Source organism: Haloarcula sp. KBTZ06, assembly GCF_048595605.1.
Taxonomy (GTDB): domain Archaea; phylum Halobacteriota; class Halobacteria; order Halobacteriales; family Haloarculaceae; genus Haloarcula; species Haloarcula hispanica.
Genome location: NZ_CP184339.1, coordinates 1 through 115343 on the forward strand (window position 1 = coordinate 1; position 115343 = coordinate 115343).

The 115343-nt window shown below is 59.7% G+C and carries 93 protein-coding genes and 1 rRNA gene (1 of these 94 running past the window's edge); 50 read left to right on the plus strand and 44 right to left on the minus strand.

What is annotated here, in order from left to right:
• Positions 1–416: 416 nt before the first annotated feature.
• From ACNO8S_RS16645 to ACNO8S_RS16660, 4 genes are all read left to right on the plus strand, one after another.
• Positions 417–1199: an IclR family transcriptional regulator gene (locus ACNO8S_RS16645; protein ID WP_420182934.1), complete on the plus strand. Its 783-nt coding sequence runs from the start codon at positions 417–419 to the stop codon at positions 1197–1199.
• 156 nt (positions 1200–1355) lie between these two features.
• On the plus strand, positions 1356–2057 hold the full coding sequence (locus ACNO8S_RS16650) for an aldehyde dehydrogenase family protein (protein ID WP_420183005.1): 702 nt from the start codon (positions 1356–1358) through the stop codon (positions 2055–2057).
• A 146-nt stretch (positions 2058–2203) separates the two neighbouring features.
• Positions 2204–3442 carry an MFS transporter gene (locus ACNO8S_RS16655; RefSeq protein ID WP_420182935.1) on the plus strand — a complete coding sequence of 413 codons (1239 nt, stop codon included), beginning with the start codon at positions 2204–2206 and terminating at the stop codon, positions 3440–3442.
• Positions 3443–3544: 102 nt separating this feature from the next.
• Positions 3545–4645, plus strand: a complete 1101-nt coding sequence (locus ACNO8S_RS16660; protein WP_420182936.1) for a carbon-nitrogen hydrolase family protein — start codon at positions 3545–3547, stop codon at positions 4643–4645.
• Between the two features lie 134 nt (positions 4646–4779).
• Here ACNO8S_RS16660 and ACNO8S_RS16665 read toward each other — a convergent pair whose 3' ends face one another.
• Positions 4780–4947: a hypothetical protein gene (locus tag ACNO8S_RS16665; protein WP_008312034.1), complete on the minus strand. Its 168-nt coding sequence runs from the start codon at positions 4945–4947 to the stop codon at positions 4780–4782.
• 409 nt (positions 4948–5356) lie between these two features.
• On the opposite strand from ACNO8S_RS16665, the gene ACNO8S_RS16670 reads away from it, so the two are divergent.
• A complete protein-coding gene (locus tag ACNO8S_RS16670; protein ID WP_014031192.1) occupies positions 5357–6010 on the plus strand; it encodes a helix-turn-helix domain-containing protein in 654 nt (217 codons plus the stop codon).
• A gap of 171 nt (positions 6011–6181) precedes the next feature.
• On the opposite strand, the gene ACNO8S_RS16675 is transcribed toward ACNO8S_RS16670, so the two are convergent.
• Complete coding sequence (locus tag ACNO8S_RS16675) at positions 6182–6457, minus strand: hypothetical protein (RefSeq protein ID WP_014031191.1); 276 nt, start codon at positions 6455–6457, stop codon at positions 6182–6184.
• 334 nt (positions 6458–6791) lie between these two features.
• Here ACNO8S_RS16675 and ACNO8S_RS16680 point away from each other — a divergent pair, with 334 nt between their 5' ends.
• Positions 6792–7289, plus strand: a complete 498-nt coding sequence (locus ACNO8S_RS16680) for a dihydrofolate reductase (RefSeq protein WP_050006942.1) — start codon at positions 6792–6794, stop codon at positions 7287–7289.
• Between the two features lie 236 nt (positions 7290–7525).
• A complete protein-coding gene (locus ACNO8S_RS16685; protein WP_014031189.1) occupies positions 7526–8902 on the plus strand; it encodes a glycine cleavage system protein T in 1377 nt (458 codons plus the stop codon).
• A 293-nt stretch (positions 8903–9195) separates the two neighbouring features.
• Here the strand turns inward: ACNO8S_RS16685 and ACNO8S_RS16690 are convergent, their stop codons facing one another.
• The 3 genes from ACNO8S_RS16690 to ACNO8S_RS16700 all read right to left on the minus strand — a co-directional run bounded on the left by ACNO8S_RS16690 (position 9196) and on the right by ACNO8S_RS16700 (position 12396).
• Positions 9196–10056 (minus strand): methylenetetrahydrofolate reductase, encoded by an 861-nt coding sequence (locus ACNO8S_RS16690; protein WP_420182937.1) that lies wholly within the window; start codon positions 10054–10056, stop codon positions 9196–9198.
• Positions 10057–10134: 78 nt separating this feature from the next.
• A complete protein-coding gene (locus tag ACNO8S_RS16695; RefSeq protein WP_420182938.1) occupies positions 10135–11301 on the minus strand; it encodes a hypothetical protein in 1167 nt (388 codons plus the stop codon).
• Positions 11302–11439: 138 nt separating this feature from the next.
• The gene (locus ACNO8S_RS16700; protein ID WP_420182939.1) at positions 11440–12396 is read right to left on the minus strand and encodes a succinylglutamate desuccinylase/aspartoacylase family protein; all 957 of its coding nucleotides are present in this window, start codon (positions 12394–12396) and stop codon (positions 11440–11442) included.
• 367 nt (positions 12397–12763) lie between these two features.
• Between ACNO8S_RS16700 and ACNO8S_RS16705 the strand changes: the two genes are divergently transcribed.
• The 4 genes from ACNO8S_RS16705 to ACNO8S_RS16720 all read left to right on the plus strand — a co-directional run bounded on the left by ACNO8S_RS16705 (position 12764) and on the right by ACNO8S_RS16720 (position 19957).
• Positions 12764–15334 carry a GcvT family protein gene (locus ACNO8S_RS16705; RefSeq protein ID WP_151147355.1) on the plus strand — a complete coding sequence of 857 codons (2571 nt, stop codon included), beginning with the start codon at positions 12764–12766 and terminating at the stop codon, positions 15332–15334.
• 216 nt (positions 15335–15550) lie between these two features.
• On the plus strand, positions 15551–18103 hold the full coding sequence (locus tag ACNO8S_RS16710; RefSeq protein ID WP_420182940.1) for a GcvT family protein: 2553 nt from the start codon (positions 15551–15553) through the stop codon (positions 18101–18103).
• Between the two features lie 56 nt (positions 18104–18159).
• Positions 18160–19422, plus strand: a complete 1263-nt coding sequence (ilvA, locus tag ACNO8S_RS16715) for a threonine ammonia-lyase (RefSeq protein ID WP_420182941.1) — start codon at positions 18160–18162, stop codon at positions 19420–19422.
• A 91-nt stretch (positions 19423–19513) separates the two neighbouring features.
• Positions 19514–19957: a universal stress protein gene (locus tag ACNO8S_RS16720; RefSeq protein ID WP_014031182.1), complete on the plus strand. Its 444-nt coding sequence runs from the start codon at positions 19514–19516 to the stop codon at positions 19955–19957.
• 6 nt (positions 19958–19963) lie between these two features.
• On the opposite strand, the gene ACNO8S_RS16725 is transcribed toward ACNO8S_RS16720, so the two are convergent.
• The gene (locus ACNO8S_RS16725; protein WP_005533017.1) at positions 19964–20125 is read right to left on the minus strand and encodes a hypothetical protein; all 162 of its coding nucleotides are present in this window, start codon (positions 20123–20125) and stop codon (positions 19964–19966) included.
• Positions 20126–20539: 414 nt separating this feature from the next.
• Between ACNO8S_RS16725 and ACNO8S_RS16730 the strand changes: the two genes are divergently transcribed.
• Positions 20540–22300, plus strand: coding sequence for a BCCT family transporter (locus tag ACNO8S_RS16730; RefSeq protein ID WP_050038312.1), 1761 nt, complete (start codon positions 20540–20542; stop codon positions 22298–22300).
• Positions 22301–22376: 76 nt separating this feature from the next.
• Here ACNO8S_RS16730 and ACNO8S_RS16735 read toward each other — a convergent pair whose 3' ends face one another.
• Entirely contained in the window at positions 22377–22985 is a 609-nt protein-coding gene (locus ACNO8S_RS16735) for a hypothetical protein (RefSeq protein WP_050006941.1), read from the minus strand.
• 106 nt (positions 22986–23091) lie between these two features.
• Between ACNO8S_RS16735 and ACNO8S_RS16740 the strand changes: the two genes are divergently transcribed.
• Positions 23092–23523 carry a hypothetical protein gene (locus ACNO8S_RS16740; protein ID WP_230458915.1) on the plus strand — a complete coding sequence of 144 codons (432 nt, stop codon included), beginning with the start codon at positions 23092–23094 and terminating at the stop codon, positions 23521–23523.
• A 115-nt stretch (positions 23524–23638) separates the two neighbouring features.
• Here the strand turns inward: ACNO8S_RS16740 and ACNO8S_RS16745 are convergent, their stop codons facing one another.
• Together ACNO8S_RS16745 and folP are read right to left on the minus strand one after the other, a co-directional pair.
• Positions 23639–23872 carry a hypothetical protein gene (locus ACNO8S_RS16745; protein WP_050006940.1) on the minus strand — a complete coding sequence of 78 codons (234 nt, stop codon included), beginning with the start codon at positions 23870–23872 and terminating at the stop codon, positions 23639–23641.
• Between the two features lie 25 nt (positions 23873–23897).
• Positions 23898–26297: a dihydropteroate synthase gene (gene folP / locus ACNO8S_RS16750; protein WP_420182942.1), complete on the minus strand. Its 2400-nt coding sequence runs from the start codon at positions 26295–26297 to the stop codon at positions 23898–23900.
• Between the two features lie 326 nt (positions 26298–26623).
• Here folP and ACNO8S_RS16755 point away from each other — a divergent pair, with 326 nt between their 5' ends.
• Positions 26624–28369 (plus strand): formate--tetrahydrofolate ligase, encoded by a 1746-nt coding sequence (locus ACNO8S_RS16755; RefSeq protein WP_014031176.1) that lies wholly within the window; start codon positions 26624–26626, stop codon positions 28367–28369.
• Between the two features lie 85 nt (positions 28370–28454).
• Here the strand turns inward: ACNO8S_RS16755 and ACNO8S_RS16760 are convergent, their stop codons facing one another.
• Entirely contained in the window at positions 28455–29048 is a 594-nt protein-coding gene (locus tag ACNO8S_RS16760) for a cyclodeaminase/cyclohydrolase family protein (protein ID WP_064288979.1), read from the minus strand.
• 152 nt (positions 29049–29200) lie between these two features.
• On the opposite strand from ACNO8S_RS16760, the gene ACNO8S_RS16765 reads away from it, so the two are divergent.
• Positions 29201–29581, plus strand: a complete 381-nt coding sequence (locus tag ACNO8S_RS16765; RefSeq protein ID WP_064288978.1) for a cupin domain-containing protein — start codon at positions 29201–29203, stop codon at positions 29579–29581.
• Between the two features lie 52 nt (positions 29582–29633).
• On the opposite strand, the gene ACNO8S_RS16770 is transcribed toward ACNO8S_RS16765, so the two are convergent.
• The 5 genes from ACNO8S_RS16770 to ACNO8S_RS16790 form a co-directional block, all read right to left on the minus strand.
• Positions 29634–30602, minus strand: coding sequence for an electron transfer flavoprotein subunit alpha/FixB family protein (locus tag ACNO8S_RS16770; RefSeq protein WP_014031173.1), 969 nt, complete (start codon positions 30600–30602; stop codon positions 29634–29636).
• Between the two features lie 2 nt (positions 30603–30604).
• Positions 30605–31378, minus strand: a complete 774-nt coding sequence (locus ACNO8S_RS16775) for an electron transfer flavoprotein subunit beta/FixA family protein (protein WP_420182943.1) — start codon at positions 31376–31378, stop codon at positions 30605–30607.
• A 43-nt stretch (positions 31379–31421) separates the two neighbouring features.
• Positions 31422–33956, minus strand: coding sequence for a GcvT family protein (locus ACNO8S_RS16780; protein ID WP_420182944.1), 2535 nt, complete (start codon positions 33954–33956; stop codon positions 31422–31424).
• Positions 33957–34572: 616 nt separating this feature from the next.
• Positions 34573–35883, minus strand: a complete 1311-nt coding sequence (locus ACNO8S_RS16785; protein ID WP_191449133.1) for a hypothetical protein — start codon at positions 35881–35883, stop codon at positions 34573–34575.
• Positions 35880–36572, minus strand: a complete 693-nt coding sequence (locus ACNO8S_RS16790; RefSeq protein WP_044952811.1) for a hypothetical protein — start codon at positions 36570–36572, stop codon at positions 35880–35882. Before ACNO8S_RS16790 ends, ACNO8S_RS16785 begins: the two co-directional genes overlap by 4 nt.
• A 309-nt stretch (positions 36573–36881) precedes the next feature.
• Here ACNO8S_RS16790 and rdfA point away from each other — a divergent pair, with 309 nt between their 5' ends.
• The gene (rdfA, locus tag ACNO8S_RS16795) at positions 36882–37478 is read left to right on the plus strand and encodes a rod-determining factor RdfA (RefSeq protein ID WP_014031168.1); all 597 of its coding nucleotides are present in this window, start codon (positions 36882–36884) and stop codon (positions 37476–37478) included.
• 40 nt (positions 37479–37518) lie between these two features.
• Here rdfA and ACNO8S_RS16800 read toward each other — a convergent pair whose 3' ends face one another.
• Positions 37519–39477: an archaea-specific SMC-related protein gene (locus tag ACNO8S_RS16800; protein WP_023843005.1), complete on the minus strand. Its 1959-nt coding sequence runs from the start codon at positions 39475–39477 to the stop codon at positions 37519–37521.
• A 244-nt stretch (positions 39478–39721) separates the two neighbouring features.
• Between ACNO8S_RS16800 and ACNO8S_RS16805 the strand changes: the two genes are divergently transcribed.
• The 5 genes from ACNO8S_RS16805 to ACNO8S_RS16825 are packed head-to-tail and all read left to right on the plus strand — an operon-like array spanning position 39722 to position 43742.
• Complete coding sequence (locus tag ACNO8S_RS16805; protein WP_014031166.1) at positions 39722–40861, plus strand: PTS fructose transporter subunit IIC; 1140 nt, start codon at positions 39722–39724, stop codon at positions 40859–40861.
• 14 nt (positions 40862–40875) lie between these two features.
• Positions 40876–41352, plus strand: a complete 477-nt coding sequence (locus tag ACNO8S_RS16810) for a PTS sugar transporter subunit IIA (protein ID WP_191449131.1) — start codon at positions 40876–40878, stop codon at positions 41350–41352.
• Complete coding sequence (locus ACNO8S_RS16815) at positions 41349–41636, plus strand: HPr family phosphocarrier protein (protein ID WP_129756317.1); 288 nt, start codon at positions 41349–41351, stop codon at positions 41634–41636. Before ACNO8S_RS16810 ends, ACNO8S_RS16815 begins: the two co-directional genes overlap by 4 nt.
• Positions 41629–43314, plus strand: a complete 1686-nt coding sequence (gene ptsP, locus ACNO8S_RS16820) for a phosphoenolpyruvate--protein phosphotransferase (protein WP_420182945.1) — start codon at positions 41629–41631, stop codon at positions 43312–43314. The genes ACNO8S_RS16815 and ptsP overlap by 8 nt, the downstream gene beginning before the upstream one ends.
• Positions 43311–43742, plus strand: a complete 432-nt coding sequence (locus ACNO8S_RS16825; protein WP_191449129.1) for a PTS fructose transporter subunit IIB — start codon at positions 43311–43313, stop codon at positions 43740–43742. The genes ptsP and ACNO8S_RS16825 overlap by 4 nt, the downstream gene beginning before the upstream one ends.
• A gap of 181 nt (positions 43743–43923) precedes the next feature.
• Here the strand turns inward: ACNO8S_RS16825 and ACNO8S_RS16830 are convergent, their stop codons facing one another.
• Both ACNO8S_RS16830 and ACNO8S_RS16835 read right to left on the minus strand, forming a co-directional pair.
• Positions 43924–45723, minus strand: a complete 1800-nt coding sequence (locus ACNO8S_RS16830; RefSeq protein ID WP_252718674.1) for a heparinase II/III family protein — start codon at positions 45721–45723, stop codon at positions 43924–43926.
• Between the two features lie 79 nt (positions 45724–45802).
• Positions 45803–47053, minus strand: a complete 1251-nt coding sequence (locus tag ACNO8S_RS16835) for a glycosyltransferase family 4 protein (protein ID WP_420182946.1) — start codon at positions 47051–47053, stop codon at positions 45803–45805.
• Between the two features lie 1230 nt (positions 47054–48283).
• Here ACNO8S_RS16835 and ACNO8S_RS16840 point away from each other — a divergent pair.
• On the plus strand, positions 48284–49771 hold the full coding sequence (locus ACNO8S_RS16840; protein ID WP_420182947.1) for a chitin-binding protein: 1488 nt from the start codon (positions 48284–48286) through the stop codon (positions 49769–49771).
• A 99-nt stretch (positions 49772–49870) separates the two neighbouring features.
• On the opposite strand, the gene ACNO8S_RS16845 is transcribed toward ACNO8S_RS16840, so the two are convergent.
• The 4 genes from ACNO8S_RS16845 to ACNO8S_RS16860 form a co-directional block, all read right to left on the minus strand.
• Positions 49871–51679 (minus strand): hypothetical protein, encoded by a 1809-nt coding sequence (locus ACNO8S_RS16845; protein WP_420182948.1) that lies wholly within the window; start codon positions 51677–51679, stop codon positions 49871–49873.
• Positions 51680–51939: 260 nt separating this feature from the next.
• Positions 51940–54678 carry an Ig-like domain-containing protein gene (locus ACNO8S_RS16850; RefSeq protein WP_420182949.1) on the minus strand — a complete coding sequence of 913 codons (2739 nt, stop codon included), beginning with the start codon at positions 54676–54678 and terminating at the stop codon, positions 51940–51942.
• Between the two features lie 121 nt (positions 54679–54799).
• Positions 54800–55069, minus strand: coding sequence for a hypothetical protein (locus ACNO8S_RS16855; RefSeq protein ID WP_151104156.1), 270 nt, complete (start codon positions 55067–55069; stop codon positions 54800–54802).
• Positions 55070–55251: 182 nt separating this feature from the next.
• Complete coding sequence (locus tag ACNO8S_RS16860; protein WP_420182950.1) at positions 55252–56052, minus strand: hypothetical protein; 801 nt, start codon at positions 56050–56052, stop codon at positions 55252–55254.
• Positions 56053–56463: 411 nt separating this feature from the next.
• Here ACNO8S_RS16860 and ACNO8S_RS16865 point away from each other — a divergent pair, with 411 nt between their 5' ends.
• Positions 56464–57681 carry a glycosyltransferase family 4 protein gene (locus ACNO8S_RS16865; protein WP_049943027.1) on the plus strand — a complete coding sequence of 406 codons (1218 nt, stop codon included), beginning with the start codon at positions 56464–56466 and terminating at the stop codon, positions 57679–57681.
• 16 nt (positions 57682–57697) lie between these two features.
• Here ACNO8S_RS16865 and ACNO8S_RS16870 read toward each other — a convergent pair whose 3' ends face one another.
• From ACNO8S_RS16870 to ACNO8S_RS16895, 6 genes are all read right to left on the minus strand, one after another.
• Complete coding sequence (locus ACNO8S_RS16870; RefSeq protein ID WP_420182951.1) at positions 57698–58906, minus strand: glycosyltransferase; 1209 nt, start codon at positions 58904–58906, stop codon at positions 57698–57700.
• A 308-nt stretch (positions 58907–59214) separates the two neighbouring features.
• The gene (locus tag ACNO8S_RS16875) at positions 59215–60231 is read right to left on the minus strand and encodes a glycosyltransferase family 2 protein (RefSeq protein ID WP_420182952.1); all 1017 of its coding nucleotides are present in this window, start codon (positions 60229–60231) and stop codon (positions 59215–59217) included.
• Positions 60232–61084: 853 nt separating this feature from the next.
• Positions 61085–62062, minus strand: a complete 978-nt coding sequence (locus tag ACNO8S_RS16880; RefSeq protein ID WP_050006935.1) for a DUF1616 domain-containing protein — start codon at positions 62060–62062, stop codon at positions 61085–61087.
• Positions 62063–62359: 297 nt separating this feature from the next.
• Positions 62360–63475 (minus strand): non-hydrolyzing UDP-N-acetylglucosamine 2-epimerase, encoded by a 1116-nt coding sequence (gene wecB, locus ACNO8S_RS16885; protein ID WP_129756234.1) that lies wholly within the window; start codon positions 63473–63475, stop codon positions 62360–62362.
• A 170-nt stretch (positions 63476–63645) separates the two neighbouring features.
• Positions 63646–64926 (minus strand): nucleotide sugar dehydrogenase, encoded by a 1281-nt coding sequence (locus tag ACNO8S_RS16890; protein ID WP_151104161.1) that lies wholly within the window; start codon positions 64924–64926, stop codon positions 63646–63648.
• A gap of 219 nt (positions 64927–65145) precedes the next feature.
• Positions 65146–66465, minus strand: a complete 1320-nt coding sequence (locus ACNO8S_RS16895) for a glycosyltransferase family 2 protein (RefSeq protein ID WP_129756236.1) — start codon at positions 66463–66465, stop codon at positions 65146–65148.
• Between the two features lie 431 nt (positions 66466–66896).
• On the opposite strand from ACNO8S_RS16895, the gene ACNO8S_RS16900 reads away from it, so the two are divergent.
• From ACNO8S_RS16900 to ACNO8S_RS16910, 3 genes are all read left to right on the plus strand, one after another.
• Positions 66897–67826 (plus strand): NAD-dependent epimerase/dehydratase family protein, encoded by a 930-nt coding sequence (locus ACNO8S_RS16900; protein ID WP_420183006.1) that lies wholly within the window; start codon positions 66897–66899, stop codon positions 67824–67826.
• 570 nt (positions 67827–68396) lie between these two features.
• On the plus strand, positions 68397–69731 hold the full coding sequence (locus ACNO8S_RS16905) for a glycerate kinase type-2 family protein (RefSeq protein ID WP_420182953.1): 1335 nt from the start codon (positions 68397–68399) through the stop codon (positions 69729–69731).
• A gap of 125 nt (positions 69732–69856) precedes the next feature.
• The gene (locus ACNO8S_RS16910) at positions 69857–71206 is read left to right on the plus strand and encodes a DUF362 domain-containing protein (protein WP_420182954.1); all 1350 of its coding nucleotides are present in this window, start codon (positions 69857–69859) and stop codon (positions 71204–71206) included.
• 210 nt (positions 71207–71416) lie between these two features.
• Here the strand turns inward: ACNO8S_RS16910 and ACNO8S_RS16915 are convergent, their stop codons facing one another.
• On the minus strand, positions 71417–73597 hold the full coding sequence (locus ACNO8S_RS16915) for an LUD domain-containing protein (RefSeq protein WP_420182955.1): 2181 nt from the start codon (positions 73595–73597) through the stop codon (positions 71417–71419).
• 2 nt (positions 73598–73599) lie between these two features.
• Positions 73600–74121 (minus strand): LUD domain-containing protein, encoded by a 522-nt coding sequence (locus ACNO8S_RS16920; protein ID WP_420182956.1) that lies wholly within the window; start codon positions 74119–74121, stop codon positions 73600–73602.
• A gap of 380 nt (positions 74122–74501) precedes the next feature.
• Between ACNO8S_RS16920 and ACNO8S_RS16925 the strand changes: the two genes are divergently transcribed.
• Positions 74502–75506 carry a HEAT repeat domain-containing protein gene (locus ACNO8S_RS16925; protein WP_420182957.1) on the plus strand — a complete coding sequence of 335 codons (1005 nt, stop codon included), beginning with the start codon at positions 74502–74504 and terminating at the stop codon, positions 75504–75506.
• A gap of 606 nt (positions 75507–76112) precedes the next feature.
• Here ACNO8S_RS16925 and ACNO8S_RS16930 read toward each other — a convergent pair.
• On the minus strand, positions 76113–76880 hold the full coding sequence (locus ACNO8S_RS16930) for an IclR family transcriptional regulator (protein ID WP_014031138.1): 768 nt from the start codon (positions 76878–76880) through the stop codon (positions 76113–76115).
• A gap of 298 nt (positions 76881–77178) precedes the next feature.
• Entirely contained in the window at positions 77179–78213 is a 1035-nt protein-coding gene (locus ACNO8S_RS16935) for a galactitol-1-phosphate 5-dehydrogenase (protein ID WP_014031137.1), read from the minus strand.
• Positions 78214–78559: 346 nt separating this feature from the next.
• Here ACNO8S_RS16935 and ACNO8S_RS16940 point away from each other — a divergent pair, with 346 nt between their 5' ends.
• The 6 genes from ACNO8S_RS16940 (at position 78560) to ACNO8S_RS16965 (ending at position 85318) form a co-directional block, all read left to right on the plus strand.
• Positions 78560–79993, plus strand: coding sequence for an ABC transporter substrate-binding protein (locus tag ACNO8S_RS16940; RefSeq protein ID WP_191449118.1), 1434 nt, complete (start codon positions 78560–78562; stop codon positions 79991–79993).
• Between the two features lie 36 nt (positions 79994–80029).
• Positions 80030–80962: a carbohydrate ABC transporter permease gene (locus tag ACNO8S_RS16945; protein ID WP_420182958.1), complete on the plus strand. Its 933-nt coding sequence runs from the start codon at positions 80030–80032 to the stop codon at positions 80960–80962.
• On the plus strand, positions 80962–81840 hold the full coding sequence (locus ACNO8S_RS16950; RefSeq protein WP_044952797.1) for a carbohydrate ABC transporter permease: 879 nt from the start codon (positions 80962–80964) through the stop codon (positions 81838–81840). Before ACNO8S_RS16945 ends, ACNO8S_RS16950 begins: the two co-directional genes overlap by 1 nt.
• A gap of 91 nt (positions 81841–81931) precedes the next feature.
• Complete coding sequence (locus ACNO8S_RS16955) at positions 81932–83092, plus strand: ABC transporter ATP-binding protein (RefSeq protein WP_064289109.1); 1161 nt, start codon at positions 81932–81934, stop codon at positions 83090–83092.
• A 64-nt stretch (positions 83093–83156) separates the two neighbouring features.
• Positions 83157–83810, plus strand: coding sequence for a class II aldolase/adducin family protein (locus ACNO8S_RS16960; RefSeq protein WP_420182959.1), 654 nt, complete (start codon positions 83157–83159; stop codon positions 83808–83810).
• A 32-nt stretch (positions 83811–83842) separates the two neighbouring features.
• The gene (locus ACNO8S_RS16965) at positions 83843–85318 is read left to right on the plus strand and encodes a rhamnulokinase (protein WP_420182960.1); all 1476 of its coding nucleotides are present in this window, start codon (positions 83843–83845) and stop codon (positions 85316–85318) included.
• A gap of 4 nt (positions 85319–85322) precedes the next feature.
• Here ACNO8S_RS16965 and ACNO8S_RS16970 read toward each other — a convergent pair whose 3' ends face one another.
• A complete protein-coding gene (locus tag ACNO8S_RS16970) occupies positions 85323–86096 on the minus strand; it encodes an SDR family NAD(P)-dependent oxidoreductase (protein WP_420182961.1) in 774 nt (257 codons plus the stop codon).
• A gap of 120 nt (positions 86097–86216) precedes the next feature.
• Between ACNO8S_RS16970 and dgoD the strand changes: the two genes are divergently transcribed.
• The 3 genes from dgoD to ACNO8S_RS16985 all read left to right on the plus strand — a co-directional run bounded on the left by dgoD (position 86217) and on the right by ACNO8S_RS16985 (position 89930).
• Positions 86217–87368, plus strand: coding sequence for a galactonate dehydratase (dgoD, locus tag ACNO8S_RS16975; protein ID WP_420182962.1), 1152 nt, complete (start codon positions 86217–86219; stop codon positions 87366–87368).
• A gap of 69 nt (positions 87369–87437) precedes the next feature.
• The gene (locus ACNO8S_RS16980; RefSeq protein WP_146417796.1) at positions 87438–88469 is read left to right on the plus strand and encodes an NAD(P)-dependent alcohol dehydrogenase; all 1032 of its coding nucleotides are present in this window, start codon (positions 87438–87440) and stop codon (positions 88467–88469) included.
• A 432-nt stretch (positions 88470–88901) separates the two neighbouring features.
• On the plus strand, positions 88902–89930 hold the full coding sequence (locus tag ACNO8S_RS16985; protein WP_008311924.1) for an LLM class flavin-dependent oxidoreductase: 1029 nt from the start codon (positions 88902–88904) through the stop codon (positions 89928–89930).
• A 261-nt stretch (positions 89931–90191) separates the two neighbouring features.
• On the opposite strand, the gene ACNO8S_RS16990 is transcribed toward ACNO8S_RS16985, so the two are convergent.
• The 3 genes from ACNO8S_RS16990 to ACNO8S_RS17000 form a co-directional block, all read right to left on the minus strand.
• On the minus strand, positions 90192–92597 hold the full coding sequence (locus tag ACNO8S_RS16990; RefSeq protein WP_420182963.1) for a DUF2309 domain-containing protein: 2406 nt from the start codon (positions 92595–92597) through the stop codon (positions 90192–90194).
• Positions 92587–94074: a proton-conducting transporter membrane subunit gene (locus ACNO8S_RS16995; RefSeq protein WP_420182964.1), complete on the minus strand. Its 1488-nt coding sequence runs from the start codon at positions 94072–94074 to the stop codon at positions 92587–92589. Before ACNO8S_RS16995 ends, ACNO8S_RS16990 begins: the two co-directional genes overlap by 11 nt.
• 440 nt (positions 94075–94514) lie before the next feature.
• Positions 94515–94988: an Lrp/AsnC family transcriptional regulator gene (locus ACNO8S_RS17000; RefSeq protein ID WP_014031125.1), complete on the minus strand. Its 474-nt coding sequence runs from the start codon at positions 94986–94988 to the stop codon at positions 94515–94517.
• Positions 94989–95266: 278 nt separating this feature from the next.
• On the opposite strand from ACNO8S_RS17000, the gene ACNO8S_RS17005 reads away from it, so the two are divergent.
• The 5 genes from ACNO8S_RS17005 (at position 95267) to ACNO8S_RS17025 (ending at position 101032) form a co-directional block, all read left to right on the plus strand.
• Positions 95267–96517 carry an ABC transporter substrate-binding protein gene (locus ACNO8S_RS17005; protein WP_369802699.1) on the plus strand — a complete coding sequence of 417 codons (1251 nt, stop codon included), beginning with the start codon at positions 95267–95269 and terminating at the stop codon, positions 96515–96517.
• The gene (locus ACNO8S_RS17010; protein ID WP_420182965.1) at positions 96514–97704 is read left to right on the plus strand and encodes an ABC transporter substrate-binding protein; all 1191 of its coding nucleotides are present in this window, start codon (positions 96514–96516) and stop codon (positions 97702–97704) included. Before ACNO8S_RS17005 ends, ACNO8S_RS17010 begins: the two co-directional genes overlap by 4 nt.
• Positions 97701–98900, plus strand: coding sequence for an ABC transporter substrate-binding protein (locus ACNO8S_RS17015; protein ID WP_420182966.1), 1200 nt, complete (start codon positions 97701–97703; stop codon positions 98898–98900). Before ACNO8S_RS17010 ends, ACNO8S_RS17015 begins: the two co-directional genes overlap by 4 nt.
• A 158-nt stretch (positions 98901–99058) precedes the next feature.
• Positions 99059–99538, plus strand: coding sequence for a universal stress protein (locus ACNO8S_RS17020; protein ID WP_050038338.1), 480 nt, complete (start codon positions 99059–99061; stop codon positions 99536–99538).
• Between the two features lie 114 nt (positions 99539–99652).
• Positions 99653–101032 carry a sugar porter family MFS transporter gene (locus ACNO8S_RS17025; RefSeq protein WP_014031120.1) on the plus strand — a complete coding sequence of 460 codons (1380 nt, stop codon included), beginning with the start codon at positions 99653–99655 and terminating at the stop codon, positions 101030–101032.
• A gap of 42 nt (positions 101033–101074) precedes the next feature.
• On the opposite strand, the gene ACNO8S_RS17030 is transcribed toward ACNO8S_RS17025, so the two are convergent.
• The gene (locus ACNO8S_RS17030) at positions 101075–101950 is read right to left on the minus strand and encodes a fructosamine kinase family protein (RefSeq protein ID WP_044952795.1); all 876 of its coding nucleotides are present in this window, start codon (positions 101948–101950) and stop codon (positions 101075–101077) included.
• A 122-nt stretch (positions 101951–102072) separates the two neighbouring features.
• Positions 102073–102426: an ArsR/SmtB family transcription factor gene (locus tag ACNO8S_RS17035; protein WP_014031118.1), complete on the minus strand. Its 354-nt coding sequence runs from the start codon at positions 102424–102426 to the stop codon at positions 102073–102075.
• A gap of 146 nt (positions 102427–102572) precedes the next feature.
• Between ACNO8S_RS17035 and ACNO8S_RS17040 the strand changes: the two genes are divergently transcribed.
• Entirely contained in the window at positions 102573–103076 is a 504-nt protein-coding gene (locus ACNO8S_RS17040) for a GbsR/MarR family transcriptional regulator (protein WP_014031117.1), read from the plus strand.
• An 8-nt stretch (positions 103077–103084) separates the two neighbouring features.
• On the opposite strand, the gene ACNO8S_RS17045 is transcribed toward ACNO8S_RS17040, so the two are convergent.
• The 5 genes from ACNO8S_RS17045 to ACNO8S_RS17065 form a co-directional block, all read right to left on the minus strand.
• Entirely contained in the window at positions 103085–103636 is a 552-nt protein-coding gene (locus ACNO8S_RS17045) for a hypothetical protein (protein WP_050038341.1), read from the minus strand.
• A gap of 204 nt (positions 103637–103840) precedes the next feature.
• Positions 103841–104674: a hypothetical protein gene (locus tag ACNO8S_RS17050; RefSeq protein ID WP_050006925.1), complete on the minus strand. Its 834-nt coding sequence runs from the start codon at positions 104672–104674 to the stop codon at positions 103841–103843.
• Positions 104675–104740: 66 nt separating this feature from the next.
• Positions 104741–104974, minus strand: a complete 234-nt coding sequence (locus tag ACNO8S_RS17055) for a DUF2249 domain-containing protein (RefSeq protein ID WP_014031114.1) — start codon at positions 104972–104974, stop codon at positions 104741–104743.
• Between the two features lie 167 nt (positions 104975–105141).
• A complete protein-coding gene (locus ACNO8S_RS17060) occupies positions 105142–106575 on the minus strand; it encodes a hypothetical protein (protein ID WP_420182967.1) in 1434 nt (477 codons plus the stop codon).
• Positions 106568–107317 carry an ABC transporter ATP-binding protein gene (locus ACNO8S_RS17065; protein WP_151104175.1) on the minus strand — a complete coding sequence of 250 codons (750 nt, stop codon included), beginning with the start codon at positions 107315–107317 and terminating at the stop codon, positions 106568–106570. Before ACNO8S_RS17065 ends, ACNO8S_RS17060 begins: the two co-directional genes overlap by 8 nt.
• Positions 107318–107482: 165 nt before the next feature.
• Here ACNO8S_RS17065 and ACNO8S_RS17070 point away from each other — a divergent pair, with 165 nt between their 5' ends.
• The 4 genes from ACNO8S_RS17070 (at position 107483) to rrf (ending at position 110977) form a co-directional block, all read left to right on the plus strand.
• Entirely contained in the window at positions 107483–108352 is an 870-nt protein-coding gene (locus ACNO8S_RS17070; RefSeq protein WP_014031111.1) for a helix-turn-helix transcriptional regulator, read from the plus strand.
• A gap of 147 nt (positions 108353–108499) precedes the next feature.
• Positions 108500–109825 carry a hypothetical protein gene (locus tag ACNO8S_RS17075; protein ID WP_129756252.1) on the plus strand — a complete coding sequence of 442 codons (1326 nt, stop codon included), beginning with the start codon at positions 108500–108502 and terminating at the stop codon, positions 109823–109825.
• Positions 109826–109986: 161 nt separating this feature from the next.
• On the plus strand, positions 109987–110604 hold the full coding sequence (locus tag ACNO8S_RS17080) for a nitroreductase family protein (protein ID WP_014031109.1): 618 nt from the start codon (positions 109987–109989) through the stop codon (positions 110602–110604).
• Between the two features lie 250 nt (positions 110605–110854).
• Positions 110855–110977: ribosomal RNA gene (rrf, locus tag ACNO8S_RS17085) — 5S ribosomal RNA — on the plus strand.
• A gap of 113 nt (positions 110978–111090) precedes the next feature.
• Here rrf and ACNO8S_RS17090 read toward each other — a convergent pair.
• Positions 111091–111963, minus strand: a complete 873-nt coding sequence (locus tag ACNO8S_RS17090; protein WP_420182968.1) for a universal stress protein — start codon at positions 111961–111963, stop codon at positions 111091–111093.
• Between the two features lie 401 nt (positions 111964–112364).
• On the opposite strand from ACNO8S_RS17090, the gene ACNO8S_RS17095 reads away from it, so the two are divergent.
• From ACNO8S_RS17095 to ACNO8S_RS17110, 4 genes are all read left to right on the plus strand, one after another.
• Complete coding sequence (locus ACNO8S_RS17095; protein WP_014031107.1) at positions 112365–113129, plus strand: Lrp/AsnC family transcriptional regulator; 765 nt, start codon at positions 112365–112367, stop codon at positions 113127–113129.
• 285 nt (positions 113130–113414) lie between these two features.
• On the plus strand, positions 113415–113774 hold the full coding sequence (locus ACNO8S_RS17100) for a hypothetical protein (protein ID WP_420182969.1): 360 nt from the start codon (positions 113415–113417) through the stop codon (positions 113772–113774).
• A 44-nt stretch (positions 113775–113818) separates the two neighbouring features.
• Entirely contained in the window at positions 113819–114529 is a 711-nt protein-coding gene (locus ACNO8S_RS17105; RefSeq protein WP_420182970.1) for a potassium channel family protein, read from the plus strand.
• 110 nt (positions 114530–114639) lie between these two features.
• Positions 114640–115343 carry the 5' portion of a TrkH family potassium uptake protein gene (locus ACNO8S_RS17110; RefSeq protein WP_014031104.1) on the plus strand. Its footprint extends 856 nt past the window's final position, so 704 of the gene's 1560 nt are visible here — the first part of the coding sequence; its start codon is at positions 114640–114642; its stop codon lies off the right edge, out of view.

Consider the following 115343-nt stretch of genomic DNA (forward strand, 5'->3'; position numbering starts at 1 on the left):
GACTGCGTAGCCGGCGGTTCTGAACCGAGGCCCAAACGTCACACCCGTACGTACGACCTCATTCCGTGATACAGAAGACGGAGCAGAGAACTACTACTTCGCGGAAAATGGGATCTCAGAGCGGTTCCAATTCCTTTCAACCAGATTGAAAGCCACTTGTTGCGCTCGTGTGGAACAGACGAATGTCACAAAGCGACGTTAGAGTAACTGTAACTGCTGAATTAGGGACTGGATCTTACGTCCCACATGCTCGTGTGGTATGTTGTCACCCTTCGCGAGTGACAAGGCCGAGGAAAATAACATACGTACTCATGTTAGAATAGACAACATCGGTGGATAGTACCACTTTCCAACGTGATTGGAAACATTTTGGCTCTCGGCGGAATCTATTTCACTCTGCAAAAAAAAGCGCATCCATGGCCTCGCAAAACAACAAAACGATCAGTGCGGTTGAGACAACGCTGGATATTCTCGCCGCGCTCGAAAAACGTGAACCGGTCGGTCTCTCCGATCTCGCGTCTCATCTGGATATCCCCACAAGCACTGTGTTTATTCACCTCAACACACTCGTCCAGCGTGACTACGTCGTCAAGGAATCCGGGCAGTATCGCCGGTCTTTCCGCTTTCTGGAGCTGGGAGGCAGCGTTCGGCAGAGACTAGACATCGGTCGACTGCTTCGCAATAAAGTTGAGGAACTCAGCAGAGAGACCGGTGAGATTGCTGGTGCCGGCATCGAAGAGAACGGCCAGCGGGTCATCCTCTACAGGAGTTCAGGCGGAAAGGCTGCGGGCGACGAAATCCCTATCGGGAATCACACCGAGATGCACTGGACATCGCTGGGCAAAGTTATTCTGGCGCATCTTCCGGTCGAAAAACGAAACGAAATCGTTGCCGACCATGGACTTCCGAAAGGGACTGATAACACGCTGTCATCCCGGTCCGATCTCGAAGCGGCCCTCAAGCGAGTCCGTGACCAGGGCTACGCGATAGACGACGAGGAGCATCTCAGGGGCGTTCGCGGTGTCGCCGTTCCGATATTCAACGACGAACAGGAGGTCATGGTCTCCCTCGGTATCACTGGACCCAGAGATAGATTCACTTCTAGGTATATGGCAAATCTGTTAGAGGTGCTTCGATATACGAAAAACGAAATCGAAGTTCGAAGTCAGTACTACGAATACAGTACTATAGACGGATAGACGGGTGGCCGACGTTGAAAGACGTCGAACGCCCGGAGTCGGACCCGGATGGCGTCGTCGCTCAGGTCGACGCCTGCGGAGTCTGCCGGAGCGACTGGCACGACTGGATCGGTAACTGGGACTGGTTCGACTACAGTGCAGACCGCCGCCGCCCGTATGGCTCCTGTTACTCTCGAACTGGGCGGGAAGTCGCCGCTCGGTGTCTTTCCCGATGTGGACGTAGAAACGGTAGTTGCCGCTGCCGCGGCATACGTCTACTACAGCACCAGTGAGGTCTGTGACGCACTGTCGCGGGCCATCGTCCACAAAGACATCCACGACGAGTTCGTCGACCGACTGGCGCCCCGGGCTGGATCGTACACGCTCGGTAACCCCTCCTCGACTATGCCCGATGAAACACACTGTTCTGATGTGATAGCCAACCCTGGAGACGCAATACAAATACTGAATCACGTATCACCTCTTGTGAGTATAAACATATCTAGCACAGTTCTTCTGAATATGCTCCGAACGAATACTGGGTTCAGACTAGTAGTTAGTATAACCGAAAAGATAGAACGAAAATTGGGAAATACCAGATCATATCTATATGCTTATACCTATACTATAGGTGAGTGTCTATATATCCGATTGTTCTTCTGCTTCTGTTTGGGTGTCGTGCCGCGGGTTCCACGCTCGTGCTACGCCGCACTCGGCAACCACTCTGTTGTATCATCCGCTTCAGGCCCCATGGTTTCAATACGCTCTGTTATCTCATTCGGAAACAGTGACTCTCAGTCGCCACCGCTCCTCACCAAGCAGTTTTTTCGGTGTTGTTCGGGAACTCCTCGCCAGACGTGCGCCACTCGAACTGACTGAGCTTCTCACTTCTATAGTAACAATTGAAACGATTTACACACTGATCGCACTGCCGTCGTGCGATCAGGTGTGCATTGATTTTCAATGGCTACTATATCCGGTGCCAACTACGACAGTGCGATGACCGAACGCTCTTCCCCGACAGAATGACACCACAGGCTACTGATTCCGATATTTCGGATACCACTGCCGAAACACCTGTCCGAACAGCCGACTCGACGTGGTGGCTCGTGGCTGGTGCGAGCCTGATTTCGATGGGATTGGCCGCATACGAGATCGTCCCCGCAAGCGTCACACCGCTTATTCGGGACTCACTGCGGGTCGGGCCGACAGCCGCCGGCCTCCTCGTCGGAGTCATGTTCGGCACCGCTGTCGTCGTCAGCCTCCCTGCCGGGGCTGTGCTGGACCGGACTGATTCGAGGAGTGTGATGGCCCTTGCGGTGGGCATCTTAGTCATCGCAGGGATGTGGGGCTGGCAAGCCGGCCGCCGTGGCCAGTACGAGACAATCCTTGCATCTCGTGTACTGGGAGGCACCGCGTACGTCGTCGTCTGGAACGCCGGTATCGACATGGTGAGCCGGGCCGTCGAAAGCTCCAACCGTGCGACAGCAGTCGGCATCTTCACTGCCAGTGGCCCGGTCGGCTTCGCACTCGGACAGGGAACGGGGCCGCTTATCGCCCAGCGGTTCGGCTGGCCGGCTGTCTTTCTGGCCTTCATTGGTCCTGCAATCGCGGGCCTGGCCGTCTTCTGGCCAGCGAGTCGCGGGCACGGCGGGAGCCGCGGTGATGCCCCGTCCTTACAAGAATTCGGCGCAGTACTCCGGAGCCCGAGCGTCTGGCTCGTTGGTATCCTCGGCTTCCTCGGCTACGCGCTATACCTGTTCGTAAATAGCTGGGGCTCGTCGTATCTCACGCAAGGCCTTGGCTTCTCTCTGGCTGTGAGCGGACTCGTCGTTGCCGTATTCCCCGCTGTTGGCGTCATATCTCGAATCAGCGGCGGACTCATCTCGGATCGGGTCTTTGACGGAAGCCGGCGACCGGTCGTGTTGTGGTCGTTCGGCCTCGCCGCTCCGCTTCTCCTCGGGTTTACGCAGTTCCGCTCGCTGGCACCGCTCGTTGCTGTCCTCCTGTTGATCGGATTTGCGGTCCAGTTGACGCTCGGCCTCTCGTTCACGTACGTTCGAGAGCTCGTTGACCCGCGCGTCGCTGCAACGGCGGTCGCGTTCCAGACCAGTATCGGCCTGGCAGGGGCGTTTGTTGCACCGATCGCCGGCGGAGCCGTAGTAAACAGAGCCGGATTCGAGCCGGCGTTTCTACTGGCCGGCGTGGTCGCCGTCGCCGGTATCATCGTCGCCTGGCAGGCCCCAGAGCCGGGACGGCAGTAGGAAAGTACGTGTTCGACTCCGTATACCGCGACACAGTTCTCAAGCCGCGTCCCCGGGATATCGGCTCAACTGATTTGATGCTAGCCTGTGAATTGCAAACGAATGCCAGCCGAATCGTTCACACTCACGGCCGCGCAGGTAGAGCCCGTCTACCACGACAAGGAGGGAACGCTAGACAAGACATGCCGGTACATCGAGCAGGCGGGTCGGGACGGTGCAGACATCGTCGTTTTCCCGGAGACGTACTTCCCGGGATACCCATACTGGCGAGGCAGCGTCTCTATCTCCAGATGGACTGACCTGATGGTGGACCTCCAGAAGAACAGTCTCCACGTCGACGACGAGGCTATCGAGGTACTCGGTGAGGCAGTCGCGGAGGCGGACCTCACGCTCGTGTTGGGCACGAACGAAATCAGTGACCGGCAGGGAAGCGAGACGCTCTACAATTCGCTGTTTTACTTCGACAGTACGGGGGAGCTGATGGGTCGACACCGGAAACTGATGCCGACCCACGAGGAGCGAGCCATCTGGGGTCGGGGCGACCCATCCAGCCTGGCCACGTACGAGACGGCTGTCGGACGGCTCGGCGGCCTCATCTGCTACGAGAACCATATGACGCTTTCGAAGGCAGCGCTGACCGCAATGGGCGAGGAGATACACGCCGCCGTCTGGCCCGGCTTCTGGGAACAACACGGTCATCCAGGGGACAAGACCCGAGCGGAGACGAGCGAGGCCGTGGATACCTGCGATATCTATCCTGCCATGCGGGAGTACGCCTTCGAAACCCAGTCGTTCGTCGCCGCGTGCTCGGCGTACATGAGCGACGCTGTTCCAGACGGCTTCTCTGAGGACGAACTCGGGTTCAACGTCGCCGCGGGCGGGAGTATGCTCATCAACCCGGCAGGGATCGTCAAAGCCGGTCCGCTGGTTGGTGAGGAGGGACTCCTGACTGCCGAGTTCCAGGACGACGAACGGCGGGCGACAAAGGCGTACTTCGATGCGGTGGGTCACTACACCCGCTGGGACGCAGTGAGCCTGTCTATCAACGACGAAACGTTGGCGGCCTCACAGCCGCGAGAACCCAGCGAAAATGCAGTCGCCGGAACCGGTTCACTCTCGGCAGCACAGGCACAAGCGGTCGCCGACGAGTACGACGTTCCTGTCGAGGCTGTCGAAGCGGTCGCCGATAAACTGACCGACTAACCACGATTAGTTATAGTAGCCATTGAAAATCAATGCACACCTGATCGCCCGACGGCAGTGCGATCAGTGTGTACATCGTTTCAATTGTTACTATAGGTAGCTCTCAAATAAACCACACATGCTACGCGGCTGAGTTACTTATTGTAACTGTCCGGAATCAGCACGACGCCGTGGAAGTCGAAGAGGTCGGAAACAGCCGCCTCGATACGACCGAAGTTCGGTGGTAGCGCGACTGCCGGTAGATAGAAATCGGCGTTTGAGAACTCGCTATCCGCGGTGGATTGGTTTTGTGGTTCACTCATATCAATATAGTATACTGGGTACAGCCTTCTAAGCTCATTGTAGGATAATTACGGGTGTTTATTACGGAAAATTATAAACGATTGTTAATACAGATTCCGATAGAGACGTATGCTGCTCGCCGAATTAAATGGGTCCATGACATATAACTTCTGAGTTGTTTCTCGTTGCTTCGTCGCTTAGACTGCATCCATAGACTCGTTCTCATTGGCGAAAACACAGTCTCACGAACACGATAGGAGCTATTTGGGACGGCAGTCAGCTTTTTATTTTTGCCCTCGTGTGTGCACCTGTGCATGTAAACATTGACGTGGAGACCCCGCGTACATACAGCAGTTCACAGATGATAGTGCTCCGTTGTCGAACTGGTATTCGTCTTTGACGCTTCGATTGTAATCTCCGTACCACAAAATGTCAATAACGACGAAAATACACATCGAACACGAACGCCTCGCTCTGGTTCCAACGTTACAGAACCTCGAAGACATAGCGATACGTGTCATTACACAGGGGAATACTGATCCGGGCTCCACCGTGTTTCCATTCCTCATCGAGTATCGTGACAGAGACCGACTCGAAGAGATGCTCGATGCCGACCCGACAGTCCAGAGCTACGAACTCGTCGACTGGACCGACCAGACCGGCATATACTACATCGAACACACCCCCGAAACGAAACTCATCAGCTCTGTCGTCACGGATGTCAACGGATTTCTCGTCCATACCGAAACGAAGGGCAACGGATGGCTCGTCCGACTCCTCCTCCCCGACCGAGAGGCACTCAACACGATCTGGGAGTATGCCAACGAGAACGACATCTCGCTCGATATCATCGAAATCTACGGAAACACGGACACCGGCGGCGAGTCGTCGTACGGCTTGACCGATGAGCAGCGGACCGCACTGACAACCGCATACGAAAACGGTTATTTCGGCGAACCCAGGGATATCTCCTTGAACGAAGTCGCCGACGAAATCGGACTGTCCTCGACAGCGATGAGCGGCCGTCTCCGGCGGGGTATGCGGAACCTCATTGCAGCAACAATAATCGACAGAAAGGAGTGAGTCCACAGTTCCGCCACTGGGAGCGCTCGGAAGGCGTTCCAATCGTTTTACCGATTTAAACCAACTCTCGTGACATCGAATCGCATTTGAAACTGTATCCTGGTGTATGTGCACACAAATATCGAAAATAGAGTCATTGATGCAGATACTGGACCTATCTAACCGTGGTGTTTACTCGGATCGCCCGCTCGAATCCTTTTGACGGTAGACCGGTCGCAATGCTTTCGCGTCTTTGTTGTATCCCAACCACACGCTCAACGCTGTTGCGGCGAAGACAAGATACACGGGGAACAAGAGAACAAGTGCGTATCCAGCAAACACCGGTGTCAGGACGTCTAGCCAGTACAGTGTCGCAATCCCGGCGAGTCCACCGACCGCGCTCGCGATAATTCCCAGGCGAAACGCCTGAGCAGCGGCGGGACCGGGCGACAGGTGAATCGTATCCATACGGCGTTTTATATGGCTGGTACCTCATAAGTCGCGCGCGAGATACGCTATCAAGGTCCGGGCTAGCATTGGTGTGGCGACATCCCACTGGTTCAGATCCAAACGGCAGGATTCCAGTTCCAGAATACGACTTGCTGTCACTTGAAACAATGTCCGTATAGTAGCCATTGAAAATCAATGCACACCTGATCGCACGGCGGCAGTGCGATCAGTGTGTACATCGTTTCAATTGTTACTATAGCTCGGGCAGCGGATTTGATGCGTCGGTTTCGAGCGGTGGCCTCGCTCGTCGGTGGGACGGACTTATTACCAGCAGCCCGACAAAGAGGTACGTATGAAACTCTCGCTGATCGCCGCTGTTGCGACTAACGGCGTGATCGGTGCCGGCGGCGACATTCCGTGGCAGTATCCCGAGGATCTGATACATTTCAAACAGACGACTATCGGTCATCCGGTGATTATGGGCCGGCGTACCTTTGAGAGCATCCGCCGTGATCTCGACGGCCCACTCCCGGAGCGATTGAACATTGTTCTGACTACGACGCCGCGTCACCTTCCTGACAGTGTCACGGCTGTCACCTCGACGACGGCGGCGTTGACCGAAGCGGCCAACAGCGGCGCATCTACGACGTATGTCATTGGCGGCGCTACTGTGTACGAGCAGTTTCTCCCAAAGGCCGACGAGCTAATCCTCACCGAACTAACGGCAGCGTTCGACGGCGATACGGTCTTCCCGACCGTCGACTGGTCGCGCTGGTCCGAGACGGAACGAACGATACACAGCGACTTCGACATCGTCAAATACACCCGAGTCAGCAGTGACCCGGACTGATATCTGCCGAACAGTCACACCAACCGCTCGGTCGTGTTCCGTGCCGGTCGTTTCGTACTACAGCTACCAGTTTCAGCCGAGTAGCGAGATACCAGATACTGTTGAATATTCATGTTCTGGGGCTGTTAAACAACGGTTGTGAGTGTCGAAATTGCCCGCAAAGTCCCTCCCGCATATAAAACCCAGAAGCAAGTAACAATATCCTTTATTAGTATTTCACATCTTCTTTCATAGGCATGACCGGTAACGAGGAACATCCTAACCATCCCAGTGTCGACCAGTCAGATCGGACTGTCCCCCGTAACCTCCGCCAGACTGGTGACCCCAACATCGAGATGTTGGTGTCAACGCGCGTTCGAAAGTCCCCGTTCTTCCACAAGTCGTTCAACGAGGAGGGTGCCTGGCGGGCGACCGTCTACAACCGCCTCTATCACCCGCGCGGTCTCATCGAGCCCGAGGACGGCGGCGTGATGAAGGAGTACGACGCACTGACCAACACCGTCACCCTCTGGGACGTCGCCGTAGAGCGACAGATTCGGGTCAAAGGGCCCGACGCCGAGGCGCTGACGAACTACGTCGTCACCCGCGACGTGACAGGTATGGACGCCATGGACGGAAAGTACGTCATCCTCTGTAACGAGGACGGCGGCGTCCTGAACGACCCCGTTCTCCTGCGCCCCGAGGAAGACGAGTTCTGGTTCTCTATCTCGGACTCGACGCTGATGCAGTGGCTGCAGGGCGTCAACGTCGACAACGACTTCGACGTCGAAATCGATGAGATCGACGTGGCTCCGATGCAGATTCAGGGCCCGAGGGCGCTCGACGTGATGGTCGACGTCGTCGGCGACAAGGTCAAAGACGTCCCGTACTACGGCCTGATGGACGCCGAAATCAACGGCTGTGATGTGTTGATCAGCCAGACCGGCTTCTCGGGTGAGAAAGGCTTCGAGGTCTACGTCAAAGACGCGATGGAAAACGCCGAACAGGTCTGGGACCCCGTCATGGAGTCCGTCAAAGACCACGACGGTCGCCAGATCGCACCGGGACACCACCGCCGGATCGCCGCCGGTATCATGTCCTGGGGCCAGGACCTCGACCACGAGACCTCGCCGTTCCAGGTCAACCTGGGCTACCACGTTCCCGACGACAAGGAGGCCGACTACATCGGCAAAGAGGTCCTCGAAGAGCAGAAAGACCAGATCGAGAACGGCAACTACCCGTTCGAGCACAAGCTCATCGGCCTGAAGATCGCTGGCGAGCCGATCCGTGACTACGCCCCCGACTTCTGGCTCATCTCCGACCCGGACACGGGCGAAGAGTGTGGCTACCTCACCTCGCCGTGGTGGAACCCGGATCTCGAAACCAACATCGGGATGGGATTCGTCCCGGCCGAGAAGATTCAGGAAGTCACCGACACGCCGCTCAACGACGAGATCTACGACGAGGAACTTGATCTGGAGTTCCAGGTCCATCTCCCCGACGAGTACGCCGACGAGCCCGGTGAGCCGGTGTTCGCGACCGCCGCGAAAGTGCCGTTCAAGGAGTCTGTCAACCCGAGCGCCCGTGAGCAGGCGAAGCTCAACGCCCGGAAAGAGGCCGAAAGCGACGACTAATCCCCACTCCGTCTGTCCCAGCAGTCCGCACACCCACCTGTCGTCCGCCGCTATTTTACCTCCCGACTGCCGCGCCCGGTTTTCACTGATGCCGTTGTAGCCCTCCGCCCCCTCTCCTGCAGTTCCGCGGCCGTATAGATGCTGCCCGGAAAATCTCACTTCACGTTTCTTGCTGGACTGCGTTGGGGATCTCTGGCCACCGTATGGCTCGCTGGCGGTCTCTGCCAGCGAGACGGTCGAAAACAGGTAGTTGTAGCTGGGTGGCCCGAGGCCGGACAGTAAGTAGATCGGTTTCAGGAGTCGAGACGGTTGTGCCGCCATTTTTCCGTATCAGGCGTCTGATTGAACGTGTAGATGTGGACGCCGCGGATGTTGTACTCGTCGTCTCCGACGTAGGGCGCGAGGCCGTCGATGAGTTCGTCGGGTTCGTAGGTCCCGCGGGAGCCGACCAGTTGCTTGACGAACCCGAGAATGCCCGTCGTCTTCCTGAGGAACTTGATCGAATCACCGACACCGACCTTTTGAGAGATTTGCATCAGGCGCTGGTAGTTCATCACGCCCGGGATACCGACTTCGACCGGGAGTTCGATACCGCGAGCACGGATGCCCTCGACCCACTCTAGCACTGCATCTGGATCGTAACAGAGCTGGGTGACGATGTATGTCGCGTACGGCGCTTTCTGTGCCATCGACTCCGCCAGCGTCTCGTCGTCGATGAAGTCGTGGCCCTCGGGGTAGCCCGTGATTCCGACTTCCTCGAAGGAGTATTCGGTCTCTGCGAGCGCTTCGAGCAGGTCGTGCGCCGACTCGTACTCACCGGCCGGTTCCTCGCGGTCACCTCCTGGGACGAAGATGTCCGTGATGCCTGCCTGCTCCAGTCGCTCGGCGATCGCTTCGAGTTGCTCCTGGTCTTCCACATACCGGGCCGCGATGTGCGGCACGACATCGAACCCCATTTCGGCGGCTTCCTCCGTCTTTTCGACGGTTTTCTCGATGCCGAGTTGTGGTGAGGTCGTGATTGCGATCGTCGCATTGTCGGGGAGGTGGGTAATCTCCTCGTCGAAGCTCTCGAACGGCATCAGTTCGAACCGGGCGCTCGTCAGCAGCGTCCGGACACCCTGACTGTCTGAGACAGCGCGTGTTCCGAGGGCCATGAGTTGCCAGACATAAGGCGCACCCGTACTTTTCTCTGTGGGTGGGGCATCGAACCCATTTATAAGAAATCGCTTCTATCACGCGCTATGAGGCGCACACTGCCGGATCCGACTGGCCACAGTCCCGTAGGAGACAGCATGGTCCGGTTCGTCCGCGAGCCGGCAGAGGACGAGATCTAACAGATTGAGTTGCTCCAGCAGGTCCCGGGTCTGGCCACGGTCGAGACTCAGGCATCGCTGTACCTCGTACACCGTGTCGGAATCGATGACCGCGTCCGCGACGTCTTGCAGCTGGACATCAGCTGGGAGTCCAATCCCGTCGGTGACCAGTTGCTCATCGGGGAGTTCTCCGACCGATTCTTCGGCGGGACCGGGCGACTCGGCTGAGACAGGCTCGACCATGTTGACCTGCTCGTCCTCATCCGAGGTCCCTGATTTGGCCGATGGTTCTTTCTCGTCATCGCTGGATGTGTTGTACGTGTTTGGGACGTGGATGTCCGCTTCTATCATGTACCGGCGGACCGTCTCGGAGGAGACGTCCATCTGTATCTGCTCGGCGATCTCCCTGAAGTTGTCACACTCGTCGTACAGTGCTTGCAGGTAGTCGGTGTCCTCGTACGGTGGGACGGAGTCGTCGCGGACGGCGGCGAACGGGCCGGATTCAGAGTCGTTCTCGCCACCAGACTGGGGAGCCGCTGTAGCCGCGCCGTCAGACTGTGGGCTTTCCCGTGTACCGTCGCCTCCCTCACTGACAGATTCTGCATCAGAGATAGCAGAATCAGCGAGTGAGGTACCACCGTCGGTGCCAGCCGAACTCACTGCGCGGACCGTCGTCGCGTCGGCGGGGCTAGCCTGGTCAGGCCCACAGTCGACGCTGGCTGCCTCGTCTGGCGCGCCCATGGCATCAATTGTCAGCTCTACCGTCAGGAGCAAGCCGTCGTCAGTAACCGTCGCCGAGGCATCACCTATCGACAGTGAGGTCCCAGCGGTCGACGGAAGTTCAGTGGCCGACGGTGAGAACGTGACTTCGAGGTCACCACTGTCGGTTAGATTCGCCGTCTCCGGGCTGAGACCTTCGTCAGCGCCGCCGCCGGAACGCAGCGAGACCGGCATCGCCACCGTCACATCGAGGACTGCATCACCGGTGTCGGCCGGCAATGCTTCGACGGTCTCGATGGACCGACCGCGGGATTCGTACGCATCGATGACCTCCGCGAGCGCCGTGAATGCGGTGTGAAGTCCCATGTCATTGAGTGACTATGACACGTTATGGTGTAGAGATAGGTGTGGAATACCGAACCCATTTATAAACTTCCCCAAAACTACGGCTAGCAACACACGTCTGAAACAGTGCCCGCAGGCGGCTCCTCGGATACGTCTCGGTTATCGCGGTGTCGCGATGCCTGCGAGGCGTTCCCCTTTCACGACGACAGACTCCCTGGCAAGCGAGAATATCACTCCTCGTTCTGTCGGTGAGACGACCTGTTGTTGCTCGAACGAGGAGGGTTCGTAGACAGCCCCCAGTCGCTCCCCGGCGTCGACAGTGTCACCGACGGTGATGTCCGGCCGACATTCGAACAATCCCGATTCCGACGCGGTGACCGGCTCCGCGTCGTTTCGGAGTACCGTCTGTGCCGCCTTCGACTCCGGCTCTGCCGGGAGGACTGCCCACTCGCGCAGGAGATTCTGTATCCCGTCGACACCAGCCGCAACCGCGTCCTGTGCTATCCGGCGACTGTTCGATAGCTCCGCCGTGATAACCGGAATTCCGGCTGCCGCAGCCGCAGCACGGAACGTCCCGCCAGAGCCGTCGTCGCCGGTGTCCTCGGACTCGTCGGTGATTCTGTAGGAAGTACCGAACGCTTCGGCGAGGCGCTCGGCGGCCGGGTCGCCCGCCCGGCATCTGACGTGTTCCAGCATATCTGCCGTGCCGGTGTGGAGATCGACCGCGGCGTCCGCGTCTTTTACGAGTTCCCACAGCCGAGCGGCAAACTGTTCCTGTAGGCTTCCGGACTCGTCTCCCGGCCACACGCGGTTCAGGTTCGGGTTCATCACGTCGTACTCGCCGGGGGTCATGTACGACCGGTGATCGAACGCGAGCTGGTTCACGACTGGGATGACAAGTACTGTCCCGGCGATAGCCGCGTCGGTCAGGCGGTCGTGCAGTCGCCGTAACGCGGCTGGGCCGTTGAGTTCGATGCCGTGTTGCGCCGCCTGAATATACACTGTCGGCCCGGGGCTGCCGACGTACCGGTGGACAGTCACGGACACGGCTCGTCCTGACGGGAGTCTCCCGAGCCGTCGGTCAGTCGTCGTGTGCGTGACGGCGGTGTAGTCCATATCGATGCCCGGCGGCGCGCAGGCAAAAGCGCTGGGAGTAGGAGCGTCGCTGGGCCACACGGAGCGGTGCTGTGATACTCCTTCGGAACAGAACCACTGACCGGTAGAGCGGCTGTCGCCGGTGTGAAACCCCGTATCATAAAAATCACAGAGGGCTGTTAACATATAACTTGACAGTACAATAGCGTGTTGGACACTGCTCGGAGTTTCTGACCGGAAGCGACAATCACCACAGGGGACCCAAATCTATTAACAATGGTACTCCTGTTATTCTGAAACACTACGTGATAATGCGATGTCAGTTTGCAAAGGAGGTGGACCAGGCGGTAGCTATATTGCCACGCCATAGCACGTTCTACCCAGAGTCATGGAGCCTACCGATAGCCTGCCGACCCAGGCCGATACCGTCATCGTCGGTGCCGGAATCGTCGGCTGCAACATCGCCTACCAGCTGACAGCGCTCGGCCGTGAGGACGTGGTCGTAGTCGACCAGGGGCCGATGCCAACCACTGGTGGATCATCCACCCACGCTCCCGGAATCATGTTCCAGACCGCGGAGCCGAAAGTCCTCAGCCAGTTTGCGGACTACAGCCGTCGGCTGTACTCGGACCTCGAGGGCGCGGATGGGCAGCAGGCCTACAACGAAACAGGCGGCATCGAAGTCGCGCGCAGCGAGGAGCGCATGGACTTCCTCCAGCGTCGCGTCGAATACGCCAAGGCCTGGGGCATCGAGGACCCGCAGTTGCTCTCGCCCGAAGAAGTCACCGAGCACCTCCCGCTGGTCGACGCCGACCAGATCAAGGGCGGCTACTACTCCCCGACGGACGGGCAGGTCTCGGGCGTCGTCGCGTGTGACGCACTGGCCAGGGAAGCGATGGACGGGGGCGCGAAGTTCGTGCCGCACACGCGCACCGAGGACGTCGAAACAGCGGACGGCGAGGTCCAGGCCGTCGTCACGGAGAACGGTAGTATCGAGTGTAACGAGGTCGTCGTCGCGACGAACATCTGGGCTCGCCAGCTCGGCGAGAAACTCGACGTACACCTGCCGGTGACGCCGGTCGAGCACCAGTACACGATGACGGAGTCCCTCGACGAACTGGCCGACAGCGCGGTCGACATCACGGACCACCCGCTGTTCGAGAACTACGAGAACGTCTCCGGGGAGAAGGCAAAACGGCTCCTCGTGGGTCCGGACCGGCCGATTCTCCGCGACCAGGACAACGCGATGTACTACCGGAACCACGGGGACTCCTACGGTATCGGCTCGTACAACCACGAGCCAATCGTGCCCGATCCACAGGACCTCGGCGGCAACGACCCCGACGGCGAGCAGGGCTCGGTCCACGAGTTCACGGACTACCACATGGACAACGCGACACATCCGGACCGGCCGGACAAGGCCCCGCGACAGGCCAGCGACGAGCTGTTGCCCGCGACGGCCGGCAAGGAACTCGAACACAAGTACAACGGCATGTTCGCGGAGTCGCCCAACGGACTCCCCGTGATGGGGCCCGTCCAGGAGTACGACGGCCTCTGGACGGCGGCGGCCATCTGGGTCACCCACGCCGGCGGTGCCGGCAAAGCGCTCGCCGAGTGGATGGAACACGGCGTCCCGCGCCTCCCTGACGGCCCGATTGACCTCGCCCACTGCGACGTGAACCGCTTCGACGAGCACGAGGGCAGTTGGGACTTCGCTCGGGACATCGGCGGCGAGGAGTACCGCATCGTCTACAACATCATGCACCCCAAGTGGGTCTGGACCGACAAACAGCGGGACATCCGTCGGACTCCGATGTACCACACCCACAAGAAGTACGACGCCGAACTGTGGGCCGAGGCCGGCTGGGAGGAACCCCACTGGTTCGACTCAAATGCCGACCTGCTGGCGGAGTACGGTGACCAGATCCCCGACCGCGAGGGCTGGGAAGCGAAGTACTGGTCCCCCATCGAAGGCGCTGAGGCGCTGAACGTCCGGGAGAACGTCGGCCTCCACGACATGACTTCCTTCAACAAGATAGAGGTCATCGGGAGCGACGCCGGCGAGTTCGTCCAGTACCTCTGTACGAATGACATGGATATCGACGTGGGCGACGTGAAGTACACGCTGATGTGTAACGAGGCCGGCGGCGTACGAGCGGACATCACGGTCACGCGAACCGACGAGGACCGCTACCTCCTGTTGACGACCGGCCGCGAAGTCGGGAACAACCATGTCGCGTGGGTGCGCGAGCAGTCCCCCGACGACGTGGTCGTCAACGACGTGACCTCCAGCCTGGCGGCGATGGTCTGTACCGGCCCGAACGCCCGGAAGGTCCTCTCGAAGATCACCGACGTCGACCTCTCCGACGACGCCTTCCCGTTCTTCACGAGCCAGCAGTTCTTCGTGAAGAACATTCCCGTCACCGCGCTCCGCGTCTCCTACGCGGGCGAACTCGGCTGGGAGTTCTACACGCCCTCGGAGTACGGCGAACGCCTCTGGGAGCACATCATGGAGGCCGGCGAGGAGTACGGTATCCGGCCCTATGGCAACGGCGCGCTGAACTCGCTGCGAATCGAGAAAGGCTTCCGCCTCTGGGGGAAGGACCTCCACACGGAGCACAACCCGTACGAGGCCGGCCTCGGGTGGGCCGTCGACCTCGAAACCGACTTCATCGGCAAGGAGGCCGTCGCCGCGGCCGCCGACGGCGACAACATCGACCACAAGGTCGCGTGCCTGACGCTCGACGACGAGGATGCCGTCGTGCTGGACAACAAGCCAGTCCTCGACGGCGACGAGACTATCGGCTATCTCCACAGCGCCGAGTACGGTTACACCGAAGGGGCCTGCGTCGCGTACACGTACCTGCCGCCCGAGTACGCCGAACCCGGGACCAGCGTCGAAATCCTCTACGAGGGCGAGCGGTACGACGCAACCGTCCGCGAGGAACCGCTCGTCTGAGAGCGGTCTGTGACCAGCCGCTGGTTCTATCGGGATTGTAACACGCTGTGGTTCAGTCCCGCACTGCGGTTTCTTCTCGCTACCTACTGATACCCGACGGCTCGACACTGGTCGAAATACCTCTCTGTGACTCCTCTACCCGACGTTCTCTTTTTGCGTGGGTTCCGGCCACCGGTGTATTTAAGAATATGACAGAGACAGTCACAAACGAGATACATGAGCACAGAGACTCCCCCGTCTCGGGCGGATACTGTTGTTATCGGTGCCGGGGCCGTTGGGTGTAGCGTCGCGTATCACCTGACGGAACTCGGCGCGGAAGACGTCGCAGTCATCGATCAGGGGCCGCTGCCCGTCACTGGCGGGTCGTCAGTCCACGCACCCGGCATCATGTTCCAGACGTCGCCGTCGAAGATACAGACGAAGACAGCCTACTACACCAGTCGGCTCCTCTCTGATGCCGACGTCTACGACGAGGTCGGTGGCATCGAAGTGGCCCGGAGCGAGGAGCGCATGGACTTCCTCCGTCGACGCGTCGAATGGGCGACTTCCTATGGGCTGCCGGAACCGCAGTTGCTCTCGCCCGAGGAAGTCACCGAGCACCTTCCGATGGTCGACGAGGACGAAATCCTCGGTGGCTACTACTCGCCGACTGATGGACGCGTCGACGGCATCGGCGCGCTCCAGTGGTATATGGAAAACTCTTCGGCGTCGTTCTACGGGAACACGGAGGTCACGGATCTGGATGTTTCGGGGGGTGAAATCAACGCGGTCGAGACCGATCAGGGCCGCATCGACTGCGAGCGAGCGGTCATCGCGACGAACAACTGGGGCTACCAGACCGGCCAGCTGGCCGGGCTCGACCTCCCGATTGCGCCAGTGGAGCACCAGTACGTCGTCACCGAACCGATGGACGAACTCGCCGACGCCGAATCCTCGGTCGGCGACAACACGACCGGGCTGGACGTGCCGGGCGACCGCTCCATCGCGGAGTACATGAGCGAGGGGCCACACCAGCCAGTCGGCCGCGACCAGGACCACTCGCTGTACTTCCGGACCCACGGCGACGCGCTCGGGATGGGCTCGTACAACCACGAGACGCTCTCGGTCGACCCCGAGGCGATGGGGAAGAACTCCGAGGAACACCAGGCGTCAGTTAGAGGGTTCACGAAGGAGCATTGGGAGACACCGACCCACCGCGGCCGAGACAAGTCGGCAAAGCAGGCCTTCGACGAACTGCTGCCGGCGACACAGGACGTGGAATACGAGGCCACCGAGAACGGTATCTTCGTATTCACGCCCGACGGGATGCCGGCCGTCGGCGAGGCGGCGCAGGTCGACGGCCTCTGGACCGGACTGGCTATCTGGTGGACCCACTCCGGGGGCTACGGCCGCATCCTTGCCGAGTGGATGGAAAACGGCGTTCCCAGACTGCCGTCCGGCCCGGTCGACACCGGCGGCATTCACGTCCGACGGTTCGAACCGCACGCGGGCGAGAAGGACTACTTCGTGGACCGCGGGGCCAAGCGGTACGAGCAGGTGTATAGTATCGTCGAGCCGCGGTGGCAGCCCGACGACCACCGGGGGCTCCGGACGAGTCCGTTCTACCACCAGCAAAAGGAACTCGGCGCGGAGTTCTACCAGAGCGGCGGCTGGGAGACGCCACAGTGGTACGAGTCGAACGCCGACTTGGTCGAGAAGTACGACGACCGGATTCCCGCCCAGAACGGTTGGCAGGGCATCAACCGTTCGAAAATCGAGGCCGCCGAGCATCTCCACACCCGCGACAAGGTGTCGATGTTCGACATGACGACGTTCAGTTCGATCATGGTCGAAGGCGAGGGGAGCCAGGCGTTCCTCCAGCGGGTCTGTAGCAACGACATGGATCTCGACGTCGGGCAGGTCCGCTACTCGCTGCTGTTGAACGAGGGCGGTGGCATTCTCGCGGACATCACGGTCGTCAAACTCGACGACGAGGAGTTCATGGTGACGACCGGCGGCGGGAACTCCCCCGGCATCCACGGCGGTCACCTGGAAGACGAGGCCCCCGAGACGGTGTCGGTCCACGTCGAGGAAGGCGCGAAATCCACAATCGGCCTCTGGGGGCCGAATTCGCGGCTCCTCCTCCAGCGGTGTACCGACACGGACGTGACCAACGAAGGGTTCCCCTACTTCTGGGCCAAGCAGATGTACGTCGGCGACGTCCCGGTCATCGCGCTCCGGGTCTCGTACGTGGGCGAACTCGGCTGGGAGCTGTGGGCACCGACAGAGTACGGCCAGCGCCTCTGGGAGACGCTACAGGACGCCGGAGAGGACCTCGGTGTCCGGCCGATGGGCGGCGGTGCACTCAGTTCAATGCGGTTAGAGAAAGGCTACCGCCTCTGGGGGACGGACATCGACACGGACTCGAACCCCTTCGAAGCTGGACTCCCCTTCGCTGTCGACATGGACACAGACTTCATCGGCAAAGAAGCTCTGGAGGCCGCACGCAAGGCAGGTATCGACAGCAAAATCACGCCGGTCACGCTCGACGACTCGACGGACATCATGCTGAGTGGGCGGCCGGTGCTGAAAGACGGCGAGGCCATCGGCTACGTGCAAGCCGGAAACTACGGCTACAGCATCGACGAATCAATCGCGTACACGTACGCTCCGACCGAATACGCCGAAACCGGCACATCAGTCCAGATCCAGTGTGAGGGTGAGACCTACGACGCGACGGTGCGGGACGAGCCGCTGTTCGATCCGGCTCGGGAGCGCATCACCAGATGACAGGCCAGCGCACCGACCCACCAACTTTGACATAAGGCCCGCGACGATACGAACACATGACACATACCGAATCGGACACGCTACCCGTCACATACGCAGACATCGAACGAGCCCGCGAACGTCTGGACGACGACACAGTTGTAAAGAAGACGCCAGTCGAACGGAGCTCGTCCCTTGGTGGGTTCGTCGACGCCGAGGTGTACCTGAAGATGGAGCACCTCCAGTGGACAGGGTCGTTCAAAACCAGAGGCGCGTACAACAAGATCTCGCAGGACGTTGCCGATGACGTGGAGTCCTTCGTCGCCGCCAGCGCCGGGAACCACGCCCAGGGTGTCGCTCTCGCCGCGACGAAATGTGGGGCAGAGTCAACGATTTTCATGCCGGAGAACGCGCCACAGGCCAAGATCGACGCCACGAGGGCCTACGGCGGAAGCGTCGAACTGGTCGGCAACGACTTTCAGGAGACGATGTCCCACGCCAAAGCCGTCGTTGAGGAGACTGACGCCGAGTTCGTTCACGCCTACGACGATTTGGACATCATTGCCGGACAGGGGACCCTCGGTACGGAAATGTACCACGACTGCCCCGACGTCGACACAGTCATCGTCCCCATCGGCGGCGGCGGACTTATCAGCGGTGTCTCGACCGCAGTCAAGCACCTCTCGCCCGAGACGCGCGTCGTCGGCGTTCAGGCGACCGGCGCGGAGACGGTCCACGAAAGTCTCGACAAAGGGATTCCGGTCGTGCTCGACGAGGTTGACACAATCGCTGACGGCATCGCCACAGGCGGCATCTCGGAGACGACGCTCGACATCATCGAGGCGAACGTCGACGAGGTCGTCACTGTTTCGGACACCGACATCGCACAGGCGATTCTCCTGTTGATGGAACGGGCCAAACAGGTCGTAGAAGGTGCCGGGGCCGCCTCCGTGGCTGCCGTACTGAGTGACAGCCTCGACGTGTCGGGTGAAACGGTGATGCCGCTGCTCTGTGGCGGGAACCTCGACATGACACAAATGCGTGAGGTTCTCATCCATGCGCTCACGGAGCGCCAGCAGCTCCTTCAGCTTCGGGTTCGCATCGACGACCAGCCGGGTGTGATGGAGGAGATCTCGGGGGTCATCGCCCGGCAGGGAGCTAACATCCACGACGTTCGCCACGAGCGGTCCGTCGAGAACCTCGAAATCGGGGAGGCGTACCTCGTCTTCAACGTCGAGACGAGCGGTGCCGAGCATGCACAGACCATCATTACGGCGATACGCGACGCGGGCTACCCCGTCGACAACGTCGCACGGAAGGCCCAAAACGGCGCACTGTGAGCCGGAATCGGCATTCAGATCGACGGATCGACGCCACGAGCGGGGAAACCTATAACAGGTGTGTGGGGGAATTACACATGAGTCAGGCACCATGTACGACCACATACTCGTCCCGTATGACGGCAGTGATGAGGCCCGGAGAGGGGCAGAACACGGCATCGAACTCGCCGCTGCACTCGGCGCGACAGTCCATGCATTGTACGTCATTGACCTGCCGGGCACGCCGCGTGCGCTTGCGCTCAGAGATGACGAAGAGGAGATGCGCGAGGAGTATCGAAACTACGGGGAAGAGGTTCTGGCGAATCTCGGGAACGTCGCCCAAGAGCACGGCGTCGATTACAAGACGCATTTCAAAACCGGCGCACCCAGCGAGGAAATCGTCGAGTTCGCTGAAAACGAAGACATGGACGCGATTGTCCTGGGCTCGGCGTTCCGTGGAAAGCTCGGGAACCTGCTCGGTGGGACAACCGATAAAGTGGTCCGGACGTCGAGCATTCCAGTCATCAGTCAGCGGATGAGTGTCAACGACATTTGACACCAGCTACGCGTCTATCAGTCGCGTCTCACGTATGTAGATCACCAGGCTGGCGCTGAGGAAACTGAATCCTGCGAGTCGGAAGTCGCCGACTGTCATCCCGACGAGGCCGACGCCCATCAGCAGTGCTGCCACCGCGGCTGCCCCTGTTGCCAGAAGTCGTGCCATACTGATGCTAAGTGGGAGTCCGAAATAAATACGCACCCATCAAGCGGTGAGACAATCGAAGACTCGTCGACAGCCAGCAAACCTCAATGTACTAGATAGGAGAAATGTCTGCCGAGTCACAGCCGTACAGTGCTTCAGTCCGTAATATATTGGTGTCTAAGGTGAAGTTTTATTACAGTTGCATCAGTGCATAAGTATGAGACTGTGTAGCACACAAAACACGCCGACAATAGCCCTGCGGGCACGTCGTGTCCGCCCGAGCGAGTACAGTAAGACAAACAGGATGCGACTGCTGTAGGCGCGCTACGCCGGGATGTCGTTACCATGACGGTGGCAACGGACTACGACAGAGGACGACCGCGACTACGACAATGAGACACCACAGACCAGTACCGCGTTCGAGAGGGGTAACGTATGGCAAACAGTGACGACCAAACCGGGGAAATGTCTGACGGGCTTCAGGTCGAGTTGTTCCATCCGGAGTCCGACCGCGAACCCGGTGATACGAACATTCAGGCGGCTGGATTCGACATCCATCCGGTGGTATTCCCGGTGGCGCTGGTGATCATTGCGCTGTTCATCGCAGTGACGATACTGCTCGGTGACACCGCAGCCTCGGCGTACACATGGCTGTTCAATACCATCGGGGACACTTTCGGCTGGTTCTACCTGCTGGCGGTGAACGTGTTCATCATCACACTGCTTTACTTCGCGTTCAGCAAGTACGGCAATATCAGAATCGGCGGCGTCGAGGCCGAAAAGGAGTTCAGCGACTTCTCCTGGATGGCGATGCTGTTCAGCGCCGGCATGGGTATCGGCCTCATGTTCTTCAGCGTCTCGGAACCGCTGTACTACTTCCAGAACCCCCCGAGCTTCTTCGGGGCCGAAGCGGGGACCGGCGCAGCGGCGTCCGCCGCGATGGCGCAGACGTTCTTCCACTGGGGCTTTCACCCGTGGGCGGTGTACGGCCTAGTGGGACTCGGCCTCGCGTTCTTCTCGTTTAACCGGGGACTCCCACTCACCTTCCGGTCGATATTCTGGCCCCTGCTGGGCGAGCGGATTTACGGCTGGCCGGGCCACATCATCGACCTCGTGACGGTGTTCGCGACGCTGTTCGGGCTGTCAACCTCACTGGGACTCGGTGTTGCACAGGTCAACACGGGGCTCTCCTACGTGGGCGGCGACATGCTCGGTGCGGTGAGTGTCCCGACAGGGACCTGGCCGCAAGTCGCGCTCATCGCCGGGATCACGCTCATCGCGACCCTCTCGGTCGCAGCGGGGCTCGACGGCGGTGTCAAGCGGCTGAGTACGCTGAACCTCTACCTGATGTTCGCACTACTCGGGTTCCTCGTCATCGTGGGTCCGACGGTGTACATCTTCGGGACGTGGGCAGAGGGCCTCGGCGCGTACTTCGGAAACATTCTGGCGCTCGGGTTCTTTACCGGGACGCTCAACGAAGCGGCGAACGGGACCCCCACCGCCTGGACCGTGTTCTACTGGGGCTGGTGGATCGCGTGGTCGCCGTTCGTCGGGATGTTCATCGCGCGCATTTCGAAGGGTCGGTCCGTCCGGGAGTTTGTACTGGGCGTGCTGTTCCTTCCATCGATGTTCTCGACGCTCTGGCTCTCGGTGTTCGGCGGCAGCGCGATGTTCAACTCCCTGCTGGGGAACGGACAGGCGCTGGCGACGTACAACGAGGTCGGCCAGACCGTCGCGATGTTCGCCCTGCTGGAGCAGTTCCCGCTTGGCGTGGTCAGTGGACTGATCGCGACGCTGCTGGTCATCACGTTCTTCGTCACGTCGTCTGACTCCGGGTCACTGGTCATCGACCATCTGACTTCGGGCGGAAAGCACGACGTGCCGCGAACACAGCGGATATTCTGGGCCCTTACCGAGGGCCTTGTCGCGTCTATCCTGCTCATCGGCGGCGGGCTGACGGCGCTCCAGACGGCCGCAATCACCACAGGACTCCCGTTCGCGTTCATCCTGTGTCTGATGTGCTATACAGTGTATCTGGGGCTCGACAACGAGTACCAGATACTCGAATCGGAAGAGTTCGCAGAAACGATTCAGGACCTCTCTGAACGGGATGATGTCGACGTCGTGACCGCCGGCGACGAAATGGTGACAGATATCTCCGACCCGGGAGACGACACGGCGACGGGTACCGACTGAAACCTCTCGTTTTGCGTTTTCCGACGCGACCGGTAGTGTCAGATGCTATAGCCAACAGCGGCCGAAACCGTTCACGCTACCGGCCGCCCAGTTCTGTTTCGACCGTCCGTTCAGAGTGTATCCAAATCCGGGCAGAGCCGCCGATTCCGAACGCGGCGATGGCGAGGCTGGACACGATACTGCCGGCGGGTGAAAGCAGAACCCACGAGACAGCGCTGAGAAACGCTCCGATGAGGAGCCCGTATGTTGGTCGGCGGCTGCCAAAGATATCAGTGAGGAGTGTGCCGACCACGAGAAAGCCGAAGCTTGTGAGTACCAGGACGAACGCACTACTGATGAGAATCGCGACACGGACGAATACCCCGCCAGCGACGCTGAGGCGGGCTAGCGTTGTTGCCCCGTAGAGGCCGACGATACCGACGATCACGTACCCAGCGATGCCGTAGAGGACGGCCGTCGCCGGGCTGTCCGAAATCGCGTCAATCGACTCGTTGACGTAGTTCCGCCGCAGCCGGAGCACCAATGCGCCGGCCACGAGCACGAGAACGAACGAGACGAGCCCGCGGAGCGGTCTGGACAGTTCGGTGCCAACGCCGGGCATCAACTGTCCCACGACGGGATTCACAACAGTTGCCGCCAGTCCCGGGACGGTCGGCGCAACACCGACAGCCGCGTCAACACTCATATGCCACATACCGCGGGTCGCCGTGAAAACCTATCGACCGCTCACCATCGGGTCAGCGTTCGTACTGCCCGGAAATTTAAGCCGTCAGAATACATACCATGTCACAGTGTCTGGATGGCTCGCAGCTCTGCTCTCGAAGCTTGTCTGGGTCGGCAAGCGGGTGGCCGCGCCACTCCAGCGGAGTGACGGGCCGAACAAGTTCAGGCTGTCGAGCATGGACACGGCAACGACGACGTACGACGGTGACATTGGGTGGGCGAGACGGCCGCCAGCGACGGTCGAATGTCCGCGATGCGAGTCGGAAATCTTCCAGCACAACGCGCGTGACAGCATCGACTGTCCGCGGTGTGTCGGCGAATACAGCCACGACGAGTTCGCCGACCTGCAGCTCCTGTATCTCACCTGCCCGGTCTGTCGGAGCCGGATGGAGCACGGGCAACGCCACCCCGAGCGGTTCGACATCCCCGAGTGGGCGACCTGCACGGACTGTCGGTACCACTGGGAGTTCGAACACTCCTACGACCGCAGTACTGATTGAGACGATGGGTACACTGATCACTGCTGCCGTTTGGCCGGTATGCGTTGCTTCGAAACGGCTACGAGATCAAAAGCAGGGTGATGCCCAGTTCCAACACGCGAGTGGGATTCTGCCGTCAGTAATACTTCCAGTCGTCCTCACGGCTCCCTTGCACGACGCCGTCGTCCTCCTCACTGTCCGCCTCTTCTCGCTCATCGGGCCAGCGGATACCGTCTCCGGTGAGACTCTTGTACGCGAAGGCACCCAGAGCGACGAGTATCAGCAGAAGGACGACGGTTCCAGCGACTGCTGCCACCTGCCCGACGGATTCAAGCAGGCCCGAACCGAGCTGCGCCAGGAACTGTAGCATACATACTGTTCGGGCTGCACAGGTATCATTGTTGCCGAAGCTGAGACGGTCTCGATGCCGTCGCTGAGACCGTCTTGAGCACGGCGTTGTTCTCGGAGACGTCGTGGACCCTGACTGCGTCAGCCCCACGTTCAGCGGCCAGCGCTGTCGTGGCCAGGGTCGGCGGCAGCCTGTCCGCACCTGCGTCGCTCATATCGGCAAACATCGACTTCCGAGAATGCCCGACCAGCACCGGACAGCCGAGCGCGTGGAACTCGTGGAGTCGGTCGACGAGTTCGAACGATTCGGCGGCGTTCTTCCCGAAACCACAGCCGGGGTCGACGATAATCTGCTCGCGGTCGATGCCGGCTTGCTCGGCGAGCAGGATCTGTTCTGTGAGGTCTCGAAGCACGTCGTCGACGACGTCGTCGTAGGTCACAGTTCGACCTGGGTCCACTGGCGCGGACAGGCTATGCATCAGGATGACGGACGCGTCGTGGTCGGCAACCACGAACCGCATCTCGGGGTCCGACAGTCCCGACACGTCGTTGACGATGTCGGCACCGGCGTCCAGCGCCGCGTCAGCGACCGCGGCTTTTCGGGTATCTACGGAGACGGTGGTATTGAGCGAGGACACGGCCTCGATAACGGGTACTACGCGGTCGATCTCTGTTTCGACGGCCACGGGGTCAGCCCCGGGACGCGTGCTCTCGCCGCCGATGTCGACGATGTCCGCCCCGGACTCGATCATCTGTTCCGCGTGACTGACCGCGAGGTCGCGACGGTTGTACTCGCCGCCGTCGTAGAAACTGTCCGGCGTGACGTTGAGAATACCCATCACGGCCGCCTCTTCCCTGTCGAACGGCGGCGGGAACGACCTGTCAGACAGCGTGCCTTCGAGTTGCGTGGCGAGCCGACCGAGCCCCAGCCCTGTCGAAGCCAGTCTGTCAGTGAGCTGTTGAAACTGTCGCGGCGTTCCCGACAGCGTCGTGTCGACGAGCTTCTCCGGCATCCCGACAGCCGAACGGGTACAGGTGCCGCCGCAGTCCTCGAACGCCTGTTTGACGACGCCTGCCTGGTCGCGCCGCAGCGTGACCGAAAGCATCTGCTGGTGGATTTCTGGTTCACTTCCTGATCCAGCGGTCCCGCCCGCCGACGGCTGCTGGAGCGTCTCTGTCGGAACGACCAGCCGACTCCAGCGGTCCCGAGCCTCGGCAACTGCGTAGAGAGACCCGGCCACGAGTACGAAGTCGTCCGCGCCGGCCGTGGCTACCGCTCGTTCGGTGGCTTCCGGAACGGACTCGACCTGCTGTACCTGGGCTGCCTGCCCCTCGAACGCGGCAGCGAGCGATCCAGTGCTCGCGGCTCGGTCGACTTCCGGTCGCGCGGCGAACGCCGTCTCGACGGCCGGAAGCGTCGCAATCATTCGTTCGTACTCCTTGTCCTGCATCGCGGCGAAGACTACGTGGAGGTCGTCGTACTCGTATCGCTCTATGAGTGTTGTCAGCGTCTCCATCGCGCCGGGGTTGTGTGAGCCATCGAGAACCACCATCGGGTCGGTCGACCGGATCTCGAACCGCCCCGGCAGCGTCGCGGCCCGCAGCCCCTCGGATATGGTTTCGGTGTCCTCGTCGATGAGTTGTCGGGCCAGCGTCGCGGCGACGCCGGCGTTCTCCGCCTGATGCTGTCCGAGCAGTTTGAGGTTCGATTCGAGCGCCCAGTCCGGCCCCGTGAGGGAGATGCGGTTCTCGACGGCCGAGCGCATGCCGTTTTCGACGGCGGTGACGTCAGCCCCCTCACCACCGACGGTGATGGTGTCGGTAATCCCCTGGATCGCATCAAGGGCAGCGCCGGTCGTTCCCGTCACGAGTGGGGCGTCCCGCGGCGCGACCTGTGCTTTGTCGCGGGCGATCTTCTCGACCGTGTCGCCGAGCAGGTCGGTGTGTTCTAAACTGATACTGGTGACGGCGCTTGCGACGGGATCGACCGCGCTCGTGGCGTCGTACCGGCCGCCGATACCGACTTCCAGAACTGCCACATCGACGTCTTCGACATCGAAATGATAGAGCGCAAGCGCGGTGAGTACCTCGAAATGCGTCGGCTTGTCGTCCTCGGCGGCCAGGCGGTCGATACATGGCTCGATCTGTTCGACGAACTCCGTCACCCGCTCTTTGGGTATCCGGCCGCCGTTGACCGTGACTTGCTCCCGAAAGCCGTTCAATCCCGGCGAAGTGAACAGGCCGACGTCCAGCCCGGCGGCTCTGATCACGCTCTCGGTCATCTGGGCGGTGCTTCCCTTTCCGTTCGACCCGGCGATCTGCACGCTGTCGAAACTGTTGTCCGGGTCACCGAGATGTGCGAGCATCCGCGCCGTCGTATCGGTCCCCAACTTGGGCCGACGGCGTTGTAGCGACTGCAGGTAGTCCGCCGACTCGTGGTACTCCATACCATAATTGGGCGGCGGCGGCCTGATTAATTTATCGCCAGAGGGTTCTGCGTCGATAGCACGTAACGAGGTGGAGCACCCTCTTCAGGCCGAAACCCACGAGAAACTCCTCAATGGCGGCCCGGAAACCGTGATCGAGTCATTTCGTAGATCCCGACGTCGCTGCCGCTGCCGTCCGGACTGCTGCTGGGCCACGGAACCAATCTCGTAAGCCGAGATACATGATGTGGCTTACGCGGTCCGTAACGGCGTCTCGAACACATCCTATCCCGATAGTATCAGGTTCACTAACATTATTACGACGGTGTAGGGAAGGGCTAGTCGAGATGTCTTCACAGGATGAGCAATCCGCGACCGAAGAGACGCAGGAGCCGATTCCTACGGACTACGATATCGCCCAGTCGACCGAGATGGAACCGATCTGGGAACTGGTAGAGCCGTGGGGACTCGGCCTCGACGACCTCCAGTACTTCGGCGAATACACCGCGAAAGTCAAACAACACGCCATCGAGCGCCTCCGTGAACAGGCGGAAGACAAGGAGCAGAACCTCGTCCTGGTAACCGGGATGACCCCGACGCCGAAAGGCGAGGGGAAGACGGTAACGACCGTCGGCCTCGGACAGACGCTCAACCACGTCGGCGAGGAAGCGATGATCGCCATCCGGGAACCGTCGCTTGGCCCGGTGTTCGGCGTCAAAGGCGGCGCAGCAGGCGGCGGCCGGTCGCAGGTCCTTCCGATGGAGGACATCAACCTCCACTTCACCGGCGACCTCCACGCGCTCACCTCTGCACACAACCTCATCGCCGCGATGCTCGACGCGAAGATCTCGCAGGGTGACGACCTGAACATCGACATCAACAACGTCTCCTGGCCGCGCGCTATCGACATGAACGACCGCGCGCTCCGGGAGACCGTCGTCGGCCTCGGCGGGAAAACCGGTGGGACGCCACGGGAGGACAGCTTCCTCCTTACCGCCGCCTCAGAACTGATGGCGGTGCTGTGCCTGGCGAGTGACCTGGGCGACCTCAAAGAGCGAGTCAGTCGCATCATCGTCGCCTACGACGAGGACGGCGACCCGGTCACGGTCGAAGATATCGAAGCGACCGGCCCAGCAACCATGCTACTCCGGGACGCGATCAAGCCGAACGTCGTCCAGACCATCGAGGGGACGCCGGCGCTGGTCCACGGCGGGCCGTTCGCGAACATCGCCCACGGGACGAACTCGCTCGTCGCCGACAAGACTGCCTTCGGCATGGGCGACTACCTCGTCACCGAGGCTGGTTTCGGCTCCGACCTCGGGGCCGAGAAGTTCATGGACGTGGTCTGTCGCAAGGGCGATATGACGCCGAACGCCGTCGTGCTGGTGGCGTCGGTCCGCGCGCTCAAATACCACGGCCTCGACCAGTGGCCGGTCGACTACGACGAAATCGACGAGGCCGGCGTCGAAGCCGTCGAAGCGGGCTTCTCGAACCTCGACAAGCACGCGACGAACCTCCAGAAGTTCGGCGTCCCGGTCGTCGTCTCCGTCAACCGCTTCCCGGACGACACCGACGAGGAGATTCAGGCCATCTTGGACCACTGCCGTGAGGACCTCGGGGTCAGAGCGGCTGAGTCGAACGTGTTCTCCGACGGCAGCGAGGGCGGCGTCGACCTCGCGGAGAACGTCATCGAGGCAACCGAGGAGAGCAACGAGGAGGACTTCCGGATGCTGTACGACGACGAGGACAGCATCAAGGAGAAGATCCACACCGTCGCGACCGAGATTTACGGCGCTGACGACGTGAAATACACCGGCGGCGCGCTCGACGACATCGAGCAGATGAACGAGCTCGATTTCGACGACTACCCGGTCGTCATGTCCAAGACGTTCCACTCGCTGAGCGACGACGCGAGCCAGAAGGGCGCGCCAGAGGGCTGGGAACTCGAAATCAGCGAAGTGTACCCGTCTGCCGGAGCTGGCTTCCTGGTCGCTCTCACGGCCGACGCGCTCACGATGCCTGGCCTGCCGGCCCGACCGGCTGCCGCCGACATGGACATCGACGAAGACGGTAACATTTCGGGGCTGTTCTGACGAACCGGCCTCGCGTCCCAGCTCCTGTGGCTCGTCCGCTCGATTTTTAACGGATGCCGCTCGGCGTTCGACGAGGTGACGACGCTCACCGCTCCGCGTTTGCGACCGCTTCGTCGAGCGCCGCTTTGCCGGCCGCTTCTGCCTCGTCTGCCCGCTGTTTCATCGCTGCCACGAATGATTCGTCGTCGATCATGTCGAGATTGGCCCGGACAGTCGCGACGGACGCCTGTAGCGCCGCCGCCGCGAGCAGCGCCCCGACGGCCGCGTCCGGGACAGCGACCGGCGTCCCCTTCGCAGTCACCGTGCGGGCGTGCTCAACGACGTCGAGACAGACCTCGGCCGTCTCCAGTGGCACTTCCGTCGAACGTTTCGAAGCCACCTGAATCCGGTCGTCGTCCCCGGACTCGATTGCGGCCCCGACCGCGTCGACCGTGGCTGCGTCCTCGTCGGCGAGGGCAAGCAGCCGTTCTCGCCGGTCGGCCAGCGTGTCACCAACCTCGCTTAGTTCATCAGCCGCTGCCTCGGACCCATCTGTGCCGGCGGTGTGGATACAGACCATCTCACAGAGCGCCGCGCCCATCGCGCCGCCGACGGCCGCGACCGCACCGCCGCTCGGGGTCACCTGGTCCGACGCGACGTCGTCGAGAAACTCACTGATAGGCTGGTCCGCGAACGTCATCTGTCGGGCTCAACCCCAGTCGGCTCTGGTGATTGACTGTCCATACCACGGCACTCTCGCCCCACTCGCCTAATGATTTCCCTGAAGGTATTCGCCCTCCGCGTGGGCCGTTCCGTCACAAAGGCTATGACCGGACTCTGTCAAGACGCTGTATGGCGTCTTCGTTCGAAATCGTCCAGCCAGCGACGGTACCGACAGAGCAGTTCAACACCTGTGAGACAGAGGTCCGGAAGCTCACGGACCCGCTCGGCTGTACGGAGATGCGGGTGAATCAGGTCATCGTCGAACCGGGATCGGTGACGACACCGCACACGCACGACGGCCAGGAGGAGGTGTTCGTCGCGACGACCGGCGGCCAGATAGCCGTCGAGGGTGACCTCCACGATGTCCCCGAGGGCGGGATCGTCCGCGTCCACCCGGACACGGTCCGGAATCTCTGTAACCACACGGACGAGACACACACTTGGCTCGCTTTCGGCGCGCCGCCCGTGGGAACTGTCGAGAACTTCGGGGACTACGTCGTCAAAGAATGAGCCGAGGCGGCCAGCCCGTCAACCAAGTCCGCACACGGAACGGCTGCCCGTCTCAGCCCCCGTCTCCCAGCGCGTCGTTCAACTCCGGCACGACCTCGTGGAGGTCGCCGACGACGGCGTAGTCGGCCTTCTGCATGATGGCCGCCTCCGGGTCGGTGTTGATAGCCAGGATGTTGTCCGCACCCTTACAGCCCACCATGTGCTGCACCGCACCGCTGATACCGCAGGCGACGTAGAGGTCCGGGCTGATCTTCGTGCCCGTCTGTCCGATCTGGTCGTTGTGCGGTCGCCAGCCCTCGTTGACGGCGGCCCGCGACGCGCCGACGGTTCCGCCGAGGCTATCGGCCAGCGTCTCCAGTTTGTCGTAATCCTCCGGACCACCGACACCGCGCCCGCCGCCGACGACGACGCGGGCCTCGCCGAGCGACACACCGGTCTCGTCGGACTCCTCGACTCGGTCGACACTGACCCGGAACGCGCTCTCGTCGAGCGACGGCTCGAACGGCTGGACCGTCGACTCAACTGTCTCTGTCGCCGTCTCCGGCGAAAACTCGTGTTCCGCCGCAGTCACCAGTTTCGTGTCACTGTCAAGGCGTGTGTGTTCGACGAGGCTACCACCCCATCGCTGGCGCGACAGTTCGTACACGTCGCCGGCCTCGACGTCGAGACAGTTGGCCGCCATCGGCAGGTCGCGCCTGGCACCGACGTGGGCTAGCACCTCCTGTCCGCGGTCAGTCCCCGGGGCGACGACTGCGTCCGGGTCCGTGGCGTCGAGCAACTGCGCGATACTCTCCGCCCAGGCCTCGGGTGCGTACGTGTCAAGCCGCTCGTCACCGACGTGGTGGAGCGTCTCTACGCCGTAGTCACCGAGTTTCTCCCCGAGCGCCGCCGATTCTGCGCCGAACGCGACGGCTTCGAGCGCCGCGTCGGTCGCCGTCGCCAGTTCACGGGCCAGCGTGAGCGCCTCCAGCGAGGGCTCTTCGGGACTTCCGCCCGCATGTTCGACGAGGCTCAGTATCACAGTCAGATCACCTCCAGGTCGTCGCGGAGCAGGTCGACGACTGCGGGTACGGCGTCCGATCCATCGCCGAGCACCTCGGCCGAGCCCTCCGTGCTCTCCGGCGCTTCCAACCGGACTTTCTCGATACCCCCGTCGAACTCGCTGGCGACCGGAGTCTGCCGTTCGATAGACTGCTTGCGCGCCTGCATCTTGGCACGCATCGAGGCGTAGCGTGGTTCGTTGAGCCCCTCCTTCACGCCGACGGCCGCTGGCAGGTCGAGTTCGTACACCTCGGTCCCGCCGGTCACGTCGCGTTCGGCGACGGCTGTCCCGTCCTCAATCGTCAGGTCTGACACGCCCGCGACGAACGGCACGTCCAGCCGCTCGGCGACGCGAACCCCGACCTGGTGGTTCGCCACGTCGGCCGATTCGTTCCCGAACAGGAGGAGGTCGAACTCCGGATCGGTGCCGGCGTCGCCGCTGAGGGCGTCCGCGAGCGCGGCCGCCGTTTCGCGAGGCCGCCACTCCTCCCCGTCGGTTTCCAGCAGCGTCGCCTCGCCGGCCGTCATCGCGAGCCCGGTCCGGAGCTGTTCGTCGGCGTCCACCGATCCGAGCGACATCACGGTGGCCGTCCCGTCGTGGTCGTCGGCCACCTGAATGGCCTCCTCGACGGCGCACTCCTCGTGGGGCGATATCGTGAACCCCAGATGGCTCGTGTCTATCTCCTGTTCGTCGTCGGTCAGTGTGAGCTTCGCGCCGGTGTCCGGCACGCGTTTGATGCAGGCTACGGTGTCCATGTCGTGTCTCCGTCGTTCGATTGCAGTCGGTTCACTGGCTGTGCTAGCTCCTGATGCGCTCGTTCTCCGGGTTGAACAGGGGCCGGCTCCCGACGACCTCGACGGTCACCGGATACTGCTGGCCCATGTACTCGACCTGGAGGCTCTGCCCTTCCTCGGCGTGGGACTGCGGGAGGTACGCCATGAGGAGGTGCTTGCCAACGCTCGGGCCGGTCCCGGCGCTGGTGACGTACGACCGACGACCCTCGTCGTCGACCAGAACGTCCCCGTTCTCATCGAGGACCGGTTCGTTCCCGAGCATGAAGCGGCGCTCGCCGCCCTCTGGCGCGTGGTCGTCAACGGACAGCGTACATAGCGTGGCCGTATTCTCCTCGTCGATAGCCTCTGCGTAGGCTTCCTTCCCGATGAAATCGGCGTCCTTGACACCGTGGAAGGTCAGCCCCGCTTCCGCCGGGTTGTACTCCAGTTCGAGTTCGTGCCCGAACAGCCGGTACCCCTTCTCCAGGCGGCCGGTCGTCCCGTAGACGCCCATGCCGGCCGGCCGGACATTGTGGTCCTGGCCGGCCTCCCAGAGCACGTCCCAGAGCCGGCGGCCCTGACCCATCGGAGCGTAGATCTCCCAGCCCTGCTCGCCGATGTAGGAGAGCCGCATCGCCCACGCGTCTACCTCGCCGACCGTGATTTCCTGTGCCGTGTACGGCTCGAACGCGTCGTGGGACATGTCTTCCTCGGTGACGCCCTCCACCATATCGCGGGCGTTCGGTCCCCAGACGCCCAGCGTGCACAGCGACTCGGAGCGGTCGATCATCGTCACGTCGGCGTCGTCCGGGATGTGGCCGCCGAACCAGGCCCGGTCGGACCCGCCCGCCGCGCCGCCGGTGACGACTCGGTAGTGCTTGGGGCCGAGTCGGGCGATTGTCAGGTCCGAAACGAAGCCGCCGTTTTCGGCGAGAATCGGCGTGTACACGGTCTTGCCGACGTCGACGTCGATGCGGCCCACGGCCATCCGTTCGAGGTAGTCGACGACGTCCGACCCGCGGAAGTCGAAGATGCTGAAGCCCATGTCGCCGATCATCGAGACGTGCTCGCGGGTGTGGAGATGCTCCGCGAGGATGACCGGCGACCACCACCGCGAGTCCCACTCGTTCGGCCGCCGGAACTCGGCGAGTTCGTCCTCGTACCGGTCCAGCAGGTCGCTGTTCGACTCGTACCACTGCGGCCGTTCCCAGCCGGCCGCCTCGAAGAACTCCGCGTCGAGGTCGGCCTGCTTCTCGTAGAACGGGCTCGTCCGAAGCTCTCTCGCGGACTGGTACTGCTCGGCCGGGTGGACGATATCGTATATCTTCTGGAACCCTTCGCTGGCCCGGTCTTTGACGAACGAGCGGGAGTTCCCGTACTCGTAAAAGCGGTTCACGTCGGCCCCGTGGAGGTCGATATCCGACCAGCCACGCGTCATCCACTGGGCGACCGCCTCGCCGATGGCCGGGGCCTCCTTGATCCAGATCGCGGCACACGACCAGAGCCCGTCGACGTCCTGCAGCGGGCCCAGCAGCGGCGCACCGTCGGGGGTCTGCGAGAGCAGACCGTCGATTTCGTGACGGATGCCGGCCTCGGGGTCGTCGAGGAGTTCCGGGACGATCTCCAGCGCGTCGGCCATCGACTGCTCGAACGCGTCGTCGGTCAGCGGCGGCTGTGTCGGGGACAGCGGCGCTTCGTCGATGGACGGTATGTCTTCGACGTCCCAGAGTATCGGCCGGTGTTGATACGACCCGACTTCGAGGTCGTTCCCGTGCTGGCGCTCGTACATCTGGGTGTCCATGTCGCGGACGACCGGGAACGAGATTTCGCCCTCGTAGTCCTCGAAGAAGGAAATCGGACCGACGCTGACCATCTGGTGCACCGCCGGCGTCAGCGGGATCTCGACGCCGGCCATCTCGGCGAGCTTCGGGCTCCAGAGCCCGGCCGCGATGACCACCTCGTCGGCCGTGATGGTCCCGCGGTCGGTCTCGACCGCCTGTATCGACCCGTCTTCGACGTGAAGGTCGAGCACTTCGGTGTTGGGCGAGACGTGCAGGCCACCCTCGGTGTACTCGTCCGCCCGCGCTCGCATCACTTCACCGGCCCGGAGCGGGTCACACGTCCCGGCGCCGGTGCTGTAAAACCCTGCCTTGACGAGGTCAGTGTTGACGTAGGGTACGAGCGCTTCGACTTCCTCGGGGGTCAACAGCTCCGCCGGTTCGCCCCACGCCTTCGCCGACTGGATTCGGCGTTTCAGTTCCTCGACCCGTGCCTCGGTGCGTGCCACTTCGATACCGCCGCTGTTGGTGAACGTGTCCATGTCCCGGTACTGCTCGATACTCCGTCGGGTGAGGTGGGTCATCTCCTTCGAGTGTTCCACCGGCATCAGGAAGTTCGAGGCGTGACCCGTCGAGCCACCGGGGTCGGGTAAGGGCCCCTTGTCCAGAATCGCGATGTCTTCTCGCCCCATCCGGGCGAGATGGTACGCGAGACTGTTTCCGACGATACCGCCACCGATGAGTACTGTCTTCGCCGCTGACGGCAGCGAGTTCGAACTCATCGCGGTCTCACCCGTATGCTGGCGGACCGAACTGTACTCTCGCCGCTCGTGGTGATAGCTCTCAACATCATCCGTTTTGAGCGTGGCCCCTTTCCGGAAAGAAGCAAGGACCACAGTTCTGCGGCGATTTATATACCACTGGGCGAAGACCGCCGGAAATCGTTCGTTGTTCAGGGAGTCAGCAGCTATAAACCCCTGTTTCTGTTCGGTAGTCGCGTCGACGGGGCCACGCTGACGTTTCAGAGTCGGAGGGACGGGCAGAATACTCATTCTGTAAAAAAACCAATGGTATGAGTTTTGTGCCGTCCGTTGGAATGGTTCCGACGCGCTCTCTGGTCGTCGTCTCAATCTCCGGATCGAACCGACATCACTCGCGCTGATAGCGGTGGGTGCTGCTTCGGTCCCGATTTCTATAGGGCGGTGCAGTTCAGGAATAGCGACAGCCCATTCAATGTCGGGCTGGCCGTCCACGGGGCCGAGAATAACAATCGTACCAACATTAGCTCACAGAGCCTATCAGTATCAGAGGGATGTTGTGAAGAAGGAACTACATAACAGTGTGGCGGCGCGTGGTCGACGATCGCCGAAGCAGTTGTGGCGCTGTTGTCGTGCCGTTTCAGTCGGCCTGCAGCGCCCGGACTGTTTGGTGCGTCGCTGCCGACACTGAACGGGCGAGTGCCGTCGCGTGCCAGTAGTCCGCAACGCTTCTATCGAGCGTAGTGGCCGATATCTCTCCCTGATGATGTGTTAACTCACGGTCAGCGGCCATGGCCTTGTGGCCGGCGTCAACGAGTACCGTCCGGACCAGTTCCGGCTGTGAACTCGATTCGAGGGCCGCGGTGAGTGCATCGTACGCGGTCTGCCTGATGTCGCGAACCGCTGTCCCATCTGATGGCCGAGCGAGTTCGTCCGCCTCCCGACGTGACTGAATGCGGTCGAGCGCTCGGAACCGGGCGATCTGGCTGTTCGCATCGACAACAGCGCTCGCGGGCCCGACGGCATCAGTGAGGCGGCTGAGACCGCTCTCCACCTCCCAGCGGAGTTCGTCCACAACCATCTGTCCCGGAGATCGCTCGTCAGCGGCCGTTTCCGGCGGCAGGTCCGCCTGCCTGTCGCGGATGTCCACAAGCAGTGTTTCTGCTGCATCTGTCAGCGTCGGCCTGACTGTCCCAGCATCGGATGGAAGCGAAGCAGCGAACCGCGCCCGCAGGTGGCGAGCGTCGTCGAGATACGCCTGTGCCGACTCGGCCGTCTCACCCCATTCGGCGACCGACAGTAACTCCGACTCTTCTCTGGGTAGGACGTCCATGTCACTGGCCCGCTCCAGTCCTGTCTCGATACGGGCGTGGACTAGCGCCGCGCGCACCGGGTCAATCCCGACGTATTCGTGCTCCTGCCGGGTTTCGTGGGCCGCAGACACGGTCCTTTCGTGCTCGTTTCGGAGCGGAGCAGCGGTACGGCCACTCTCGACAACACTCCACCCCGCAGCGGCGTAGCGGGCGTTTTCGCGAGCGCGACGCAACGACCGGAGCGCCATCAACCCGGTTCGGGCCGTCCGCGCATCGTCGAGGCCGTCTGAGGCGTCACTGGCGGCATCTGTCAGGTGCTGTCGGATGTGACCGTTCGGGATTTCTTCGGGGCCCAACGGTGTGGGAAGCGTCGCTAGCAGCGAGCGTATCCGTTCCCTCGCGGCGTCGAAATGCTCCGCTGTGATGTCGACCGGGATCGAAGGAGAGACAGGGGATTCTCGCTCTTCGTCGCGCGGGACATCGGGCAGATTGTAGGCATCGATAGTTGCCTCGCGTTCCCCACCCAGACTGTCGATACTGCTACAACCAGCGATAGCACTGGCCCCAACCAGGGCGAGCACACCACGGCGGGTCATCCGACCGGACTCCCCGCCCGTCGCGGACGTGTCGTCGGTCATGCCTGCTCACCACCAGTCTGGGTTCGGCGGTCGCTATCCGAGGCTGACCCGCCCCCGCCCTCGCCCTCGGCATCGACTCGCTGGCTGTCACAGGCGCTCCCACCGATGGAGGAGGAGTAACTGGAGATGTCGTCGGCGTTGACTGTATCGGGAATCCGGATGAACCACACCGCGTACACCTTGTTGCCTGCTGTGCAGGGTTCGTCGTAGGGGCGACTCACTCGGCCGTAGTCGGTCGAGACGCTGTTCGTCGTCCAGCTGACCTGACAGAGCGTTAGTCGAAAGCACTCCTCGATCATCACGTTCTGGACGTAGACGGTTTCCGTGTCGAAGTCAGTCTCGTCGAGGAAGGTTTCGACCAGCGAACTGTCCACGTCTCCGGCGACGGCGAGCCGGTCCGCTTTAGATTCCGTATCGATAATCTTGGACTCCAATCGATGGGAATGCTGGCTTTCGGTTGGCCGACCGTCTCCATCGTCGAGCCAGACAGGCTGCCGGTCGGCGTCAACGCGTGTGACAACTGCCGCCGGGTCGGACTCCATGCCAGCTCTCGGAGCGGTCGAGCCATCGTTTTCGGAAGCGGTGCGTGTTGATTCGTCGCTGCCCTCGAACATTCCACTACAGCCGGCCAGCATCGTCGCTAGCCCGCATGCGCTGTGGAGGAGGGTACGTCGAGTGGAGGGGACCATCGTGTAATTTCCCGCTTGTAATGTCAGGTATAAAATTCTCGTGGTAGATGGACGTTACCGAGAGCGTACCAGACATCCCGAAGAATAGATCGAGGAGCGACTTTCTATCGTATTCGGTACTTGTATATCCGCGAATTCAGGCCTTATGTAACTATATTCGGCTCTATTGGCTTATATTATACACATCCGCGGTCAAATACATCCCTGTGAGTGATGTCTTCTGGAACCAAGAAGTATGGCTGCTAAGTGGTGGAGAGACGCAGATATCGCAACAAAACGGCTAAACCGGATCGACGCGTTCTGGCGATAATGGGGTCAGCGCAGTCGAAAGTCGCACAGTTGATCGAAACGTATGGACTGACGTCGATGGGAACGGAACTGGAGCACGCGTGGCTCGGGAAGAATAGGGAACGGCAGAGTCTCCGTGACCTCGCTGATCGGTTCAATCAAGCGCTGCTTGTGGCTGCAATCCGCAATTCGGGCATGGACGTCATCGACGGCGAACCGGCGAACTTCTATCGACTCTTAACGGACGACGACGTCAGTGCGGGCAAACGGATCGAAGCGCGGAACCGACTCGAACGGGCAGGCATCGACGTCGATACGCTGGAAAGCCAGTTCGTCACGTATCAGGCGATTCGGTACTATCTCACAGAGGTTCGTGATGTGAGCTACGAGCCTGAATCCGAAACTGAACAGGTCGAGCAGGAACGCGGGACAATTGACCGCCTCCGCAGCCGCGTCGAGACAATCGTCCGGGACACGGTCGACCGACTGAACACCGCTGACAAACTCACTGTCGGCGAGTACCGAGTGTTCGTGAGCATCGATATTCGCTGTCAGGACTGCGGGACGCGCTACGGCATCAGTGACCTTCTCGACCGCGGCGGCTGTGACTGTGAGTGAGCGCTCAGTAGATTCGGTCTTTGGGGGGACCACAACAGGATCAGATATCCGTAATCCGGTTGTAACTATCCGGAAGCGCCTGCGCGTCCTCGGGGAGCAACGCGACGACGAGATAGGTGGGGTACTCCGCGAAGTACTCGACGAGCGAGGCGATGCGCTCCGCGTCGATGGCTTCCAGTGAGTCAAGCAGCATGAACGGGACGTCCTCGTACACGTCGTGGACGAGGTAGCCGGCGAGTGCGAACACGAGCCCGGTCACTTCCCGCTCACTCTCGCTCAGATGGCCGACAGTGTCCTCGTAGACAGTTCCACCGTCGGTACTCCTGACGACGTGGAGCGTGAACGTCGATCCAGTGACGCTGTCGTCGCTGTTATGGACCGGGTCATCGGGCGTGTCGGTCCGTTCGAGCCAGATCCGTTCGATGTTGCCGTAGCCGAGAATATCGAGCAGGTCGTCCATCTTCTCGTTGAACTGGTCGGTCGCCTCGGCTTCGAGGCGGTCGATACGTGACCGGAGGTCGATCAGCTCGTCAACCACGTCTTCCCGTTGGGCAGCCAGTTCGTCGTTTCGGCGGATGTCCGACTCGATGTCGGCGATCTCCTCGCGTACCTCGTCTCGTTCGGATTCGAGCCGGTCCAGTTCCAGCTCCAGTTCGTTCGCTTTCGTATGGAGTTCGAGCACTTCGTCGAACTCTTCGGTTCGGAGCGAGGTGACCCGCTCCTCGAGTTCCTCGACGCGGGCGGAGAGGTTGTTGCGTCGCTCTCGGAGGTCGACAACAGTCGTCTGCCGGCGCTCGATTTCGGCGTCGACCTCCTCAATCGTGGCGGTGAGTTCTCGCGCTCGCGTGCGCGTCTCCGCAATTTCGTCACGTCGGTCGGTCAGTTCGTCGAGTTCATCGTCGATATCGTCGATCTCCGTGACCGTCTCCTGAAGGTGGTCACGCATACTCTGGAGCGTCGACTCGATACGGTCCGGTTTCACTCGCGAGCCACAGGTCCAGCAGGTCGTCTTTGACCCCTTATACAGCTGGTCCGTGATGTCACCCACACTTTCTGGCTTTGCGTCGATAGCGTCGGTTATCTCCCGGTGCTCGCCGGACAGCAGTTCCTCGTTGAACCCGACGACGTTCTGCAGTCGGGTGGTGTACTCTGAGAGCTCTCGTTTGCGCTCTCGAAGCCGGTCGATGTCCGATTCGAGCGCTTCGAGTCGCTCGTCCGGCGATTCCGGAAGCCCGGATCGTTCGACCGCGAGGCTCCCTCGCTCGTCGCGCAGTGCCGCGATACTCTCCTGTTCTGACTGGATATCGTTTCGCACACGTTTCAGTTCGGATCGAGTCGCCTGGAGTTCATCGAGGGCCGTTTCGAGTTCGTCCCTGTTTTCCTGGGTCGTCTGGAAATCCACGTCCCGCTCGTCGATTCGGTCCTCCACGCGCTGGAGTTTGTCTCTGGTCTCAGTGATCTCGTCGCGCAGAGTTGCCTGTTGCCGTTCGAGATCGGGGAGGTCACGCTTGAGCGACGCGATACGATCGAGTTCCGCATCGATCTCTTCCTTGCGCTGTTCGGCCGCACGTATCTGTCGGTGGATCGACGCCACGTCGACGGGCCGCATAATGATCTCGCGAAGGTCCTCACCCCGCTCGACGGCTCGTCTGGCCTCGTTGTCTTCGAGCAGGAACGCGAACAGATCCGCAACCGTCGGGTCAGTGAGCAGGCCGAGGCCCGACCCGGTAACCCCGTTGTCCGTTCTGGTCAGTGTTTGGGTGTACGTCTCCTCCCCCAGTGAGAGTTCGACGTGCCCCTGGTCGGCGTCACCTTTGATGCTCGCCCACTCGCTCCCGTGAGCGGACATCACCGCCTGTAGAAACGATGTCCGATTAGTCGCGTTCCGGCCTCGGAGCACAGTCACCCCTGGTGGGACCTCGACTGTCGTCTCGTCGATCCCCCCGATTTTTTCGACGGTGAACGTAGCCACCTCCCCAGATACCGAGAGTGAACCCATATTTCGGTGTGTGCGAGTGACGGATATAAGCACTATGGCGCGTGTGGCACCACACATTCCGATTTCTATCCCAGTAGTTGCCTGCGGCTAACAAGCATATGTCTGTTATTCCAACGGATTCGCGGATCTAGTTCCGTGCAGAAACAATCGCCTAAATCCAGATAGCAAACAATTTCGGTAAATAACACTCTCAAACGTGTACCTTTATATTACACAATGGGCGTAGCTGTCGGTGTCGTTGACCATGACAGATCAAGACCGGGCCGAGAGTGCGCTTCGCGCCCACGTAACCTCCGTCAAGGAGGACCTGATGACGGGCGTATCGTTCATGATCCCCTTCGTGACTATCGGGGGTATCTTCCTCGCCGTCGCGTACGCGATAGGGGACACACAGACAGTGTTCGAGAACACCGGCTCGGCAGGCTGGTTCCTGGCACAGGTCGGTACTGCCGGGCTGACGATTATGGTTCCGATTCTCGGCGGATACATCGCGTATGCCATCGCCGACCGTCCGGGACTCGCCCCGGGATTCCTGCTGGCATACATTCTCCAGCAAGGGAACGTCGTCGCCGAAGCGGCGACAGTAATCGGTATCTCCGGCGGCGAAGCCGGTGCCGGCTATCTCGGCGCAATCGTCGCTGGGCTGCTGGCCGGGTACGTCGCGCGTTTCTTCAAGAACCTCGACGTCCCCGAGTTCATCCAGCCGATGATGCCGGTACTGCTGATCCCTGTCGCGACAATGGCGGTTCTAACGCCCATCATGCTGTTCGTGCTGGGCGTCCCTGTCGCACTCGCCAACGAAGCCCTGACCTCTTTCCTGCAGTCGATGCAGGGCGGCCAGGCTATCGTCGTCGGCCTCATCCTCGGCGGGATGATGGCCTTCGACATGGGTGGTCCCGTTAACAAGGTCGCTTACGTGTTCGCGACTGGGCTCATCACGGAGGAGATCTACGCACCGATGGCCGCGGTGATGATCGGCGGGATGGTTCCGCCGATCGGCCTCGCGCTCTCAAACTTTATTGCACCGCACAAGTACGCGGCCGAGATGTACGAGAACGGAAAAAGCGGTGTCGTGCTCGGCCTGTCGTTCATCACCGAGGGCGCGATTCCGTACGCAGCCGCGGACCCGCTACGCGTCATCCCGGCTATTGTGGCCGGTAGCGCTGTCGGCGGCGCGACCTCGATGGCCCTCGGCGTCACGATGCCCGCACCCCACGGCGGTATCTTCGTGGTCCTGCTTTCGAACCAGCCACTCGCATTCCTGGGCAGCATCCTTCTGGGCTCACTCGTGACGGCCGTCGTCGCGACGGTGATCAAACCGGACTTCGAAGACCGTATCGACGCCGGGGCGGAGACGAGCACCACGCAACCGACGGACGACTAACTACTGTGACTACAATGACAGACGCAATCGCAGCGGACGATATCGAAGAACTGATTCCGGCCAGCCACATCTCGCTGTCCGAGCCACCAGCCGAGAAGGAAGCGTGTATCGAGTTCTTGCTCGACCTACTAGTCGACGGCGGCAAGGTCGAGGACCGCGACCGCGCACTCGACGCGCTGCTGGAACGCGAATCGGAGACCACTACGGGCGTCGGCATGGGGATCGGGATTCCACACGCGAAGACTGACGCTGTGAACCGCCCGTCACTGGCATTTGCTCACTCCGAAGAAGGCGTCGACTTCGGCTCGATGGACGGCGAGCCGGCGACGCTCATCTTCATGATTCTCGTCCCGGAGGCCGGCGGCGAGGAGCACCTCAACATTCTCAGTTCCCTCTCGCGGGCCCTGATGCATGAGGACGTTCGGGACCGACTCCACGAGGCAGAGGACGAGACGACCGTTCAGGACGCACTCCGGGAGGCAATCGCATGACGGTCGTGCGCACTGTGACGATTGTTCCGGAGGCTGGCCTGCACGCTCGGCCGGCGTCGGCGTTCGTCCAGGCGGTCAACGACCACGAGGCCGAGGTCTCGGCCGGTCGTCCGGACGGTGACCTCGTCCAGGCGGCGAGTATGATCGCAGTCACCAGCCTCGGCGTCGGACAGGACGACGACATCAAACTGGTCGCCGACGGGCCGGATGCAGAAGCAGTGCTCAACGAACTGGAGCGGATACTGACAACGCCAGAGGCGGAACTGGACACTGACGATGGCTGAACGCACGCTTCACGGTACCGGTGCGACGCCGCGCTCCGGCGTCGGGTCGGTTGTCTGGTACGGCCGAGACATCTCGCTCCTGGACCCGGACGGCGTGGAAGTCGATCCCGAGACTGAAATCGAGCGGTTCGCCGACGCCGTCGACACCGCCCGCACCGAACTGGAGTCCGAGCGCGAGGCGACTGCCGAACGCGTCGGCGAAGACGAGGCCGCGGTGTTCGACGCGCACATCCAGTTCCTCGAAGACCCGACTATCGAGGACGGCGTCGAGACGATGGTCAGCGAGGGGCTTCCCGCACCGAACGCCGTTGACGCCGCCTTCGGCGAGCACATCGAGCAGTTCGAGGGAATGGACGGGCGGATGGCCGAGCGCGCGGACGACCTCCGAGACGTCCGTGACCGACTCCTTCGTCTGCTGACCGACGGCGAACGGGTCGATCTCGGTGACCTACCAGAGGGAAGCGTCGTCCTCGCCGAGCGGCTGACCCCCAGCGACACGGCGCAACTTGACCCGGAACGTGTCGCTGGGTTTGCCACGGTCACTGGTGGCCGAACGTCCCACGCGGCGATTTTCGCCCGCTCGATGGCCCTGCCGGCCGTCGTCGGTGTCGGCGACGCTCTCGAATCCGTCGAGGGGGAGGAAGAGGTCGTGATCGACGGCGACAGCGGCAAGGTGGTAGTCAGCCCCGACGACACCGAGCGAGCGGCCGCAGCAAGCGACTCGGGAGCCGCTGTCGTCGATGAGTCCGTCGAGACAACCGACGGGAGACACGTCGAGGTTGCAGCGAACGTTGGCCGACCGGCGGAACTGGACTCCGCAGCAGAACGGGGAGCTGACGGCGTCGGCCTCTACCGGACCGAGTTCCTCTTTCTCGACCGGGAGACGCCGCCGTCGGAGGACGAACAGTACGAGGCCGTCCGCGAGGCGCTCGATACGTTCCCGGACGGGCGCGTTGTCGTCCGCACGCTGGATATCGGGGGCGACAAGCGCATCCCGTACCTGGACCTGCCGGAAGAAGAAAACCCATTCCTGGGAGAGCGAGGAATCCGGCGCTCGCTCAACCCCGATTCGGACCTGTTCGCCACGCAACTCCGTGCGCTCCTGCGCGCTGGGGCGGATGGGGCTGGGGACCTCGCCATCATGTTCCCGCTGGTCGCCACTATCGAGGAACTCGAGGCTGCACTAGACACGCTGGACGCAGCGGCGGCCGAGGTTGGAGGCCACGACGCTGACGCTGTTGCTCCCGAAGTCGGCGTTATGATTGAAACGCCGAGCGCCGCCTTCATGGCGGACGAACTCGCCGCGCGGGTGGATTTCCTCTCTATCGGGACGAACGACCTCACGCAGTACGTGATGGCCGCCGACCGGGAGAACGAGCGCGTCGATGACCTGCACGACCCGACGCATCCGGGCGTCCTGCGCGCGATCCATCGGACAGTTACCGCAGCTCACGCCGAAGACGCCTGGGTCGGGATGTGCGGTGAGATGGCCGGCGACCCCGCTCTGACGGAACTGCTCGTCGGTCTCGGCCTCGACGAACTCAGCATGAGCGCCGTGACGATTCCGGAGGTCAAGACGGCCGTCAGCGAAACCGAGTACAGTGCCGCGAGCGAGCGCGGGGACCGCGCCCGACTCGCCGCAACGCGAAGCGAAGTCCACACCACAGTAGACACATGAAACTCGTCGCAGTCACCTCCTGTCCGACTGGTATCGCACACAGTCAGATGGCAGCCGAGAACCTCGAACAGACAGCGGAAGAGCACGGTCACGATATCAAGGTCGAAGTCCAGGGCGCGATGGGCGCGGAGAACGAACTCTCCGATGCTGACATCGAAGCCGCTGACGCCGCTATCATCGCCGCAGACACGTCGGTCAGTCAGGACCGATTCAGTAGCGTCCCGCTAATCGACGGCACCGTCAAGGACGCCGTCAACGACGCCGAGGGGATGATCGCCGATGCCATCGAGGCCGCCGACGGCGACGCGCCGGCCACTGGGAGCGAAGAAGGGTCCGAGTCCGCAGATACTGGGTCTGATCAGCAGCGCCGCCGTGGCGGTGACCGTTCGAAGAGCCTCGTAGCCCGACTGAAGCGTCTGCTTAGTTGATACGGAGTTAGATCGCTCCGACGTAGGTGACTTCTCGCCCACCCCCTACGATTGAACCATTCGCTTAGCCACGAAACCAAATGGAAAGCGGGCGGTCCAGTTTCGAGTCCAGGATTATATATCCTCTGAAGTCACCGAAACCGACCGTATCAGGAGGCTAGCGGTTGTAGCTCGCTGGCGGTTATTCCTCACCATCGCCCGAGGAGCCAGATATATCGCTACCGCTGGCTCCCGGGGCGAGAAGATACCCCAAAGCTGTTGTCCCCGATTCGGGACCGGACCGTAGTTCCACTGTCTGTCGCTCCTGGGTGACGCCAAACTCGGGGAAGTATTGGGTTGTAGTGGTGCGAACGTCGCTGGTACCCAGCGGGTAGACACTCAGCAAGGGCGGATTATCGTCGGTGGCTGCCCGGTGGGACGCACGTATTGGTCCAGACTCGTCGACTGTGACGGCAATGTCCGGGTGGAAGTGGAGGCGGGAGATGCTCGGCTCTGTCTCAGTGTCGGGTCCACTGAGCATATCGCGAACAAGCCACCAGCCGTCCGCCGCAACGATTGTCCTGTTGTGCCGATACGACGCTGGTGCATCAGACGCTGTTTCATAGCATCCGTCGAAAACCGCCGGTTCTGTCTCCTCGTAGCGTACCGACGGTTCCGTTCGCGCCCCCATCAGATACTTTCCACCGATCTCTATCGGCTCCGTATCGCCGACCTGAACCGTATTGTGTCCAGCGACACTTCTGACGTACTGTCGCCGTTCGTCGCTGGCATAATCATACACACCCGTATCAGTAAGCACACGGTGTCCATCGACCCAGAGCAAGACACTCAACATATCGTTATGTGAGTGGCCGGGTAAATGCGGGGGCCCGACGGGGCCGCCGTCCACTAACAGACGTCCATGGTTCGCATCGAGCCAGTAGTATCCAGATTCCCCACTCGCTGGACTGTTGTGAGCCGGAGCGGAACGGTCATCGGAACTGAATCCGGCGGCAGCAGCGTACTCCAAACAGTCGGCAAGCGGAAGCGCCTGACCGAACACGGCGTCGTTACACAGCGGGATCCGCTCGTCCGGGGGACAGAGATATCGCAGATACGCTACAGCCTGCCTTGTCATCGCTGTCATCCAGTTGGGGACCGTGCAATCACTGGCGGCCAGTACGGAGCACGCTGTCACGTATCGCGTTGTAACGATTGCATGATACATCGGCGACCGCTCGTAGTGCCCTCCGTCGGAAAGAAACTGTTTAGCCCCTGTACGGCCGAGAATAGAAATTCCTTTTGATGCCCATGAATTATCATCCTCAGAGAAGGTGAGTCCGGCCATGAGCAGTGCGAGCCCGTTCTCAACGAGGTGGTTGCCGCCGACATCACCCTCAATGTGGTTTATGAGGAAGAGCGAGTTCCGATATATCTCTCGAGCAAGCACCTCAGTAAGTCTCTCTGGAACGCCTTCCTGGGTGCCCCCAGTTCGCCACGCGAGGTACCGAGTGAGTGTTTGAATACGGAGTGATACTGCCCACGGTGTCCACGCATTTCGAAGGTAGCCCGGCTGACCGATTTCGATACTATCGGCCCAGTCCCACACCCACTGGTCGAACACCTCGACAACCCTGTCGGGAGCCGCCTGTGGGTCTTTGAACCCCAGCGTCGCCCAGCGGAGAGGTTCGAACGCGTATAGTTTCAGCGGCCAGAGAAGCGGATAGTCGTCGAACCGGTCGTCGAACCAGTTAGGTTGGTCTGGCGACCGAAACTGTATTGTCCTATTGAGGAACGTCAGGTTGCCGTCGGCCGCCTGGCGACTCCGTTGCTGGAACATCCGGACGGTCGATTCCGAAAGTTCACCGCAAAGCAGGTCGAGGTCTGTTTCGACTGGACTGGTCGCCACCGAGAGGGCTCGGGGAATCGCCGCGTCGTATCGCCCGTCGAAGTCGAGCGGGAGTCGCGTGAGGACGGAGTTCCGAGTCGTTCGTTCAGCCATTCCGAGTAGCTGAGCAGGCTCCAACTGTGTGAGTGTGTGTCCATACAACCTGACCGCTTTCGGAAGCATCTGCAGGGACTCAGTCATCGTCAGTACTTGGGGCCGTGTACAATTCTTGCTGTTCGCTCGTTGTCACCGTCCGGAACACCTCGCCCAGTCGGCCCGCGATGGCCTGCCTGTCATACTCTTCGGAAACGACTCGGTGTCCGTCTCGACCCATCGCCACCCGCTGATCGGGGTTTTCGAGGAGGGTGTCAATCGCTGCCGCAATACTCTCGGGATCGGGTTCTGTGTGGACACCTGCGTCTGTATCCGTCGCGAACCGCTTGATTTCCCCCCTCCCAGTAACCACGACGGGTAGCGAGCACGCCATATATTCGTAGAGCTTCGTGGGTATCGCGTAGTCCAACTCTGGACTGTCTTTTATCGGGGCCAATCCGACAGTTGCGCTGTCCAGGATCTCCGGGATTCGTTTACGGTCCACCAATCCGACAAACTCCACGCGGTCTTCAAGATCAAGTCTCTCCACTACACCCTTGAGCCGAGATACTTCATCCCCGTCACCGACCAACTGGAGTACGGCATCGTCACTTGAGACGTGTTGCATTGCCCGGATACACGGTTCGAGTGCCTGTGCACTCCCGATATTCCCGGTGTATACGATTCGCGAGTCGTTTTCCTCAGCGGTCGAAACTGACGAGAACCGGTCGGTGTCAACACCGTTTGGGATGACTCGGATCCGATCCCGGAGATCCCTGCCGTACGTGTCAGCGACTGCATCTCCGAGCGTCTCAGTCGTTACCGTGATGCGATCAGCGGAGCGTAACGCAAGACGCTGGAACGTGCGACCGGCTTTTACCAGTGGACTGTCTGCTGTAATGTATCCGAGGGCGATCGAGTTCTCAATCCACAGATCGCGGACATCGATCACCCAGGGGTTCCCGATGGCAGCAGCCACGAGTCCGGGGAACCCAGTGGTGATCGGTGGCGTAGATGTCATGACAACGTCGTACTGCCGGAAATTCATGACTAACCAGAGTGCCGCATGGACTGCGAATATGAGGTAGTAAGGGAGCCGCCGGAGCAGAGAGGGATTCTCCCTCTGTGGCTGCCACGTCCACAGTCGGTGGACGACGACTCCCTTATCGCGTTCTGTCTGCTTACGCTTCCAAGTCCGTTCGAAGTTTCCCGGTGGGTAGCAGAGGGACGGCGTCAGAACGGTCACGTCGAAGCCGTCGTCGAGATTGACGGCTGTGTCGTGGATTCTGGAGGCATTGCCTCCCTTTTCCGGGGGATACCGCTGAGAGACGATGACACAGTCAGTCGTCATCGGAGCGGATTATGTACGGCGACTGTCCCAATCTTAGATGCTTCTCTCCATCTCGACGATGGTACCGTGTCCGTTGGCCTATCGCTGCTCATCGACATCGAATCGTTGCACTGTATCCTTGACGGGAATATTAGTATACATCTGATACTCCCGAGGCGTGCCGAAGCTGAGTCCGTTATGTGTTCTCTTGAAGTTGCTCTATCTCGGTCTGTAACATTGCTTTGTTTCGAGTAAACCGGTCTCCCCACCTGCACATAGCATATCTCAGCCTCTAAACCACATCAACCCGCTCCGACCCGCCCGGTAACCATATCCTACTGTAAATATAATACAATTACCATATTATATCTAACTGTCTTGCGTATCAAGTCGATGTGTTTTGAGGGCATAATTGGTAACTACTCTAAGTACATAGGAAGTAAAGACACACGTAGTACGTTTATACCGTGTGAGAACGGCTAATTAGCATATACCTACTCCACTCATATGTATGTCCGATAAGCACAAACCAACTGCTGACGATAACAAGATTCCGGGACGCTCAACCACTCTAACAGCAAATGAGAGAGGTAAAGTCCATCTTAATCGGAGATCTTTCTTCCAGTTCGGGCTAGCAGCGATAACCGCAGCCATCGGAGTGGGGAGTCTAGGTGCAAGTACCTCGTTCGGTCAAGAGAGCAACACTCACATGACGGATTTTAGTGAGTACGTGTAAGAGAACATACAGTCCTTCGTTTAACGAGTTGCCTCAGAGCGATGCAAAACCTTGTTCTGAACTGAACAGTGAACCCCGGTGCATGGGCCAGAGTCGAGGAGAACTCATAAGAGGATTCCAAGTATGCCTTTCGTCTGATATTATATAACGGACCGATCTCATTTCCACTATACCAAAGATGGAAGCTATTCAGGCTTCAGTACATCTCAGCAACTCTCTCAACCGTGCCATGTGTAGTTAAAACCGGCATTTGAATTGTGAAAGTGAGTTTGGCTCCCGTCGAAGGGAATGCGAAAAATAGGACTGGGGATTTTATTTGGGTTTCTCTGTAGGAAGCCTATACTAATGTCCCGAGCATATTACCTTGAGACGAGAGCAATGATCACGTTCCTCCATCGTTTGTACCACTTCAATCGATCCAATATATCGGGTAGTACAACTTTCGTATATCTGTCATGACAAGTGGCTCTGGGGAGGTCAGTCGTCGCAGGCTTATAGCTTTTATCGGAAGTATCGTGACTATCATCACAGGCCTACTCTACACCTGGCTACCGGGTTTCGATAGGGGTGCTGGTGAACCTCCAGATGGGAACGGGACTGAAAAGTCTGCTAAGGCGCCGGTTCAGCAGACTGCAACGCCTACGCGACCGACTGACGAGCCCGAGGTAGTCCAAGACGCCGAAAATATCAGTGACTACGGTTCGGAGCCGAATCCGAACGATCCCAGTGCGGCAGCAGCGAAGCGAAATCTCAACGCCATTCTCAAGGCTGCAAGGGCTGCCGGCCATGGAGGAACAATATTTGTTCCTGAAGGAGAGTACTATTTTGGCGGTGACGATTCAGGCTATAGCCCGTACGTGGAGTTCGGTGAAACCGTGCCTGCTGGTATTTCTATCATCGGAGAGGGGGCAAACAAATCAGTATTGGCAATTACCAGACACGCTTCCGCTGAAAACCGTCCAAACCAGAGCGGCTTTATCTGGTACGACGGATACGATCACGGGACCGTCGAGATTGCAGATATCAAACTGGACGGGAACTATGAAAACGTCAGCGGACTCGCGGAGAACAACGGGGGCTCCTGGGGCCTCCAAATGTCGAAAAACGGTAATTTCCATCTCAAGCGTGCATGGATTCGAGGGTGGCATTTAGCGGGGGTTCGTGGCCGTGCTGTCCTCAGATCGGTCACAAACTGTACGTTCCAGGATAACGGAATCGGGCGCCACAACGCGACCAACGGAAAGTCGAACTCCCACCATATCTCTGTCCGACCGCAGGCAGGCGACGAGTTTACTGTCAAGAACAGTTGTTTTATCGACTGTGCCGGAAACGCGATCAATATTAGGTTTGGCGATGGAGTTACCAAAATTCACAACTGTTATATCAGTGGTACGGGGTCTGGGCTGTGTAAAATGTCCGCGGGCAAGGTCGTAGAACTGAAAAACATCTATCACAGAGCGAACACCCCCTCTTTAGAGCAGAAGGTCGATAAGCGGGACATCGGGCCCGATTTCCACGGCCGGTTTTTCATTAATAACCTCGGAAACCGGGGAACCACTCCGACCACCGTCATCATGGACAACGTTCTCTCTAGAGACATGTCTGATCACGCGTTCCAAGCACAGGACGCCATCGGAGATGGCCCGATGAACGTGATATGGAAGGGAGACATGATTGCGATTTATAATACCAACCGTGCTCGGGACGAGGCAGTCATTCGCGACCATGGCGCTGGGAAGTTCTCCAACATCGACATTGATCGGCTATCTATACACAATTCGAAGGCTAAGGCATTCATGTTCACCAGTTCTCAAGGCACGATAGATACATTCAACCACTCCAACACAGATGGAATTGGGAACGCAGGTGACGTTACTATCAACGCAAACAACCAAGGCCAAGGCCGCTTCAGTCCATCGGTTCCCAGTATAAAAGAGGTAGGAGTGAGCCCAGTCGCCTCCGGTGAAGACGTAACCGTAAATTCGGGTAACCGGAAGAGGTGATCCAACTCCTGTTCAGGAGGTGATTGAAGTGGCAATTAAATTGAATGAGAAAATCCAGTCTGGCATACTCAGACAGGAGTCGGTCCTGTAGTGCTTTTGCTACGTCCCCTCCATCTTGGTTCCGTTAGCCAGATAGATCCTGATATCACCGTTGTCGTAGGATCGGTCAACTGTTCTGTCCCGATTAAAACGCTGGAAATCCTGTGACGTGTATTTCCACCGCTGCGGATAATCCGGGTACGTCTCCTGATAGAAGATTCGGCCTTTTCTGTTGATCATCACGTACTTATCGCTACCGTAGTTCTGGCCGAAGTACTGACTGGTTGTGTAATTGAAATGGGGTGGGAGAAACACCTCCCAGAATGATAGCTCTTCGCTCACACCGTGTTCTGCGTGGTGGAACCGTCGGTACTCTATATCGAAATGATAGAGCTCTCTGTTTCCGGTCTCGTGTTCGGTGAGCCACTCGCTGCCCTCGACTTCCATCGCTGTGACCTGGTCGTTAGTCATTCCTGACAGCGGTGATGGAAACAGTGTGAGCGTGGACAGTACGATGAGCACCAATACTGTAAGAGTGATCGCTGGCTTTGTGCTGCGGGCAAGTAACGACCGGCTGGGTTGCCCGAGGCGGATCCGAATTATGTGGAACAAGGGTCCAAGCAAAAGCACCGCGCCAATTTTGGCCACCTGCCAGGGGCGCTCCTGCGTGACGATCAGGTCAAGAAGAAGGAACAAGAGTCCACTAGTGCCGAACACGCCTACAACTGCCCCCATCATAGTGGTCCGAGTGTCCAGCACGTCTCCCTTTTTAAGACCGAACAGAAGAGCGACTCCGAACAGGCCCCCGCCAAGACCAAACAGTACCATTTCGGTCCCAAATCTGAACGTAACGAACTGAACAATATCGATCAGGGATGGTGTGGCCTCCTGTGCAGTTTGGGCGTACGCCTGAACGGGTGCATCGCTGCTATCCGACCCGAAGAGGACACGATAGATAGTATCGAACCGCAGTATAACGCCAGGGAAATTCGAGTACCAACTCATGATAACCGCAAGCGAGAGCCCAAAGGCGCTCGTCGGACTCTGATATATCGTCTGTATTCTTGGAAGATACTGAACAATATAGTACAGCATAAAGATTGCTGTAACGAACACAGCGGTTAGCGGGTGATAGAGGAGAATACTCAGGAGTGTGAGTACCAGAACCGCTCTAATTGCAGGAGTAGGATGCCGCTGGCTTTTGAAAAAGAGATACAAAACAACCGGGATCAACAGGATGCTAAAGTCGAATGGACGAAACAGCGAATGGCTGTATCCAAGTATTGGTAGCAAGACGAAGGGGAGACCCAGAAGGAAACCCCTTCGCGAATCGGCTACCTGAAACAAGAGGTAAACCATTCCTCCAAAATATACCGCGGAAAAAATCACCGGCGTCAGCATCGCTAATGCCATAGCCTCCAGTCCAGTAGCGTCGGCAGTAGCGAGCACAAGCAGGTGAGCGAGAGGGTAGATGTTAGCCCCAGTAGTGCCTGTGTTGACGATGTCCTGTACGTATCCGAGGTGCGTCAGCGGGTCGGCATCTCCGTACATCACATATCCCCGTATGAGAGGCATCAGTAGCAGTAACGCGTCGGTAGCCAACATAAGTGAAGTGCCGAAGACCCACGACCGTTCGTTCGAATTCCCGATGCTTCGAAATATCAACAGTGACCCGGAAAACAGAGACCCGATGATACAACCCCAGAATGAAGTCGGATATGATTCGTAGAGCGATATCTCGTACTCGGTGGCTGGAGGGGAAATTACCGCAATAGCCGTTGATATCGAAAGTAGCAGGACACCGACAACTGCAATGGCTCCCGTAGTTCTCGAGTGAGTGAAAACGGTCTGTTCAGAGTTTTCGCTCATGAATTGTTACCCACAGGCGTTGCTCAGCGAATTGACATTTGTATCGACCGGTCTAGTATTCGTCGAGAACGTATCCACCATTTGTATTGTACGCCCATAGAATAGTCAATATGATTGTTAGTGCGCTCCTAACCTGTTCTGGAGCGCTTATCCTGTACTGTAGCGTTTTAATTGTTCTTCCGAGAAAAATGCAAACAGATTCTACAGCCCACACACATATTACCGCGGAGATACGAGACGAATGACAGTGTGTCCCGCTGTTAGACGCTTACCGATTTGGTTGTAGAGACAGACTTCCCGCTACTATTGACCACTGTGAGTGCGATGCTGTAGTTGCTCTCGGTGACCTGCTCGATGTTGAACATATCGATGTCTGAAGCCGTATTTCCGCTGACTTCCCACTGGACGCTCTCTACCACGGCATCTGAATCAACGACATCGATGTCAACTGACCGGAGTTCGCTATCACTACTATGCACGTCCCACACGACAGTGATATTAGCTTTGCCGTCACCTTTTTGCGATTCAGAGACACTGAACCGTCCGATCTGCGGTTTCAAGCCGTCTCCAGATGCGGACGCTGACGCGGTAGCAGACGTGCCGTTTCCACTATTGTCTGTCGCGGTCAGCACAATGGTGTACTCGTTTCCAGTTCCGTCGTCTCCACTCGCTGTGAGATCCGTTGTTCCTGTAGCTGAGCCACCCGAGACAGCAACACTCTTCGTATCCTCCTGCTCGTTGTTGGTTTCATCGTACAGGCCCAGATCGACGGTTGAGAGATCTCCGTCCGAATCGCTGACCTCCCAGTCAATCGCAAAGGCCGCATCCGTAGTATCTGTCTCGACCTGTGAAACAGATAGACCGTTGACAACAGGACTGGTCCCACTATTGTCAGTGGTAACGGTAATGCTGCTCGAATCGGTGTTCCCGGCTGAGTCGGTCACCGTGGCATCAAGCGTGTGGGTTCCGTCTGATAGCCCTGAGGAGTCCCAGCTGGCCTCATAGTATCCCGTATCCGAGTTGAACGACGCAGTCGACCACGTCTCACCGTCGACGCGATATTCGACGGTGGGGGTGCCAGCAGCGTCTTCGGCATCAGTTACGCTGATTTTCAAGGTGACTGTACCGTCTACTGTTTCTTCAGAAAGGGGCTGTTGCCACGCGATTTCCGGCCTGGCGTCGTCGAGCCTGGCTGGTTCACCGCTGGTACCAACGCTGAAGAAATCAAACATCTGAGTGTCACTCGACCAAGATCCGATCCCAGTCCATCCCGGATCGGTGACGTCCCCATCAGTTACGTCTATATCCCACGAATCAGGCTCTTTCGCGCCATAACTCCAGTTTTTGGCTTGTACAGATGAACCATTGATACGGAGCCGGAGATAGCTCCATTCATCAAGGGGGTTTGAATTGGCTACAGTTTCGCCAAGTGTGGTTTGTGACCCATTGAAGTCCTTCTCAACTCGGAGCTTGATGCTCCCATCGCTTCGAACAAACCAGACAGAATAGCCGACCATGTTTCCACTGGCATCGGTGCCTCCTCGGCCGATCAAACGGCCCCAGCCGTCGCCATCGTTGTTTTCCGAGCTGACATGGACCAGTCCGAGTACCTCGATATCGGTATTTTCGCCGACATCGTCCCAAGACATTGCATGCGAATTAACGGAACTGGCACTGAACTCGACATATGCGTCGCCCGTTGTTGAATCATTCGAGACGACTGACCAATCCGAAGGGTCACCGCCCCACCGGGCTGTCCAGTCTGGGAGGTCGTTCTGTGAGTCGTCTACGGTCTCAGTAGTAGTCGTTTCCTCCTCTGTACTACTCTGGCTCTTCACTCCTACCTCGTCCTCGCTTGGAACATCCACATTCAGCGGGCTCCCTCCAGAGAGGTGACTGCCTACATTGATGTCCCCCATACTTCCGACACTACCGACGTTACCCGTGGAGAGCGTGGCGATAGAGCCGTACGAGTCCTCGGTTTCAAACACCTTCGCATCGGTGTCGTGAACCGATATCTCGCCAACATCAACGTTCTTGAACGCTGCCCCCTGTCGGTCGCGGATGACCTCATCATCAGTGTACATGTTCGAACCGGCGAACGCGATCCTATCGCCGATCCATGTGATATCAGATGGACCGCCCACCGAATCACGGACTTGGAATGCATACGAAGTGTGGTTCTTCGTCGACACTTGTTCCATATCCAACGTCACGCTGGTGTCCCCACGATCCCCCAGGCTCTGGATGAAGTGTCGACCCAGGAATCCATCGTTTGGCTCGTCTGGGAGCAGCGATTCCAGTTCCGCTGTGTATGCTGTGTGGTTGATGCGGCGCAGTTCGACCCTCTCTCCGGCGGAGAGTTTGAGGAACTGACTACCTGTCCCAGCGGCGTACACGTTCCGGATTCGGTAGGTTCCGTCACCGTATCGAATGTTTATTGCACTACCCGGACAGTTCTTTATTTTACAGTTTTCGATGACCGTGGTGCTGCCTTTCGGCGTCTGCAACGAGTCAAACGGATGTGTATTTGATCCGCTGTCTTTGTGATATTCGATGCCGATCCGGTTGAGGGTACAGTATCTCGCGGATGAGAGGTACTGCCTGCATCTAATACCCCGCGTATAGGTGTCTGTAATCCGAACATTGTATAGCGAGAACGACAGTGGATCGCCAGAAAGCGAGAACCCATCTGCTCCGCCGCTGTGCGCGTTGAGATCGCCCAGATTGGGAGCGTTTACGTCCAGCGTAAGCCCACGAATCTCGACATCCCCATGGTCTGCGTCCCCGTCGTAGATAAACGCCGTCTGGTTCGAGATAACCGCAGGATCCATGTGTTCAGTCACCGCAAGTGTGGACTTAGCAGGCCCCTCGCCGTAAACTGAGATGCCACGTGGCTGACTTCCACCCAGATTGATGAGGGAGTAGACGTCCTCACTTCCGAAGTAGTAGGTTCCTTCCGGAACAAATATCGATCCGTTCGGCCCAGCAGCGTCCATAGCACTATGAAGCGCATTTAAAACTTCTCGTGCGGCAGAGAGGTCTGGATCATTCGGGTTGTGATCGCGACCAACACCGTGATTCGTGATGTCTTCGGCACTATCGGGCACGTAAGCTGGTCTACTCATTGGAGACCTCCCGGTTAGTCTCCTCAGACTTGTCTGCCCTGTTGTCAGAGCCCATCCACGCCTCGGCGGTAGTGGTTGCGATCTTTCCAAGTGGATTCCTCACGACAGTTTCCACTGTTACCGTTTTTCGTTTGGTAAACAGTCCCTTAATGGCATTCCTCGGGCTGAAACAGCCATATATCCCCGAATTCACTTCACTCGTTTCACACTGATTTCCTGCCCCAGTAATGACTTCTTTCTCAAGGTAGTTCGCTCTTAACATGCTGTACCGAATTCGACCCGACTATGGTATTATAAATTGTTACTTTATATAGGTATCTGGTTATTCGATACAAAATCTTGTGAACTGCATACTTACCATTTCATATTCCCCACTACTGACCTAACGGTCGAAAATCGCCTGAAACGAATAATTCAGTCTTCAACAATCAGCAAGGAGAGGTATTAGATATATCCAAGATGCTTTAGACGATCTTCGACGTCTGACTTCGATGGTTCTTCTTGCTCTGCAACGCTCACGCACGGATTGCTGGTTTTTTGATCTGTGGCAGATGTAACAGCCCACGGGACCTTTTTGAGATGAGGATGTGGTATCCCCTCCGGATGTCCATACTGTTTCATCTCTCCGAACAATTCACCGTGGTCAGCAGTGATGGCGACCCGCTCCGCATCTATGTTACTGAGCAGGCGACGGATTGAGCCAAGGACTAATCGAAGGTTATCCAGATAATTCTCCCAAGCCTCTTGCTTGGATATCTCCCCACGTTCGATAGCTTCCCATGGGTGATCCTCAGCGTCAGTGATATCCCGTTGTTCCCTGTATGCGGATGCCACATGCGGCCGGTGTGGTTGATAATAGTGAAGAATCATCCGCTCGAAGTCGAGCTTTCGTCCCGCAAGAATCGCTTGGTCGGTCACGATATTCGGCGGAATCGTATCGAAGTAGTCCTCGTACCTGTGGTGGCGAGAAAGCTGTTTCAGGAGTTTGAACTGGCTTTCGTCTACTACGTTCCAATCTGCCCAAGTAACTGGCACAACGTACTTGCGCGGTGGCCGTTTCCCGTCTTTAAATGTCGGCTGAGTATGCGGATTCGTAGAGAGATATACTGTGTCGGAGATCTCGTCTGCGTGTTCCTGGGTGAAGGTTTTACACAACCACTCATGAGAAGAGCTTCCTGTGGACCACACGCTATCAACCCTGTCGATAAACTCAAATTCGGGTGCGACTTCCCGCAACGCGTCCACACGACAGGCGTCTAGTACGATCAGTAAATCCCACTTTTTTTCGTAAATGTTCGTGCCGAGAGGGTACTGAGTGGTCAGTGAGAAATATAATCCATTATAAGCTCCACCTAAAAAATATCGGAGTCCCTCTTCGCCCCCATCTACTTGGTCTCCTGTAAGGGTACGTAGCCACTCGTGTATATTAGTCTGCACAGTGCAGACTTTTTGCAGTGGATGGTATAGTTATAAATATTCTACCCACAGTATCGTGAATGGACCATCCCAAATGTAGTTACGCAGTTCAATATAGATAGTATACAAGTAAACTTATGTGGATTTTATCTGTTGTTTTCAGATTTCAACAAGGATGACACAAACAGGACAGCCAGTACCGGCTGCATACTTAATGAGACCCACTTCCAGTTAGTATTCATGTACGATGCGGTCGTAAGCGCGATGAACCATCCAGACCCCTTTAATCCCTATATGGGGCTGTTCAATTTCCGATCCATCAGGGCGCTCAGTATGACAGATACTAGTCTAGATGTCGTTACTCCTCGTCCGAGAGCGCCTCCGATAGGTCCCTACTCCGAGTTCGGCGACATACCGAGCCGACATGATTACAGTTCTCACGAGGTCCATTACCCTAGATTCCTCTACTTATTACCGCAAAAGTTATTTAAATACACGTTGTCGTCACGGTCGTTTTCCAAAATGCTCCCGGAGTATCTCTCAACGAACTTTGAGACGCCGGATATCTGCCATGCTGGCCACATCCATTACGATGGCTACGGGTTAGTGCCGTACTGTAGGAGCAACGATATCCCGCTGACAGTCATGGGGCGTGGGAAAATTTTAAACAGCTTCTATGAACTCTCACAGATCAGTCGGAGAAAAATCAGAGAGACTCTCAATTACGCGGACGGCATCTTTTGCGTGAGTGAATCACTCGCACGAATCGCCAACAGTATTACCGAAACACCGAAAGCTACTGTGCTCCCAAACGGGGCGAACCCAGCGCGGTATCCAACGGACAACGAGGCGACGATTCGGCGAGAACTGGGAATTGAGAGAGATACCACACTAATCATGTTCTGTGGGGGATACACGGAACGGAAAGGGATTAACGAGATTTGTGAAGCCCTGGATGATATTCATAACGACGACGTAGCCTTCGTTTTCGTCGGTCATTACGGTGATCTCCGCACAAACCTCATCGCTGAACTCAAAGATAGCCACCACGAGGACTATCGGGTCCTCTGGGAAGTCCCACCGCTGGGTCTCCGGCGGTGGTTCGCTGCCGCAGATATTTTCATGCTCCCAAGCCACGCAGAAGGCCGACCGAACACGATATACGAGTCGATGGCCAGCGAAACTGCGGTTGTCGCCTCGGCCGTATCCGGTATCCCAGAACAGGTGGTAGACGGAGAGACAGGCCTCTTGATCCCAAAAAAAGACTCCGATGCGCTTGCCACCGCCCTGAACAGTCTCATCACCAATCCAAAAGAGCGAGAACGGATGGGAACAAACGGTAAGGAACGGTTGGTATCGAAGGGATGGACGTGGGAAGCACACGGTCAGCGACTTGCGAACCTCCACGAATCGATCATCGCTGATGGACAGCTCCCCATGTCTGAAGTCCTGGACTAATGCCCGCCAGATAGTGTTAGGTTGTGAAGACGTGCTCTTCGAGGAACCGCTCGTACTCGTCAAACACAGGTCGCGGCGAGAAGTCGTCGGCGCGGGACCGCAACCGGTCAGGATCAGGAGGACCAGCAAGCGTGTCACGGACTGCGTTAGCCAATCCATCCACATCATCCATAGGAACAAGTGTCCCATACTCTCCATCGGAGAGAATTTCTCTTGGGCCGCTCGGACAGTCCGTTGAAACGATCGGACATCCAACCGCCAAACACTCGATCAGGACCGTCGGTAGCCCTTCATACCGAGATGAGAGGAGAAAAGCGTCTGACTTTGCCATATATCGATACGGGTTATCGACGAATCCAGGAAGCGACACCACGTCTGACAGGCCCTGTCGTTCGACCGTCGCCTGAACTTTCGCTCGGCACGGTCCCTTTCCTGCTATGATTGCACGTGCATTCGAGTTCCTACTGACTACCTTCTCGAACGCACGGACCCATCCATCCAAGTTCTTTTGACGTGCGTGTCGCCCAACAAATAGGACGACATCCCGATCATCGTTCTCTACCCAGTCGTGATCGACTGTTTGGCTGGCCCGTCCACGAATCTGTTCGACATCTACTGGGTTATAAAGTACTGAGATGTCCGAGCGTTCGACTGGAGTACTGTCAGTGAGGCTGTCTGCGACGCCCTCAGAAACACTGATGATTTGATCCGAAGCGGGGTAAAGCCAAGGGACGATTCGTCCGACAATCTGATCCTTTGGTGTCGCCTCGACTTCGTGTCCGAACGCGGAGTGTTGCGTCGGAATGACAGTTGTATCGATGTCGAGGAACCTATTGATAGCGAGCGAGACAATGCTTGGGTGTTCAAGATGGGGAAACAACGCTGCCGGCGTGTGTTTACTTAAATATCTAGCTAGGAACGGCAGATGTGCGGCCACCCCAACCACTGGCGTCGTCGATGGTGGAAGCTCGACGATAGAGACCTGCTCAGACAACTCTGAACGGAGTTCACCGCTCGCCCGTGACAGGAGAAGGTCAATGTCGTACCCCCGGGTGGCCAGCCCGTTCGCGATTGTGATCGCGACCTGCTCTGCACCACCGACAGAGAGATCCGGAATAAAAAAGGCCAGCAGTGGTCGGTCGCCGTCCGTCGCAGCTGAGATATTCTGTTCGGCTACTGTCGAGACAGCAGAACCAGCACCATCTGAAGGCGTCGGCTCGTCCATTATTGTGTTGGACCCGTCAGATAGACTTTGTTAGTCACTGGATTCGTTCGGTACCAAACTTCACATGGCCGATGGCATCGAAGTAGCACAGACTGTGTATTAGAAATTGGTATCAGGCGGAAGCTATCCGTTCGAGTTGTTCGGTACCGTATTTTAGTCGGTGTTACCTACCAGTTTGTCGATGTAGCGTATTCATACGGATATCTGTAATCGTTTCAAGCGGATAGGCTTTGTTTGAGCGGACAGAAATGTTGTCAACTGAGTCCCGGTACGAGTGGGATTCCAAAGCACAATACCACAATACGTCCTCATTTTGCAGGTATGGTCTCTGTCAGTTTCCGACGCAAGGACGCAACACCCTCGTAGGTCCACTCTCCTCCCAAGGAGGGTAGCAGATGGGGGTGGACAGGACGGTAGAGTGGGTTGGCAAAAAAGGCCAGTAAGAAGTATTTACGGGCCTCGTCGTACCGTCCAGCATGGATTGCTGACCGTGCAAGCGAGCGTCGCATGGACGCGAGAAAGGTCCGCTTGTAGTATTTCCCGTACTCCGCTGCGAGGCTGCCGTGCTTCTCGACAAACAGAGGATAGGCGACGTCGCGCTTCTGTTCGAACTTTGCTGTGATGCTATCCTCTCGGCCAGTTTGGCGATACGTAAGTGTCTCCGTGACCGGTTGGAACTCGCAAGCCTGTGCGAGCCGGAAAAACCACTCACGGTCCTGCCACGCGGGAAATCTCTCGTCGGGCAGCCCGGCATCGGAGATCACCTCAGTGTCGACTAGAACCGAAGAGAACTGTCCGAAGTTTGCGCCGGTCAGCAGATCTGTGACCACCTCGCCCGCCGCAGACGGGGTTGAAACCGTTGTTCCAGTCGAGCTCTCCCGTTTGACCCATGTGTAAACGACTCCTGTTTCGGGTGATGATTCAGTGAACGTATCGACCTGTTTCCTGAGCTTCGTTTCGTCCCACCGGTCATCATCGTCAAGGAACGCGACATAATCACCATTTGAAGTCTGAATACCCGTATTTCGGGCGACGTTTGCACCCCTGTTTTCTTTATGCCGGATAGTTTTCACACGCCCGTCACTCAAAATATCCTCGGGTAATGTCGTCGCTACAGGTGTCGGTGACCCGTCATCAACGACCAGCAGTTCGATCCGGTCGTACTGTTGGTTAAGCACACTTTTAATCGCGGCTGGCAGGCGTCCATCTCTCCCATACGTAGGTATTACTACACTCACAAGCGGATTCTCACCGTTCGTGTGGCATTCCCCCGACATATTAATCTTGAGTTGTAATCTGTATACCGGGATACTTAAGTACAACATTGCTACCGACAGACAAGAGTGGTTTCTGGACGAGGTGATAACCCCCAAGGTGGCAGATCTGAATTGGTATTATACAGACAATATCGTTTTTTGATTGCGGAGGGGCTAACGTGTAATAATAAAACAGCGTATCGTTAGCCGGTGTCTTATCGACCACAACCATAGCTTTTCAGGAGAATTACTATTTGTCAGGTCTCACTATGCTTTAGTACGTAATCCATATGCCGGAGACCAAGTGGGTTTCATCCATGTCGATGTCAAAACCTAGCCAGAGTCGGTTCCAGTGGTTTCTCGTATCGTTTGTGACTCTAGGAACGCTCTCGCTAGTCACCATCTGGGTCGTTGGCATCACTGGTCTTCGAGTTTACCTTGTCGGACTGTTTCTGATCCTACTCGTAACTAGTGAGGTGTTCCCTCCGCTGGCAGACGGGCAGTGGTGGCGTCGGCTACAGGCTGCCAAGCTTGTCGGTTGGCTTATTACTCTCTCCCTCCTGTTTGAGCGGGTCATTGAAGTAGTCTGATCCTTTTCGGTGTTTTTGAAGGAACGACGTGATAGGGGTGCGAACGGTCTTCGCAATTCATTTTCTCCTGCAGAAATCATGTCAGCGGAACAGTATTAACTTTGAATGAGAATATCATCTGGCTCCAATGCCTGTGGTGTCCCGTGCAAAATAATCGGGATTCCTTCTGGCTTGTGAGATCATCGTTTTGATACTATCTCGTATTAGAAAACAATAAGCGCTTGTCACAGGTGTGCTGTGCCAAGCATAGGTACCACACATAGCAGAAAATAGACCTCTCGAATAGTCGTTACGGGGCTAGCTTGGTCCTTGCGGAGCGCGAGCCTATGCTATCAGCCACTGATGACGTTAACCCAGATGTGTGTGCGGCGGTACGCGTTCTCGGGACGAGGATTCGCCTCAACTGGTGGTTCATTGCGGTAGAGGAGGTATGAAACTCGAATGTGATCACCGACCAGCGTGGGGGACAGTTCATGTGGCCGCTTGAGAGTGTCACCCGCCCCGACACGGTTTCTGAATCGGTCAATCCGCGCGGTGGCCAGGACACTGCCGTTCTCGATTCTCTGCGCAATGACAACAACAGTATAGTTTAGTTCTTGGCCTTCATGGTTGCCGATGGAGACCTGAACAGTCCGAGAACTGCCGAGCGGGATCTGTGACGGATACTCAGACGCTATGGGTTTTCCGTCGGCGGATTCAGTTACCAGCGCAAACTCGGTAAACTGTTCACCCCGTTCAGTCGATATGGCCGCGTACCCGATTCCGGTACCGGAGAGAAGAAGCCCAAATACAAGCAAAATGCGTATCGTCGGAACACCCCCAGACGGTGTTGAAAACGTTTGGCTCCGTACAGTTGTCATCCACCGCAGGGGACTGAAGCGCACATTTGATGGCACTCGCGCCCGTCGGATCGTTGCAGCAAACGTGAGAAGTACCGTCGTAACACTGATAGCGAATTGATACGATCCGGTAGTCGCACCAAGCGAGCCCAAGACTAACCCGAGCCCCAATAGTGGAACTATACAGACACTGCTCCCGACTGCAAGGAGAAGTCGTTCACCGGCAGATATTCGTCCTTCCCGGTTGTCAAACAGTCCACCAGACTCAGAAGATCCTCGTGGGAATAGAAGCGCAACTAGAGCGTATCCCGGTGCAACAAGTACCGCCCCCAACCCCAAAAAAATCCCTGCGGGAGACTGTTCGAAATACCCCTGGGCAACACCGAGGTGCCAGAAGCCAAGGAGTCCGACCAACAGAAGATCGATCGGGAGTGTCTCCGTCTCGATGTTCGCATCAGCATCAGTAGCCATTATCGCTTGGTGCGGTCGTAGTAATAAAATTAGACAGTTACTACCAGTTCATGTAACGGATTAGTGCCAAGAGTTCCCGTCCGGAATCTGGCCAAAATAAGGTCATTGGATGGGGAGTAACCTGTTGTCAATCGGTGAATTACCACCGGGAAAGCAACCAGACAGAACACGCCTTTCCAGTTGTACAGATTTGGTCGTTCTTCCCTATCCTTGGTCAAACAAGTCGTTGAAGAGCGGTCAATTCGTACTCGAGAAACTACCCGAAGCAGCACCGGGCGCACAGTGCTTACTGGCCGGTCACTCGGGCGCTGTGACTGCTTCCCTGACGGGGAGTTCCGAAACTGAATCGAGTATCTGAATGGCGGCTGTCCCATCTCCGAAAGGCGTCGTCCAATCCTCAGCCTTTCCGCGCATCTGTGTCGCCGCTGCAGTGATACTACTCGGCTCCCGGCCGGCAACGCAATTCGCACCGACAAACGCCGTCTCAGGGCGTTCAGTTCCATACCTGAGCGTCACACACGGTGTCCCGAGGATGCTCGTCTCCTCTTGGACACCACCTGAATCGGTGAACACCAAGTCCGCTGCACTCTCTAATCTGAGGAAATCGAAGAACCCCAGTGGTTCGATAAGACGAACTTGATCGGGGACTGCGATACCGAACTCTTCGAGGCGATCCTCTGCTCGGGGATGGATCGGGTAGATGACCTCCCGGTCCGCTTGAGCGCTTGCCCGTGCAACGCCGCTGAGAATCCGCTCGAAGGCTTCCCGGTCGTCAACTGTTTCCGCCCGGTGAGCAGTCAATAGGTCGAACTGCCCTTCGGAAAGGCCGAGTTCACTCAGGATCCGACTTTTGTCTGCGGCTTCATCATCAAAGGTTTCGACTGCGTCGACGATCGTATTTCCGGTGACTGTGATGCGGTCCTCGGGGACCCCTTCGTCTCGGAGCAACGCCGCTGTCTCGGCGGTCGGGGGAAAGAGGTAATCGGAGATGTGATCGATGATGACGCGGTTCGTCTCTTCGGGCATGTCGTCATCGAAACTCCGAAGCCCAGCTTCGACGTGGGCTACGTCGACATCCATCTTGCTCCCCGCTAGTGCACCTGCGAGAGTCGAGTTCGTGTCCCCTTGGACAAACACCACCGTTGGCTCGGCATCTTGAAGTTCTTTCTCAATACCAGCGAGCATCGCACCAGTCTGAGCCCCGTGATCGTCAGATCCGATTTCGAGGTTCGTATCTGGCGGTGATAATCCGAGTTGTCGGAAAAAGACGGTATCCAGCGAATCTGAGTAATGCTGCCCAGTGTGGATGATGTGTGTGTCGACGCCACGCCGGTGACACTCCTGAATTACCGGGGCTAACTTGATAATCTCGGGACGCGTTCCAAGGACGAAACCCACAGTGCTGTCAGTCATTGTCGTCCTCGCCTCATGAGTCGAAATTCTGACAATAGTGCCACCCGATCAGGTTTCATAGCGGTTCCGTGAGTCGTCAACAGGATTTGTTATGGGCCTCCTACGCCGTTGATGATGACCAGCCGTCCGCGAGGGGGTTGTTACTAACAGAATGGTATTCGCAGAACAACTCAGATTGTCCGGACATCGAACCCGTGCTCAGTCCAGTGATCCACGTCGATTACATCGACCGGGTCAACCACGGTTCGGCCCGTCATTTTCGACCGAATGTCTTCCGGGTTAAGGTCTGCAAACTCATCGTGTGCTGCCCCGAATATCACTGCATCAGCGCCAGTTACTGCTGTATCGAGCGTAACGAGCTGTAGTCTGGAGTCCGTCGCCCGTGGGTCGTGAATAGTGACTGATCCCTCGTCCCAACCCCCATCCATGGCCCGGCGTGTATCCACTGTGACATTACCGAGAAGCTGGGCTATTTCCAAGCCTGGACTATTTCGGGTATCGCTGACGTTACCCTTGTACGTGATTCCAAGGACAGCTACAGTCTTATTTTCGAGCGAGTCGATAGCGTCCTCGAGTAATCTGATAACGTGCTCAGGCATCCTGCCGTTGACCCGGTTCGCTATATCGATCAGCTCCGTTGCACCAGAGCCATCGCTCAGGAACCGTGGGTCGACAGGAAGGCAGTGTCCACCTACCCCTGGGCCTGGACTCAGAATATCAACCCGCGGATGGTTGTTTGCGAGGGTGATCGCAGACCGCACATCAATGCCGTAGTTCTCTGCAAGGAGAGCGAGCGTGTTAGCATACGCGATACTAACGTTTCGCTCAGCGTTCTGTGCGAGTTTCACGAACTCGGCGGTTGTTGGGTCAGCGGCGACATGTATCTCTCCGGTGGTAAGCGGTTCGTAGAGGGACTTGATAGCGCTAACCGAGGCCTCATCAACACCTCCAACGATTCGATCGTTGGTTCGGAGTTCTGTGAGCGTATTCCCCGGCATCACCGTCTCCGGTGTGTACCCCAAGTGGACATTTTCACCGATATTGAGATCACTTCGTGATATGATCGGCGCCAGGATTCCGGTAGTTGTTCCCGGCGGCACCGTTGATTCCAGAATGACGGTGTCGCCAGGCCTGAGAACGTTGGCCACGTTTCGCCCAGCGTCCTTCACGTAGGTCAGATCCGCCTCATCGTTCAGTTCGTCGTACGGTGTTGGAACGCAGATGATATGCACATCAGCGGGTTGGGGGCGACGGCTCGGCGTTAGATTACACTCTAACGCATCCTGAATGTACGACTCAAGCTCCGACTCGCTGACTTTGGGCTCGCCCTCGTGGAGGCGATCTATCACATCTTCGTTGACATCGAAACCAATGACATCGGTGCCTTCGTTGGCGAACAGCGATGCGGTTGCAAGCCCGATATAGCCGAGCCCATGGACGCAGATAGTCATATTTCCAGTGCCTCCCGTAGTTTTATCATTGACTCGTAGCGCTGTCCCCGTTCCAGATAGTCTAATATGGGTTCGTGCTCCATTGACGTACGAATCATATAGGTTACCCTTTGTTATGCAGAAGTTGTTCCCAATCAAAAATCAAACACTCTGGTAAACCGACACCTGAGAAAGAAAGATACGAACCCTAATTTGTCCGTTGAATACTTGAACTGCCAGCTATTGGCGGTATAATTCTAAGGAGTGGAGAATGATTCCAGTGAAGGCTGCGAGGATGCCAATAATTGTGAACGTAGTGCTAGCCAGAGCATGTCCAAGTGGAAAAGTTCCGGACTGAAGATAGTTGAACATCGTAAGGTAAGTAAACACAAATCCGATCAGAACGCAGGAGACACCAGGCACGCCGAGCAACATAATCGGATGTTCTCGCTCAACCGTCCGAATAATGTTTCCAACGAGCGTGAGCCCATGCTCAACTGGGCCAAGGTTGTTAGAAGTCTCCACGTCGTAATCTATCGTCGTCGGAACCTCTGTGATCTGGTAGCCATTTGAGTGAGCATGGTACAGAATATTGGTACTTGCATCCATCTGGTCTCCGATTGAGTTGTCCTCAGCGAGCGAGGTTATGGCCTCTGTACTATACGCACGGAATCCGCTCTGTGTATCGCTGATCTGATTTGCCGGCTTGAGGATTCCGAGGCTGAGGTTTGTCATGAGGTTAACCGCAAATAGGCCAAACCGCCTGTACAACGGCATCTCGGTGTCTGCATCCTCATCGAACCGGTTGCCGATGACAACTTCCGCCCCGGATTTCCGCTGTTGTTCGATTAATTCCGGGATGTCACTGGGGTCGTGCTGCCCGTCTGCGTCGAGTATGACCAAGTAGTCGGCGTCACCACGGCTAGCTTGGTCGAAAATACTGTTGAGGGCACCGCCATACCCGATGTTACGGTCGTGCTCATACACTGTTGCACCGGCCGCCGCTGCGACTTCGACGGTGTCGTCAGTACTCCCATCGTCGACCACCAGAACGGTGTCTACATAGTTCTTAGCTGACTCCACTACTGCCCCAATCGTCGCCGCCTCGTTGTACGCGGGAATTCCGACCATGACAGTCGGGTCCGGCTCGGTGACGGGCTCAAGACGGGCTTCGACTGTGAATTCCTCGGTATTCTCCAGGGCTTCGCGGCTTGCCGAGAGATTAACTGACCCCTTCTCTTCACCATGGTACAGGAGTCCCGGATACCCAGCTTGCTTAGCGAACAGACGCAACCGCTCGCGAGGGGTATCGGTCTCAGCCCAGTTTCCAGAAGGGAGAACCACCTCTGCATCAAGCCACCGGGCAAAAGTGAGTGCCTGAAGGTCAGCATCAACAGCAGCTGTAACGATTGCTTGGTGTGCCCGTGAGTGTATGCGAAGGATTTCAGCCGCGATCCACTCAGCGTTCGACTCGGTCGCGACTAGTCCCACCGCGGGCAAGTTCTTGGAAACCTCGCGGATACCGTCATTAGCGGGTGATTGTTGGATTCTATCCGACATCTCAGTCCCACTCCGGAACCGCTCTCGATGGCGGTCGTTCGGTGTGGTCGCCCACACGCTCCAGTACGTATAGTGGTATCATTGTGGCGAGTAGTGGACTCCGTTGTGCTCTGCTGTGAACGAGTTATCACATTGTTATTCCCAGCTTTCCGAGATTGCCCCAATCCTGTATTATCCGCAAAAAGCAGGTAACAAAGTATAGTCTGACGCGGGGATACAACGCATGGCCGCTACGGTATCAGATGGGATTATAGTAACAATTGAAACGATGTACACACTGATCGCACTGCCGTCATGCGATCAGGTGTGCATTGATTTTCAATGGCTACTATAGTTCGGCACAGTCTCTGTGAGATCGAGATGACTCGCTCGGGAAAGGAGACGTATGTCTACGAATAACTTAAAACATGAAAACCGCGTCTTCGAATGACATGTCGATGAATGATGTCAGCAATTGTCGGGTGCTAGTTACCGGGGGTGGTGGGTTCGTTGGAAGCCATCTAACATCAGCGTTAGCGGTGGAGAACCATGTTCGAGTCCTTGATAACTTCTCGACGGGACGGCGAGCAAACCTCCCGGAGGATGTGACTGTAATTGAGGGGGACATACGAGATACGGAAACAGTCAGCAAAGCGATGGACGACGTCGACATAGTTTTTCATGAGGCTGCGATGGTTAGTGTCCCCGAGTCAATCGAGCAGCCGGTCGACTGTCACGAGCTCAACGGGTCGGCAACCGTCACCGTTCTCGATTGCGCTCGACGGCAGGATGCACGGGTCGTACTCGCCTCAAGTGCCGCCGTATACGGCAATCCCGATACAGTCCCGATTAGAGAAGCGGAGCCGGCCGACCCACGCACTCCATATGGAATCGAGAAGCATCTCGGTGAACAGTATGCGCAGTTTTACACAGAACGGTACGGCCTGCCGACAGTTCCGTTACGATACTTCAACGTCTACGGGCCGCGTGGGCTTGACGGGGAGTACGCCGGTGTCATCGGCACCTTCATCCGGCAGGCGCAGGCCGGTACCCCGCTCACAATCGAGGGTGACGGGGAACAGACGCGAGATTTCGTCCACGTCGATGATGTCGTACGTGCAAACCTGCTTGCAGCTACAACGGATGCTATCGGCAGGCCGTTCAACGTCGGAACTGGACGAAGTATCTCTATCAACGAACTCGCCGAAACCGTCCGAGATGTCGTTGGAACGGATGTGGGGATAAAACACGTCCCTGAACGCACAGATGACATCAAGGAGAGCGAAGCAGATCTCAGTGACGCATGCACACTGCTGGGATATGAACCAACAGTGTCGCTTGAAAAAGGGCTTGAATCGACGCTCAGTGCTGAAGGGGAATAAACGCCGCCGGTTGCTGATCGAGTTATATGTACAAATATAATAAGAGATCCACATTCAGGCCAGTTATTTGATCTCGATATCAAAGATGTAGATACTTGCTTGCTTCATCGATTCAGTGATGTCCGTATGAAGGATACAGATAATCCATACGTAATGATATAAAACAACGTCTACCACTGGTCCTGATCCAAAACATTTGGCTTGCTCAACCAGCCCAATATAATACACCGAGAACTGGCGACTGGAGTAGCCCGGAGAGTTGAGAGGTGGATACCGGCACGATGAGGACGGAGGTGCATCGGACGCTGACTGTAACAGGAAATGTCAGAATGCTCTATTTCTTGGCCTCTACCCAGTTCTAACTGGGCAATCCACTCGGTTACAAGTACCCTTACTCGGGAATATCTTCGGACGGAGCTTCCAGCAGGGCTGGGGTATATTGGGACGGTTTTAAACAGTAGCTATATAATGATCACATTATCGGTAGGGCTGGTATCTCATGGCGGCAGACAGCGCTCGCTGACCTCTGCTACCGAGGGGACTTTTACCGATTCGGATGGAAACAGTTGTATGATTCAGAACCGGGCCGCACTGGCTGCCAACGCTGCACGCGAGGTGGCACTCGATTGTATCGAGGCCGCCGTGGCCGCGGCTGCGCCAGAAGTGGCCACTAGGTCGGTCGTCAGCCGCGTCGGTGAGACGCTGACAGTCGGTGAGACAACGTACGACCTCGGCAACTACACCGATGTCGTTGTTGTCGGCGGCGGGAAAGCCACGGGTGGCGTGACCCGCGCGCTCGAATCCATTCTCGGCGACTCCCTCAGCGGCGGCCACGTCGTCGTCGAGCAGGCTATCGACACCGAAACCGTCCGGAGTTCCGTCGGAGACCACCCGTTACCGTCGAACCGGAACGTTGAGGTGACCATCGATATTCTCGAAACCGTCGACGACGCCGACGAAGACACGCTCGTGCTGTTTGTCCTGACCGGCGGAGCCAGCGCGCTTCTGTCGGCTCCGGCCGGAGACCTGACGCTGGACGACCTCCAGACGACGACCGACAGACTCCTGAGTGGTGGCGTCCCGATTGAAGAGATCAACGCGGTCCGGAAGCACCTCTCGGATCTGAAAGGCGGGCAGATAGCACGGCGCGCGGCTCCCGCCACTGTCGCCGGGGTACTGATCAGCGACGTTGTCGGGAACGACCTCTCGACCATCGGTAGCGGGCCCTCAGTTCCGGACGAAGCCACCTACGAGGACGCCCTTGACGTGTTTGCTCAGTACGACCTCACTCCACCGCCGGCCGTTCGAGACCACCTCGAAGCCGGACGAGACGGCCGAATATCGGAGACACCGTTTCCCGACGATTCGGTCTTTGACCGGGTCACGAACCATCTCATTGGGGACAACGCAACCGCACTTGACGCCGCCGCTGCTGTCGCACAGGAAGCCGGGTACGAACCGCTCGTGCTCACGTCTCGCCTGCGCGGCGAAGCCCGCGAGGTGGCGAAACCGCTCGTCGCTATCGCCGAAGAAGCTACGGCGACGGGAACACCCGTCGAGCCGCCGGCCGTCCTCCTCGCCGGCGGCGAAACGACTGTGACCGTGACCGGGGACGGTGGACAAGGCGGCCCCAATCAGGAGTTCGTCCTCTCCGGCGCACTGGTCCACGACGGCGACGCGGTCATCGCCGCCGTCGACACTGACGGCGAAGACGGGAGCTCCGACGTGGCCGGGGCTATCGCTGACGCGACCGTCGTCGCCGACCGCGAACGGGCCCGCGACGCGCTTCTCGCAAACGACGCCGGCTCGTACCTCTCTCAAATCGAGGCGACAGTCGAGACCGGGCCGACCGGGACGAACGTCAACGACGTGGCCGTGCTCGTTATCCCAGACCCGAGCGAGTAATGCCGGCCCCCGAGACACGGTGGCTATTTTCGAGTGGTACTACCGGACTGCCGCATCACGATGGAAGGGCAGTACCGTTCAATCCGTGGCTCACGTTTATCAACAGACAGTCTGATATGCTGCGTATGAACGCATCCGATCAACAGATCGCGGCGGACGCCCTCTCCGTTCCGGAAGAAACAATCGTCGATGCCTGTGGCGACCCGCCGCTCCCCGAACTCGGCGTCATCGAACAGAACTGGGAGACGGACCCGATAGCGCCGGACGACGTCGCAACACACGCGGCCCGGGCGGTCGAGTCCCTGTCCTTTGCCGACGTGCCAGAAGGCGGCGAAGGCGCGCTGGGCGTCGGCAGCCGTGGTATCGCGAACCTGCCCACTATTGTCGCCGGTGTCGCCGACGCAGTTTCCGACGCCGGCTACGAGCCGTTCGTCTTCCCGGCCATGGGGAGCCACGGTGGGGCTACCGGCGAGGGCCAGCGAACGATGCTGAACGAACTCGGCGTGACCGAGTCGGCTATCGGCTGTGAAATCCGGTCGACCATGGACGTGGTCGAGGTCGGGCGAACGCCGGACCGGGACGTGCCCGTCGTCGCAGACGATACGGCTGTGGCGGCTGATGCAATCATTCCCATCAACCGCGTCAAACCGCATACGGACTTCGACGGGCCAGTCGAAAGCGGGCTCTCGAAGATGCTCGTCATCGGCATGGGCAAGCAACGCGGCGCACAGATCGCGCACAAGTGGGCCGTCGACTGGTCGTTCCGGCGGATGATTCCAGAGATCACCGGGCAGTTGCTCGACGAGTTGCCGATTGTCGGCGGCGTCGCAATCGTCGAGGACCAGCACGACGAGACGACGCTGATAGAGGGCGTGCCGCCAAGTGGCTTCCTCGACCGCGAGGCGGAACTGTTAGAGACCGCCTACGAACTGATGCCCAAGCTCCCGTTCGATGAACTCGATCTCGTGGTATTCGACCGCCAGGGGAAGGAAATCAGCGGCCAGGGACTCGATACTAACGTCATCGGCCGCCGACCGTTCTCGATAAACGAGCCGGCTCCGGAGACGCCAGACATCAAGCGCATCTTCACACGCGGGCTGACAGAGAAGACCCACGGGAACGCGATGGGCGTCGGTTCAGCCGATGTCGTCCACGAAGATGTCGTCGCGGAACTCGACGCGCAGACGTCGCTGATCAACGCGCTCACCGCGAGCACGATTCGCGGGGTGAAAGTACCGCCAGTGGTCGAAACCGACCGCGCCGGCATCGTCGCCGCACTGTCGACGATAGGGGTCGTCGACACCGACACCGTTCGCGTGCTCCGTGCGGCCGACACGATGCATCTCCACCAGCTCTACGCGTCACCCGCGCTGGTCGAGGCCGCACGCGACCGTGACGACCTCCGAGTCGTCGAAGCGCCGTCGCCGATCGAGTTCGACAACGGACAGCTCGCCGCGCCGCCACTCCGCGAATAGCTGTCGGTAGCGGACCTGCATACGTGCACTGCAGACCGCAGACAGGACAAGACACGATACGCACGCGTCACACCGGCACGCACGACATCTCGGGTCGTGGTGTCCATTCCAATACGTAGCCCAACACGCGCAAGAGGTATAAATACGGGATAAATAACGGCCGTACACGCGTTAGGGGCTGTGTCCTGTTGCCTGCACGCGGTTCTCAGTTTATGTCGCCAACAGCTCGATAGGATGGCGCGGCTGCCGTTCCAGCAGGGCGTCGATCTGTTCGAGACAGGAAGTCCCGCTTGCGACGACGGGGCGGTCTTGGACACCGTCCTCGCGCAACTGCGTCCGGAGTCGGTCGCCGACGTCCATGCTCAGTTCGTAGTAGTCGGACTTGTACCCGAAGCTCCCGGCCATACCGCAACACTCCACATCGGACGTGACGACGTCGTAGCCACACTCTTCGAGCACAGCGACAGTGTGTGCTTCGAGCCCGAGCGTCCGCTGCTGGCAGTGGCTGTGGTACGCGATTTCAGCGCCGGTGACTGTCGAGAGCGACTCGACGGACGCCCCGTTGTCGAGCAGCCCGAACACGTATTCGAAGACCTCGTAGCTGTTCTCCGCGATGTCGGTGAACGCCGACTCGTCGAGGAGGCGCTCGTACTCCCGTGTGAACATCGCGTGGTCGCTCGGCTCGATAACGACCACGTCGCGGCCGTCTGCGATATGTGGTTCGAGGGCCTCTGTGACCCGCTCAGCGTGGTCTGTCGCCGTCGCAACCATACCCTGTGATAGCGGCGCGCGGCCGCTGGATGGTACCGGTGGGACCACCACGTCGACGCCCAGCGATTCGAGCACCTTCACCGCGGCTTTGCCGCGCTCGACCTGTACGTGATTCGTGTACAGGTCCGGGTAGAGCACCGCCCGGCGCTCGGGGTTTGTGACCTGTGAGTCACGGGCAGCGGCCCAGTCGACGAGCGTCTCCCGCTCGAACATCGGGAGGTCACGTCGCGGGTCGATACCCAAAATTCGGGCCATCGCTTGCTGTGCGACTGTCGTGTCGGCCAGCCAGTTCGACACCGGTGCGGTGGCGCTGCCGAGCTTTGCGACGGTCTCGAAGTTGCCGAAGAAGCGCTTTTGCAGTGGCGCACCGTCGTCCTCCTCGTCGGGCGTGAGTCCGTCGACGAGCCACTCTCCGGGGGCGTCCTTGTCGCGGTTGATCCGGTCCCGAACCACGGTATTGATCCAGGGGATATCGATGCCGACCGGGCAGGCGTTCACGCAGCGGGTACACCCGGTACAGAGGTCGTTGAACTCCTCGGCCACGTCCAGCCCTTCGATGCCGGCCTCCCAGCCCGTCGCAATGCCACCCGAATACGTCTCCCCGCCGAAGGCGTGGCCGCCGACGCTCTGAAAGTTCGCACACGAGTTCGAACAGGCGGAACATCGGATGCAGTACAGCGTCTCCCGAAGCTGCTCGTCATCTCGCATCTCCAGTCGGCCGTTGTCGATCAACACGAGATGGAAATCGCGGTCGGAATCGAATTCCGACAGCGGTGTTTCGTCGTCGGTGAAATCGACGACCGGCGTGTCGACTGGCGGAGTCAGCAGCGAGACGTACGACGTGATGTCCTGTCCGGTGCCCGAGCGACCGATGAGTTCGATGAACGGGTGGAGGTCTCCAACCGTCGGGATGACCTTCTCGACGCCGGCCACTGCGACGTGCGTGTCCGTCGCGGCCACAGTTTTGCGGGCGTTGCCCTCACTGGTGACCAGCGCCATCGTCCCGGTATCGGCCGTGACGAAGTTCGCACCGGTGATGCCGACTTCCGCGTCGATGATCTGCTCGCCCAGCTTTTTCCGGGCGAAGCGGGTCAGTTCCTCGGCCGTCTCCAGCGGCTCGTCGGGCTCGAACCGTTCGTTGAACAGCTCCGCGATGCTCTCGCGGGACTTGTGAATCGCCGGGGCGACGATGTGAGAAGGGGCTTCGTCGGCGACCTGCAACACCCACTCGCCCAGGTCCGTCTCGACCACGTCCACACCGTCTGCTTCGAGCGCTTCGTTGACCTCGATCTCCTCGCTGGTCATCGACTTGCTCTTGACGACCCGGTCAGCCGCTCGTTCGTCGACGACATCGCGAATGTAGTCGTTCGCGTCGGCGGCGTCGTCGGCGATGTACACCGTTCCCCCGTTCGCTTCGACGGCCTCCGTCAGTTGGTCGAGGAGATCTGGAAGTTCCTCGATGGCGTCCTCCTTGATACTCCGGGCCGCTTGCTTGAGTTCCTCGTAGTCTCCCAGGTCCGCGACAGAGTCGTAGCGCCCCGTGTTGAACCCCTGGGTGTTCTCCGCGACTGCCGCGCCCTCGGTCCGCATCAGCTCGCGGAGTTCGTCGGCGGTCGCCATCGTCACGCACCCTCCTCGACGATGATGACGTGGACTTCCTTGGGTCCGTGTGCGCCTTTGACGAGCGCGCCCATATCGGCTGTCGCGCTCGGTCCTGTTGCGATGATCGCGCTCCCACCGGTTTCGTTGAACCGTTCGTCCAGTTCTGCCACTGCCGCGTCCATATCGGGCTGGATGTCTTCCTCGTGAAGAATGGCGACGTGACGCTCGACAAACAGGCTCAGGAGTTCGCTGGCCTCTTCGGTCATCGAGAGGACGAGCGAACCGTAGTCGCCGATGCCGAGTTCAGCACCGGTTACGCCGGTGGTCGCTTCGCGAAGCGCGACCGGAGTGGGGTCGACCGTGACCGGCGTCTCCGTGAGCGAAAACGCCTCGTCCCCGGCCGTTTTGTCGAGCGCGATCCCGACTGCAGGCTCCGTGACTGCCTCCGTAACAGCGGCTTCGAGGTCGGACTCGGCAGTGCTTGAAACTGTCGCACCCAATGCTTCGAGAGCGCCCTCGAACGACGCGCGTTTGCTTTTCATCTATGCGCGAACCGAAAACCTACATCATCATTTAGCTTTTGTCTGAAACGGGCGGAAGTCCGACAAATCCAGTGGGCTGCCGCGTATATCCAGCTACGCTGGGCATCGTTTTACTAGATCAGCAGACAGTTACTGTATTTACTTATATTGCCACTCGCCCGATGTGAGCTGATTAATATATTCGCCACACAAATACATCCAAATATCGGTACTCTCTACCGACATCTCTCATAAATAGGTGTATAAACCATAGATGCATTACCATATACGGCATTAATGGCGGTATCACAGTTTCAACGGTGTGCGGTTATTTCGGATCGAGTAATACCCGGGAGGCAAGGGGTTTTGTGGGTTCTCCGAGAAATGCCGACAACGGACCGATGGACGACCAATCCGGTGCACCTCCAGATTCAGAGATTGTGACGTTACTCGAACAAGGAGAGAAAGCTGACGCACTGACAGCACTTGAGCGGCTTTCGATGGCCGGAGCGGCTGACCAGCAGGCGTGCTTGCGGTCACTCAAAGCGGCTGCTGACGACCAGCCGAAACTGTTCGACGGCGTACTGACGTCGCTCACTGTGTTTTTGCAGAATAGCGAGCGGCCAACACGGCTCACGACAGCGAAATTGTTCGTCACGGTCAGCGAGAGCGCGCCGGACAGCGTGGTTCCGGTTGTCCCGACGCTTGCCGAGCGACTGGCGGATGAGTCGGAGTTCTACTACGTTCGCGCCCGGTGTGCAGAGGCACTGGGCTACGTCGCCGTCAACCATCCCGATGCCGTCGTCTCGCCTGAAGTCGTGGCAGACCTGCGCATCGGCCTGGAGTTCGACAAACCAGAAGTTAGGGAGAAATTGGCGAAGGCGCTGGCCCACGTCGCCATGGGCCGTCCCGACAGACTCCGCTATCAGGTCGACTCGCTCGCCGAGCATCTTCGAGCGGACAGCGAACTGGTTCGATATCACCTGAGCACAGCTCTCGTCGTTATCGGCTCTGCGTGTCCCGAACGGCTTACAGACGCCAGGGAAGCACTCGTCTCGTGTCTCGAAGACGAAAGCAGATACGTCCGCGGGCGGGCAGCCGAAGCGCTGGGGTTGCTTGCCGGCACTAAGAGCGTGGAAGCGTTCCCGGAAGCACAACTCGAAGAGTTCACTGTGGACGAGGAGTTTGTTGCCGAGCGAGCCCGGTTCGCTCTCTCCCAGTATCGCGGGGCGGAACCTGCTGATGGCTTTACAGGAATAGCCGCGAGAGATGCAATCCGCACACAGACATCCGACATTGTCTCGGAGATCCGGACGCCGGAAGGCGATGACGGGTGCCCACACTGCGGGCTTTCGCTCCCCGAATCCGGCCCCCCGCTGTGCCCGGGCTGTGGCACCCCATTGTGAGGGCACAGTCGGTTTTCCTGCAGTTCCCACAGAAACCGCATTGTCTCCGTCTCTGACAGGGTCACGGTTGCAGTAGTTATCTGGTGCTGCGTCGTCTCGTAGCGATACCCATCAGAGCTATCTACTTCCGTGGAAGATCAGATGTTGCGTATGGGACATACAGACTTGGATGGGATAGACGTATATCTGGCAATTCCATCTCCAATTTTGAGATATATGACCGGAAATGTGTCAATTATATTCATATTAGCGGTGGACGTGAGTTAGAGACCAATAGCCGCTGTTGTAGTCGGTGGGACTGTCCCCACAACACCTCGCTGTTCAATCCTGCGGCCTGTTCTGCTGTAGAGAACAGCACGCGATTGACAGCAGTAGCACTCACACGATGGTGCTTAATCTCACAGTCAGTACAGAGGGGGCATAAAGTGATCCGCGATTCCTTCGTGAGATTACTTCTGATGCCGGGGTGACCGGAAACTATCTTTTCGACGCATGAAGATCAGGCGTCGTCGGTAGCGGTGTGTGGCAGTGAGGCCGTTCGTCCATTCCGATGGCGGCCACCAACAGAATAGAATAACAGTAGTACGCCCGTTATTCAAGAACCCATCAATTCGATGTAAGGGCCACCTGAATGGATTTTGTCGTGCTGAGGACCTGCCCGGTGATATCCTCCCTGAGGTATCGGCCGTTCAAACGCTCAACGGGGCCACAGATGCCCAGTGCAGCGATCCGATCACCACTGACGTCAGGGAGCGGGGCGGCAACACCGATAATCCCCTCGTACTGTTCTCCTCTACAGAACGCAATGCCGTCATCACGAACCCGGCGCAGTTCCTCGATGAGTTCATCTGGGTCGACGAGAGTTGCGTCAGTCGGTGCGACAAGCTCTCTTTCATCGAGAACCGATTCGACGCGATCACTCGGGAGCGACGACAGCAGTGCCTTTCCCGGAGCGTTGACATGGAGTGGCAACCGTTCGCCCGCGTGGAACGGGACTCCCCAGCCGTCCTCGGGTTCGGAGATCGACACCGGGACACCGGCCGTTTCTTCGAGGACGAACAGTGTCGCTGTCTCCCCTGTTGCCGTCGCGAGATTGTCCAGTTGTTGTTTCGCCGCCTGATAGAAACTGAGTCCATCACGCGTTCGCTCACCGAGAAACAACGGGCGGAGCGACGCCTCGTACTTCTCTGCGCGCTTGACCACGTATCCGGCCGCACGCAACGTCGAGAGGTGGTTATGGGCGACGCTCTTGGAAACCCCGACGAGATTGGCAAGCTCTGTAACGCCGACAGGCCCCGTCGCGTCGACAAGCGCTTCGAGGATAGCCACCGATGTCTGGGTTGCTTCGACTGCATACTGTGGTTCGTCGGTCATTGACCGTCGTTTCGACCCGCCGCGACAAAAGCCTGTTCACTAGAGCAGAACAGATGGTGGCATGTGCAGTAGGCCCAGAAGATATCCTACATTATTTATCACTATTTTCTGGATCGCTACGAGTTCCGACTGTCGAAATTTATTCGTTCTTCTCTCCAGAACAACTGCGGCCGGTTGCAAGGCACCGCGTCAAGTGTGGACTGTACTGTTCGAGTTCACGAATTGCTTCCATAGCGATACCGTGGTCAAGCGCCACGACGACCGCATTTCCGGACAGTATCGAGGAGGTCGTACTCGCTCACTCGGAATCCCCTGGAACGACTACTTTCTTCAGCCCCTCAGCGTTGCCCATCCGTTCAAACGCTGTCGGGAGATCGTCGAGCCCGATACGTTCGGTGATGAGCGTCTCGGCATCGATGCGTTCGTGTCTGAGCAGTGTTATCGCTCGCTCGAAGTCCTCGGTCGTCAGGGAGAACGAGCCGCGGTAGTCGACCTCGTCGAAGAAGACATCGAACGGGCTGATTTCCATTGTCGCTTCTTGGTCAGGGACGCCGAAGATGAGTGTCGAGCCACCGGACGCAGTCACAGCGTTGGCCTGCTTGATTGTCGGGACGAGCCCAATAGCCTCGGCGCCGACGTCGACCGGTCCGCCGGCCGCCGCACAGATCGCCTCCTCGGGATCTTCTTCGTTGGGGTCGACGACGGCATCTGCGCCGAGGTCGGCAGCCAGCTCTCGTCGTTCGTCATCAAGTTCGGAAACCACGATTGGGGCAGCGCCTGCATTGCGGAACGCCTGCAGGAGCAGCAAGCCAATCGGGCCAGCGCCGATAATACCGACGCTGTCTCCGGGTTTGATGTCTGTCTGCTCGACGCCGTGGACACAGCAGGCGAGCGGTTCGGCGAGTGCGGCCCGTTCGAATGACATCTCGCCGATGTCCTCGACGTTGATCGCCGGGACGCGGACGTATTCAGCGAAGGCACCGTCGAGGATGGTGTCACCGGCACCGCCGATGCTCGTGTTGTTCTCACAGAGGTGCGTCTCCCCTTTCTTGCAGTACGAGCAGGCGTTACAGGGGACGGTGGGGTTGATTGCGACGCGGTCTCCGACCGCGAAGCCCTCAACGTCGGCACCGACTTCCGCAACGGTCCCGGCACCTTCGTGGCCCAGGACCAGCGGTGTCTCTGCGGCGAAGGTGCCGTGGTACATATGATAGTCGGTCATGCAGACGCTACAGGCGCCGACCTGAACGAGAACCTCGTCATCCGCAGGGTCCGGTCGGTCACGCTCTTCGACGGTAATTTCGCCGACATCGGTCAACGTGCTGGCGCGCATCAGTCGTCCTCCGACGGTCGGGTCGCGGTCGTCACTACAGCAGTACCTCGGTCGTGAGTTGGTGTGGGTCGGGTCATGGGTGGTCTGGGCCGTAGCCCGTTGTCACTGGTCCAGCCGAGCTGGACGCACACAGCGGACTCAGCCACGATCCGTACTATCGATGTTTTCGGACCGTGTATTAAAATCTTGCCACGGTCTCCCGTAATCGGGCGACAGAGGAATTCGTAGATAGAGGCGTCCTAGTACTGCAAACCGTCGGATCTCCCCCAGTGGGATGGGTATTCTACCTTACAGATGATTACCTTTATTATGCATCGGTAATTCGGTAGTGACGAGGCAAACTGGCATGACCAACTCCAACAGGCGGACGTTTCTGAAAGCGACAGGTGTCGGACTACTCAGCGGTCTCGCTGGCTGTACACGAGGCGGCGATGGCTCAGATGGGAGCGGAAGTGACGGCTCAAGTGGGGGTAGTGATGGCGGAACCAGCACCGACGGAAGCGATGGCGAGCTCGCGATTCCACTCAGCGAGTACGAGGACGCCGATATCGACTGGCGACAGTTCGAGGGGTCCTCGATCAACATCGGGGCCGTCCAGCACCCCTGGGTTTCGGCCATCAAACCCGCGGTCCCGGTCTTCGAGGAACTGACCGGGATCGACGTCGTCTGGAACGTCCTGCCCGAACAGCAGTTCCGGACCAAGCGCCAGACGGACGTCAGTACCGGCGCTGGGCAGTTCGACGTTTTCTACATGGATCAGGTCGTCAACCAGTTCCGTGAGGAGGGCTGGATACAGCCGCTCGATCCGTTCTTTGACGACGACAGCCTCTTCGACGAGGACTGGTACGACACCGACGACCTCTTCGAGGCGTCGCGCTGGCAGGCCCACGGTGGTGGCTACAGCGACACCTGGACCGGGATGCCGATTACCGTCGAAGTCCAGACGCAGTTCTACCGCAAAGACCTCTACGACAAGCACGACCTGGAGGTCGCGGAGACGCTCGAAGAGTTCCGTCAGAACGCACAGGCCATCCACGAGAACGAGTCCGACGTCGTCGGCACCGTCGGCCGTGGCGACAAGGGGTACGGGATGAACATCTACATCCTGAACACGTTCCTGCGCCAGAACGGCGCGGAGCTCTGGGACAGTTTCCCGGACGATTCCGGCCTCGACTCCGACGGCGTCATCAACGCGGCGGACTGGTACGTCAGCCTGCTGCAGGACTACGGTCCCGAAGGGGCCTCGACCCAGACCTGGTCGGACGTGCTCTCGACGATGCAGGAGGGCCGCGCCGGCCACATCGTCTCCGACGCGAACCTGTTCTGGCCCGGACTCACCGGCTCTGACTCCTCAGTTGCGGATAACGTCGGTATCGCGAAGGTTCCCAGTCCGGCTGATGGCCAGTTCTCGCCCAACGCGTTCAACTGGCAGATCTCCACGTCCAAAAACGCCCAGAACTCCGAGCAGGCGTTCCTGTTCATGGTGTGGGCGTCCTCGCAGCCGACCAACACCTGGATGCACGTCGAGGGCGACGCCGCCTTCTCCGTCCGACAGTCCGTCTGGGAGAACGACGAGTTCCGCTCTCGCGTCGGCGAGAACTTCGCACAGGTCACGCTCGAATCCCTGCAGGAAGCAGCGCCGGACCCGTTCGACCGGAAGTACCCCGAATGGGGCCAGCGGTACTCGGAGGAACTGCAGCGCGCCATCGCCGGCCAGAAGTCCGCTGAGGAGGCGATGACCCAGGCGGCGTCCATCGCAGAAGACATCTACAGCAATTAAGTCTCAGCCACACCTGCGCCACAACACATCCCACAAATGAGTACACCAACGCAAACGGAAACGACACCTCAATCGACCTTCGCCAGGCTGCGGGACCTGTGGAACGACTACCTCCCGTACTGGTTCATGGCACCGATGGTGGCGGTGATGGTGATGATCACCTTCTTCCCCGGTGCCTACGACCTGTATCTCAGCCTGATCGCGGAGCCGACACTCGATGTATTCGCAGCTGATTTCGTGGGGCTGCGCAACTTCGAGACGGCGTTTACCCGCGGCGGCGCGATCCACTCGTTCGTCATCACGATTACTGTCGTCGTCACCGCGCTGCTCCTCGAAACGGTCCTCGGGTTCGTCCTGGCCGCGCTCGTCGCCGGCGTCGGCTCCGACCGGGCGAAGTCGTTCTACCGGGTGTTGTTCATCATTCCGATGGCCGTCGCCCCCGTCTCGCTCGCGACCATCGGCCGGATCATGCTGAACAGCGAAATCGGAATTATTCCGTACGTCATAAACACCGGCACGCCGTTCGCAGCGCCGAATTTCCTCTCAGAAATCCCGCTGCTGACGGTGATTCTCTTAGACGCGTGGAACTGGACGCCGTTCATGTTCATCATCTTCTACGCCGGCCTCTCGTCGGTGCCGAAGACGCTCATCGAAGCGTCGCGTGTCGACGGTGCGCCGATGTGGCGTCGCTACGTCCACGTCATCATCCCCTACATGAAGCCGGTCGTGTTTGTCGCGACGCTCATCCGGTTAATCGACCTGTTCCGAACGTTCGGCGTGGTGTACGGGCTCACGGGCGGCGGTCCCGGGACGGCGACCCAGCTCGTGAGCATCAACATCTACGAACAGATGTTCATCAACAACCAGATCACTGTGGCCGCAGCGATCGCCGTCGTTTACCTCGTCCTCGTCGTTGCACTGTGTAACGTCATCATTGCGAAGGTCGGCTTCGAGGGGGTGTGGGACTGATGGCGACAACGGATAGCGACTCCGCGACCGCGTCACAGCGACTCGACAAGGATACGCGTGAGACCATCGTCACGGTGGTTCGACACACCATTCTCCTGACGTGGTCGTTCATCGTGCTGTTCCCGCTGTACTGGCTCGCTTCGATGTCGCTGAAGCCGCCCGGAACAGCGAATTCGCTGCCCCCGGACTGGATCTTCCTGCCGACGGTGTACAACTACATCCAGTTGATCCAGGATTCCGGGTTCGTCGCGGCGTTCGCCAACAGCCTCGTCATGGTGTCGGCGTCGGTCGTCCTCGTGCTGTTGATCGGCGTCCCCGCCGCGTATGTGCTCTCGCGGTACGATATCCCCATGGAGCGGGACGTGCTCGTGTGGATACTTTCCTCACGGATGCTTCCGCCGATTGCCGTCGTGCTCCCCTTCTTCATCATCTTCCGGGAGCTCAATCTGTTCGACACGCGGGTCGGGATGGTGCTGATGTACGTCAGCATCAACCTCTCGCTCGTCGTCTGGGTGATGAAAGCGTTCTTCGACGGCATCCCCGAGACGCTGGAAGAGGCGGCCCGTGTCGATGGCGCGACCCAGTTCCAGGGCTTCAGGAAGGTCGTCCTCCCGGCGGCCAAGCCCGGCATTTTCTCGGTCGCCATCATCAGCTTCATCTTCGCGTGGATCGAGCTGCTGTTCGGGCTCGTGCTGACGAGCTTCGAGGCCGTACCGGTGACGCTGTTCGTCTACTCGTTCATCGGCTCGCGCTCGATCGAATGGGGGATGCTCGCGGCCGCCTCGACAGCGATGATCGTTCCGGTCGTCATCTTCCTCATCGCGGTCAACAAGTACCTCGCGGCCGGGCTCAGCTTCGGCGTGGTGATCAAAGAATGACGACGCTGTCCACACCACGACACGTATCGCTCGCAAACGACGCCCCTGCGGCGGCGGTAGCTTCACTTAGCCGCACATCGGAGGCAAGATAATGGCAAAGATCACAATCGACGACGTTACGAAGCGATTCGGTGAAGGAGATGAGTCAATCGTCGCGGTCGACGACGTCTCGCTGGACATCCGCGATGGCGAGTTCATCGTCTTCGTCGGTCCGTCCGGGAGCGGGAAGTCGACGCTCATGCGCATCGTCGCAGGGCTGGAAACGCAATCCGAGGGCGATATCAGAATCGGCGATAAGGTGGTCAATCAACTCGGCCCGCGCGCCCGGGACATCGCGATGGTGTTCCAGAACTACGCGCTGTACCCCAACATGACCGTCGAGGAGAACATGTCCTTTGGGCTGAAAATGTCGACGGACATGTCCGCCGACGAGATCGAGGAAGCCGTTACGTCCGCTGCCGAGATGATGGACATCGATATGCTGTTGGACGACAAGCCCGGCGAACTCTCCGGGGGACAACAACAGCGTGTCGCGCTCGGCCGCGCTATCGTCCGTGACCCGAACGTCTTCCTGATGGACGAGCCGCTGTCGAACCTGGACGCGAAGCTCCGGGCGGAGATGCGCACCGAGATCAACCGGCTCCAGAACGACCTCGACGTGACGACGCTGTACGTCACCCACGACCAGACGGAGGCGATGACGATGGGCGACCGGCTCGTCGTCCTCAACTACGGGGAACTCCAGCAGGTCGGCACGCCGCTGGAGTGTTTCTACCGCCCGGCCAACCAGTTCGTGGCCGGCTTCCTCGGCTCGCCGTCGATGAACTTTTTCGAGGGCACCGTCGAGGGCGGAACCCTCCGCGCGGACGGCTTCGACTTCGACCTGACCGAGCGGATGCAGTCCGCTGTTGGGAGTCGAAACGAACTCGTCCTCGGTATTCGGCCGGAGGATATGACGCTTCACGACCGGGCGAACTCGGGCCACGAGTTCGAGGCCGTCGTCGACGTCGTCGAACCGATGGGGAGCATCTCCTACGTCTATCTCCAGGCCCGGTCACAGAGCCACGAGCAGACGTTCATCGTCGAGACGGACGGCCAGCGCCCGATCAGCGAGGGCCAACACGTCTACGTGGAGATCCCGGACCGGGACGTGCACCTGTTCGACCGCGCCAGCGGCGAGACGATCCACCAGCGCCAGCTCGGTGACGACGCGGAGATGGCGCTCGAAGAGCAAATGAAACCCGCCGAGTGACGGCGATACCTGTCGTCGCCTCACTCGCCGCAACCGACAGTTATCGACACACGACACATGACACATGACAGCTCAAGATATTCCACACTACGAGACGCGAACCGCTATCTGCGAGTACGGCCGGAGCCTGCTCGACGACGATCTGACAACCGGGACCGGTGGAAACCTGAGTGCCCGACTCGACGAGAACCACATCGCGATCAGCCCGTCGGGAATCCCCTACGAGGAGATCGAACCGGAAGACGTTCCTGTTGTACGGATGGATGGCACTGTCGTTGAGGGCGACGTCGAGCCGTCGACGGAGCTACCGATGCATCTGGCGGTCTACCGCGAGCGGCCCGCGGTCGGTGGCGTCGTCCACACCCACTCGCCGTACGCGACGACGTTTGCCTCGCTCGGGGAGGCGATTCCCGCCTCCCACTACCTCCTCTCGTTCACCGGGACGGAGGTCCCAGTCGCCGAATACGAAACGCACGCGACCGAGAAACTCGGCGAGGCCGCCGTCGACGCGCTGGGCGAGTCGTTCAACGCCACGCTGTTGCGCAACCACGGCGTGCTGACCGCCGACGAGTCGCTGGACGACGCCTACACGGTCGCGTTGATGGTCGAGTACTGCGCCCGCATCCACCATCAGGCCCGGGCCATCGGCGAGCCGGAGATCCTCCCGGACGAGGAGATCGACCGGCTGGCCGATAAGCTCGACAGCTACGGACAGTGACCACTCGTGCGAACCACACCTGAGAGCATCCCATGAACCACGTCGCAATCGACATCGGCGCGAGCGGCGGGACGGTGTTCCTCGGCGAGGTGACCGAGTCCTCGTTCGCGGTACAGGAGGTCCACCGGTTCGACAACCGACCCGTCGAACGGGACGGCCGCTACGTCTGGGACGTCGACGCGCTGGTCGACCACATCGGCGACGGGCTCAGTGCGGCCGACGACCGCGCCGACGGCCTCGACACGGTCGGTATCGACACCTGGGGGCTCGACTTCGGACTCCTGGCCGACGGCGAACTGCTCCGGGACCCGGTCTCCTACCGCGACCCCGAGTCGACGGCCACACGCGAGCAAGTGTTCGAGGCCGTCGGCAAGCGGCGGCTGTTCGACGCGACCGGCATTACGAACTGGAACACGCCGAACACACTGTGGCAGCTCCACACCATCGCTGAGCGGGAGCCCGAACGCCTCGAAGAAACCGACGGCCTGCTCATGATGCCACAGCTCCTGTCCGCACGGATTGGAGGGGTGCCGGCGGGCGAGGTGACGATTGCCTCGACCACGCAGATGGTCGATCCCGAGGAACGAACGTGGGCCACCGACCTGCTCGAAGAGCTGTCGGTGCCGACTGACCTGCTCCCGCCGCTGTCTGAACCCGGACAATGTCTCGGGGCGGTCGATGACGACGTCGTCTCGGGGCTGTCTTCGCCGCCGGAAATAGTGACGCCGGCGAGCCACGACACGGCGGCGGCCGTCGCCGGGCTCCCGCTGGTCGAGGACGCCGCGTTCCTCAACACTGGCTCGTGGTTCATCCTCGGCGTCGAGCGCGATGCACCAGTGCGGACAGACGACGCCTTCGAACACGGCGTTTCGAACGAACTCGGCGTCGACGGGAGTGTCCGGCTCCTGAAAAACATCAACGGCTTCTTCATGCTCGAAGAATGCCGCAAAGCGTGGCGCGAAGCGGGCGAACCGCTGGAGTACGAGACGCTGTTGTCGGCCGCCGAGGAGGCCCCGCCACGGGCCGCACTCGTCGATACGGATGCCGAGACGTTCGGCATCGACGAGCCGATGCCCGAGCAGATCCGGGCCTACTGCCGCCGAACGGACCAGCCCGTCCCGACGGGGCAGGGCAGCATCGTCCGCTGTCTCCTCGACAGCCTGGCGGCGAAAACGGCGCTGGAACTCGACGCGCTCGCGGCAGTCGTCGACGACCCGCCATCGCATATCGTGCTCGGTGGCGGCGGTGTTAGAAACGAGCTGTTCTGTCAGCTACTGGCCGACGCCACCAACCGCCCAGTGTCGACTGGCCCAGTCGAGGCGACGGCTGTCGGCAACGTCCTCACACAGGCCGTCGCCGCCGGAACGGTTTCTGACATCGAAACCGGGCGGCAGTTGGTCGAATCGGCGTTCGAGACGACGACATACGAACCGGGTACCGCTGGCGAGTGGGCCGACGTAAAAGACCGGTTGGCCGCACTGACCGACGCCTCGTCGCCCGAGGCCTGACACCTCACCGCGAGGTGTAGCCGCCGTCCATCACGACGGTCGACCCCGTCATGTACGACGACGCGTCCGACGCGAGGTAGACGACGAGTTCTTTCAGTTCCTCCGGTCGACCGAGTCGGCCCATCGGCGTGTTCTCGAGCCACGTTTCTTCCATCTCGGGGCTCTCTTCGAGCACTTCGTCGACGAGTTCGGTCCGCATGTAGCCGGGCGCAATAGTGTTGACGCGGACGCCCTGCTCGCCCCACTCGACCGCCAGTGACTGGGTCAGCATCCTGACGCCGGCTTTCGTCGTGTTGTAGCTGGCCTGTTTCTGCGGGACGTTCACGTCGAAGCCTGACATCGAGGAGACGTTGACGATGCGGCCCTCGCCCCGTTCGAGCATCTGCTGGCCGACGTGTTTGGCACAGAGAAAGACACCGTCGAGGTTGACCGATACGACCCGCCGCCATGACTCGATGCTCGTCTCCTCCGCAGGGGAGTTCTCGACGATCCCGGCATTGTTGACCAGTACGTCAATCGGTCCGAGGCGGTCGGTCACGTCTTCGACCATCGCCTCGACCGAGGCTTCGTCCGTCACGTCGACCTCCGTCGCGACGACGTCCGTTTGACCGTCGAGTTCTGCGGCCGTCCGTTCCGCTTTCTCGATGTTCACGTCCGCGATAGCCACGTCGGCCCCCATCTCGGTGAGCCCGGTCGCCATCTGTTTGCCGAGACCCTGCGCCGCACCGGTGACGATAGCTGTCTCTCCGTCGAGGGAGAAGCTGTCAACTACACTCATGCGTACGCTTGGTGCTCCGGTAGCCTCCAGCATAAATGTACGCCTATTTTTGTTACAGTCTTTGTCGGGCCGATATCGGCAGCCAGTCATTACAAGTACTCCCTCGCAGATAACATAGCTATGCAAATCACCGACTTCGAACTGTTCGCCGTGCCGCCGCGGTGGTTGCTTCTTAAACTGGAGACTGACGAGGGGATCGTCGGCTGGGGCGAGCCCATCGTTCAGGGCCGGTTGGAGACAGTCCGTGCCGCTGTTACCGAGCTTATCGAGGCGTATCTCCTTGGGGCCGACCCACTTCGAACCGAGTATCACTGGCGGAAGCTCTATCAGAGCGGGTACTTCCGCGGCGGGCCGATACTCATGAGCGCGCTCGCGGGCATCGACCACGCGCTCTGGGACATCAAGGGGCGGCACTACGGCGCACCGGTGCACGAACTACTCGGCGGGCACGTCCGCGATAAGCTACTCGTCTACCAGTGGCTCGGTGGCGATGATCCGCAAGACGTGGCCGCGGCCGCGAAAGAGGACCGAGAACGCGGCTACAGAGCGTTCAAGTTCAATTTCGCCCGGGAGTTTCGGCCGATTGAGACGCCGAACGCTGTCGATCATGCGGTTGAGCGTGTGGCTGCAATCCGTGACGCCGTCGGTGACGACGCCCTCGTCGGAGTCGACTTCCACGGCCGCGTCTCGAAACCGATGGCCGCGGATCTCGTCGAGCGACTCGAACAGTTCGATCTGATGTTCATCGACCAGCCGCTGCTCCCCGAACACGACGACTCGTTTGCCAGTATCGCCGAGCGGACGACTGTTCCGATAGCGACTGGCGAACGGTTTTATTCGCGTTATGACTTCAAGCGCCTCCTCGTTGACGACGGGGTGTCGATACTCCAGCCCGACGTGACCCACGTCGGTGGCATCAGCGAGATGCGCAAGGTCGCGTCGATGGCGGAAACGTTCGACGTAGCCGTCGTTCCACACTGTCCGCTCGGCCCCGTCGCGTTCGCGGCGAGCCTGCAGGTCGGGTTCTGCGCCCAGAACGTCGTGCTGCACGAACAGGACCTCGATCTACACGACCCGACGACGAGCCAGCGACTCAAGGTCCTGGAGGACCCGAAGACGTTCCAGTTCGAAGACGGCTACGTCAAACGGCCGACCGGCCCCGGACTCGGTATCGGTCTCGACGAGACTCTCATCCGCGAACTGGCACAGACAGAGGTCAACTGGTACAACCCGGTATGGCACCACGAGGACGGGAGCGTCGCGGAGTGGTAGCTGGACACGGCAACCCAATGGGGCGGCCCACCCTGTGTATTTTTATGGCTCTGTTCCGTGCCAACAGGTATGCGAACTGCTGTACTGGTAGAACCAAATGAGTTCGAGCTGGAGGACCGTCCCAGACCGTCGCCCGGGCCCGACGACGTACTCGTTGCCGTTCGCGACGTTGGGATCTGTGGCTCCGACGTCCACTACTACGAACACGGTCGTATCGGCGACTACGTCGTCGAAGACCCGCTCGTCCTCGGACACGAGAGCGCCGGTGAAGTCGTCGAAGTGGGCGAGAACGTTACGCACCACGAACCGGGTGACCGGGTCGCGCTCGAACCCGGCGTTCCGTGCCGGCGCTGTGCCCACTGCAAGCGCGGCGATTACCACCTCTGTGAGGAAGTGACGTTCATGGCGACGCCGCCACACGACGGCGCGTTCACGGAGTACGTCTCGTGGCCGGCCGACTTCGCCTACACGCTCCCGGAGGCCGTTTCCACTGCTGAAGGGGCACTGTGCGAGCCGCTTTCGGTCGGCATCCACGCCTGCCGCCGCGGCAGCGTCGGAACCGGGGATACAGTGCTGATAACCGGAGCTGGGCCGATTGGGCTGATGGTGCTGGAGGCCGCGCGTGCCGCGGGCGCGACGGACGTAATACTGACCGATGTCGTCGACGAAAAGCTGACCTTTGCCGAAGAACGGGGAGCGGACCTGACCGTCAACGTTACCGAAACGGATCTCGATGCGGCGGTCGCCGAGTACACGGACGGCGTCGGTGCTGATGTGGTCGTCGAAGCCTCCGGCGCGGAGCCGTCGATCAAGTCGACAATCGACGTGGTCCGTCGGGGCGGCACGGTCGTTCTGGTCGGACTCGCCAGCGAAGCGGAGGTCCCAATCGACGTGCTGGAACTCATCGACAACGAGGTCGACGTCCACGGCTCGTTCCGGTACAAGAACACCTACGACGCGGCTGTCGACCTGTTGGCCGACGGCGAAGTCGACGTTGAGGGAATCATCGACTTCGAATCCGGACTTGAGGACATCGACGACGCGTTCCGCCGAGCGATGGAGCCGACTGTGGTCAAGGGCATGATATCACTTGATTCGTAACCGGCACTGCATTGAGAAGACTGTCCCGGAAAAAGCGCGATATGATAGATATACAGGTATTACTGAATATTGGTAGTAATTTCAGCAGGCCCGTTGTACGCACGACCCCGTGACGCGACTCTGAAACAATTAATGAGGCGGTATATTCTCTGAATGTACGGCCTCATAGCGCTTGAGGCCCACGTATTTGGGATCCGGAGGGTTTCGGTAGGTGCCCGAGAGATATAATTCTCCGACCTTCACACTGCCCAGAGATAGCCAGTATAGCGAAGTGAGACATTCTGATTATTATAGTATTGCATAAAATTATTGCTTTTTCTAGATATCAGTTATATCCGGGTGGGACGTTCCATCAGAGCGGCGTGCCCGAGTGAGATACCCACGCACTGTGAGTAGCCGAACGGTTAAACCTCGCCACCGTTGTGGGCGGATATGGACCTCTCAATCGTCGATCTCTCTCCGGTCCCGAATGACGGAACTGCGGCTGACGCGTATTCGAACACCGTCGACGCGGCCCAGCAGGCCGAACGCCTCGGCTATTCCCGGTTCTGGGTGGCGGAACACCACGGGATGGGAAACAAGCTCGCCGGAACAACACCCGAGGTACTGCTCGGCAACCTCGCCGCCGAAACCGACTCCATTCGGCTCGGGTCGGGTGCGGTCCTCCTCAACCACTACAGCCCGTTCAAAGTCGCAGAACTGTTCGGCTCCCTCGATGGCCTTGCTCCCGGACGAATCGACGCGGGGCTTGGGCGGGCAAACGGGTCTCCGGCCGTGGACCGCGCGCTCGGGACGGACCGCCGCGTCCGGAACCCCGACGAAGACCACGCCGAAAAAATCGAAGCCGTCGTTTCGCACCTCTACGACAGCTACCCGGACGGACACGCGTACAGTGATCTGGAAATCCCTCGTTCAGATGCGGAGACGCCTGTGCCGTGGGTTCTCGGGTCGAGCCCGTCGAGCGCCGCACTGGCCGGCGAACTTGGCCTGCGCTACTGTTTCGCTGCGTTCATTCGACCGGGGTTGGCCACCCGTTCGTTCGAGGAGTACCGGACTCACTTCGAATCGTCGGAGTTGGCCGGCGGCGTCGACGAGCCACAGGGGATGGTCGCAGTGAACGCGGTCTGTGCCGAGACCGACGCGGAAGCGGCGCGGCTCCGCGCCGTGGCCGAAGCGTCGTTCAAGCGGATGGAGCGAGGGGTCGTTGGCACGACTCCATCTGTCGAGGAAGCGATCGACGAACTCGGAGCGGTGCCCGAACCGACGCCCGCCACGCTGGATGCCGGTGAGTGGCCACGAGCGATCTCCGGGAGCCCGGAAACGCTCAATAACCTTCTCGAACAGCTGTCTGATCGTGTCGGAGTCGATGAGGTGATGATCCAGCACGTCGTCGGCGACCACGCTGACGCGCTCCGCTCCCACGAGTTGCTCGCAGACGGTGTCGGGCTCACACCGCGCTGACTCTCTCTATTGGCGTGGGATGTAAACGGAGTTCTATGTTATACTATCAAAAGTCCAGTTTATGCCACTAAATATTCGCTTGATAGCCTCTATTTGCGTTGTTTACACCACTATTTACCATATATGGAAGTATCTATTTCTGATTGTAGACAAATTACATAGATAGGGTTATTTTGGAGTGGTTTTCTATTTTGAGTGTCTTTTATATAAGTTCAAAAGTTAGTGTGCCAGCAGTTCCAGATACCGGCTGTTCGGGCCAGCTTAGTCGTTTGCGGCCGCGGGTGCGAACGGTTCCGTCGCTTCAGCTTCTGACAGGTCAGACACCGGCGACCACTCTAGGTCACGCTCGTACTCGAAGGCACGGTGGTCCTGCGTGGGATCGACGACTGTCAACGAGAGCCAGTTGTTTTCGAGTAGGTCTGCCAGTTCCGGGTGTTCAGCGAGGACGCCGTTGACGCGGTCGACCGGAGCGTGGATGACCGTCGAGAGGCGGAGCGGCTGGTGGTACGGGTCGTCGTCGGCCGCCATCAGCGACTGGAGCGGCAGGCCGGTCATCAGGTCGCCGCCGTTGCCCTGGTAGACGCCGACGTTGCCGACGGGGTTGTGGGTCACCTTCGAGCCGCTCCCGTAGACGGCGTTGTCGACCGTCGAGAAGTAGTACTGGGTGTTGATCCACTGCGTGACGACCATCGGGCCGGTGAGTATCGCTTCCAGCGCCTCGCCGTCAGCGTCAGTCGACCAGTCGTAGGAGTGGAGGAACGCGCGGCCGCCGAGGTCGACATCACTCGTCAGTTCGCGGGGGCCGACGACGAAGCCGGCGTTGCCGGCCAGGCCCCACTCGGGGCGGGTCTCGGCCCAGTCGGCGGCGCGGCGCTCCGTCTCGGTGACCCCTGATGAGGTGTCGGCACCCATGGACTCGGCACGCTCGGCGGCCGCGTTCTCGCGGGCAGTGGCGAGGTCGGCGCGCAACTGGTCGAGATCGGCAGCGTGGCTCTCGGGTACGTCGCTATCGTACAGTTCCACCTCGTCAGTCGTCGTGTTGTGTTCGCCAGCGAGGAAGACGGTGTCTTCGGGGATTTCGAAACCGCGGTCGCGGAGCGCGGCCCTGACCTCGTCGTCGTTGCAGATTTTCGCCAGCACGCGGGCGTTCGGGCCGCCGGGATTTCCGGCGCAGGCCCCACAGTCCAGACTCGAATCGTAGGGATTGTTGGTCGTCTCACTGGCATGCCCGGTGAAGACGACGAGGCGGCTGAACGTCTCCCAGCCCATCAGGTCGAACGCGGTGGCGGCGTACTCGACTTTCTCGTCGGTGGTCAGCCCCACCGGCAGGTCACCGGCGTAGGTGTGCTGGTGGTGGACGAGCGGGTCACAGAACTCGTGTTCATCGGGTACCGAGTCGTCGACCGCGTCGAACAGGTCATGCACGCACCCGGGGACGAGCGTGCGGGCTGCGAGCGCGAGGCCGTACCCGCTCCCGGCAGTCTCGACGTAGCCGTAAGCTGTGGCGGCGTTGGCCTCTACCGTTTCGATGATTTCGTCGGCGGTCTCACGGATGCCCGACAAGCGGTCGTGGCTCGCCTGGGTGTCGTCGTCGGTCGGCACGTCGGTGACGTGGTGCTGCGGGTCGAGAATCGGTGGACAGGCATTGACAGACACGTCGGTGTCGTATCCCTGGTACTCCATCGGGATCCCGAAGAAACCGGCGTACCCATGGGTCTCGTAGTCGCCCGCGGCCTCGATGTGACGGCGGATGATCTCCGAGCGCGTGTCGATACAGAAGACCATCTGTGCGTCCGGGCAGCCCGGTTTGTCACTGTCGGCGAGCGACTGGCTCTCCGCGGCGACGGTCTCGACGAGGTCGCCGCGGTAGGTCGCCTCCCAGGCGCGCAGGAACGCCCCGGCGAGTTCGGCGGCCGGGTCCGGGTCGATGCTGTCGTTCGAGGGGGCGATATCAGCACCGACGGCATCTAGCAGGGCCAGACGCGCCGCGAGGTACCCCGCCAGTGAAATCGGGTACGCCGACTGCCACACGCCCTCGTCGTCGGCACGCTGCTTGATGAGTCCTGTCCAGCCCGGGAGGGCGGTCAGTTGCTCCTCGAAAACCGGCACCCACTGACTCACCGGGTACGGTGCGAGCACCGCTTCGATGGCCGCAGTCGGCGCTTCGGGCAGATCAGTAATAATTCCCTCGTCGGGGATTTCGCTGTCGTGCTCAGCCACTCCGCAGAAAGCTGTGTAGAATCCCGCTTCGCGGTTCGGCATCGACCAGTGGGCGCTCCCCTCGTCGAGGAACGTCGACAGCCACTTCGTCAGCACCTGGTCGACGCGGTCGGTGGCGGTGTCGGAATCGCTTTTCGAGGCATCGGTCGCTGTGGCCATCCGGTCGAGCAGTACCTCGGGGTCGTTCTCGTAGCCGGCCTCGGAGAGTTCCGCGTCGAGAATCTCCGGGTCTATCTGGCCGTGTTGTAGCGCCGCACGGAACGTCTCCGCGCTGGGGTAGCCACGGCCGCCCAACAGGTCGGCTGCCTGCGTGACTGCCTCACTGAACGGCTGGTCCTCGAACCCCGTGAGGGGGTTTGCTGTCACGAACGAGTGGATGGGCCAGAGGGAGCCGACGGTGGTCGCTGCGGTGTCGATACTGTCGTGGATGGTGGATTCAGTACTCATTGTAGTCCTCCGTAGCAGTGAGCACAGTGTCAGCTGCCGGTTGACCGGCGTTCAGCAGCGCCACGTAGAGGCGCTGGCTGCGCTCGTGAACCCCGGTCTCGATGCCGGTGTAGATGCCGACGAAGACGACGGCGATAATGCCGTGGAGCAGGGTCAGTTCCGTCGTTGCCGGGCTGACAGGCATGAGCCCCGAGACGCCCGTATAGACCGCGGCGTAGATGACGATAGCCGGGAAGAAGACCACTGGGACGGCCCCGTAGCGGGCCGCCGTTGGAAGCGAGGTATGCTGTACGGCGCTACGGGCCGCGTGGAGCGTCGTGAACACCACAAAGAACGTCAGCAGGAGGCCGCTGTCGACCTTCGTCCCTTTCCCCGTCAGCACCGCGAACACTGCGCCGCCGGCGATGCCGGTCAGCAGTGTGACGATGACACCGATGATGCTCGTCGTCGTTCCTACCGTGTGTGGCGTCCCCTCGCTCGGGCTAGTGTGTTCAATTTGGCCGCCGGCACTGAGGAACTGGTAGGCCTTGTAGAAGCCGTGGAGGATGAGGTGGGTAATAGCAGCCCCGAAGAAGCCGAGGCCGGCCTGCATGATCATGAATCCCATCTGGCCGACCGTCGAACAGCCGAGTTTACCCTTGATGTCGGTCTGGACCGACTTCAGGAGTTTCCCGCCGATGGCGCTTGCACCGCCGACGGCGACGATTGCGAGCATGAGCGCAGGGTCGACAGTGATGACTGGGGCGAAGCGGGTCAACAGGATGCCGCCGGCGTTGACGAATCCAGCGTGCATCAGCGCCGAGGCGGGCGTCGGTGCGGTCATCGAAGAGAGAAGCCAGCCGTGGAACGGGAGCAGAGCGGACTGAATCATCGCTGCGAGCACGAGCGCGCCGGCGGCGACCAGCCACATCGGGCCAGCAAGTGAGTCAGCAGCCGCCGTGATTCCCGAGACCGTGGTCGAGCCGGTCGCCCACCACAGTGCCGTCAGCGCGACGGCGAGGAGCCCGCTGCTGGCGATGAAGTACTTGCGGGCGACCGTCGCAGCCGCCTGTGCCTGGTCCCAGCCGCCGACGATTCCGATGAGTTTCGCCATCAGCAGCCCCATCGCGAGCCACAGCGCCCCGAACAGGGCAAGGTGGTCAGCCGCGACCAGTCCCATCACGACCACCGTGAAACCGAATACAGTGGCGAAAAAGCCCGTTTTGAGGCGGCTGCCTGCCAGGTAGCGGCGCGAGTAGCTGTGAACGATACCGCTGAAGAAGGTGGCGACCACCCACATCAGGACGGTCAGCCCATCGACAGCAACAACGCCGGGTATCTCCCACGCGACTCCGGTTCGGACCCGAACGGCAAGCACAGCAATGCTCGCGGCAAACATCGACCACACGAGCCATGTGAGTGCGACAGGTACGAGCGGCGAGTCAGCCGTCGTGTCCGGGAGTGATCCAACCGACTTCGGTGAGTTGTGTCCTGACATCGTTGTTCGTGACCGATCACGGCAATCACTGAATGTGATTGACCAGTTCGGGTTGTCTTCATCCCTAGTGCGAACGGACTGATTATTAAATCCTTCTATACTACCAATTTGTTCCTAAAATAGTAGATTATAGAACATTATGTTTTTGTGGTTGAAGCTCGGTCGAGAACCACCGCCAGGGGAGTAAGCGGGTACCTCGCGGCCTGTGCTGGCAACACCGTTCGATTACGAGTCCGCTGTACACACGTACACAGATTCGACTATGAGGGACCAAGTGAGTATTGAGATGGAGTGATATTACCAAACTGTTCGGAGAGGCTGCTCAGGAAATCAGATCGTTGCCGGGCATGAGACGGTTACTCTCATACCCTGTCTGACCGCGTCGTCCCGGGCACGCAGGTGTCCAGAGCGTAACCCTGTGGTCGCGGCGGCGTCGTCAGCTAGCTACCGTTTTCGGAATCGAACTTACCGAAAGGCGTCGTCTCATGGCTCCGAACGAGTACTTCGTCGGCCACTGTCAGACCCATATCGAGGAGTGCCTGCGCAACGGGCGTGATATCGCTATCCGATTCGCCGACAGCCGTCACGAGGAGATTCTCCTCGCCGGTGACCAGTTCCTGTACCGATACCACACCGTCTATATCCAGAATTTTCGGGATTAAATCGCCTCGCTCGGGAATCGACGCAGTGCAGTAAAGCAGCATCCGGAGCGGATAGCCCGCCTGCTGATAGTCGACGTCAGCGCTGTAGCCCTTAATCACCTCGCTGGACTCGAGATGGTTAATGCGCTTGCGGACGGTGCTGTCGGACGTATCGGTTCGCTCTGCGATGTCCCCGGACGACATGTTTCGAGCATCCTCCTGTAATGCGTACAGGATTGCCCTGTCCACGTCGTCGATTTCCTCGTCAGCCATACTAGTGTGTCCACAGCAAGGACACTTTACTGTTGTACGTTCCCCCGATCCGCTGTTGTGGCTGTCAGCGGTAGCAGCGAGGTCTCGAACGCGCCAGCCGCAGCTTGTGAATAGATGCAGCATGTCTCAGGGTGGATAACAGCGGGGAAGTTGCGCTCTCGACGAGCATACGTGACACGGACTGCCGGGACAACCGACCGGAGTCCGTGACGGCGGCCAGTTTTCAGGCGCGCCTAAATTCCGAAGCAGTTATATATTTTTAGGTGGGCCTAACAACCATGTCGAGAGATGATACAAACCACAAGTCCCCGACTAGACGTGACTACATGAAGTATGGTGGCGCGGTGATAGGTGGGGGGTTGTTGGCGGGCTGTGTAGGTCAATCCGACTCCAAGTCAACTCCGAGCGAGCGAGGCACAGGCGACGGGTCGACCTCAATGGCCGAACCAACCACGGCTGATGACGGGTACTTGGTTACAATGTCGCCCATGGGAACCGTCGAGTTCGAAACGGTCCCCCAGAGTGTGTTCACGATACTGGGCCACCACGTAGACATGCTGGTCGCGCTTGGGCGAGGCGACGCGATCAACGCGATGCACGCGCCTGAATACCACCAATCGCTGTATCAGAAGTTCCTCCACCGACTGGAGGGAGTCTCAATCGACTGGGATGACCTGTACTCTTCGTGGCCGCCGTCGAAAGAGAAACTGTACGAACTCGATAGCGATGTCCATATAGCGGACCCAGCGAAGGTTGCGACGGCCGAGGGATGGGACGACAGTAGCCTCGAAGAGATAGGCTCGAACGTCGGCCCGTGGTTCGGGAACACGCTCAGCGGCACTCATCAGAAACCGCCATCAGGCTGGGCTGATGCGTACGAATACTATACGCTCTGGGAGATCTTCGGAAAGATCGCGCAGGTGTTCCGAGAGAGCGACCGGTACGAGGCACTCACATCGGTCCGCGAATCGATGCTGCAGACTATCAGAGCGGGCCTGCCCCCGGAACAGGAGCGGCCGAGCGCGGCCATGGTCCTGTTCTCCACATCCGACGAGAAAATATGGGGGTACAAAATGAACCATCCGGGCTACTACGCTGCCCACACCCGCCCGCTGGGTGCTACCGATGCGTTAGCCGACGCCGTTGGTGACGAGTACGGCGACGACGGGCGGAATATCACGCTCGACTCCGAACTGCTTCTCGACGCCGACCCGGACGTGTTACTCGTCCTCGGGCCGATGACGGGGTACCACAATCTCGACGACATTCGGTCACAACTGGCAGACGACGAGGTACTGAGAAAGATAACTGCCGTCCAAGAGGGGCGGATATACGCTCAAGGTGCCCGTCGGCAGGGTCCGATCCTGAACCTGTTTCAGACTGAAATGACCGCGAAACAACTGTACCCCGACCAGTTCGGTGAGTGGCCGGGCTACGTCGACGGCGAGCCATACCCCGAACTCCCCGTCGAGGAACAGCTGTTTGACCGCCAGCGTGTCGCTGACGTAATCACGGGTGAGGGACAGTGACTGACCCCGGTAGACCGGCGCTTGAACAGCCGACACGCAGAGATTATATCAAGGGAGCCGGGCTGATTGCGGGCGGCAGTTTGCTCGCCGGGTGTTCGAGCAACTCCGCCACGGACTCTACCGCGACTGAGCCAACGGAGACAACCGAGACCCCAACAGCGACTGAGACTAAATCATACACCGTCACTATGGAGCCGGTGGGCGAAGTTACGTTCCAGATGGTTCCCGAGCGATGGCTTCCCTACGGTGGCACCTACGCCGATATGGGCGTGGCACTCGGGCAGGCCGATGGCCTCACAGGTATCGGCGGGGCGGACCGCTACTACACGTACGTCTACGATGAGCTTCCCGGTGTGTCCGTCGACCAGGAGACGATTGACGCGAATCCGGAGGTCCGAACGAAAGAGGAGTTTTACGAACTCGACAGCGACGTGCACCTCTATGACCCAGGGATGCTCATCAACTGGTTCGACTGGTCGCAGTCGGACGTCGACGAAATCGCCGAAAACGTCGCTCCGTTCATCGGGAATCTGATCTTCCGTCGCTCCGACGAGTGGCACGACTACCGGTACTACACCCTGTATCAAGCCTTCGAGAAGGTTGCTGAGGTCTTCCAAGAACAGGCTCGGTACGAGGCGTTCAAACAGCTACACGACGACTACATCGCGGACCTGCAGAGTCAGCTCCCGCCAGCTGAGGAGCGTCCGAACGTCCTCCTTACGTTCGAGGGCACCGACGAACCGGAGTCGTTCTCGCCCTATCGGCTGAACGACAACGGCACGAGCAAGAAGCAGTGGCGTGATCTCGGCGTCACCGACGCGCTTGCCGGAACCGATATCGAGAACCTCAGCACAACCAATCGGGGCGAGTACGACTACGAAACGCTTCTCTCAGTCGATCCGGACGTTATCCTCGTCCGCGGCCACGAGCGAAAATCTGCGACCGAGTTCCGGGAGACCGTTCTACAGTTTATGCAAGACCACAGCGTCGGGAGCCAACTGACCGCGGTACAGAACGGACGCGTGTATCGCGGTGGCTACCTCCGACAGGGTCCGATTCACAATTTCTTCCTGACAGAACGGGCGGCCCAACAACTCTATCCCGATATCTTCGGCGACGTGACCTCAGACACCGAACTCTTCGACCGGGAGCGCCTCGCCGATATCGTCACGGGTGAGTTCGAATGAGTGGCCCGGACGGAGCAACGTTCGAACGACCGACGCGGAGAGAAGTCGTGAAAGGCGGTGGTACACTCGCCCTCGGTGGACTACTCGCCGGATGTTTGGGCAACAGCAGTCAGGAATCTTCGGAAGCCGGGACCGGCGACAGGGCCACGGATACCGAACCGAGCGCTACCGGGCCAGCGACTTCCGACGGAACGTATTCGGTGACGATGGAGCCAGTCGGAACCGTCGAGTTCGAAACTGTGCCCGAGACAATCGCCCCCTTCACCGCGGACTACATCGATATGCTGGTCGCGCTCGGTCACGGCGACGCAGTACAATCAATCTGGTACCGTGGACGGTACAAGACGCTGCACTACGAGGAACTCGATGGAGTGTCTATAGACCTCAACGCCCTCACACAGCTCTGGAGCGACGGCGTCTCGAAGGAGGCGTTCTACGAGATGGACGCGGATCTGCATCTCATCGATCCGCACGCACTGACACACTGGCTCAAAGCATGGGAACAGTCCGACCTCACGGAAGTCCGGGAGAACGTCGCTCCGTTTATCGGAAACCTCGTTTTCCGACGGACTGACGACTGGCACAACTACCGGTACTACAGCCTGTACGAGGCTTTCGAGAAGGTGGCTGAGATGGTTCAGGAACAGGCGCGCTTCGAGGCGATCCGTTCAATCCATGCCGAGCTAGCCGAAACGGTGCAGGCTCGGCTCGCGGCACCAGAGGAGCGACCGAACGCCGCGCTCATGTTCGCCGGCGAGGAGCCGGAAGCGTTCACGCCGTATCGGATTAGCGGGAACGGGGCCAACAAGGAACACTTCCAAACGCTCGGAATTGCCGACGCGTTCTCGGACACCGGAATCGAGGGGTACTCCGGCTCGGAGTCGCTCGATTACGAAGCGTTGCTGGAGATAGATCCAGACTCACTCCTTCTGCGATACCATCGCGAGGGGAAGACCCGTGAGGAGTTCGAGAACTCAGTGCTCGCCCATATGAAAGAGCACGAAGTGGGCAGCCGGTTGAGGGCCGTCCAGAACGACAGGGTGTTTCGCGGCGGTCCGATCTACACCGGCCCGTTGCACAACCTATTCATGATCGAACGGTACGCGAAGCGCTACTTCCCCGAGACGTTCACAGAGGCGCAGTTGTTCGACCGAGAACGCCTCGCGAGGATTATTACAGAAGGAGTTGCCGAGTGAGAGACAGGTCCGTGCCACCGCGACACCCGCTCTCAGAGGAGTAGGTGGATGTCCCCGTCGCGGTGGAAGCGGGTCGTATAGCTGAATACAAATAATTACTATAATTATAGTAAACTCATAGCAGCTTCTATTTACCCCGGCAGCGAAGCTCAGTGCTGATGACTGAAGTGACAGCAGCGACCGATACGCGCGGCCTCGAAACCGTGCTACTCGCGGTCGGTAGCCGCGACGACGCCCGAGTCGACACGCTCGTCGATGCCGTTACTGAAGTCACGGTGCCGACAGACGCGACAGTAATCATCGCACATGTGTTCGATCCGGACTCGTACCGGGAGGCGGTAGAGCAACTGCTCGAAACGCCAGACGAAAACATCGACCCGGACGAGCTGGCCGCACAGATGTCGGTCACCCAGGAAATCATCGACGAGCTGGAAGCCGAGTCGGTGACGACTGTCCCCCGTGCGACGACTGGGACGAGTGGGGAAGGTATCGTTTCCATCGCGAGAGACGTGTCCGCCGACCGCGTGATTGTCGGCGGGCGGCAGCGCTCTCCGGCGGGGAAGGCTATCTTCGGGAGCACGGCTCAGGAGGTGATGTTGAACGCCCCGTGCCCGGTTACGTTCGTTCGCGACCGATGACCGTGCAGACTGCGCTCCGGGCCTTGCCCGACGCCGCCCGCCCCCAGTGGCTTCGCCGTGGTACGAAAAGACTTGGAAAGACTTTTACACAGATTCGAGTTCATTTTTACACGGATGTCCACAGCCACCATACGGAACGTCCTCAGCGGTGACGGCGACCGGTTCGTCTACGTCGTCTCCGCGTTAGCCGCGCTGAACGGACTGTTGTTCGGGTTCGACACCGGGATCATCTCGGGCGCGTTCCTGTTCATTCAGGACTCGTTCGTCATGTCGCCGCTCGTCGAGGGAATCATCGTCAGTGGTGCGATGGCCGGGGCCGCGGCCGGTGCGGCCGTCGGCGGCCAGTTAGCCGACCGCCTCGGTCGCCGCCGCCTCATCCTCATCGCGGCCATCGTGTTCTTCGTCGGGTCGTTCACGATGGCTGTCGCGCCGAACGTCCCCGTCCTCGTCGCCGGTCGGCTTATAGACGGCGTCGCTATCGGTTTCGCGTCGATTGTCGGCCCGCTGTACATCTCCGAAATCGCGCCGCCCAGGATTCGCGGCGGGCTCACCTCCCTCAATCAGCTCATGGTGACCACCGGAATCCTGCTCTCGTATTTCGTCAACTACGCGTTCGCCGACGCGGGCGCGTGGCGCTGGATGCTCGGTGCCGGGATGGTCCCAGCCGTCGTCCTCGCTATCGGCATTCTGAAGATGCCCGAAAGCCCACGCTGGCTCTTCGAGCACGGACGGAAAGACGAGGCGAGAGCCGTCCTCAAGCGGACGCGGTCCGGCAGCGTCGAGGAAGAACTCGGTGATATCGAGGAGACCGTCGAGACACAGTCCGAAACCGGCGTCCGGGACCTGCTGGCTCCGTGGCTCCGCCCAGCGCTCGTGGTCGGGCTCGGACTCGCCGTGTTCCAGCAGATCACCGGCATCAACGCGGTCATTTACTACGCCCCGACGATTCTCGAATCCACCGGGCTGGGAAACGTGGCCTCAATCCTTGCGACAGTCGGTATCGGAACGATCAACGTGGTGATGACCATCGTGGCGATCCTGCTCGTCGACCGTGTCGGTCGTCGCCGACTGCTCCTCGTCGGTGTCGGCGGGATGGTCGCGACGCTCGCCGTCCTCGGTACTGTGTTCTACCTTCCCGGTCTCGGCGGGGGCCTCGGCGTCATCGCCACGATCAGTCTGATGCTGTTCGTGTCTTTCTTCGCAATCGGTCTCGGCCCGGTCTTCTGGCTCCTGATCTCTGAGATATACCCGCTTTCCGTTCGCGGGTCGGCGATGGGTGTCGTCACCGTCGCCAACTGGGGTGCGAATCTCCTCGTGTCGCTGACCTTCCCCGTCCTGACTGACGGCGTCGGAACCTCTGCGACGTTCTGGCTGTTCGGCCTCTGCAGCCTCGTAGGGTTGGTGTTCGTTTACCGCTACGTCCCCGAAACCAAGGGCCGGACGCTGGAGGCAATCGAAGACGACCTCCGGCAGAACATCTCGCTGGCTGACTGAGTCGACCATCGGAACGGCGGGCGGGTCCACCGCTCCCGCTTTTTACACCCCGAGGCGGTCTAACGCGCTGTCGAGCCTCGGGAGTCCGTCGTCGCCGAAAAACCGGACGTTCTCCAGGGCGTGGAAGGCGATATACACGTCGCGCCGTTCGTCGAAGTACCGCTCGGAGATATTGCGGTGGCGGCGGTACTCATCGTAGAACGCAGCGCCGATCGAGTCCAGTCGGTCGACGTACGCCAGGTCTACTTCAGCGTGGCCGAAATATATCGCTGGATCGAGGACGGCCCGAACGGTTCCGTCAGCCACGACAACGTTTCCGGGGTGGATGTCGCCGTGCAGCAGCGACGGCGTGGCCGGCTCGACGAGACGAGTATCGAGCGTTTCCGCCAGTCGCTGCACCCGGTCGAACTCGGTGGCTGGCAGAGCCCCAGCGTCCCGCGCAGTCCTTGCGAACGGGAGAAGCCGTCGCTCGCGGAAGAAGTCGATCCACGACTCGGTCCACGGGTTCGACTGGCTGAACGGCCCCGAAAGGGTATCGAACGGAAAGCCGAACGCGTCAGCCGAGACGTCGTGGAGAGACGCGACGTGGCGCGCGAGGTCGCGTTCGGCCCGTTCACCGAATCGGCCGTCTCCGCGGACGAACGACAGCACGAGCAGTTCCGGTTCGACGTGGAGGACGTCCGGAACGGGGAGCGGCGTGTCACGGTCGAGGTACTGAAGCATTGCCGCCTCGATTCCGAGCGGCGAGTCGTCGACTTTCACCGCCACGTCAGGACGGTCGCGAAACGTCACACGGTAGACCGACCCGACTTCCCCGCCGTCGAGTGCCGTCGCGCTTTGAGCGTCGGCGTCCAGTACGCTCGAAACCCGTTGTCGCACTGTCGCCGTCATCTGTTCCGCGCCCGTCTCCTCGTCCATATTCGGCATACGATAAGGCGTCCAATAGGTCTGTTTGTCTTCTGCCTCGGTAGCGAAAACAAAGCCATCCGAACCTCACTGCAGACTCCGATTACAGGCAGCACTCGAAACGAGTGGTGACGCTACACGGATCGGTCGGTGCTGTCACCGAACTGCACGACGAGGCGTTCCGTGGCGAGAGCGTACACTGTCATCTCTGTCCCCTTCTCCGAGTACCACGTTTCGGCGGGTTCGATAAGGTCAGCTTCACAGAGACGGTCGAGGTGATAGGAGACGCTCTGGAGCGAGCGGTCGACTGCATCGGCGATATCCGACGCGGTCCGCGGTTCGTTCCTGACCGCCCCCAGTATCTCCTGAGCAGCCTCAGACGAGAGAATCTGAAGGACGTCAGTCGGTTCGGTACCGTTGACTACGACGTTCGTCTGCTCTCGGGGTGCATAGTCAACTGGCGGGTGATGGGGGAAGACGCTTGCCATGGATTGTAGGGAGGGTATTGACGTTCGCTTCTGTTTGTTCGGCTCAATCCGAACAAACCAATCAAACAATTTAATACTTACGGAATAAATAGCCTGAGGTATGACGCAGCAGGACACGCGGCAAACAGGGCAGCCAGTTCGGATGCATGAGTGATGACGACAGCGCGGTCGCACGCGAACGCGTCATCGAATCGATGGAGCAATCGGCCGAGGTGTACGGCCTCAGCCGAAGCGCCGGGCGCATCTACGGCGTGCTGTACTTCGCATCGGACCCCCTCTCCATCCCAGAACTCGTCGAAGAAACCGGCTACGCGAAATCGACGGTGAGTAACGTCACACGGACGCTGTCGCGTATCGGGCTCATCCACCGCAGGTCGTCTGCAGGGGGCGGCAGACGAGTCCGGTTCGAGGCCGAACGTGAGGTCTGGTTCATCCTGCAGGACGTGTTCCAGCAGTACATCCAACGGGAAGTCCAGACGACGCTCAGGACCATCCGCCGGGCGGAAGAGCAGGTATCAGCAGAGACTCGCGAGCAAGAGCGCGTTCGAAATCTCCGTGAAACGTACGAAGACCTGGAGGAGATCGTACAGCTCGCGTCGGAGTACTCCGCCGCAGAACTCCGCGAGGCGCTCGAGTCCTACGAGCGGTAGTCACCGCGTTACCAGTAGACGGTGTACGTACACGTATCGTCACCGTTCCGACGACACGTCTGACCCGTTTCTTCGATGAACACGAACGCGCCGACCGGCGCGTATTGCTGGGCGACACCCCGGATGAGGCCACGGTCGAACGGGCACGGATACGGGTTCTCACACGTCACCTTGCCGGTCCGCTCGCCCACGGATTCGAAGCGATAGTGCCCGATATCCCCGCCACGGTGATTGCGCTGGTAGGCCTCGTCTATCGACTGGAGCCCCTCCGGAACAGAATCGAAATCGTTCGGCCAGTCAGCGACACGCGGGATCTGTTCGCCGAGTCGGTCGAGGACGTGCGGTTGCAGGTCGTCGGCAATCGTCTCGAACGCGTTCAGCCAGGCCTGTTGTGGGTACCACTCGTCGGCCGCCGGGTCGGTGATTCCCTCCGCATCGAGCGCCGTTAGCGCTCGTTCCCGGTACTCGTCTGAGAACTTCCCCATCGCCTCCTCGACTATCGTGAGTACCGTTTGCCCGTTGATTTCGACGGCTGGGTCAAACGCCTCGTAGGATGCCATTCTGTCCGGTAGTTCGCGGGGAAGGAAATAAAAACCGGCCATACACGCGGCGAATGTGGCACTTTCAGCCCGTCGAGGGGAAGACAACCGCAGTTTTCTGCTCTACTGCCTGCAGTCCCAGTCTCTACAGCGCTTAGTCTTCACTCTTAGACGGGTCGCCGAGGGCTGGCGGCTCCATACAGACCGTACACGACAGCCCTGCCGTTACGACGCGTCCTGTGACTGTCCGCTACGTTCAGTACGGGCGTCGGTGACCCACGCCGGTCGATTCACTGTCGTCTCGCCCGAATCGAACTCGAAGGAGAGGTCGTATGTTTCCGGTGCCTTCCCTGCCAGTCTGCCCAAGGCGAGTTCTGCATACGTCCCCGCGGACTTCGTCAGGTCCCACGTAACTGTCGCGGAGCGAACGTCAGTCGTGTCACCGACTGTTCGCACTGTCCCCGTAGCCCCGGTGACGTGGTACGTTTCCCGCCCCTCGTACCAGCCGTTTTTCGGCTTGTAGACGGTCGCTACCTGAGCGGCGTCGGCTTCCCGTTCGTATTCGACGAGGTACAGGCTCCTGACGACTACCGACGCCGCGCCCGAGACATCGTCCGCCACATCCTCTGACTCCTGCTTGAGGATGAACGTGACGGCCCCGTCAGTCCGGGTCTCCTGAAGGAGTTCCCGATCGGTATCGCTCTGGATCTGCTCTCGCCGGCGGTCGGTACTGCCGTCGTCGTCGACGACGATACGACTGTAGACCGGGTCGCCCGGCGACGCCTGATACTGTTCGGTTCGGACATCACCCTCGTCAATGAACAGGTAGCGGCCGCCGTCAGCGGTCACAGCGCCCTCGAATTCGAGCGCTGTTTCACTATCCGCGACAATCGCTCCCGACGCCCGGTATTCATCGGACTCGGGAACGGTAAACCGTTCGTCGACCGGGTTTTCCGCGTGTGGGCTCGCAGTACTGAACGGATACACGGCAGCGAAGACAAGCGCGAGACAGCATAGCGCTAGCACACCGTTCAGTAGTCTCGCGGTACGGCGGTCCATATCCGAGTACCAATACTGACCAACAAAAGCGATTCGGAAACCGGGACTTGGACTCCGAGTTTGTCGCTACTTCTTCGGGAGGGTCGCGATGAACTCGTTCGGCCCGATGCGGTCGACAGTGTAGCCCTCGGCGTCGAACGATTGTCGCTCCGCGGCCATCTGGTGATAGAGCGGCGTCGGCTTGTGGTCGTTGACAATCGTCAGTGCCTCTCCGCTGTCCAGTTCCTCGAACGCGTCGAAGATCTTCGGGTGTCGCTTCGGCGGTGGAATCTCTCGGAGATCGAGTTGCTGTTCTGCCATACGATCTATCGGTCGCTAGCTGCCGTAGAGAGCCTTTGTGCGAATATATTCAGCGCGGGAATCCGGCAGTGACGACACAGAGCCCGCATTCGGTTACGTCGACCGCATTACCGATACATTTCGGTGGCTTGTGTCCGATTCGTCGTCACGGACAGCTGTTTTGCAGTTCACGCCTGTTGATACCGCGTCGCCCACTTCGGTAACGACCGACGGTAAAGGCCGACGCCGACAGCGCCCAGGACGCCACCAGACCCACCGAGCGCGGCAAGCAGGGGCCCGGACAGCGGTGAGATGGCGAACCCGGCGATGAGGATTGGGACCAGCGGGAGGACCATTGCCGCGCCGAAAACAGCGAACAGGGCCGTGTCGAAGAGGAACTCGTTCGGAGAGAGGCCGGTGAGGTACACGGTGGTGCCGAAGATGTAGCAGGCGACACCGACGAGCAGGACGGCCCCGACGACCGCCTCGGCGACCGGCCCGCCACGCCAGGCCAGTGCGAGTCCGTAGAACGCGAGTCCGACCAGCGGGCCGAGCAGGAGGAACGCCCGGAACTTCCCCGCGAAAACGGCGTTCACAGAGAGGGGATGGGCGAAGTACAGGGTAACGTCGTCGGATTGCGTGAGCCAGTTATACGTCGTAAATCCCGAGAGCCCGAGAATCGCACCGAACGAGATTCCGGTCGACGGTGGCACGCCCGTTATCTGGCCGGCGAAATCGACCAGCGCGGCGGTGACACCAAACAGCACCGCCGCCGAGAAAAGGACCTTCCCGAACCCGCCTGCGCTCCGGTGGATGTCGAGCAGGCTCTTGGTCGCAACTGGGTCACCGATCCGTCGCCACCAGCGGCGGAAGGCCGGTTCGACTGTTCGAGCGGAGCGAGGCGCGGTCGCGTCAAAGGTGAGCGCCCCGAGCAGAAAGACGCCGAGGATGACGGTCGCTGTCGCGCCGACCCGCAGGGGAGTCTGAGCGAGAAACAGGCCGTAGGGGGTGTAGGAGACGACATCGACACCACTGGCTAGCGCTGCACCGACTGCGACGAGTGGGGCCGCGAGTAGTGCCAGACCGGGAACGCCGCGGCCGGTGAGACCGAGGGCCGCAATCGTCGTTCCCATCCCGAGGACGAACGTCAGTGCCAGGGTCGTCCACAGAAGGGAGACAGTCGCAACGACGAGGAGAGGCCCGGCGACGCCATGGACTGCAAGCACCGTTCCCAGAGAGATCGGCAGCAGAAACAGCACTGCGTAGTAGACACTGTCCTTGACGACGAACAGCCCCAGCAACGTGTTCTGCGACAGCGGGAGCGTGCGGGCAGAGAACACCAGCAGCGTCACGTCACCGAGGAGGTTCCGGAGGGCATCCCGTCCCACAAATCCGAGAGACCCCGTGTGGAGACCGAAGACGAACACCAGTGCGTGGAGCCCGGCGAACACGGTTTTCGGTTCGGTCCCGGTAACAGCGAGAAGCTTGGCTGCGCCGCCAACGAGCAGGCAGATGAACACCGGAAACAGGGAGAAGTGACTGCCGCGGAAGAGCCGGCTGTGGAGTCGCCACTCCTCGCGGAGCATCTCGACGAACACCCTGCGCGCCCGACCGTCACTCATGTGTCAGCGGGTTGGCTCCCCGGTCCACTGTTGCGTCGACGTTGTCCAGAAACACGTCGAGGAGCGTTACATCGGCGTCGAGTTCCGCCGGACGGACGTCGGCGACGAGGTCGCCGCCGTACATGATGCCGACCCGCGAACAGAGTTCGGCGGCGACGTCTACGTCGTGTGTGGTGACGACGATTGTGTTGCCGTCGTCCCGGTAGGAGCGCAGGAAGCGCTTGACCCGCTCCTGAACGATCGGGTCGAGGTTCGCCAGCGGTTCGTCGATGAACACGACGTCCGGTTCGTGGAAGAACGCACCGGCGATCATCACTTTCTGCTGTTGGCCCCGCGAAAGGTCCGATGACAGTGTATCGAGTTTCTCGGTAAAGCCGAGACGGTCGGCCCACGACTCGGTCTGCTCGGTCACCGCGTCGTCGGGCATATCCCGGATAGCACCGACGAAGTCGAAGTACTCGCGCGGCGTCATGAAACTCGGTGGTGACTCCTTCTCCGGGAGGATTCCCGCTCGTTCGCGGACCGCTGTTGGCTGCGTCGCCGGGTCGACACCGAGTACCGACACCTGTCCACCGTCCGGACTGAGCTGTCCGGTGAGTATCTCCATCGTCGTGGTCTTGCCAGCGCCGTTCGGCCCGAGCAACCCGAAAAACTCGCCGTCGTCGATGCTGAGCGAGAGGTCCGGTATCGCAGTCACGTCGCCGTACGACTTCCTGAGCGACTCGATCTCGATTGCTGTCACGGCGTTCTGCCTACCATCGTGGTTCTGTCGATATAAGTTGTTATACTGAATAAGAACATCCCAGATAATCAGACACCGGTTTCGTGGATACGCACATCTAAACTCGGACAACAGACCGAAGGAGAAACTGTTTTAGGTAGTCCTAAACTATCGCTGGATACCCAAATGACGACCGCAAACCTGCAGAACGGAACAGCGGCCCGGTCCGCCGAGGGGCTGTCGAGCGATGCCATCGAAGCGGTGGCGTTCCTCGCCCGCTCGGAACACCGCCTTCGCGTCCTCGAACTCTTGTCTGACGGTCCCTGCAGTCGTGACGAACTGAGCGACCGGACGGGGGTGACGCGCGTGACGCTCAGTCGAATCCTCGGTGACTTAGAGGACCGTGACTGGATCACGCGACGGAACGGGGAGAAGGTGTACGCGCTAACCGGCCTGGGAAAGCTTGTTTACGACGATTTCACGCAGTTACTCGGGACGGTTTCCATCGGACAGGAGTATCCCGATGTCGTCCAGCGACTGCCGACAGACTGGTTCGACTTCGATCTGCGGTGTCTCGCCGAGGGACAACTCGTGGCCGACCAGAGTGCCGACCCACTCGCCGCGGCCCGCATCGTCGCTAACGCTATCCAGAACGCGTCGTCGTTCCGCTCGCTCCTGGGAACGTTCATCGCGCTCCCGATGTACACGTACGAGGAGGCGGTACGGGCAGGCAACGAAGCGGATGGGACCGTCGTGTTCGACACCGACCTGACCGAGACGATGCTTTCAGACGCTGACCTCCGTGGCCGCTGGCAGACTATCGAGGCCGCGACGGCGTCCGTGACGTACTACAGTCTCGACGAATCTGTTCCCTGCAGTATCGACCTCATCGACGGCGAAACGGTGTTTCTGACCATCGACCGGGAGCGCGACATCGGATTCGATATCATCCGCTGTACGCACCCCGATGTGATCGGGTGGGCAGCAGGAGTAATCGACGAGGCCCAAACGGCGGCCGCTCCGCTCAGCCACCACACTGACACCGCCGATACTTGAATACGGCCTGAATCGTCCACGCGATATGTATTAGACGGTACAATTGTCAGAGATGTTTTGGCCGAAGTGTCACTCGCCGTCCGTGTTGGTATAACTGTTGTTTGAGTAATCGATAGCTCTTAACACATGACAAGGTAGATATGTTATATGGCCCCGCATCGACTCCACCACCTCGCCCTCCTCTGTCTGGTCTGTGCGTCGCTCCTCGTCACTGCCATGCCCGCTGGTGCAGCGCCGCCGCCGCGGCCGCTGTGTGACGCCTGCGGTGACACGTTCGAATCGACGGCCGAGTCCCACGGCGTCTCGGTCACTGTCACCCACAGCAACGCTACCGTCGCCGTCAACGCCAACGGAAGCGCAACGTGGGTCGTCCACAACCGCCTGTCCGACTCAGATGGGGTTGCACGTCTCCGGGCGAACGAGAGCCTCCGAACCGCTATCGCCGACAGAGCGATGTGGGACACCGAGCTTCTGAGCGCGAACGTCTCCGGCGACGGCGTCATAACGCTGCGCTACCGCGAGGCCGATTTCGCCGAGCAGTCTGTCGGCGGGGCGGTCCGCACTGGCGAGTTTACCGAAGCCTACGGCTATCGAAACCTCGACGGCCTCGGCGCTGACCGCCTCGTCATCGTTGCCCCCGATGGGATGCGAGTCGGGCGGACCATTGACGGCGCGACCGTCTCAGACGACGGCCAGCGGATGACGCTGACCGAACTGAACGACGGGCGTGTCGTGACGTTCGTCCCCCGTGATACGGCCGTTGGGCCGGTGTTGAGTCTCCTCGCGGTCGGAACACTTCTCGGTCCCGTGATGGCGGTGAAGGCGCTCGCATACATCACGCTCCCCGCAGCGGTGTTTACCCTCTTGATCGGCGCGGCCGCTGGAGGGCTCTCTTGGCTCGATTGGGACCTCAAACGAGTCCGGGACTCCGCAGGCGTCGCATTCGCCGGGTTCGGCGCGTTAGCGACTGCCCTGTCGCTGCTTGGAGCGACGGGCGTTTTGCGGTTGGGTGGGATAGCGGCACCGCTGTTCGGTGGTGGCACTGCGCTGTTCGTGTGTGGAATAGCACTTTCACAGCGGCGTGTCCGTGAGCGCGCGAGCTATCGTGCGGTCGTTGGCGGTGCAGTAGTCGGAGCGAGCATCGCGCTGGGAGCGACGATAGTGGCGGCTCCGATGGTCGTCACGGACGGATTCACGCCCCCGGTGTCGGCGCTGTTAGTTCTTGGACCCGCGTTCGTGCTTCTCCCGGCCGGGTACGCAGTCGGCCACGGGAACCGTCGGTTAGCGATGAAAACGGCCGCTATCGGGTTCGTACTGTCGATGCTACCGGTACTCCCGGTACTGCCTGCGCCGTTCGGACTGGGCGTGCTTTTTGTCCCTATTGCCACAGCCAGCGCCGCCGTCGTTGCTATCGCCGGCCTCCCGATATTCCTCACCGGCGTCTCGCTCGGCGTTCCATCATCGGCCCACTGACCGATCCGCAGGCTGCAGTCGCAGTGAGTTGCTCAGCCGTGTGTGGCTGTGGCACTTCGTATCTTATTACTCGACAGGTACTGACTGATAGCGTCGGTGTCACCTGATTGTGGCTGTGTTGCCATCAATACATAAGCGGGCGTACCGAACGACCGTACACGATGTCACAGACGTATTACAGCCGTAGCCTCGACGACGAGATTTCGGAACACCGGGACCCTGCTCACGACGTCGACCCGCTCTTCGTTAATCGCTGGTCGCCGCGTGCGATGGCTGGTGATTCGCTTGCTGAAGATGACCTGCTGCCGCTGTTTGAAGCCGCGCGCTGGGCACCGTCCGCATTCAACAATCAGCATTGGCGATTCGTCTACGCCACCCGTGAGGACGACGAATGGGAGTCGTTCCTCGGCCTGCTGAACGAAGCCAACCGCTCATGGGCACGCAATGCTGGCGCGCTCATCGCCGTTTTCTCGAAGGTCACCCTCGAGCACAACGGCGAGTCCGCTGGGACGCGTTCGTTCGATACCGGTGCTGCGTGGCAGAATCTCGCTCTGGAGGGCGCCCGGCGCGACTTGGCTGTTCACCCGATGGCGGGCTTCGACTGGGATCGGATCCACGAAGCTCTGGGCGTCCCAGAAGACGAATTCGACGCCGAAGCAATGATCGCCGTCGGTGAACGGGCTGATCCCGAGACGTTACCTGAGGACCTCAAAGAGCACGAAAAGCCGAGCGGTCGGAAACCACTTGACGAAATAGTCTTCAGCGGCCAGTTCGAGTGAGCGATGGACTGAGATCTAAACACTAGCCTGAACGTTCACACTGGCCGTGGCGAGATCAGGACTCCCGGCGATGATATCGAATTAACCGGTAGTCCTGAGAAGTGGATTAGCGGACCGGAACGCGATTACGAACCGATTGGGACGGTCTCGTGTTCCGTACAGACCTGTTCCGTTGAGTGACTGGACGATATTTCGACGGCTCCCGTCTCCAAGTAGCTACTCTTATACCTGTGGCCGTCAGAGGTATCGTATAGGCGGCCACAGCGGTGGGGTTGCCTCCCGTACCCATCCCGAACACGGAAGATAAGCCCACCAGCGTTCCGGGGAGTACTGGAGTGCGCGAGCCTCTGGGAAACGCGGTTCGCCGCCACCATTCATATCTGTTCATACGAACTGGCGAGCGACGCGGCCTCGCTGTAGGACAGTCGCGCCGCGGAGACCAGCATCACAGCAAGGTCAAGTTCCGGAGCACTCAGCCTGAATCGGTCAGTTTCGCTCGAAGCCGAATCCCTCATCACCGCCATCTCGCTGGACGGTCAGTACTGCGTTTTCGGATTCGTCCGTGACGGCCGCAGTCACCGAGCCCGTGACGAACTCCCGGAGGCGGCTCTGGGTCGGTTTGCCCATCACTGTGACATTGTAGTGGGCGGACTCGTTGATAATTGCCTCCGCGACATCGGGTGCTTCGAGATGCCACGTATCTACTGTGACTGCCTCGGGGAGGCGGCTTCGTGCTGTTTCGAACAGCGTCGATGCTCGTGCCACCGCAGTCTCGTCTTTCGTTTCGGACACATGGAAGAGGTCGACAGGTGCATCTGCACCCATCGCTAACGCGCCGCCGACGACAACGCCGAGGGCGGAATGCGTGCCCTCTGCAATCGGGACAAGTACCGACGAAATTCCCGAGTCAGCCCGTGAGTACGTGACTGAGACCACATCACACGATGCTTTCTTTCGCATCCGGTCGGCTGCGTCACCTCGGAGCCCCTCGCCGAATAATTCGGGCGTGTGCTCGTCCAGTACAGCCAACTGGACGTGGCGCTGCTGTGCGACGTTGATTGCTGTCTTGAGTGGCGTGTCGGTCTCTTCGACGATCAAATGCGCGTCAGCGGTGTGCGTCTCGTCCAGTCGCGCCTGCAGTAGCTTTCGACCGACGGACGTAGTCTCCGAACTCCGGGTAGCATCACCCGTGAGCAGATCGAGAACGAGCAGTTCCCCGCCGACACCGTCTGCAATGTTCAGTGCCGTCTCGAACGTGAAGTCGTCGTGTGTCCCGAAAATCGGATAGAGGATTCGTTGTGGTGGCGCGGTATCGGACCGCTCCAGAAACTCCTGCAGACTAGTTTCAGCGTGAGCCATGCTACGTACTGATTGTTTATCCGCAATAAATACGCGGGTGAATTGTGCATACCGTAGTATGTATCGAATGCAATTCATATCCGCCAAAGAGCGGCGGCAGCGACACCCGAGCACAAGCGAGCGTAGTGAATGGTGACCCGTAGACCGGAACTCGGGGCCCGTTCGGTTGCGAAAGCTGTCCCGCTGAATAGTCCAGCGGAATTGTAGTTTGCCGCTTCCAGAGTTCCGGACGCCGACCCGGCCTGGATACCAGTATTTGAGAACCGCACGACTGCTGTGCACCGCCACAGACGTTATCACGCTGTCAGCGTCAGCATCCGCTCGTCGTGATTTCGAACCACAGGCCGGCGTCCGTCGCGCTCAGGGGAAAAAGGGATTGGCACGCACCCTGTAGTCCCCGTATGAGTCGGCGTCTCGACGAAATCGACAGGCGCATCATCCACGCGCTGCAGCAGGACGCTCGGAACATCTCAGCCCCGATGGTCGCGGAGGAGATGGACGTCTCTCCGGGGACGATTCGAAACCGCATCAATCAGCTCGAAGATGCGGGCATTATCAAGGGGTATCACGCCGATATCGACTACGAGCGGTGTGAGAGTCGCTTGACCAATCTGTTCGTCTGTAACACCTCTGCGAGCGAGCGGGAGAACCTGGCCAGAAAGGCGCTCACGGTCCCCGGTGTGGTGAACGTTCGGGAACTCCGAACCGGCCGCGGCAACCTCCAGATCAAGGCCGTCGGCGAGGAGATGAGTGACCTCACCCGGATCGCCCACCAGCTCAGCAAGCTCGGCCTGGAGATCGAGGACGAGGACCTGATTCAGGAGGAGTATTTCACGCCCTACGAACCGTTCGGGCCGGACGGCGCGAGCAAGCAGGGCGCGATGACCGACATGGTGTCACTCTCCGGCGGCGCGGAAGTGGTCGACGTGACCGTCAGTCCGGAAGCCCCGATTGTGGACACGACACTTCGTGATGCGAACGAACAGTCACTACTCGACGAAGAGGTCCTTATCATCGCTATCGAACGAGGTGACGAGATGATTACGCCAAAAGGCGATACAGAAATCCGTGCCGGCGACCTTATCTCCGTGTTTGCTCGGGACGGGGTACCCGAGTCGACGCTGGACGCGTTCGGTGAGACGAACGAACCGATTACGCCGTCGTAAACCCTGTCTGGTGACCGTTCTCCCGACGCAGGGTTTTGTACTGAATTGCACATCGCGCTTTTTTTGACCGCGTTCGAGCAGGCAGTCACTACAAGCGCTGATACCATATCCCAATTGACAGTATTTTGGAGGGCTGAATTTAGTAGGTATAAAATGCGTATTCAGTAGTTAATCGGCAACACTTATTATGAGTCAGTATTCTAGCAGTGACTACGATCTCAGCAACAGCAGGGATAGGAGTCCGGAAGATGCGCCGACTGTCCGTACGAGGTACGCAACGAATATATGACTGTACTCGATACCCAACCGCCTGAAAGCGTCCCCGAGGAAGCGATCACTGCACTGCAGGACAGCAGTGACAGCCAACTCAGCGATATTGTCCATTACGCACAGCAGTTGCTCCGCGAACACCCGCCGCTCACTGAGGCTATCGAAGCCCGGGAGGGCGAGGCACTCGTTCGGACGGAGGACCACGGGGCATACACGATTGTCGTCGTCGAACGGCCTGACGAGACCGGAGAGGGGCGTGGTCCCTTCGCCTACCGTGTCCAGTGGGAACCCGATATCGAGGGTGAGGGCGGCAAATACCGGTGGCACTATCTCGGGAAAGTCTTCGATTCGGAGCGGACGGTGAGTGAGGCGTGATCCCTGCTGTCTGCGGATTTTACAGCACCTAGCACACAGAACATATGTACATAATCACTGTCGGAGCAGGCGATATCGGAACGCCGCTCATCGAGATTGCAACGGGAACCGGAAACGAAGTCGTCGTCATCGAGCGGGACGCGGCGAGGGCGGACGAAGTCGCCAGCGAGTTCGACTGTATGGTCCTCAACGCGGATGCGACCGTCAAAGAGACGCTTGAAGATGCCGGTGCCGACCGCGCGGATGCCATCATCACGACGACGGACCAGGATGCGACCAACGTCATGGTGTCCCTCCTGGCACAGGAGCTGGACATCCCCGCAATCGTCTCGGTCGTCCACAATCCGGAGCACATGAACCTCTTTAAGCAGATCGGCGTCAATACGATGGAGAACCCACAGCGCCTCATTGCGGAGTCACTCTTCCGGTCCGTCGACCGGCCATCGATTGTTGACTACATGCGGGTCGGCGACGTTGCCGAAGTGTTCGAGATTACAGTCACCGAGGCGGCACCGATTGCCGGGCTGACACTCATTGAAGCCGACGAGGAGGGACTGTTGGATGCCGATACGCTCGTTGTCGCGATTGAACGGAAAGACGCCGACGCACCCATCACGCCCCGAGGGCAGACCCGTATCGAAGCAGGCGACCTGTTGACGGTGTACTCCGGATCGGGGGCGACGCCCGAGGTGACGGACATCTTCGGCCATTACGAGGACCACGCAACGAAGAATTCGAACGGGTTCGGCCTATGAGCAGTCCGTTGCCCACCACTCTGGGAATCCGGTGACCGATATGCCGATGATGAGACTTCGATTACGCCGCTGTTTCCGCCTCGGTTGTCGGCCTAGTCGTTATTGCTAACATGATTGTAAACGGACGAACCGTCGGACGTGACGTCGGTCGCATCGTGCAAGCCATATCGTTGATGATGGTGATCTCGGTTCTCGTCGCAGCGGTAAACGGCGAGTTCTTCGCGGTTCCGGCCTTCATCATCTCGGCGCTCGTCATGGCCGCTCTCGGGAGCGGACTCGTCTGGCGCTATCAGGACGCCGAGCCGCCGGAGAAACGCGAGGCGATGGTCACCGCAGCCACAGCATGGGGACTTATCGGTATCCTCGGCGGCCTCCCGTTCCTCCTCATCGCATGGACCATCCAGCTCGACCCGCTCCCCGTCTGGATGAACACGCCAGCGATGGATGAGACCACAGCTGTGTTTCTCAACCCGCTGGATGCCGTGTTCGAAAGCATGAGCGGTTTCACCGGAACCGGGCTTACGGTGGCCGAAACCGAAGAGCAACTGCCGCGGTCGCTGCACTGGTGGCGGTCGTTCATCGAGTGGGTCGGTGGCGTCGGCGTGATTGTCCTGACCGTCGCTATTCTTCAACGCGGCGGCGGGAGCAGTGGCTCGTATACGCTCTACGAGAGTGAGGCCCGCTCCGAGAAGATTCATCCGAGCATCGTCACCACCGTCCGGGAGATCTGGAAGATCTTCGTCGGACTGACACTCGGCTCGATTGCCCTGTTCCTGCTGGCTGGCATGCCGTTATGGGACGCTATCAACCACGG

Excerpts from the sequence above, each read along its gene's own strand:
- ACNO8S_RS16725 (WP_005533017.1), bottom strand. The coding sequence starts at position 20,125 with ATGGCACGACTTCTGGCAACAGGGGCAGCCGCGGTGGCAGCACTGCTG.
- ACNO8S_RS16845 (WP_420182948.1), bottom strand. The coding sequence starts at position 51,679 with ATGAGCGAAAACTCTGAACAGACCGTTTTCACTCACTCGAGAACTACG.
- ACNO8S_RS16660 (WP_420182936.1), top strand. The coding sequence starts at position 3,545 with ATGCCAGCCGAATCGTTCACACTCACGGCCGCGCAGGTAGAGCCCGTC.
- ACNO8S_RS16755 (WP_014031176.1), top strand. The coding sequence starts at position 26,624 with ATGTCTTCACAGGATGAGCAATCCGCGACCGAAGAGACGCAGGAGCCG.
- rdfA (WP_014031168.1), top strand. The coding sequence starts at position 36,882 with ATGGGGTCAGCGCAGTCGAAAGTCGCACAGTTGATCGAAACGTATGGA.
- ACNO8S_RS16780 (WP_420182944.1), bottom strand. The coding sequence starts at position 33,956 with ATGAGTTCGAACTCGCTGCCGTCAGCGGCGAAGACAGTACTCATCGGT.
- ACNO8S_RS16735 (WP_050006941.1), bottom strand. The coding sequence starts at position 22,985 with ATGAGTGTTGACGCGGCTGTCGGTGTTGCGCCGACCGTCCCGGGACTG.
- ACNO8S_RS17035 (WP_014031118.1), bottom strand. The coding sequence starts at position 102,426 with ATGGCAAGCGTCTTCCCCCATCACCCGCCAGTTGACTATGCACCCCGA.
- ACNO8S_RS17055 (WP_014031114.1), bottom strand. The coding sequence starts at position 104,974 with ATGGCAGAACAGCAACTCGATCTCCGAGAGATTCCACCGCCGAAGCGA.
- ACNO8S_RS16815 (WP_129756317.1), top strand. The coding sequence starts at position 41,349 with ATGACGGTCGTGCGCACTGTGACGATTGTTCCGGAGGCTGGCCTGCAC.
- ACNO8S_RS17000 (WP_014031125.1), bottom strand. The coding sequence starts at position 94,988 with ATGGCTGACGAGGAAATCGACGACGTGGACAGGGCAATCCTGTACGCA.
- ACNO8S_RS16955 (WP_064289109.1), top strand. The coding sequence starts at position 81,932 with ATGGCAAAGATCACAATCGACGACGTTACGAAGCGATTCGGTGAAGGA.
- ACNO8S_RS16905 (WP_420182953.1), top strand. The coding sequence starts at position 68,397 with ATGATTCAGAACCGGGCCGCACTGGCTGCCAACGCTGCACGCGAGGTG.
- ACNO8S_RS16910 (WP_420182954.1), top strand. The coding sequence starts at position 69,857 with ATGAACGCATCCGATCAACAGATCGCGGCGGACGCCCTCTCCGTTCCG.
- ACNO8S_RS16675 (WP_014031191.1), bottom strand. The coding sequence starts at position 6,457 with ATGGATACGATTCACCTGTCGCCCGGTCCCGCCGCTGCTCAGGCGTTT.
- ACNO8S_RS16730 (WP_050038312.1), top strand. The coding sequence starts at position 20,540 with ATGGCAAACAGTGACGACCAAACCGGGGAAATGTCTGACGGGCTTCAG.
- ACNO8S_RS16685 (WP_014031189.1), top strand. The coding sequence starts at position 7,526 with ATGACCGGTAACGAGGAACATCCTAACCATCCCAGTGTCGACCAGTCA.
- ACNO8S_RS16895 (WP_129756236.1), bottom strand. The coding sequence starts at position 66,465 with ATGTCGGATAGAATCCAACAATCACCCGCTAATGACGGTATCCGCGAG.
- ACNO8S_RS16960 (WP_420182959.1), top strand. The coding sequence starts at position 83,157 with ATGACAGCTCAAGATATTCCACACTACGAGACGCGAACCGCTATCTGC.
- ACNO8S_RS17105 (WP_420182970.1), top strand. The coding sequence starts at position 113,819 with ATGTACATAATCACTGTCGGAGCAGGCGATATCGGAACGCCGCTCATC.
- wecB (WP_129756234.1), bottom strand. The coding sequence starts at position 63,475 with ATGACTGACAGCACTGTGGGTTTCGTCCTTGGAACGCGTCCCGAGATT.
- folP (WP_420182942.1), bottom strand. The coding sequence starts at position 26,297 with ATGGAGTACCACGAGTCGGCGGACTACCTGCAGTCGCTACAACGCCGT.
- ACNO8S_RS16965 (WP_420182960.1), top strand. The coding sequence starts at position 83,843 with ATGAACCACGTCGCAATCGACATCGGCGCGAGCGGCGGGACGGTGTTC.
- ACNO8S_RS16930 (WP_014031138.1), bottom strand. The coding sequence starts at position 76,880 with ATGACCGACGAACCACAGTATGCAGTCGAAGCAACCCAGACATCGGTG.
- ACNO8S_RS16835 (WP_420182946.1), bottom strand. The coding sequence starts at position 47,053 with ATGACGACTGACTGTGTCATCGTCTCTCAGCGGTATCCCCCGGAAAAG.
- ACNO8S_RS16805 (WP_014031166.1), top strand. The coding sequence starts at position 39,722 with ATGACAGATCAAGACCGGGCCGAGAGTGCGCTTCGCGCCCACGTAACC.
- ACNO8S_RS17025 (WP_014031120.1), top strand. The coding sequence starts at position 99,653 with ATGTCCACAGCCACCATACGGAACGTCCTCAGCGGTGACGGCGACCGG.
- ACNO8S_RS16950 (WP_044952797.1), top strand. The coding sequence starts at position 80,962 with ATGGCGACAACGGATAGCGACTCCGCGACCGCGTCACAGCGACTCGAC.
- ACNO8S_RS16870 (WP_420182951.1), bottom strand. The coding sequence starts at position 58,906 with ATGGACGAGCCGACGCCTTCAGATGGTGCTGGTTCTGCTGTCTCGACA.
- ACNO8S_RS16720 (WP_014031182.1), top strand. The coding sequence starts at position 19,514 with ATGTACGACCACATACTCGTCCCGTATGACGGCAGTGATGAGGCCCGG.
- ACNO8S_RS16850 (WP_420182949.1), bottom strand. The coding sequence starts at position 54,678 with ATGGACGCTGCTGGGCCGAACGGATCGATATTTGTTCCGGAAGGAACC.
- ACNO8S_RS16945 (WP_420182958.1), top strand. The coding sequence starts at position 80,030 with ATGAGTACACCAACGCAAACGGAAACGACACCTCAATCGACCTTCGCC.
- ACNO8S_RS16700 (WP_420182939.1), bottom strand. The coding sequence starts at position 12,396 with ATGGACTACACCGCCGTCACGCACACGACGACTGACCGACGGCTCGGG.
- ACNO8S_RS17075 (WP_129756252.1), top strand. The coding sequence starts at position 108,500 with ATGGCCCCGCATCGACTCCACCACCTCGCCCTCCTCTGTCTGGTCTGT.
- ACNO8S_RS17045 (WP_050038341.1), bottom strand. The coding sequence starts at position 103,636 with ATGGCATCCTACGAGGCGTTTGACCCAGCCGTCGAAATCAACGGGCAA.
- ACNO8S_RS16645 (WP_420182934.1), top strand. The coding sequence starts at position 417 with ATGGCCTCGCAAAACAACAAAACGATCAGTGCGGTTGAGACAACGCTG.
- ACNO8S_RS17080 (WP_014031109.1), top strand. The coding sequence starts at position 109,987 with ATGTCACAGACGTATTACAGCCGTAGCCTCGACGACGAGATTTCGGAA.
- ilvA (WP_420182941.1), top strand. The coding sequence starts at position 18,160 with ATGACACATACCGAATCGGACACGCTACCCGTCACATACGCAGACATC.
- ACNO8S_RS16710 (WP_420182940.1), top strand. The coding sequence starts at position 15,551 with ATGAGCACAGAGACTCCCCCGTCTCGGGCGGATACTGTTGTTATCGGT.
- ACNO8S_RS16670 (WP_014031192.1), top strand. The coding sequence starts at position 5,357 with ATGTCAATAACGACGAAAATACACATCGAACACGAACGCCTCGCTCTG.
- ACNO8S_RS16705 (WP_151147355.1), top strand. The coding sequence starts at position 12,764 with ATGGAGCCTACCGATAGCCTGCCGACCCAGGCCGATACCGTCATCGTC.
- ACNO8S_RS16790 (WP_044952811.1), bottom strand. The coding sequence starts at position 36,572 with ATGGTCCCCTCCACTCGACGTACCCTCCTCCACAGCGCATGCGGGCTA.
- ACNO8S_RS16920 (WP_420182956.1), bottom strand. The coding sequence starts at position 74,121 with ATGAAAAGCAAACGCGCGTCGTTCGAGGGCGCTCTCGAAGCATTGGGT.
- ACNO8S_RS16890 (WP_151104161.1), bottom strand. The coding sequence starts at position 64,926 with ATGACTATCTGCGTCCATGGGCTCGGCTATATCGGGCTTGCAACCGCA.
- ACNO8S_RS16650 (WP_420183005.1), top strand. The coding sequence starts at position 1,356 with ATGGCTCCTGTTACTCTCGAACTGGGCGGGAAGTCGCCGCTCGGTGTC.
- ACNO8S_RS16940 (WP_191449118.1), top strand. The coding sequence starts at position 78,560 with ATGACCAACTCCAACAGGCGGACGTTTCTGAAAGCGACAGGTGTCGGA.
- ACNO8S_RS16760 (WP_064288979.1), bottom strand. The coding sequence starts at position 29,048 with ATGACGTTCGCGGACCAGCCTATCAGTGAGTTTCTCGACGACGTCGCG.
- ACNO8S_RS17070 (WP_014031111.1), top strand. The coding sequence starts at position 107,483 with ATGACGACCGCAAACCTGCAGAACGGAACAGCGGCCCGGTCCGCCGAG.
- ACNO8S_RS16655 (WP_420182935.1), top strand. The coding sequence starts at position 2,204 with ATGACACCACAGGCTACTGATTCCGATATTTCGGATACCACTGCCGAA.
- ACNO8S_RS16985 (WP_008311924.1), top strand. The coding sequence starts at position 88,902 with ATGGACCTCTCAATCGTCGATCTCTCTCCGGTCCCGAATGACGGAACT.
- ACNO8S_RS16875 (WP_420182952.1), bottom strand. The coding sequence starts at position 60,231 with ATGTTGTACTTAAGTATCCCGGTATACAGATTACAACTCAAGATTAAT.
- ACNO8S_RS16665 (WP_008312034.1), bottom strand. The coding sequence starts at position 4,947 with ATGAGTGAACCACAAAACCAATCCACCGCGGATAGCGAGTTCTCAAAC.
- ACNO8S_RS16825 (WP_191449129.1), top strand. The coding sequence starts at position 43,311 with ATGAAACTCGTCGCAGTCACCTCCTGTCCGACTGGTATCGCACACAGT.
- ACNO8S_RS16745 (WP_050006940.1), bottom strand. The coding sequence starts at position 23,872 with ATGCTACAGTTCCTGGCGCAGCTCGGTTCGGGCCTGCTTGAATCCGTC.
- ACNO8S_RS16830 (WP_252718674.1), bottom strand. The coding sequence starts at position 45,723 with ATGGCTGAACGAACGACTCGGAACTCCGTCCTCACGCGACTCCCGCTC.
- ACNO8S_RS16765 (WP_064288978.1), top strand. The coding sequence starts at position 29,201 with ATGGCGTCTTCGTTCGAAATCGTCCAGCCAGCGACGGTACCGACAGAG.
- ACNO8S_RS16800 (WP_023843005.1), bottom strand. The coding sequence starts at position 39,477 with ATGGGTTCACTCTCGGTATCTGGGGAGGTGGCTACGTTCACCGTCGAA.
- ACNO8S_RS16915 (WP_420182955.1), bottom strand. The coding sequence starts at position 73,597 with ATGGCGACCGCCGACGAACTCCGCGAGCTGATGCGGACCGAGGGCGCG.
- ACNO8S_RS16865 (WP_049943027.1), top strand. The coding sequence starts at position 56,464 with ATGTACGATGCGGTCGTAAGCGCGATGAACCATCCAGACCCCTTTAAT.
- ACNO8S_RS16995 (WP_420182964.1), bottom strand. The coding sequence starts at position 94,074 with ATGTCAGGACACAACTCACCGAAGTCGGTTGGATCACTCCCGGACACG.
- ACNO8S_RS16695 (WP_420182938.1), bottom strand. The coding sequence starts at position 11,301 with ATGGGACTTCACACCGCATTCACGGCGCTCGCGGAGGTCATCGATGCG.
- ACNO8S_RS16935 (WP_014031137.1), bottom strand. The coding sequence starts at position 78,213 with ATGCGCGCCAGCACGTTGACCGATGTCGGCGAAATTACCGTCGAAGAG.
- ACNO8S_RS16680 (WP_050006942.1), top strand. The coding sequence starts at position 6,792 with ATGAAACTCTCGCTGATCGCCGCTGTTGCGACTAACGGCGTGATCGGT.
- ACNO8S_RS16900 (WP_420183006.1), top strand. The coding sequence starts at position 66,897 with ATGTCGATGAATGATGTCAGCAATTGTCGGGTGCTAGTTACCGGGGGT.
- ACNO8S_RS16980 (WP_146417796.1), top strand. The coding sequence starts at position 87,438 with ATGCGAACTGCTGTACTGGTAGAACCAAATGAGTTCGAGCTGGAGGAC.
- ACNO8S_RS16925 (WP_420182957.1), top strand. The coding sequence starts at position 74,502 with ATGGACGACCAATCCGGTGCACCTCCAGATTCAGAGATTGTGACGTTA.
- ACNO8S_RS17050 (WP_050006925.1), bottom strand. The coding sequence starts at position 104,674 with ATGGACCGCCGTACCGCGAGACTACTGAACGGTGTGCTAGCGCTATGC.
- dgoD (WP_420182962.1), top strand. The coding sequence starts at position 86,217 with ATGCAAATCACCGACTTCGAACTGTTCGCCGTGCCGCCGCGGTGGTTG.
- ACNO8S_RS16775 (WP_420182943.1), bottom strand. The coding sequence starts at position 31,378 with ATGGACACCGTAGCCTGCATCAAACGCGTGCCGGACACCGGCGCGAAG.
- ACNO8S_RS17040 (WP_014031117.1), top strand. The coding sequence starts at position 102,573 with ATGAGTGATGACGACAGCGCGGTCGCACGCGAACGCGTCATCGAATCG.
- ACNO8S_RS17100 (WP_420182969.1), top strand. The coding sequence starts at position 113,415 with ATGACTGTACTCGATACCCAACCGCCTGAAAGCGTCCCCGAGGAAGCG.
- ACNO8S_RS17060 (WP_420182967.1), bottom strand. The coding sequence starts at position 106,575 with ATGAGTGACGGTCGGGCGCGCAGGGTGTTCGTCGAGATGCTCCGCGAG.
- ACNO8S_RS17090 (WP_420182968.1), bottom strand. The coding sequence starts at position 111,963 with ATGGCTCACGCTGAAACTAGTCTGCAGGAGTTTCTGGAGCGGTCCGAT.
- ptsP (WP_420182945.1), top strand. The coding sequence starts at position 41,629 with ATGGCTGAACGCACGCTTCACGGTACCGGTGCGACGCCGCGCTCCGGC.
- ACNO8S_RS17015 (WP_420182966.1), top strand. The coding sequence starts at position 97,701 with ATGAGTGGCCCGGACGGAGCAACGTTCGAACGACCGACGCGGAGAGAA.
- ACNO8S_RS16970 (WP_420182961.1), bottom strand. The coding sequence starts at position 86,096 with ATGAGTGTAGTTGACAGCTTCTCCCTCGACGGAGAGACAGCTATCGTC.
- ACNO8S_RS17020 (WP_050038338.1), top strand. The coding sequence starts at position 99,059 with ATGACTGAAGTGACAGCAGCGACCGATACGCGCGGCCTCGAAACCGTG.
- ACNO8S_RS16855 (WP_151104156.1), bottom strand. The coding sequence starts at position 55,069 with ATGTTAAGAGCGAACTACCTTGAGAAAGAAGTCATTACTGGGGCAGGA.
- ACNO8S_RS17005 (WP_369802699.1), top strand. The coding sequence starts at position 95,267 with ATGTCGAGAGATGATACAAACCACAAGTCCCCGACTAGACGTGACTAC.
- ACNO8S_RS17095 (WP_014031107.1), top strand. The coding sequence starts at position 112,365 with ATGAGTCGGCGTCTCGACGAAATCGACAGGCGCATCATCCACGCGCTG.
- ACNO8S_RS17030 (WP_044952795.1), bottom strand. The coding sequence starts at position 101,950 with ATGGACGAGGAGACGGGCGCGGAACAGATGACGGCGACAGTGCGACAA.
- ACNO8S_RS16785 (WP_191449133.1), bottom strand. The coding sequence starts at position 35,883 with ATGACCGACGACACGTCCGCGACGGGCGGGGAGTCCGGTCGGATGACC.
- ACNO8S_RS16810 (WP_191449131.1), top strand. The coding sequence starts at position 40,876 with ATGACAGACGCAATCGCAGCGGACGATATCGAAGAACTGATTCCGGCC.
- ACNO8S_RS16690 (WP_420182937.1), bottom strand. The coding sequence starts at position 10,056 with ATGGCCCTCGGAACACGCGCTGTCTCAGACAGTCAGGGTGTCCGGACG.
- ACNO8S_RS16990 (WP_420182963.1), bottom strand. The coding sequence starts at position 92,597 with ATGAGTACTGAATCCACCATCCACGACAGTATCGACACCGCAGCGACC.
- ACNO8S_RS16880 (WP_050006935.1), bottom strand. The coding sequence starts at position 62,062 with ATGGCTACTGATGCTGATGCGAACATCGAGACGGAGACACTCCCGATC.